Raw genomic sequence first — 86,333 nt, 5'->3', positions numbered from 1 at the left:
CACGACTCCCAGAACCGGCCCGCCGCCAACACCTTCCGCGCCGCCAACCGATTCTCCGCCCGACACGACCAGGCAACCTCGTCGAGAGCAGCGACGTCGGCCAGCAACGAGGCGACCTCCGCCTCGACACCGGACCTCACCCCGCCGACGCCACCGTTCTCGAACATACATTCGATGCTACGCCGAGGGTCCGACATGAATCAGGAATTGCACGAAGTCCAACCCAGCACCCAGTCGTCTACTATCCACCGTAGTAGCCGATGAGTTGCGAGGGGGCCTCATGCCGGTCAACACCACACTGGCGCAGTACAGCGACTTCGCGTTCGCCTCCGCGTTCGCGATCTACGTTCTTGCTCTGGGTCTTTCGGCATTCGATTTTGCAGGCACATCCGTTCGGCGCCGCACCGCAGCGGACGCCCAGGTGCGGGCCGTGGCCACTGTCGGCGCATCAGCCCCGCATATGCCTGGGCGAATCTCGACCGCGGACAGCACGCGCACGCCAAGTGAGAGAGCTGGACGTGCCGCCATCGCCCTCACGCTCGTTGCACTGACACTGAACGTGGCCGCGATCGTTCTGCGGGGTCTGGCGACCGACCGCTGGCCGCTCGGCAACCTCTACGAGTACGCACTGTTCTTGTGCGCAGCGACTGTCGTGTGTTGGCTGGTCGCAGTCCGGAAGTACCCGATCCGCAACCTGACGGTCTTCGTACTCGCACCAGTGGTCGTACTCCTGTTCGTCGCAGCAGCGGCGATGTACAACGACGCCGCTCCCCTCGTGCCGGCGCTGCGCTCCTACTGGATCGCCATCCACGTCACCATCATCGTGTCCGCCTGCGGGATCCTCACGTTCGCCAGCACAGCCAGCTTGCTCCACATCGTCGCCGTCCACGGACGGGCCAACGGCCGCGGCCCGAAAGCCTGGATCGCCAACCGACTTCCGTCCGCAGAACTGCTCGATCGAGTCGCGTACCGCACGACCATCGTCGGCTTCCCGCTTTACACCATCGGAGTCATCTGCGGCGCGATCTGGGCCGAAGCCGCATGGGGACGCTTCTGGGGCTGGGATCCAAAGGAGACCGTTTCCTTCATCGCGTGGGTCCTCTACGCCGCCTACCTACACGCACGAGCCACGAGCGGGTGGGGGACCCTTCGCGCGTCGTGGATCAACGTCGCAGCCCTCGCCACCACACTGTTCAACATGTTCGCCATCAACTTCGTGGTCTCTGGCCTGCATTCCTACGCAGGACTCAACTAGCGCGCGACCACCTGCTCCGACTCCGGCACCTCCGCCCGAGCAGAACGGAGCAGCGGCACCAGGAACGCCAACCCGAGTACCAGGACTCCCGCCGCCACGGCGAGCGACCGCGAGTAACCGGTGTCGAGCAACGGTGCCACCATCAGCGGTCCGAGCACCTGGCCGAGCCCGTACAGCGCGGTGCCGATCGCGGGGGCGCGCGGACCCACCAGCTCAGTGCCCTCCGCGAGCGTCAGCATCACGATTCCCATGAAGGTGCCGCCGAAGGCCAGCGCCGCCAGCAATTGCACCGCCGTCGCATCGAAAAGAGCCGAGGCCCCCACCCCGACGATCTGGACGGCGAACGCCACCGCGAGCATCGCCACCCGGGAGTGCCTGCGTGACAGCCTGATCCACAGCACACACGACGGAAGCCCGGCCAGCCCGACCGCGATCCACACCGCGCTTCCCAGCCAGGTCGCCGTTCCGATGGAGGCAACCGCGGCGACGATGAACGTGGCCGACACGATGTAGCCGATGCCCTCGCAGAAGTAGGCCGCCATCAGCCAGGCGAATCGCCTTCGGTCCCGGCGCGACACCGGCGATTGTCTACCCGCCGAGGTCGCGGTCGCGTGGTCACCGCCCGGCAGCGACCACGCGAACAAGGCCAGTACCGCCGCCAACGCGGCCACCACCAACCAACTCACCCGCCACGATCCGCCGGACCCCAACGCGAGAAGCGCGCAGCCGGACAACGCGATTCCGGCCCCGATGCCACCGAATACCCAGCCGACACCGTCCCCGCCGCCCGTGACCTGCTGGTGCGCCACCCGCGCGGTGAACACGAACAGCACCGCGCTGGCGACACCGGCCAGGAACCGCAGCGTCAGCCACAACGACATCGACTCGGCCGCCGGCATCAGCGCCAGCGTCGCGATCAGCAGGACAAGCGAGACCCGCAGCGCCGCCCTGCTCCTGGGAATCCAGTGCGCGAAGATCGCCGCCACCGCACCCACCAGGTAGCCGAGGTAGTTCGCCGTCGCCAGCGTGGCCGCGGACTCAGCGGTCAGCCCCGTCTGACCCACCATCAACGGCAGGATCGGCGTGAACGCGAACCGCCCCAGGCCCATGGCGACGGCCAGCGTGAGGCTCGCGCGCAACACGAGCAGCCGATCCTTGCCGCCGGTAACCACCATGACCAGCAGGCTACGACCCTCCGAGAATCGCCGAATCAGCTGCCGGAATGAACTCCCGCGACGCGGGGTTGCGCAAAGCACACCTATGGCAAGCCAATCGGACGGAGAGCCCATGAGCGTCATCGAAGAAACCCCCGACCTCGGACGAATCGGTGTGTGGCAGCCCGCATACTTCGCGACTCCCGAGTTCGGTCAGGCGCTGGAACGACTGGGTTACGGCACCATCTGGCTCGGTGGCTCCCCGCCCGCGGACCTGAAGACCGCCGAGTCCCTGCTCGACGCGACCACCGGTCTCACCGTCGCCACCGGGATCACCAACATCTGGGTCTCCCCCGCCGCCGAGGTCGCCGCGTCGTTCCACCGGCTGGAGGCGCGCCACCCGGGCAGGTTCCTGCTCGGCATCGGCGCCGGTCATCCCGAGCACTCCGGACAGGTCTACGCGAAGCCCTACCAGGCGCTGGTCTCCTACCTCGACGAACTCGACGCAGCCGGAGTCCCCGCCGGGCGCCGTGTCCTCGCGGCTCTCGGGCCGCGCGTGCTCAGGCTCGCGGCGGACCGCACCGCGGGCGCGCACCCCTACCTGACCACCCCCGAGCACACCCGCGAGGCGCGCGAGTTGCTCGGCCCCGAACCACTTCTCGCACCCGAGCACAAGATCGTGCTCGACACCGACGCCGCGGCCGCAAGGGCGATCGGCCGTCCCGTCGTGGAAAGCCCATACCTGCACCTGCAGAACTACATCGCGAACCTCACCCGGCTCGGATTCACCGAGGCCGAACTCTCCGACGGCGGCAGCGACCGGGTGATCGACGCCCTCGTCGCTCACGGCGATGCCTCCGCAATCGCCGCCCGCCTCAGCGAACACCTCGACGCGGGCGCGAACCATGTCGCCATTCAGGTGCTCCCCGTCGACGGCGACCAGCTGCCCGCCCTCTCCGCGCTTGCCGCCGCGCTCGGCCTACAGAACTGAAACCACGCGGGAGATCTACCCGCCCCTCCCTCCGCGGATAGGCTGGCGCCCATCACGGAGGGAGGGCACGGCATGAGCGCAGGGGAACACCCGGCGGCACTCGAGGCGATCGGACTGTCCAAGCAGTTCAAAACCGTTGACGCCGTGTCGGATCTGAGCTTCACCGTGCCGCAGGGATCGATCACCGGGTTCCTCGGCCCGAACGGCGCAGGCAAGACCACCACCCTGCGCATGCTGCTGGGCCTTGTGCGGCCGACCGCGGGCACCGCCACCATCGCCGGTGTGCCGTTCGCGGCGCTCACGCAACCCGCGCGCGTGGTCGGCGCGGTTCTCGATTCGCTGAGCCTGCACCCGAACCGCACCGCGCTCGGCCATCTCCTCGTCTACACGGCCGCGACCGGGCTCCCCGATTCGCGCGCCCGGCAGGTCCTGGCGCTGGTCGGGCTCGAACAGGCCGCACACCAGAAGGCAGGCACCTTCTCGCTCGGCATGCGGCAGCGGCTCGCGCTGGCCACCGCCCTGCTCGGCGACCCCCAGATGCTGGTCCTCGACGAACCCGCGAACGGCCTCGACCCCGAGGGCATCGCCTGGCTGCGCGAGTTCCTCAAGGCATTCGCCCGGTCCGGCCGCACGGTCCTGGTCTCCAGCCACATCCTGCGCGAGGTGGAGCAGACCGTCGACCGCCTGGTCATCGTGAGCGAGGGCCGCCTGGTCTACCAGGGCGGCATCGATGACCTGCGGCGTTCTCGCCAGGGCCGCATCCTGATCGCGGGCTCCGATCCCGCCACCCTGGCGATCGCCCTTGCCGCCAACGGGATCACCGACGCCCAGGTGCTGCCCGACGGCCGGCTGGCCGTCACCGGCGCCGAACTCGACACGATCGCCGCCATCGCACAGCCCGCCGGCGTGCGCATCTTCGGCGCCACCGCCGAGCCGGTCGACCTCGAGCAGGTGTTCCTGTCGATGACCTCCGGCCGGTACGCGGCCGACTACCAGCCGGGCCACCACTACGGAGGTCCCCGATGACCGCGCTGCTCACCGCCGAACTCCGCAAGGTCACCACCCTGCGCTTCTGGTGGGCCCTGGCGATCGCACCGCTGGCGGTCGCATTGTTCGCCGGAGCGATCTTCGCGGCGGTCGACGACACGCTCACCACCATGGACGCCGAACTCACCACCAGCGCGGCGAACGTCGGGCTCTTCATCACCATCGGCTGGGTGGCCCTGTTCGCCGGCCTGTTCGGCGCGGTGAACGCGGGCACCGAATTCCGATACAGCACACTGACTCCCACCTTCCTCACGTCCTCGGACCGGGACCGGGTGCTCGCCGCGAAACTGATCGTGACGGCGGCCTTCGGCGCGCTGTACGCGATCGCGGCCATGGCGCTCGCGGCGATCTGCCTGACGACGTTCGGCGGCGCCATGGAATTCGACGGCTCGCTGGCGGAACTGTTCGCCGCCGGGGTGCTGACGTCCATCGCCTGGTCGCTGATCGGGGCCGGGCTGGGACTGGCGTTCGCCTCCTCGATCGGCGCGGCGATCGCGCTGCTGGCCTGGTATCCGGTCGGCGAGATGATCGTCGGCGCGATCCTCGCCGGGTTCGGTGCGGGATCGGTCGTGCAGTGGTTGCCCGGCGCGCTCACCCTGTCCACCGTGCTGGGCGCGGCCACCGACGGGCTCTCCGACACCGCACCGTGGCCGCTCGCGCCGATCGTGCTGCTGGCATGGGCCGCGCTGTCCGCCGGCCTCGGCTGGTGGCTGACGCGAGCCCGCGACATCACCTAGGCCTCCGGCGTCCGCGTCGGACCCCGGGGCTACCGTGGATTTCGATGGTGACCTCGGAGAGCAAACGCGGCTGGATACGTCGGCTGACGGCCGAATGCTGGGCCCACCGGACCGTCGTGCTCGGCGCGCTCGCGGTCACGGTGATCGCCGCGATCATCGACATCTCGTTCCCGCTCCTGACCCGGATCGCGATCGACGACGCCACCAGCGGCGCAACCGAGATGATCGCGACCGTGGCCGCGACCATCGCGGCGCTGGCCGTGGTCCGGTTCGGCTGCCAGTTCGGCCGCCGGATGCTCGCAGGCCGGCTCTCCATCGACGTGCAGCACGACCTCCGCCTCGGTCTGCTCGGCTCCCTGCAACGCCTCGACGGCGCCGGCCAGGACCAGATCCGCACCGGGCAGGTGGTGTCCCGCTCGATCACCGATCTGCAACTGGTGCAGGGCCTGCTCGCCATGGTCCCGCTGTCCGCGGGCGCGCTGATCCAGTTCCTGCTCGCGGTCGTGGTGATGGCCTACCTCTCCCCCCTGCTCACCGTCGTCGCGCTGCTGGTGGTGCCTGCGGTCTCGCTCGTGGTCTGGCTGATCCGGCCCAAGCTGTACGCGGCAACCTGGTCCGCCCAGCAACGCGCCGCCGACCTCGCGCAGCACGTCGAGGAGACCGTCACCGGGGTCCGCGTGGTGAAGGGGTTCGGTCAGGAGGCCAGGGCGGTACAGCGCCTCGAGGGCCTCGGCCGCGACCTCTACGCCGAACGGATGCGGGCCGCCCGGATCAACTCGCGCTTCACCCCGACGATGGCCGCGCTGCCGCAGCTCGGGCTGGTCGGGGTGATCGCCCTCGGTGGCGCATTGGCGCTACAGGGCTCGATCTCGGTGGGCACCTTCCTGGCGTTCGCGACCTACGTGGCGACCATGTCGAACATCAGCCGCCTGCTGTCGTCGGTGGTGATCATGGCCCAGCTGTCGCGGGCGGCGGTCGAACGCGTCTACGAGGTGATCGACACCCAGCCGTCGGTCGCGGACCCGACGCACCCGATCCCGTTGCCCGCCGGGCCGATCGGGGTCCGGCTGCGCGGGGTCACCTTCGGCTTCGAGTCCGGCCGCGAGGTGCTGCGGGACCTGGACCTCGACATCGCCCCCGGCGAGACGGTGGCCGTCGTTGGCCGGGCCGGTTCCGGGAAGACCGCACTGTCGCTGCTGCTCCCCCGCTTCTATGCGCCCATCGAGGGCAGCGTGGGACTCACCTCGGACGGGCGGGCCATCGATGTGTCGGAGCTGCGGGCCGATCAGCTGCGCGAGGCCGTGGGGCTGGTCTTCGACGAGCCGTTCCTGTTCTCCGACACCATCTCCGCGAACATCGCGCTCGGCCGCTCCGACGCCAGCGCCGAGGAGATCGCGATCGCCGCGAAGATGGCGCAGGCCGACGAGTTCATCGAGTCGCTGCCCGACGGCTACGACACCGTCGTCGGCGAGCGCGGGCTCACCCTCTCCGGCGGCCAGCGCCAGCGGGTCGCACTGGCGCGCGCGCTGCTGGTCGATCCCCGGCTGCTCATCCTCGACGACGCCACCTCCGCCGTCGACGCGGCCACCGAGGCCGCGATCTTCGACACCCTGCGCTCCCAACGCGATCGGACCACACTGATCCTGGCGCACCGGCGCTCGACGCTGACCCTGGCGGATCGGGTCGCCGTCCTCGACGAGGGCCGGATCATCGACAGCGGGACGATCACCGAGCTCGACGAACGCTGTCCGTTGTTCCGGGCGCTGCTCGCCGACCCGGACCCGGAAGGCGCGCACTCGGACCCGACGCCGGTGCCGACGGGGCCCGAACCCACCGACGCCCAACTGTGGCCCGAGACCGTGCCGTCCACCGAGTTCGACGCGATCGTCTCCGACAACCCGGCCGCGTCGGCGGGGCACGGGCACGGCGGCGCCCCCGGCCGCGGCGGAGGTGGCGGTGGCGGAGGGCCGATGGCGGGCGCGCTCGGCGACGTCGCGGCGACCCCCGAGCTGCGGGCCGCGGTCGAGGCGCTGCCGCCCGCGGTCGAGGACCCCCGGATGGACGACGCCGGACTCCGCAGGCCCGATCCCGACTTCCGGCTGTCCTCGCTGCTGCGGCCGGTCCGCTGGATCCTCGCCGCGGTGGTCGTCTGCCTCGCGCTCGATTCGCTCGCCGGTGTGCTGTTCCCGTCGATCGTGAAGTTCGCCATCGATCACGGCGTGGTCCCCGACCAGCCGTCGGCGCTGTGGTGGGCCACCCTCGCCGGGGTCGCGCTGGTGGCCGCCAACTGGGTGGTGGTCGCGCTGATGACGGTGATCACCGCCCGCGCGGGCGAAAAGGTCCTCTACGGCCTGCGGGTACGCAGCTACGCGCACCTGCAGCGGCTCGGGCTCGACTATTACGAGCGCGAGCTGTCCGGCCGGATCATGACGCGGATGACCACCGACGTCGACGCGCTGTCGTCGTTCCTCCAGACCGGCCTGTCCACCGCGGTGGTCAGCGTGCTCACCGTCGTCGGCATCTCGGTGGCGCTGCTGCTCACCGATGTCGTCCTCGCGCTCGTCGCCCTCGCCGTGGTGCCGCCGCTGATCGTCGCCACGCTGATCTTCCGGCGGGTGTCCTCGGTCGCGTACTCGGTCTCCCGCGAACGCATCTCCCTCGTGAACGCCGACTTCCAGGAGAACATCGCAGGCCTGCGCGCCGCGCAGGCCTATCGCCGTGAGGACTTCGCGGCGGAACGCTTCGCGGCGCGGGCGGACAGCTACCGCAGCAGCCGGATGCGCTCGCAGCTCGCGATCTCGATCTTCTTCCCGTTCATCACGCTGCTCTCCGACCTGGCACTCGCCGCGGTTGTCCTTGTCGGGTCGCGCGAGGTCGCGAGCGGCGACGCCACCGCGGGGACGCTCGTCGCGTTCGTCCTCTACCTGGGGCTGCTGTTCGGTCCCATCCAGCAGCTCTCGCAGGTGTTCGACGGTTACCAGCAGGCCAGCGTCGGCCTCAGCCGCATCGGCGACCTGCTGCGCACCTCGAGTTCGATCGAGACCGCGAACCAGACCGACACCGTTCCCATCGAGGGCCACCTGCGCGGCGACGTCTCCTTCGGCGCCGTCAGCTTCCGCTACAGCGGCGCCGAACGGGAGGCGTTGAGCGGGGTGGACCTGCAGATCGAGTCCGGCGCCACCGTCGCGCTCGTCGGCAAGACCGGCGCGGGCAAGTCGACGGTGGTCAAGCTGCTCGCCCGGTTCTACGACCCGAGCGACGGTTCCGTTCGCGTCGACGACGTCGACCTGCGGGCCTACCCCCTGCACCGATATCGTGGCCGCCTCGGTGTGGTCCCACAGGAGGCGCACCTCTTCTCGGGGGACGTGGCGAGCAACATCGCCTACGGCAAGCCCGACGCCAGCCGTGACGAGATCGTGGCCGCGGCCCGCGCGGTCGGTGCGCTGCAGACCATCGCCGGATTCCGTGGCGGGATGTTCCAGCCGATCGGGGAACGGGGCCAGGGGCTGTCGGCCGGACAGCGACAACTGATCGCCTTGGCCCGCGCCGAGCTGGTCGACCCCGACCTCCTGCTGCTCGACGAGGCCACCGCGACGCTCGATCCGGCGACCGAGCGGACCGTGCTGGAGGCGGGCCGGCTGCTCACCCGCCGCCGGACCGCGGTGATCGTGGCGCACCGCCTCGCGACCGCCGCCCAGGCCGACCTCGTGGTCGTGATCGACGACGGGCGGATCGTGGAAAGCGGACGGCACGGCGATTTGCGGCGTGCCGGTGGTCACTATGAGCGACTCTGGGATGCAGCGCAGAGCCAGGAAGGGAATAATTCGCGGGGACTAACCGTCATCGATAGTAGTGAACCCGGCGGCCTGAAGTGATGTACTTCACTCGGCGGGCGCCCGGTGCGCGCTCGTCACAGATGGGGTCTAGCCTCAGGTCTATCCGCGCTGATCTGGGACCAAGAGAGAAACGAGGCGAACACCTGCCGTGAGCAGCAGTTCTACGTCACAATTCGGACAGAACCAGTGGCTGGTCGACGAGATGTACCAGAGGTTCCAAAAGGACCCGGCATCAGTCGACGCGAGTTGGCACGAATTCCTCACCGATTACACGCCAGATGCATCCGGAGCCGGCAACGGCGTGAGCAGCCCCGCTGTTCCCGCGGCGCCCGCTCCGACGAACGGCACCGCCGCACCCGCAGCGACGAACGGCACGCCGCCTGCCCCGGCCGCCGCCGCACCGCCTGCCCCCGCACCGGCAGCCCCGGCGCCTGCCCCCGCACCGGCAGCGCCGGCCGCGCCCGCAGCCCCGGCACCCGCGGCCAAGCCCGCGCCGGCAGCCCCGGCACCCGCGGCCAAGCCCGCTCCCGCCGCCAGCACCGACGAGTCCAAGGTCCTGCGTGGCGCCGCTGCCTCGCTCGCGCGCAACATGTCCGCCTCGCTCGCGATCCCGACCGCCACCAGCGTGCGCGCCATCCCGGCGAAGCTGATGTTCGACAACCGCGTCGTCATCAACAACCACCTCGCGCGGACCCGCGGCGGCAAGATCTCGTTCACCCACCTGCTGGGCTACGCCATCGTCCAGGCCGTCAAGGCCTTCCCGAACATGAACCGGCATTTCGCCGAGGTGGACGGCAAGCCGAACGCGATCACCCCCGCGCACACCAATCTCGGTCTGGCCATCGACCTGCCCGGCAAGGACGGCAGCCGCTCGCTGGTCGTCGCCGCCATCAAGGGCACCGAGGCGATGAACTTCGCCCAGTTCCACGGCGCGTACGAGGACATCGTCCGCCGCGCCAGGGACGGCAAGCTCACCGCGGAGGACTTCGCGGGCGTCACCATCTCGCTCACCAACCCCGGCACCATCGGCACCGTGCACTCCGTGCCGCGCCTGATGCAGGGCCAGGGCGCCATCATCGGCGCGGGTGCGATGGAGTACCCGGCCGAGTTCCAGGGCGCCAGCAACGAGAAGATCGCCGAGATGGGCGTCGGCAAGCTGATGACGCTGACCTCGACCTACGATCACCGCATCATTCAGGGCGCGGAGTCCGGCGACTTCCTGCGGACCATCCACAACCTGCTGATCAGCGACGACTTCTACGACGAGCTGTTCCACGCGCTGCACATCCCGTACGAGCCCGTGCGGTGGCGTCAGGACATCTCCGCGACGGACATCGACAAGAGCACCCGTGTCCTCGAGCTGATCGCGGCGTACCGCAACCGCGGACACCTGATGGCGGACACCGATCCGTTGCAGTTCGTCAAGGACAAGTTCCGCAGCCACCCCGACCTCGACGTCACCACCCACGATCTGACGCTGTGGGACCTCGACCGTCAGTTCAACGTCGGCGGCTTCCACGGCAAGCAGCGGATGAAGCTGCGCGACGTGCTGTCGATCCTGCGCGACGCGTACTGCCGGCACATCGGCGTCGAGTACACGCACATCCTCGACCCCAAGCAGCAGCAGTGGCTGCAGGAGCGCGTCGAGGCCAAGCACGTCAAGCCGACCGTCGCTCAGCAGAAGTACATCCTGAGCAAGCTCAACGCCGCCGAGGCCTTCGAGACCTTCCTGCAGACCAAGTACGTCGGCCAGAAGCGGTTCTCGCTCGAGGGCGCCGAGTCGGTCATCCCGATGATGGACGCCGTCATCGACCAGAGCGCCGAGCACGAGCTCGACGAGGTCGTCATCGGCATGCCGCACCGCGGTCGCCTCAACGTGCTCGCCAACATCGTCGGCAAGCCGTACTCGAAGATCTTCACCGAGTTCGAGGGCAACATGAACCCGGCGGCCGCGCACGGCTCCGGCGACGTGAAGTACCACCTCGGCGCCGAGGGCACCTACATCCAGATGTTCGGCGACAACGACATCAAGGTCTCGCTCACCGCGAACCCGTCGCACCTCGAGGCCGTCGACCCGGTCCTCGAGGGCCTCGTCCGCGCCAAGCAGGACATCCTCGACAAGGGCGAGGAAGGCTTCACCGTGCTGCCGCTGATGCTGCACGGCGACGCCGCCTTCGCAGGCCAGGGCGTGGTCGCGGAGACGCTGAACCTGTCGCTGCTGCGTGGCTACCGCACCGGTGGCACCGTGCACATCGTCGTCAACAACCAGGTCGGCTTCACCACCGCCCCGGAGCACTCGCGCTCCTCGGAGTACTGCACCGACGTCGCGAAGATGATCGCCGCACCGGTCTTCCACGTGAACGGCGACGACCCCGAGGCCTGTGTCTGGGTCGCGCAGCTCGCCGTGGACTACCGCGAGGAGTTCGGCAAGGACGTCGTCATCGACATGATCTGCTACCGCCGTCGCGGCCACAACGAGGGCGACGACCCGTCGATGACGCAGCCGGCGATGTACGACCTGATCGACACCAAGCGCAGCGTCCGCAAGAGCTACACCGAGGCCCTGATCGGCCGTGGCGACATCTCGCTCAAGGAAGCGGAAGACGCGCTGCGTGACTACCAGGGTCAGCTGGAGCGGGTGTTCAACGAGGTCCGCGAGCTGGAGAAGTTCAAGCCGGAGCCGTCGGAGTCGGTCGAGCTCGACCAGACCCCGCCCGCCCGCCTGACCACCGCCGTCGAGCCGGCCGTCCTCGAGCGGATCGGCGACGCCTTCGTCAACGTGCCCGAGGGCTTCACGGTGCACCCGCGCGTCAAGCCGGTCATCGAGAAGCGCCAGGAGATGTCGCGCGACGGCAAGATCGACTGGGCGTACGCGGAGCTGCTGGCGTTCGGTTCGCTGGTCGAGCAGGGCGCGCTGGTGCGCCTGACCGGTCAGGACTCGCGCCGCGGCACGTTCACCCAGCGCCATTCGGTGCTCATCGACCGCAAGACCGGCGGCGAGTACAACCCGATCTCGGCGATCGCGGCGAACGCGGGCAACGGCGGAAAGTTCATGGTCTACGACTCGGCATTGACCGAGTACGCGGGCGTGGGTTTCGAGTACGGCTACTCGGTGGGCAACCCCGACGCGCTGGTGCTGTGGGAGGCGCAGTTCGGCGACTTCGTCAACGGCGCCCAGACGATCATCGACGAGTTCATCTCCTCCGGTGAGGCCAAGTGGGGCCAGCTCTCCGACGTCGTGCTGCTGCTGCCGCACGGCCACGAGGGCCAGGGCCCGGACCACACGTCCGGCCGCATCGAGCGTTTCCTCCAGCTGTGCGCGGAGGGCTCGATGACCGTGGCGGTGCCGTCCACCCCGGCGTCGTACTTCCACCTGCTGCGTCGTCACCACCTCGACGGCATCCGCCGTCCGCTGGTGGTCTTCACCCCGAAGTCGATGCTGCGCAACAAGGCCGCGGTCAGCGATCTCGCGGACTTCACCACCGGCAAGTTCCGCTCGGTGTTCGAGGAGCCGGAGTACGAGACCGGCGGCGGCGAGCGCGAGAAGGTCAAGCGCGTGCTGCTGGTCAGCGGAAAGCTGTACTGGGAGCTGCTGGCCCGCAAGCAGAAGGACAACCGCGAGGACATCGCGATCGTGCGGATCGAGCAGCTGTACCCGCTGCCGAGCCGGCGCCTGCGCGAGACCCTCGACCGGTACCCGAACGCGACCGAGTTCCGTTGGGTCCAGGAGGAACCGGCGAACCAGGGTGCCTGGCCGCTGTTCGGCCTGGCACTGCCGGAGCTGATCCCCGACAAGCTGACCGGGATCAAGCGGATCTCTCGCCGCGCCATGTCGGCCCCGTCCTCGGGCTCGAGCAAGGTGCACGCCGTCGAGCAGCAGGAGATCATCGACGAGGCGTTCAAGCCGATCGCATAGCTTGACCGCACCCGATTTGCCACTGAGCCGGGTCGAATTCACTCGCAGGAGCGGATTCGACCCGGCTTCGTGGTATCTCGGCCTGCCCTCGATCGGCGAACTGTGCAGGGACGGACTCGATTTCACCAGCCCCGTGACAGTCGTCGTTGGCGAGAACGGCGTCGGCAAGTCGACCCTGGTCGAGGCCATCGCCGGCGCCTGGCAGAACGGATTCCGCGGCGCCCAGGACCGGCTGTGGTCAGCGGGCGGCAGCGCCGAGGACACCGACCTGCCCCGTCACCTGACCTGCATCGGGGCGCAGCCCAGGCCGTACGGCGGCTGTTTTCTGCGGGCCGAGTCCATGCACTCGCTCTTCGACCGGGCCGACACCGATCGCGTCCGGGACACCGACCAGGGGCTCAACGAGCTCTCCCACGGCCAGTCGTTCCTGCGCTACGTCGCCGACCGGCCGATCGGCGTCGGCCTGTGGATCCTGGACGAGCCGGAGGCCGCGCTCTCGTTCCAGTCCTGCCTGGCGCTGCTCGGGGTGATCAAGGACCTGGCGGCCGAGGGCTCCCAGGTGATCATGGCGACCCACTCCCCCGTGCTGGCTGCGTGTCCCGACGCCGAGATCTGGGAACTGACCGAGGACGGCATCGAGTACCCCCGGTGGGACGAGCTCGACCTGGTCCGGAACTGGCGCTCATTCCTGGACGGCCCCGACCGGTTCCTGCGGCACCTGTAGCGGCTGCGCCGCCCGTGCGCGATCCGGACCCCTCCCGGGTTGAAACGCGCGCACGGCCGCGACCCCGAGCACCGTGGCGGCGAGCAGGGCGCCGCCGGCGGCGAGGGTGAGCGCGTCGGGGTGGGTGAGCGGCTGTCCCCGCAGCGCCTGCCACGACAGCAGCGCCAGCAGGCCCGTGTAGCCACCGGCGAGCACTCCCATCACCGCGGCCCGCGCGCCCTCCTTCCGGAGCCACGCGACACGCGGGGCGATCGCCGCCAGGACGACCGCGGCCAGCAGCAGGACCTGCAGTGCGTGCAGCCCGACGAAGTGCGGGATGCGCAGGTCCCCACCTGTGGTGCTCCAGTTCGTGATCGGCATGCCGGGTCGGTCGTCGGTCGCGCCGACGGTATGGCGGGCGCCGAGCTCGACCATGCGACCGTTCGCATCGCGTGCCGTCTGATCACCCTGGAAGCCCACCATGTACGCGATCGCCATCCCGGCCAGCGCGAGCCACAGACCGGCCTTGATGGCCCTGGTGGTCGGGCGATCGGCCAGCCGCTGACGCAGCAGGATCACGGCGATCACGAGATTGGCGGCGAACAGCCCCAGCACGCCGAACCCGAAGATGGTCTGCCCCACCGAGTTCACGATGTCGTCGGAATTGTTGAAATGGCTGAAGGTCCCGCGGGCTCCCTGGACTGCGATGAAAGCGACATCGGTGAGGCCGGCCACCGCGAAGACGAGAGCCAGCACCCGGGTCCAACGACTTCCCCGGTGCGGCAGGTTCAGCAGCCACGCCAGGGTGGCGCCGTAGAGGGCGAAGGCGATCGCGAACTTGAACGGTTTCACCCAGACCGACACCCCGAGCAGTGTGCGGTCGTCGACCACCATGCCGACGGCGCAGACGAACGCGAGCAACATCATCGCGGCGACCATCACCATGAGGGGCCGCTGCCGGGCGAACAGGGAGCGAACCTGCGATCCGAGGGTGTCCATGCACCGACGGTATGGACGCGGACCCGATCGGCGCGTCCCGCTCCGGAGTGAGATCGGGTCCCCTACCCAGGTATGAGAAGGCGCGACCAGATCTCCTGGGAATACCCGCTCGCTACGCGCCCAGCAACGCCGCCGCCGTCTCCGAGCTCAGCGCGACCGCGGGCAGGGCGGTGACGATCAGGTCGATCAGTTCCTCCCGGGCGATCTCGGGGTCCTTGAGCCAGCTGATCGTGGCCTCCTCGACGAACGCGATCCAGCCGCGGACCGCGAGGGTGATCCGGGGGCCCGGTTCGATGCCCAGCTTCGGCAGCTGCAGGGTGATCCGTTCTGCCATGATCGCCCTGGTCCGCTCGAACTCCTCGCGCATCTCGGGGTCCCCGCTCGCGGTGCCGCGGAGCAGCGAGACGTAGGTGTTCCGGTTCTCCGAGACGTAGTCGACATAGGAGGTGATCGCGGACCTCAGGATCTCGAGCGGCTCCAGGCTGAGGTCGGGTTCGGTGTGGGCGAGCATCTCGACGTTGGTGTGGCGGACGATGGCGAGATGGAAATCGCGCTTGGACGCGAAGTAGTGGAAGAGCAGTCCGCGGGAGACGCCTGCCTGGTCCGCGATCTCCTCGACCGAGACCTGTTCGAGGGGTCGCTCCGCCAGCATGCGTGCGCCCAGGTCGATGAGCTGAGCGCGCCTCTCCTCCGGACTGAGCCGGGTGCGCTTGGTGACCGCCATGACCATCAGCTTACTGAATTTTTGTCAATAAGCTATTGACTGCGACTCAACAAGCCCTTACTGTGTGGTACATGAGTCTTCCAGTTACAGATACCGCCGTGAAGCCGGGTGGAACTCCGCGACACGTCGACACGCTGATCATCGGCAGTGGCTTCGCGGGCCTGGGCGCCGCGATCAAGCTGGTTCAAGAGGGCAAGCGGGACTTCGTGGTCCTCGAGCGCGGCAGCGAGGTGGGCGGTACCTGGCGCGACAACACCTACCCCGGCGCGGCCTGCGACGTCCCGTCGCATCTGTACTCGTACTCATTCGCGCTGAACCCGACCTGGACTCGGTCGTTCTCCAAGCAGCCGGAGATCCAGAACTACATCAGCTCCGTCGCACGCAAGTACAACGTGCTCGACAAGCACGTCTTCGACTGCGACGTGCAGGAGGCGCGCTGGAACGACGTCAGCGCACGCTGGGAGGTGCAGACCTCGCAGGGCTCGTTCACCGCCAAGATCGTGATCACCGCCGTCGGCGCGCTGTGCGAGCCGTCGCTGCCGGACATCAAGGGCATCGACGGCTTCGAGGGCGAGATCTTCCACTCCGCCCGCTGGAACCACGACGCCGATCTGACGGGCAAGCGCATCGCCGTGATCGGTACCGGCGCCTCCGCCATCCAGATCGTCCCCCAGCTCGCCGCGAAGGCCGGCCGGCTCGACGTGTACCAGCGCACCGCGCCGTGGGTCCTGCCCCGCGCGGACCGCGAGTACACCACTCTCGAGAAGCTCGCGTTCAAGTACGTGCCCGGGTTCCAGAAGCTCTCCCGCACCGGCATCTACTGGATGCGCGAGACCCAGGTCGTCGGCCTGGCCAAGGCCCCGATCTTCATGAAGCCGCTGCAGTTCGCGGCCGAGCGCCACCTGCGCATGCAGATCAAGGACCGGGACCTGCGCGAGAAGGTCACCCCGAACTTCCAGATCGGCTGCAAGCGCATGCTGATCTCCAACAACTACTACCCCGCGCTGACCCAGCCGAACGTCGACCTGGTCACCGACGGCATCGCGGAGGTCACGGCCAACGGGATCGTCGACCGCAACGGCGCCACCCGCGAGGTCGACGCGATCGTGGTGGCCACCGGCTTCCACGTGACCGACTCCCCCACCTTCGCCGGGATCATCGGCAAGGACGGCCGTTCCGCCGCGGAGGTCTTCGAGGCCAGCGGACAGCAGGGCTACAAGGGATCGGCGATCGCCAACTTCCCCAACATGTTCTTCCTCGTCGGCCCGAACACCGGCCTGGGCCACACCTCGATGGTCTTCATGATCGAGTCGCAGCTCAACTACGTCATCGACGCGATCAACACCATCGAGCGCAACGGCATCGGGACCATCGAGGTCCGCCAGGACGTGCAGGACGCCTACAACAAGGACCTGCAGGACAAGCTCGCGCGCAGCGTCTGGAACAACGGCGGCTGCGCCAGCTGGTACCTCGACAAGCACGGCAACAACACCACGCTGTGGCCGGGCTTCACCTTCCAGTTCCGCAACACGACAAAGAAGTTCGACCTCGCCGCGTACCGCAGCGTGGCCACCACGGATCTGCCCGCGATCACCGGCGACGAGATCGCCGCCGAAATCGAACGCGGGACGGCATCCACTGTCGGCATCGCCGACGACGATGAGAAGGTTGTTGCACAGTGAGCGATTTCGCAGGCAAGGTCGTCGTCATCACCGGAGCGGGATCCGGCATCGGTCGCGCGCTCGCGCTGAACCTGGCGCAGAAGGGCGCCCGGCTCGCCCTCTCCGACTTCGACAGCGTCGGACTGGCCGAGACCGTTCGCCAGGCCGAGGCGCTCGGCGCCGAGGTCAGGTCCGATCACCTGGACGTGACCCAGCGCGAGGCCGTACTGCAGTACGCCGACACGATCGCGGCTCACTTCGGCAAGGTCAACCAGATCTACAACAACGCAGGCATCGCGTATCACGGCGAATTCGAGAAGTCCGAGTTCAAGGACATCGAGAAGATCATGGATGTGGACTTCTGGGGAGTCGTCAACGGCACCAAGGCATTCCTGCCGCACCTGCTCGCCTCCGGCGACGGGCACGTGGTGAACGTCTCCAGCCTGTTCGGCCTGCTCTCGATGCCCGGCCAGTCCGCATACAACTCCGCGAAGTTCGCGGTTCGCGGCTTCACCGAGTCGCTGCGGCAGGAGATGCTGATCGCCAAGCACCCGGTCAAGGTGACCTGTGTGCACCCCGGCGGCATCAAGACCGCCATCGCCCGCAATGCGACCGCCGGGCCCGGCCAGGACGTCGCCGCCTTCGCCGAGTTCTTCGACAAGAAGCTGGCCCGCACCACGCCCGAGCAGGCCGCGAAGGTCATCGTGAACGGCGTGCAGAAGGGCAAGGCACGGGTGCTGATCGGCGCCGACGCCAAGTTCCTCGACGCCTGGGTCCGCCTGGTCGGCTCGAGCTACCAGCGCGTGGTCGCCGAGATCGCCGGCCGCGTGATGCCGAAGGGGAACTAGCCCAGTGGTGTTCCTGCCCCGACCGCTGGTCGCCGCGAATCTCGGCGCGTTCTACCGGGTGGCCCTGCACGCGAAGATGCCGGTACCCGCGGCGCGCGCGCTGCTCGACGCCGGTTCCCCGCTGCAGCGGCTCCCGCGCGACACCGTCGTGCGCGAGCTGACCCTGGCAGGCCGCAGGGCCGAGCGCATCACGGTCGGGGCCAGCGAGCGCCGCACCGCCGTGCTGTACCTGCACGGCGGCGGCTACACCCTCGGATCGCTCGCCACACACCGGTCGCTCGCCGCGTATCTGGCGCGCGAGTCCGAGGCCGCGGTGTACGTGCTCGACTACCGCCTCGCCCCGGAGGATCCGTACCCGGCCGGGCTTGAGGACGCGGTCGACGCGTACCTCGAGCTGCTGGTCGAGCACGGGTACACCGCCGATCAGGTGGCCATCGCGGGGGATTCGGCGGGCGGCGGACTGTCGCTGGCCACCGCGCGGCGCCTGATCGACGCGCACGACGTGCATCCGGCTGCCCTCGGACTGATCGCGCCGTGGGTGGATCCCGGCGCCAGGGACGCCCCGAAGGATCGCGATCTCGTGGTCAACACGGCGTGGTCGTTCATGGCGGCCGAGGCGTACCTCGGCGGCGGCGACCCGGCCGACCCGGGCTTCGCGCCGCTGCACGCCGACATGGCCGGGCTGCCGCCGACGATCGTGCACGTCGGCACCTCCGAGGTGCTGTACCCGCAGGTGACGGAATTGGTAGAGAAGATGCGCGCCGCCGACGTCACGGTTCGGTTCACCGAGTACCCGAAGCTGTGGCACGTCGCGCACCTGCAGGCATCGATCCTGCGGGAGGCAAACGACGCCGTGCGCGAGCTCGGCGGCTTCCTGCGCGAGGCGCTCGAACCCACCCGGGTCTAGTTCACCCATCGAACGGGTGGTTACCGGGACAACCGCCGAGAGGCGAACCCGGTAACCGCCCGTTCGTGCGTCACCGCCGCCAGCCGTCTACCTTCGGCGCCTGCGCACGGCGACCCAGCCGATGAGCCCGCCGCACAACACGACTCCGGCCGCCGCCACCGCGATGACGGCGGTCGACGAACTCGAGTCCGCGGCGCCTGCCTCGCCTGCCGCCTCGACCACCACGGTGTCGGCGGCGCGGCCGCCGGCGGACGGGGAGCCGACGGCCTGCGTCGTGGCGTTCTCGCCGAAAATCCCGTTGGCAACCCCGGACGAGTACGAGGGACCGTCCTCACGCGTCCCCCCGACAGTCAGGTCGAGCCGGATCGGCACCGGATGCTTCTCGCCCTCCGCCGCAGTCGAGCCCACCTTGACCGCGATGTAGTACGACCCGGCCACGGCTTCCTTGCGGGTGTCGAGGACATCGGAGGTGCGGTTGTTGTAGCGGATCGGCACGGTGGCGAATGCCCCGTTCGACGGCAACATCCGGTCGGTGCCGGTGTACGCCCCGGTGTCCAGGTCGATCTCCTCGCGGGACGGGGAGTACAAGGCGGTTTGGATGTTGGAGATGTTCTCGACACCTCGGCCGCCGTTCGCCCCGTATTGCACCCGGTATGCGAGCCCCTGCCCCCAATCCAGCGGGACCCGATAGAACACGAACTCGCCGGGCTGAAGGGTGTCGGTGTACCGACCACTGCCGTCGAGCTCGGTGGCCACGTTGAAGGACCCGCCGCCGACGACCGGGGTACCCGGACCGGTGGGCTCGGTGAAGGCGGTCGGCGGTGCCACCGCGATCGGCCCGGGATCGGTTGCGGCGGGCTCGATGCCGACGAGCAGTTCGATCGGCAACCGTTCCGGCACACCATGGGACACCGTGGCCCAGGTCGGCGCGAAGTAGTAGCGTCCGCCGCCCCTGCACTTGTCGGCACCGCTGCCGTCGTCCGCGCGCTTCTCGGTCGCCCCGTCGAAGGTCTCGGCCACCGTCAGCGCCGCGCCGTCGCTCGAACTCGTCACCTGTTCGAACACGAACTCGTTACAGTCTCGGCCGTCTCTGCCGTAAACCCGCACGTTGAGAACATTCATGTCCTCGGTGCTCGAGATGTCGGGCAGTCGGGGAAAGGAGATGGTGCCGCTGAAATAGGCGGTCGCCCCGTCGGGGACGTCGACCGCGTAGTAGCGCGTCTCCTTCTGGCCCATGGTGTCCAGGTATTGACCCGGTGTCGCCACCGGGGCGTTGGCGTACGTGGGCGTCCCGGTGATCGGAGTCCCGGCCGCCTTGTAGTTGCGGAGCGCGGCGGCCGTGACCCGGGGAAGCGTCCGCTCCAGCGCGGGTCCGTCGGCGGCATCGGAGTAGGTGCCGCCGGTGGCCTGCGCCATGCAGGTGAGCTGGGCGCGGGCCTTGCCGTCCACCGCGAAGCCGATCGCGTGCATCACCAGATCGACACCCTGCTGCTTCAATTCCCTGGCGACCTCGCACGGATCGGGCGGGGAACAGGTGTCGTCGCCGTCGGAGACGAGCACGATCGAGCGAGGTCCCGAGTCAGGGAGGGCGGCGGCCGCCTGGCGCAATGCGGTGCCCATCGGCGTCCACCCGCTGGCCTTGATGCCGTCGACCGCGCTGGTCAGCGCGGCACTGTCGAGGGTCTCGGGCTTGTGCAGCACCTGCACGTCACGACATCCTGCGGGCTTGTCCGCCTCGGCGTTTCCGGTGCCGGTGCCGTACACCGTCAGCCCTACCTTCGATTCGGCAGGCGCAGCGCCGACAAAGGTACGGACGGCCTTCTTCGCGGCATCCATCATCGTGCCCGCCGGATCGGGACGTTGCATGGATCCGGACGCATCGAGAATGAGCATGGTCGGCGCATACTGCGAATCCGACTCCGGGCTCTCCTGCGCTTGGGCAGGTGGTGCGGCAATCGAAAGGCCGATCAGGGTTAGAGCCAGCCCTGCGATCAGCTTGGTCGGTAACTCGGCAATCCTCGGCATTGTCCCCCGCCTGCTTTGTGTCCTTGCTCCGTCGGGGTTCGACATTACAGACGTGACTCGGGCAGCCGCATTGCCCGCCGATCACCGATCGGATACAACCAACCCGGTCACCGGATTTGCTTCTGCGACAGCTTAATACGCTCCTCACTACCCCTCAGCGAGCCGCACGCCATTCCTCCGCGGCCTGCCCCGGGGTGAGCTCGCCGACGCGAACCCGCTCCGCCATCGACGCCAGGTCGGCCGATGTCAGCTCGCCCGCAACGACGTTGAGCGCCTTGACCTGATCCTCGGTGAGCACCCCGTTGCGCATGAGGGGCACCACGTTCTCCGCTGCTGCCGAATCATCGGCCTCCAACTCTGCCTCGCTGTAGTCGGACACCGAGAGCCCCTCCGGCAGAGACCTGTTCAGCTCCTCGAACACCTCATCGGGGTCGGTGAGCGTCGCGTCCGGCTGGAAGTAGTGCAGCAGCTGCCCGGTGAAGTCCGGCACCACCGTGATGTCCGCCGCCCCGAGTCCCTCCACGTACTCAGCCCTGGTCTCCGGGGAAACCACCTCGACCGGGGATCCGGTGCCGCGCAGGTTCCCCGCGTAGATCTCCGCGACGACCTGTGACTCCGCGCTCTCCCCGGATCCGACGGTGATCGCTGCCGGCGTCTGGGTCTCGTCGAGCCGGGAATTGTCCACCGTGCATCCGGCGAGCGCGCACACCACGGCCACGGACATCGCTGTCATCGCGGACTTCCTCCACCGAGCCGTCATGGCGCGCCACGCTCCCTCTCCTCACCCAGCGAATGTCCTCCCTATCGTTACACTCGGTGGCCAGCACCATCTCGAGCGGCCGAAAGATCCGGCTTTTTGACGCCGCAGCAACCAGTCCGAAGGGGACGGGTGCTACCGCCGGAACCGATGGAAGGACGCCATGAGGTTCTCAGCTCTCCGCTCCGCCCGCCTGCGCCCGATGGGCATTCCGCAGGCTCCACGCCTGCTCCCCTTCGCCGCCGTCGCGGCGGTCGCCTCCCTTGCCCTCGCCGGCTGCGGGGGCGACTCCGACCCGCTCAGCAGCGGGGGTGGCACCAGCTCGGACCCGAACACGATCATCGTGGGGTCGGCGAACTTCCCCGAGTCCGAGACCGTGGCGAACATCTACGCGGAGGCCCTGCGTGCCAACGGCTTCGACGTGCAGACCAAGCTGAACATCGGCAGCCGGGAGACCTACATCCCCGCGGTCAAGGACGGATCCATCGATGTGATCCCGGACTACACCGGCAATCTGCTGCAGTATCTCGACAAGGACACGACCGCGACCAGCGCCGCCGAGGTGGACGCAGCCCTGCCCGCCGCGCTCGGACCCGACCTGGCGATCACCACGCCCGCGCCCGGCGAGGACAAGGACGCGGTGGTCGTCACCCGCGAGACCGCCGACAAGTGGCAGCTGACCTCGATCGCGGACCTGGCGCCGCACTCCGCCGAGGTGAAGTTCGGCGCGCCGGCCGAGTTCCAGGAGCGCGCGGGAGGGCTGCCCGGACTCGAGGCCGACTACGGCCTCGTCATCAGCCCGCAGAACTTCGTTCCGATCGCGGACGGCGGCGGACCGGCCACGGTGGCCGCCCTCTCCTCCGGCCAGGTCACCGCGGCGAACATCTTCACCACCTCGCCTGCCATCGCCAAGAACAACTTCGTGGTCCTCGAGGACCCGAAGAACAACTTCCCTGCGCAGAACGTGGTGCCGGTACTGCGCGCCGACAAACAGTCCGAGAAGCTGGCGGCCGTCCTGGATGCGGTGTCGGCCAAGCTGACCACCGACGAACTGATCGCCCTGAACACATCGGTGTCCGGCGACTCGAAGACCGAACCGGACGCCGCCGCCACCGAGTGGGTGTCGGCACAGGGGCTCGACAAGCCGGTGTCGTAGGCGGCAGGCCTTGATCTCCTTCGAGTCGGTCACCAAGCGCTACCCGGACGGCACCACCGCGGTCGACAATCTCGACCTGGTCATCGAGCCCGAGTCCTTCACCGTGTTCGTCGGGCCGTCGGGCTGCGGCAAGACCACATCCATGCGGATGATCAACCGGATGATCGCGCCCACCTCCGGCAAGGTGATCGTGAACGGCCAGGACGTCACCCGCACGGACGCGGTCAAGCTCCGCCTCGGCATCGGCTACGTGATCCAGAGCGCGGGCCTGCTGCCGCACCGGACCGTGGTCGACAACGTGGCCACCGTGCCTGTGCTGCGCGGCGATTCACGGCGCGCGGCCCGCAAGGCCGCGCTCGAGGTGCTCGAGCGGGTCGGGCTCGACCCCGCGCTGGCCACCCGCTACCCGTCCCAGCTCTCCGGCGGCCAGCAGCAGCGCGTCGGCGTTGCCAGGGCCCTGGCTGCCGACCCGCCGATCCTGCTGATGGACGAACCGTTCAGCGCGGTCGATCCGGTGGTCCGCGAGGACCTGCAGGCCGAGATGCAGCGCCTGCAGGCGCAGCTGCGCAAGACCATCGTGTTCGTCACCCACGACATCGACGAGGCGGTCCGGCTCGGCGACCGCGTCGCGGTGTTCGGCCCGCACGGCAGGCTCCAGCAGTACGCCGATCCGCAGACCGTGCTCGCCTCCCCCGCAACGGATTTCGTCGCCGACTTCGTGGGACGCGATCGCGGGTACCGCGGGCTGTCGTTCCGGCCCGCCGACGAGGTGCCGGTGCACGAGATCCGCACCGCCGTCGAATCCGAGCTCGCCGCGCTTCGACTCGACCAGGGCGAGTGGGTGCTCGTGGTCACCGACGACGGCGCGCCGCGCGGCTGGATCGACGTCACCGGCGTCGAGGGCATCCGGGCAGGCAACAGCATGGCCGAGAGCACGTCCGCGGGCGGTTCGCTGTTCACGCGGGGCGGGGACCTACGGCAGGCGCTGGACGCCGCGATCTCATCGCCGTCCGGAATCGGCGTCGTGGTGGACGAATCCGGCTCGGTGGTGGGCGGGGTCAACGGATCCGAGGTGATCCGCAAACTCGCGGATCAGCGGCAGGCCGAGGACCGGGCCAGGAACCGGCACTTCTTCAGCGGCGAGACGGCCGGCTGATGCGTTGGTTGATCGACAACTTCTCGCAGGTTGTCGACCTCGCGAAGACACACCTCTACCTGGCGCTGCTGCCGCTGCTGATCGGGCTGCTGATCGCGGTGCCCGCAGGCATCGCCATCCGGAATGTCCCGTGGCTGCGCAAGACCACCATGACGCTCGCCTCGCTCGCGTTCACGATCCCCTCGCTTGCCCTGTTCGTCACCATCCCGCCCCTGCTCGGGCTGAACATCCTCGACGAGATGAACGTGGTGATCGCGCTGTCGATCTACTCGACCGCGCTGCTGGTGCGCGCCGTGCCCGAGGCACTCGACTCGGTGCCCGAGTCGGTGATCGACTCGGCCACCGCGATGGGCTTCACCCCGCTTCGCCGCGCGCTGACCGTCGAACTGCCGCTTGCCGTCCCGGTGCTGATCTCCAGTATCCGGGTCGTCGCCGTCACCAACATCTCGCTGGTGTCGGTCGGCTCGCTGATCGGCATCGGCGGACTCGGTGAGCTGTTCACCAAGGGCTACCAGCGCGACTACCCGGACCAGATCCTGGCGGGGATCATCGCGATCGTCTTCCTGGCGTTGGTGATCGACGGCCTGCTCTACCTCGCTGGCCGCCTGCTGACGCCATGGACCAGGACCGCTCGCAGCCGCAAGGCGGACGAACCGGCGGCGGTCCTACGCGCGACGGAGGGCCCGGCATGAACCTCTTCGGCTCCGCCTTCGACTTCATCGCCGACCCGTCGAACTGGTCCGGCCCCACCGGCATCGGCGCCCGCATCGTCGAACACCTCTGGTACAGCCTGCTCGCGGTGGCCGTCTCCGCGGCCATCGCGATCCCACTGGGACTGCTCATCGGGCACTTCCGCAGGGGCGACGCCATCCTGGTCGGTCTGGTCAACTCGCTCCGCTCGCTGCCGACCCTCGGCATCCTGACGTTCCTTGTGCTGCTCCTCGGGCTCGGCCTGATCCCGCCGATCATCGCGCTTGTCCTGCTCGGCATCCCACCGATCCTGGCAGGCACCTACGCAGGCGTGGCGAACGTCGACGCGGTCGTCGTCGACGCCGCGCGGGCGATGGGGATGACCAGGGCACAGGTGCTCGGCCGGGTGGAGGTCCCCAACGCGCTGCCGCTGATCGTCGGCGGGCTGCGCAACGCGACGCTGCAGGTCATCGCCACCGCCACGGTCGCCGCCTATGTCAACCTGGGCGGCCTGGGGCGGTACATGTTCGACGGCCTGGCGCTCGGTGACTATGCCCGCGTCCTGGTGGGCGCGATCCTCGTCGCGGCGCTGGCCCTGATCCTCGACGGCATCCTCGCGGTCGCGGTGTGGGCCTCGGTGCCGGGCACCGGCCGACTGCGCCGCACACCGACGCTGACCTGAGCTCGCACCCGGCAAGACCGGACACCCCGAACGCAAAGGGCCCCGTCGTGCGGTGTCAACCGCTCGACGGGGCCCTTCGGCGCAGAACTGGAGGCTTTAAGCCTGGGCGACGCCCTCGGCCTTTGCCGCGGCCGCGACGGCCTCGGCGACCGCGGGGGCCACCCGAGGATCGAGCGGGCTCGGGACGATCTTGTCGACGGAGAGCTCGTCGGCGACGACGGACAGGATCGCCTCCGCCGCGGCGAGCTTCATGCCCTCGGTGATGCGGCGGGCGCCTGCGTCGAGCGCGCCCTTGAACACGCCGGGGAAGGCGAGCACATTGTTGATCTGGTTCGGGAAGTCGCTGCGGCCGGTCGCGACGATCGCGGCGTGCTTGCGCGCGATGTCCGGGTGGATCTCCGGGTCCGGGTTGGACATCGCGAAGATGATCGCCTCGGGGGCCATCGTCGCGATGATCTCCTCCGGCACGGTGCCCGCGGACACGCCGAGGAACACGTCGGCGCCGTCGAGCGCCTCGACGATGCCGCCGGTACGGCCGGCCGGGTTGGTGCGGGCGGCGAGATCGGCCTTGATCTCGTTCAGGTCGCCGCGGTCGCTGGACACGATGCCCTTGGAGTCGAGGACGGTGACATCGGCGATGCCGGCCAGCAGCAGGATGTTCGCGCAGGCGACGCCTGCCGCGCCTGCACCGGAGATCACCACGCGCAGCGCGGTGATGTCACGGTCCTGGACCTTGACCGCACCCTTGAGCGCCGCGAGCGCCACGATGGCGGTGCCGTGCTGGTCGTCGTGCATGACGGGGCAGTCGAGGGCCTCGATGACCCGCTTCTCGATCTCGAAACAGCGCGGGGCCGAGATGTCCTCGAGGTTGACTGCGCCGAAGCTCGGGCGCAGCCGGATGAGGGTCTCGACGATCTCGTCGGGGTCCTTGGTGTCGAGCACCAGCGGGATCGAGTTCAGACCGGCGAATTGCTTGAACAGCGCGGACTTACCCTCCATCACCGGCAGCGAGGCGCGCGGTCCGATGTCGCCCAGTCCGAGCACCGCGGTGCCGTCACTCACGACGACGACGAGACGACTGGTCCACGTGTAGCGGTCCGCGAGCGTCTCGTCCGCCGCGATCGCGCGGCTGACCTGAGCCACACCGGGCGTGTACGCGATCGACAGGGCGCGCTGAGAATCGAGGGGGGCGGTCGTCTCGACAGAGAGCTTGCCGCCGACGTGGCCCGCGAAGATCTCTTCGTCGGTCAGCTCAACCTTTTTCGGTGTGGTTGCTTCAGACACAAGAGACACGATTGCACTCCTACTCATGCCGCTCCCACTCGGGGGCGGGTTACTGGGAAGTAGCAGCGCCGAGGTGGAAATCGACGCAGCCGCAGGTTTTTGGTCGAGATGGGGGTGAGGCTAACCGAGGGTGCACGATCAATTCCCGATTGGTCTACGGGCCGCTGCACTCAACTCGGAAGCGCGAAGGCGCCAGGCGGGGTGAGCCCGGGCGCGAAATCTGCCGCTGGTGAATCCGACTCTCGCTCCGTTACCGGGGGGTAGCACCGGCGCGAAGTGCAACAAGTGTGCCACCGCGGCCTCACCGCACGCAAATCTCACCGGTGAGTAGCTTTTTTGGTGAGCTAACGCCACCACTGGGTCCACAGCAGTAGCCCTGTGACAAAGAACACGCCCACCGAGCCGAAGACGGCCGTGACACCCCGCCGGCGATCGGCAACCCGCTGCGCCAGCAACACCAGCACCACTGCCACGATGTGCGCGCCGACCGACACCTTCCCCGGCCCTGGGAACCCGCGCTGGCCGCCGAGATACGCCGTGCCGAGGACGACCACCGCCAGCACCACAACGCCAGCCGCGACGGCGCCGCTCAGCGCCCGCAGGCCGCGGGCGACTCCCCCGCTGCTCTCGGCGTGGTCCTCGTACTCGTCGACCGACACGTCCCTACCCACCTGCGATGAATCCGCGGACCGAGTCCGCAATGAGCTGCACCGCGATCGCGGCCAGCAGGAGTCCGGCGATCCGGGCCAGCAGCGAGATGCCGCTCACGCCCAGCAGCCGGATCAGCACCGTGGAGAACCGGAGCACCACGAACAGGATGAGGTGAATCGTCAGAATCGCCAAGCCCACCGCCAGCGGGGCACCCGTATGACCCTCGGCCTGGTTCACGAAGACGATCACCGCGGCGATCGCACCCGGCCCCGCCATCAGCGGCGTCCCGAGCGGCACCAGCGCGACATTGACGTCCTCATTGCCCTTCGGCTGATTCGCGTCCCGGCCGGTCAACAGCTCCAACGCGATCAGCAACAGCAGCAGGCCGCCTGCGCCCTGCAGCGCGGGGATCCCGATGTGCAGGTAGTTGAGGATCGCCTGGCCGCCGATCGCGAACACCGTGATGACGGCCAGCGAGACCGCGGGCGCCTGCCACGCGGCCCGGTTGCGCGCCTCCTTGCTCTTGCGGCCGACCAGGGACAGGAAGACGGGGATGGCGCCCGGCGGGTCCATGATCACGAAGAGCGTGATCACGGCCGTCATGTACAGAGTCGTATCGAAGGACATCAGCGCTCCCCCATCATCCCGAGATCACGTCGACGCCGCTGGCCCTGGCCACGATCCGGTCGAACTCGACTGGCGCGGTGAGAAATTCGCCGAGCTTCACCGACTTGTTGACGCCGTGATAGTCCGAGGACCCGGTCACAATGAGGTCGTGTCGGCGGGCGATCCCGGCGAGGATCTCCCGATCCGCTGGCAGGTGGTCGTGATGGTCGATCTCGACACCCGCGAGACCGTCCGCGACGAGTTCGCCGATCTGTTCCATCGCGAGCAGGCGGCCGCGGCTGGCGGCCCGCCCGTGCGCGATCACACTCACCCCGCCCGCGTCGGACACCATCCGCACCGCCTCGGGCAGCGGCGTGTCCGCCTTGTGCACGTAGTAGCGGCCGCCGGTCTTGAGCAGGTCACCGAACGCCTCGTCGACGGACCCGACCACCCCCGCCGCCACGAGCGCCTGCGCCAGGTGCGGGCGCCCGGCCGCGGGCCCGGCCGCGGCCATCACCTCGTCCGGGTCCACGGGCAGGCCGTCGAGCGCCATCCGCTCGGCCATCGCCCGCAGCCGCGACGTCCGCTCGGCTCGCAGCCGTTCACGTTCCGCGGCGAAGGCCGCATTCTTCGGATCGAAGAGGTAGGCGAGCAGGTGAACCGCGACCGGCCTGCCGTCCTCGCCGCGGCCCTCACAGGACATCTCCATGCCACGGACCAGGCTCAGCCCGGCGGGCAGCGCGGCGGCAGCCTCGGCCCAGCCGGCGGTGGTGTCGTGGTCGGTCAGGGCCACCACGTCGAGCCCGGCGTCCGCGGCGTGCCGCACCAGGTCAGCGGGGCTGTCCGTCCCGTCCGAGGCGGTTGTGTGGGTGTGGAGGTCGATGCGCACCGAGCCATTGTCTCAGGCTGTGGGAAGCGAGTTCGACACCTCGCAGCGCAGCGTCCGCCCGAATCCACCGGGGCTAGGATTGACCTGAGATCATCGCCGGGCTCGAGAGGGAGTGGCTGCTGTGCCGTCCATGCCGTCGCTACGCCCGACCCGCAGGTCGCCCGGAATCGCCCCGGCACGAATCCCCGTCCCGACCGCAAGGGCCATCGTGGACTGCGCCGTGTACATCGACGGCGAGCGACTGCCGGGAAAGTTCACCCACTCCGCAGCCCTCGCCGAGGTCCGCGCCAGGGGCAAGGGCTTCGCCTGGGTGGGCTTGCACGCCCCCGACGAGTATCAGATGGGCAGTGTCGCAGAGGTTTTCGGCTTGCACGAGCTGACGGTCGAGGATGCCGTGCACGCCCACCAGCGACCCAAACTCGAGCTGTACGATGACGTACTCTTCCTGGTACTTCGGACCGTGAATTACGTTGAGCACGAGTCGATCACCACGGCCAACGAGGTGGTCGAGACCGGCGAGATCATGATCTTCCTCGGCACCGACTTCGTGGTCACCGTCCGGCACGGCGAACATTCCGGCCTGGCCGGGGTCCGAGCACTGATGGAGGCCAACCCCGGACGGCTCGCACTTGGTCCGTCGGCCGTGTTGCACGCGATCGCCGACCACGTCGTGGATCAGTACCTCGCGGTCACCGAATCCGTCGAGAAGGATGTCGATCTCATGGAGGAGGAGGTCTTCAGCCCCCGCACCCGGGTCGCGATCGAGCAGATCTACCTGCTCAAGAGGGAGATCGTCGAACTGCGCAAGTCGGTGAACCCGCTCGCCAGTCCCCTGCAGCGGCTGAGCCAGGACACCGCCACCGGTGTGCCGAAGGAGGTCCGGCGCTACCTACGCGACGTGCAGGACCACCACACCATCGTCGCCGAGCGCATCGCCGAGTTCGACGAGGTGCTCAGCACCCTCGTCGAGGCCGCCCTGGCCAAGGTGGCCGTGCAGCAGAACACCGACATGCGCAAGATCTCGGCCTGGGTCGCGATCGCCGCGGTGCCCACGATGATCGCGGGCATCTACGGGATGAACTTCGACCACATGCCGGAGCTGCGCTGGAGCTACGGCTATTACGGGGTGGTCGCGGTGATCGTGACCGCGTGCGCCGGTCTGTTCGTCACGTTCCGCCGGAACAACTGGCTCTGACTAGAGCGAGGCGGCCCCGCGGGCCGGGTCACGCACGTCGATCCCGGCCTCCGCCCATGCCTCCCGCAGCGCCGCGGCGCCGCGCAGTCGCACCCAGGCGGCCTCGGTGCCGGTGATCGGTACCGCGGCGAGGAAACGCACCGGATCGGCCGGCTCGGGAAGCTCGAGGTCCTCGACGTCGCTCTCCCCCAGCAGCACCGCGGTGAACGGGGCGTCCTTCCACAGCGGCTCGCCCACGTCGAGCAGGCCGTCGACCGTGAGGACCACGCCCTCCACCGCGGGCGCTGCGGCCAGGATCGCCAGCGTCTTGTGCACACCCGAGGCGACGCCGACACCGCCGCGCAGGGTCAACATCAGCTCCGCGCGAGGCCCGCGCACCGGGTCCGCGATGGCGTCGCTCGGATCACCCATCGGATGCCGCGAACAGCCGAGTGAGACGTACCGGACCAGGTCATCGGAGTCGGCGGGAAATCGGAGTACCTCCAGCGGTTCGAGCCCGAGGAAGGTCACGGAGGCGGCGGAGGGCGCGGGCCCACCGATCCGCTCGGTGAGGTGCGCACGGACGGAGGCGATGACGCTGTCACTCACCCGTTCATCTAACACCCCAAGCCCGGCAGGCACCGATCAGGGCGCCGGGGTGAGCGTCACGGTGACGTCCTCGTCCGACTGCGGCTGCCGGAGGGTGAGCAGTCGGGATTGCTGATCCCAGGCCAGCACCTCGCCGCCGTCGACCGCCACGCTTGCGGGGAAGCCGCGCTGCGGCAGATAGATCTCGGTCGGCGCCGAGAGGTCACGGTCGGGCCGGAAGGTCAGCTGGAGCCGGTCCGCAGACGCCTCCCAGGAGATCGGCGTGCCTGCGACCGCGCGCGGGTACGGCGTGTCGAGGGCGGTGACGAGGTTGCGGGCGGTGCCGTCCTCCCCGTACGGACCCCACGGACCCGGATCGCGCGACCAGTAGCTCACGCCCGCGCCGATCTCCGCTGCCGTGGCGTAGATCCGGTTCACGTAGTCGAGCGCACCGGGGAGCGTCGTGTCGAGCCCGAACTCACCCAGGATGATCGGGGCGTCGCCGAGGACGGCCGCGGTGCGCACGGTGTTGTCGCGCCACGAGGCGACGGTCGCGTCGACCAGATCACCGGAGGTGCCCTCGTAACCCCCGCCGAGATCCATCGGCAGCGGATAGATGTGGGGGCAGTAGGCGATCCGCTGATCGCCCTCGCGGCTGTCGGTGATCGCGCCGAGGCCGCTCGGGGTACCCCAGTTGTTGCCCATCGCCTGCGGCGCCACACAGACCCAGCTGTCCTGGTCGACGGTGCGGATCGCGTCGGTCGACTTCTGGTACAGCGACGTGAGCGGACCGGACTCGAAGACGGGGCCCTGCAGGGTGCCGCCGTAGGGCTCGTTCATCAGGTCGTAGGCGACGACGGCGGGATGGTCGGCGAATCGCTCGGCCACCGCCCGCCACGCGTTCGCGTAGTGCTCGGAGAGCTCGGGGTGAGCGCCGGTGGTGTTCCAGAAGTTGTCGAAGGCCCGGATCACGCCTGCGTCGAGGTAGTACTGCTCCCACATGTCGTGCGATCCGACCGGCAACCCGTCCATGTACGTGGCCCATGCGGGGGCGCCGTTGCCGGTCTTGCCATCGGGGGTGATCGCGCCCGACCAGAGGTCCTGGTGCATGTCGAGCATGACGTGGTAGCCGCGGTCCGCGTACCAGCCGATGCGTTCCTCGACGCGGTCCAGGTACTCCTGGCTGTAGACGCCGGGCTCCGGCTCGACCGAGCGCCAGGAGATCAGGAACCGGACGAAGTTGGTGCCCATGTCGGCGTGTTCCCGCTCGAGGTCGGCCTCGGTGAACTCCGGCATGCCGTCGGGGGTGCTCTTCGCACTGGACGCCGTGTTGAATCCGCGGAGGACGAGCGAACGCCCCTGGTCGTCGGTGAGGTACGACTCGGCAGGCGCCGGATCGGATCGCAGCACCGCGCCAACACCACCGGCGAGGACGAGCGCACCGGCCGCAACGAGGGACACCACTCTGATTCGCCGCACAGGACTCACACCCAACTTTCTGCATGATTCTGGACGCTTGGTCCATTCGATCCCGTTAATGTTGCGGCATGTCTGACGCCAGCGCTGCTGTTTCGGTGAATCCGCAGGTCGATGCCGATTTCCGTGCCCCGTGGCCGGCTGTCGCGACGCTTGCGGCGATCTCGGTCCTGTTCGGGGTCTGGTCGATCACGGGCGCCGTGCTCACCCGAATCCCGGAGCTGCTCGTCCCGAGCGCGATCGGGCTGCCCTTCGGGATCCCGGCGCTGCGCCTGTTCCCGCTGGGCGAGACCACCACCACCAACTGGCTCGTCGATTGCGCTGCGGCACTGGTGATGCTCGCCGTCGTCTGGATGCGGCTGACCGACTCGGCGTGCAGGCACCCTGGCGGCGGTGTCGGGCGAGCCTTCTTTGCTGGCCTGGGTGCCACCGTGATCGGCGTTCTCGCAGGCAACCTGATCCGCACGGTGTACCTGAGCTTCGTGCTGCAGGAGGGACCGGGCGCCTACCTGGCCTCGCTCGTCGGCGGCGCGCTCGTGTCGGTGCTCTGGGGCGCGATCGTCGGGCTGTTCGTGGGCGCAGTCCACGCGCTCGCGCGGCGGATCTCGCGGGGTGTGGTGGCACCCGAAGCGGGCAACGACCTTCCGGCAACGGGCGAGTCGTCGATCGCGGAGGCGGCTACCGCGCGTCCGTGAACCGGATGTCGTGATCGTCGGCATCGGGGTGCGCGAACGTCAGCAACCGCTGCGCCTCGGCCTCGAGTGCGGACGTGGCGCCCTTCGCGAGCGGGGCGAATGTCGCGATCTCGACTGCCGCCGAACGCTTCTTGGCGGTGACCGTGACGAATCCGGCGACCTGGCCACCCACCAGAACCGTCGGCTTGATGATCCCGTTCACCGTGAACACCACCTTGCGGTGCTCGTCGGCGATCACCCGACTCCGGTTCGCGTGGCCGAGCAAGACGCTGTCGTACGGCGCCAGGATCCGTGGCGGCAGGCTACCTGCCGGGTCAGGCCGCGGGGCGTCGGGCAGATCGAACAGTTCGGCACCGTCCTCGTCGACGAACACCCGCAACCTCGGGCGGAGTCGGTCGAACACCTCCCCCAGCCTGGTCAGGCCGGACCAGGCCTGTGCGTCCGCCGCCGACGCCGGGCCGTAGGCCGCCAGGTAGCGCAGGATGATCTCGTCCGGAATCGGTTCGGACAGTGGCGTGTCCGTCCACCGATCCAGGGTGGTGCAGACCGGCTGACCGGACCTGCCCCAGATCCCCCGCGGGGGCACCTGCACGAGCGGGAGCAGGTTCCGGACCCCGTGCGCGAGGGCCACCGGGTCGCGGTCCGGCCAGCGCTCGCCCAGCAGCGGCCGCAACTCGGCCATGCTCCGTGGGGTGTGCTCGAGCGACGCGCGACTCCAGTCCGCGAGCGCCTCGAGGTCCATCCCGACGAGGCCGTTCTTGTGCAGGGTGTTCGTCCGCAGGTCCGCATCCATGATCGGCTGTACCCACGGTCGCAGCGCGAGGGCATCGGCCGCGGTGACCGCGTGCACCGTGCCGCGCATCACGACGATCCGGACCACGTCCCGGTTCTCGATCAACGAGGACAGGTCGGTGGGCCGAAATCCCTTGAGCCGAGCCCACAACGCGAAGTACGGCGCCATCGGCGCCTGCGCTTGCAGGCCGTACAGGTGGCCGACCAACTCGAGCGCACTGCCGCCCGTGCGGCGCAGCAGGTGCTGCCGGTCGAGCGTCGCACGGCTCAGGGCCCTGCGGGACAATCGTTCTCGCCTGGCCTCGAGCCCCGCTGACATTGCACTCCCCTACCGCCGAATGACTACCGACTCAGCACCAAGAGTAGGACACCGCACCTCGAGATTCTCTGCACCCGCGCTCTCACGCGATGCGTCCGGAACGAAGTTCGGTCACCGCGATGTGGGCGGCCCGTCCGATTGCCTGATCGACCACCGGCAGGACGGGATCAGCGCGCGCCGCCCGCGTGAATATGGCTACGGCAACGGGAGTCTCGCCGGGGAAGCCCACCACTGCCACCTCGTTGCGGATCGCCCCGATCGTCCCGGTCTTCCCCGCCACGGTCACGCCCGCATAGGGAAATCCCGAGCGGATTCGGTGCGGCCAGATCTGTCCTGCCATGACCTGCCGGATGAACTGGGCCTGATCCGCAGACACCACCCCGTCGGTCCAGATCGCATCGAGCAGCGACGTCATCTCTCGTGGGGTCGTCGCACTCGTGAACGCCGGGTCATAGGCCGAGACCGCCCACGCCTCGTCATTGTCGGCAAGTACCTCGAACGCTTCCCTCGTCGTGTGCGAATTCGCCTCCTCGAGCAGGGTCCGATGGACATCCGCTGTGCCGCCGATGATTCGCGTGCGGAGCAGTCCGAGTTCGGCGAGTACCCGATCGATGCCGTCGAGTCCCACCCGTCCGAGGATGAGGTCCGCGGCGGCGTTATCGGACACGGTCATCATGGACAGAGCCAGATCACGCCAACTCATCACCACCGGATCCCGGAAGTTCGACACCCCGGTCGGCCCGGGCGTGCAATCCGCGGGATTGATGCGCACCGTCGCTGTCGGTGAGAGGGAGCCCGCGTCGAAAGCCCTGCACAGGGCAACCAAGAGCGGGAGCTTGTAGACGGACGCCGTCACGACGAGTTCGTCGGCACCGACCGAGACGGCGTCTTCGTCGTCGTCCGCTCGCCGCGTTCCGATGCGCCTGGCGTGAAGCCAGCCTGTGCAACCGGCATCGGCGAACACGTCGCGGATCCGCTTCTCTGCGGTCGTGCTCATCGTCCCGCCTTGAGGAGTACCCGGTCCAGTGCGCCGGCCGACGACCCGAGATCGGCACCCGACCGCCAGACGATACGAAGGCGCAGCGCGAGGTCGTCACGCACCATGTCGACCCAGGACACGCCGGGCATCGTTGTCGGCGGAGTCGTCGTCACCCCGAAAGTGCCACCGGCCGCCACACGGGCAAGGAGGTCTCGGGGCCCCGTCGAGACGACCACGTCCGGGTCGAGGCCACGGGACCGCCACATGTCCACGAACAGATCGTGAGCGGGAGGATTGTCCGATCGTGGACCTGTCGACAATGTCAGCCCCCGAAGCATCCGGACCTGCGTCTTCTTCGCGACCGCAACGGGATGGTCTTCCGGCACGACCACCCAGCGCCGAATCTTCAGGACCGGCCCACTGTCGAGACCCGAGAGCAGCGCCGGGTGTTCGACCACGGCAACGTCGAGACTCCCCGTTCGGACGCTCTCCACCAGTTCGGTGGTGGTCGCGGTGGTGGTGACGACCCTGGTGGGCCTTGCCTTGTCGGCGTCGCGGAGCGCGCGGACACACCGAACCACCACGTCGTCGCCGAGCGAGTGGGTGACACCCCACCTCACCGCTGCGTCATGTCCGCCCGCGATGCGCCGGGCCTCGTCCTCGAATCTGGCAGCGTCAGAGACGAGAAGCCGTGCTCGCGGAAGCAACTGCCGCCCAGCATCGGTGAGCCCGACGCCGCGAATGCTGCGGTGGACGAGCTCGGTGCCCAGCCTCTGTTCGAGACGCCGCACGCCCTGCGACAACGGCGGTTGTGTCATTCCCAATCGTGCCGCGGCATTTCCGAAATGCCCCTCTTCCGCAACGGCGACAAAGAAATTCAAATGGCGGACCAGATCCATGGCCACCATTGAATCAGCCGATCGGGGGGCGTCAGGGGCGCGTGACGAATTGCTCCGCACAGAATGACCCCCTGAACTGGAGAGATAGCATTCCCGACTCGTCTCGACGCTGTGACCGTCTTTGCGCACGACGGCGTCGACCCCGACATTGGGGTCATGACCAGACGTCGAGTTCATCCGAAATCAAAGCGGGGCAGCATCGGACATCACGGGGCGCGCACGCTCGCTCTCGCTCTTCCCCTGCTTCTGGGCGCGTGCACGGCCGCCGCGGATCAGACCGTGCCGGATACTTCGGTGGCCGTGACACCGGAACGGCAGTCCCTCGACACGAAACTGGACGCGCTGGAGGCCCGTTACGCCACGCGAATCGGGGTTACCGTAATCAATCCCGCCACCGGCCAGATCTACCAGCATCGGGGCGACGAACGGTTCGCCCTGTGTTCGACATTCAAGACGTACGCGGCCGCCGAGGTACTCCGCCGGACCCGCGCGGGCACATCGTCACTCGACAAACCGGTCCTGGTCGAACCCGGTGACCTCGTGGAGAACTCACCGGTCACCGCGGCCGCCGTCGGCACCCCGATGACACTGCGGCAGATCGCCGAGGCGGCGCTGACCCGGAGTGACAACACGGCGGGCAACTACCTGCTCGAGGAGATCGGCGGACCGCCCGCGATCACCTCACTCGCCCGCGAAATCGGAGACGACAGCACCCGGCTGGATCGGTGGGAGACCGAACTGAACAGCGCGCTCCGCGGCGACCCGCGGGACACCTCCACACCGAACGAACTCGCTGACGGCTACCGGGCACTGCTCCTCGGAGACGCGCTCGGATCTCCCGAACGCGCGCAACTCGTCGACTGGATGCGCGCGAGCAAGACGTCGGACAAGCGAATTCGCGCCGGCCTGCCGGACGGGTGGACCGCTGCGGCCAAATCCGGCGCCGGCCGGTTCGGGACCGTCAACGACGCAGGCGTCGCCTGGGACCAGGACGGCAACCCCCTGGTTCTCGCCATCCTCACCGACAGCCTGACCGATCAGGAAGACGCACCGGGGAACAATCAGGTGGTCGCCGACACCACCGCTGCGGTGGTCGAGGGCATGACCTCGCCATGAGTCACCCCGTGTGTGGAGACCCCTGGTCCTGCTGGAGCTGTCAGATGGCCAGCTTGGCGAGCAGATCCCGCGCCCGCTCGGCGGTCTTCGGCTCGCACAGCACGTCGTAGCGGCCGGCCACCAACTGCATGGTGGAGGCGAAATCACGCTGACCACGCGTTGCGGCGTACGGGATGGTGGTGGAGATCAAACCGAAGATGATGCCGCCGATGATGCCCGCGACCAGCGGGCCGAGGAGGCTGTCGGTGAACAGTCCGAGCAGCAGGCCCAGGAACACACCCAGCCAGGCTCCCGAAACGATGCCGCCACCAATCACTTTCGCCCAGGTGAGGCGTCCGAGAACGCGCTCGACCTGCATCAGGTCGACACCGACGATGGTGACGTCCTCGACTGGGAAGGCCTGATCCGACAGGTGATCGACGGCGCGCTGCGCCTCGGCATAGGTCGGGTACGAACCGATCGGCCAACCGGTGGGAGGGGTCGGCAGCGGCCCGCCGCGTCCGGTCCGATTCGGCTGTGCGAGCGGATTGGTCATCGTCTGTGCTCCCTCATCGGTGATTCAGCTCATGAGAACTGCACTCTCGTCGATGTCCATCTTACTGAGAGTTCGGGTCGAACCGTGTGGTCCGCGCCATGCCTGCCGCGCGCCCCTTGCCCGCGACGACCAGCGCCATCTTGGCGCTCGCCTCGTCGATCATCTCGTCACCGAGCATCGCGGCGCCGCGTCCGCCGCCCGCCGCCGAGGTGTGGAACTCGTACGCGTCGAGGATCATCTCGGCGTGGTCGTAGTCGGCCTGACGCGGGCTGAAAACCTCGTTGGCCGCATCGATCTGGCCTGGGTGGAGCACCCACTTGCCATCGAAACCGAGCGCCGCGGTCCGCCCGGCCGCGCGCCGGAAGGCGTCGACGTCGCGGATCTGCAGGTACGGCCCGTCGATTGCCTCGAGCCCGTGCGCCCGCGCCGCCATCAGGATCGTCATCAAGATGTGGTGGTAGGCGTCGCCCGGCTCGTAGCCCTCCGGCTGCTCGCCGACGACCAGGGTGCGCATGTTGATGCTCGCCATGAAGTCTGCGGGGCCGAAGACCAGCGTCTGCACCCGTGGGCTGGCGGTCGCGATGGCGTTGATGTTGGTCAGGCCGATCGCGTTCTCGATCTGCGCCTCGATGCCGATCCGGCCCACCTCGAGCCCGTTGGCCCGCTCGACCTGGGTGAGCAGCAGATCGAGTGCCTGCACGTGACTCGCATCGGTCACCTTCGGCAACAGGATCGCGTCGATCCGGGCACCCGCGCCGGAGACCACCTCGATGACGTCGGCATGGGTCCACTCGGTGGTCCAGTCGTTGACCCGGACGACCCGGATCTGCTCACCCCACCCGTCGGAGTTCAGCGCATCGACGATCTCGGCCCTGGCCTGCGCCTTGGCGATCGGCGCGACGGCGTCCTCGAGATCGAGGAAGATCTCGTCGGCGGGCAATCCCTTGGCCTTGTCGATCATCTTCCTGCTGCTGCCGGGAACGGCAAGAATCGACCGACGCGGGCGCGCGACCTGCATGTGGACCTCCAGTGTGAATTAGCCTGGCCATCATGGCAGCAGTGAGCAAGGTCTTCGTAGCCAGGCTCGCCGGCCTGGTGGTGCTCGGGCCCGACGGAGAATCGATCGGCCGCGTCCGCGACGTCGTCATCACCATCCGGGTCGGCCGACAACGCCCCCGAGTCCTTGGCCTGGTCGTCGAATTGCTCACCCGGCGAAGGATATTCATCCCGATGCTCCGGGTGACGGCCATCGAGCCCGGCTCGGTGACGCTGACCGGCAACGTGAGTCTGCGCCGGTTCACCCAGAAGCCCGGCGAGGTACTGGCCCTGGCCCAGGTGCTCGACAGCCGGGTCCGTGTCGACGACCCCGAACACGATGACCTGGCCGGTCAGGAGGTCCTGGTCGCGGACCTGGGCATCGAGCTGACCAGGACGCGGGACTGGGTGGTCTCCCGCGTCGCGGTCCGCAAGCCCCGAGGCCGGCTCGCCCGCCGCACCGCGATGCAGATCGTCGACTGGCAGCACGTGGTGGGCCTCACGCAATCCCAGCTGGCTCTGCCGGGACAGGGCGTCTCGCAGCTGCTGGCACAGTTCGAGGGCATGCGTCCCGCCGACGTAGCCGAGGCCATCCGCGAGCTTCCCGACAAACGCCGTCACGAGGTCGCGGTCGCGCTCGATGACGAGCGGCTCGCGGATGTGCTGCAGGAGTTGCCGTCCGACGATCAGACCGACCTGCTCACCCACCTCGAGGTGGAACGCGCGGCCGACGTGCTCGAGGCGATGGACCCGGACGACGCCGCCGACCTGCTGGGCGAGCTGCCCGACGCCGAGGCCGAGTCGTTGCTGCAGCTGATGGATCCCGAGGACTCCGAGCCCGTGCGCCGGCTGCTCGAGCACTCCCCCGACACCGCGGGCGGCCTGATGACGCCCGAGCCGGTGATCCTCACGCCCTCGACCACCGTCGCCGAGGCGCTGGCCCGGGTCCGGAACCCGGATCTGACGCCTGCGCTGGCCAGCCTGGTGTTCGTCGTCCGGCCGCCGATCTCGACGCCGACCGGCCGATATCTCGGCTGCGTGCACCTGCAGCAGCTGCTGCGGGAGCCGCCCGCGACCCTGGTCGGCGGGGTGCTGGACACCGACCTGACCCGGCTCGACCCGGACGAGTCGCTGACGGCGGTGACCCGCTACTTCGCGAGATACAACCTGGTGTGCGGCCCGGTCGTCGACGACGAGGAGCACCTGCTCGGCGCCGTCACCGTCGACGACGTGCTCGATCACCTGCTCCCGGAGGACTGGCGCGAACAGGAAGTGGCCGATGAGTGAGAAGCGGACATCGTCGGAGAAGACGACGGCACTGAGCGCTCGTCAGCGGCTCGACACACCGCGCGGATCCCGGCTGTTCAATTTCCAGATCGACGTCGAAGCCGTCGGCCGGGTCGGCGAGCGGTTCGCGCGGTTCCTGGGCACCGGCCGGTACCTGGCCATCCAGACGATCGTGGTGATCGTCTGGATCACCCTCAATGTCTTCGCGGTCCGGCTGCAGTGGGATCCGTACCCGTTCATCCTGCTCAACCTGGCGTTCTCCACCCAGGCCGCGTACGCCGCGCCGCTGATCCTGCTCGCCCAGAACCGGCAGGAGAACCGGGACCGCGTCTCACTCGGGGAGGACCGGGCCAGGGCAGAGCAGACCAAGGCCGACACCGAGTTCCTGGCCCGCGAGCTCGCCGCACTGCGTCTGGCTGTCGGCGAGGTGGCCACCAGGGACTACCTGCGCCGCGAGCTCGAGGAGATCAAATCCCTGCTGACCCCTCAGGACGAGGACGAACCGAGGCCACCGCGCCGGTAGCGCCGCCCGAAAGGGCCACCACCCGCGTGTCCGCTCTGTAATCTGGGTCACATTTCGTGGGTCGGGCATTGCGAAGGGTGGGCGCATGCGGATCAGGGGTCTCGCAGCCGGGTCGACGGCGACGTTGGTCGCGGTCGGGGCCGCTGCCACGGTCGTGGGCGCCGCGCTCGGCTTCGGACCGTTCGGTACCGCCGCACCCGCCCTTGCCGGGGTCGCGGTCACGACCCCGGATGCCCTCGATCCCGCGGGCACGGTCGGGGTGCTGCCACCCGCGCCGAGGCCCGCCCGCGCACCGCACGCGTACACCCCGCCCCCACCGGTCCAGTTCGAGGTGCCGCCCGCGCTGGCGCCCCGCCTGTCGCCGATGCCTGCAGCGATCACGGTGAGCGAACTCGGCATCCCCGAACTGGTGCTCGGCGCGTATCGGATGGCCGAGTCGACGATGTCCGCGGAGGCACCGGGCTGCGGGGTGACGTGGCATCTGCTGGCCGGGATCGGCCGGATCGAGTCCGGGCACGCGGGTGGCGGCCGAACCGACGCGGCGGGCACCACGGTGACCCCGATCCTGGGACCGGTCCTGAACGGCCACCTCGCGGGCAACCAGGTCATCACCGACACCGACGGCGGAGCCCTCGACGGCGACAAGAAGCACGATCGCGCGGTCGGGCCCATGCAGTTCATCCCCAGCACCTGGTCGCGATACGCCGCCGACGGGAACGGTGACGGCACCGCCGACCCGAACAACGTCTTCGACGCCTCGCTCGCTGCCGCCCGGTACCTCTGCTCGGGCGGACTGAACCTGCGCGACAGCGCCCAAGAGGTCCGGGCGGTCCTGCGCTACAACAATTCGATGGCCTACTCGGCCAACGTGCTGGCGTGGTCCGCGGCGTATGCGGGCGGCGGGACGCCCGCCCCCGGTTCAATCCCGGAGGTCCGGCCGGAGCCGGCCGAGCCGACGTCGGCACCCGAGCCGGGCCGCGCGGTCGATGCGGCAGCCCCCGTCGCGCCCGCCGCACCGGCCCCAGCACCGGCGCAGCTCATCCCCGGCCTGCCCGAGCTGCCGTGCCTGATCTTCTGTCCGCCGCCCGGCGGCTCGCCCGCCGCACCGGCGACGCCGCCTCCCCCGCCCGCGCCCTGACAGCCCGGACGGAACGCTCCGCACCCCGCCGCCAGGTCTCAAACGGGTTCACTTTTCGGTCTCGACTCGCCCTCGGCGTGACCTAACTGAAACTATCCAATTTTCTTCGCTGACCAGTGATTACGTTCAAAATCCGGCTACGCAGATCACGGTAAAGTAACGGAAGTATCTCGAATTCAGGTAGCCTCGGCTCCGGTCGATAACAAATCAGTGCCCCGACCGGGACGCAGGAGGATCACCGTGGGTCGCCACAGCAAGAAGAACGATTCGAATCTTCGCCGCAACTCCGTCGTGGCCCTCGCCGGGTTAGTCCCCGCAGGCCTGGTCGTCGGGACCACGGCAAGTGCCTCCCCCTCGCTGCCGTTCACGATCGCCGCCGAGTCCGCACCGATCGCCGACGTTCCCGCCGCCCCGCAGCCCGAGGCCGAGCCCACCGCGGTGGCCACGCCCGCCGCTGAGGCCGCCCCGGTCCTCGCGCCCGCCCCCGAGCCCGCACCGGCACCCGCGCCCGCCCCCCTGCCCGACGGACCGCTCGGCATTCCCGGCATCAACTTCGCCGCCTACCAGTCCGCCGAGAAGCTGCTCGCCAAGGACCTGCCCGGCTGTGGCATCAGCTGGATGCAGATCGCCGGCATCGGCATGGTCGAGTCGCACCACGCCAACGGCGGCAAGGCCCACGACAACGGCGACGTATTCGAGCCGGTCATCGGCCTGCCCCTCAACGGCAGCCTGCCAGGACAGGCCGTCATCATGGACACCGACGGCGGCGCCCTCGACGGCGACACCGTCTACGACCGTGCGGTCGGTCCCACCCAGTTCATCCCGACCACCTGGGCGCAGTTCGGCGCCGACGGCAACGGCGACGGCAAGATCGACCCGCAGAACCTGTTCGACTCCGCCGCCGCGACCGGCAAGTACCTGTGCGACCGCGGGACCAACATGCGCGACATCGGCTCGGCCACCATGGCGATCCACCGCTACAACAACTCGATGGCCTATGTGGCCAACGTGACCGCATGGGCGCTGGCCTACTCGACCGGCATCACCCCCACCGCGGACGCCCTGCCGCGTATCCACTGAGCCCAGGCCACCTAGGATTAGGGCATGCCAGTAGTGACCGAGTCCGACGTTCGTAGCGCGCTGTCCCGGGTGCTCGATCCGGAGATCCGCAAACCCATCACAGAGCTGGGGATGGTCAAGAGCGTCGCGCTGTCCGACGACGCCAGCGTCGACATCGAGATCTACCTGACGACCGCGGGCTGCCCCATGCGGACCGAGATCACCGATCGGGTCACCAAGGCGGTCGCCGATGTGTCCGGCATCGGTGCCATCCGCGTCGAGCTCGACGTGATGAACGACGAGCAGCGCACCGAGCTCCGCAAGTCACTGCGCGGCGACGCCACCGAGCCGGTCATCCCGTTCGCCCAGCCCGGCTCGCTGACCCGCGTGTACGCCGTCGCGTCCGGCAAGGGTGGCGTCGGAAAGTCTTCCGTCACAGTCAATCTCGCGGCCGCCATGGCCGCCCGCGGCCTCTCGGTCGGCGTCCTCGACGCGGACATCTACGGCCACTCCGTCCCCCGCATGCTCGGCACCGACGCCAAGCCGACGCAGGTCGAGCGGATGATCATGCCGCCGCAGGCGCACGACGTGAAGCTCATCTCGATCGCGCAGTTCACCCAGGGCAACACCCCCGTCGTCTGGCGCGGGCCGATGCTGCACCGCGCGCTCCAGCAGTTCCTGGCCGACGTGTTCTGGGGCGACCTGGACGTGCTGCTGCTCGACCTGCCGCCCGGCACCGGTGACGTGGCGATCTCCGTCGCCCAGCTGATCCCCGGCGCGGAGATCCTGGTGGTCACCACCCCGCAGCAGGCCGCGGCCGAGGTGGCCGAGCGGGCGGGCGCGATCGCGCTGCAGACCCGCCAGCGCATCGTCGGCGTCGTGGAGAACATGTCCTGGATGGACCTGCCGGACGGCACCCGGATGGAGGTGTTCGGCTCCGGCGGCGGTCAGGCCGTGTCCGACCGGCTCACCAAGGCCGTCGGCGCGAAGGTCCCACTGCTCGGGCAGATCCCGCTCGAGCAGGCCGTCCGCGAGGGCGGCGACGAGGGCGTCCCGATCGTGCTCAGCGCTCCCGACTCCCCGGCAGGCGCCGCGCTACGCGAGATCGCCGAGAAGCTCTCGGTCCGCTCGCGCGGCCTCGCCGGCATGTCGCTCGGCATCGACACCACGCGACACCTGTAGGTCCGGCTCAACGGCCGAGCCACGCGGCGGTACCGATCACCTCGAGCGCCTCGCGCACCGAGTTCAGGGTGTCGGCGGCCAGCAGCCGGTCGCAGTACGGCAGCGCCGCGGCCATCGCCCCGACCAACGGCTCGAACCCCGTTGCCCCCGCGCGGGGGTTGAGCCAGATCACGCGGTACGCCCTGCGGTGCAGGCGGGCCATCGCGGCACCCAGCTCCTCCGGGCTGTCGCTGTCCCAGCCGTCCGAGGCTATGAGCACCACCGCCCCACGCAGCGCGTTGCCGTGGTGCGACGCGAGCAGGTCGCGCACACTGCCGCCGATGTGGGTGCCGCCGAACCGGTCGACCACCCTGTCGTTGGCGTGCGCGACCGCGGCCTCGGCGGATCGGTGTGCGAGCACGGCGGTCAGCCTGGTCAGCCGCGTCGAGAAGGCGAAGACCTCCGCGTTGCCACGGATCACGGCGGCACGCATCAGGTGCAGGTAGACGTCGGCATAGGGCTGCATGGACTGGCTCACGTCGCAGAGCATGACCATCCGCCGTGGCCGGATCACCGGTCTGGTTCGCACTATCGTCAGGGTCTCCCAGCCGGTGCGCCGAGACCGGGCGATCGTCTCCCGCAGCGCGATCCGCCTGCCCGCCGGGTGGCGCCGCCTGCGCCTCGTGCGTCGCCTCGGCCAGGCGACCGATGCCCGGTCCAACCAGGTGCGTAGTGCCCGCAGCTCGTCCTCCCTGAACTGCCCGAACGGCAGGCCCTCCACCGCCTCCAGACGGCCCGGCAATCGCAGGGGCAGGCTCGGCCCCTCCTCACCACGGTCGCGGGTTACCCGGACCGCCTCCATCGTCGCCCATGGCAGTCCCACGCCCTGTGATTGCGTCGAGTCGCTCCCCGCGCGCGACACCAGCGCCGCAACGTGGGAATCGGGCAGCGAATCACGCAGCGCGCGCCGTGCATTCGGGTCCATTGCCAGCAGCGACGCACCGAAGACGCCAGTGAAGACCCTGTCGAAACCGGCGAGATCGGCCTGCCTGCGCACCAGGGTCAGGCGCGCCGCCCAGTACAGGCGGGACATCGACGTCGGCCGCAACGACGACAGCGCCTTGGCGAACTCCGCCGCGGCGCCCTCGGTCACCGGGATCCGCGCGGACCGCAGGCGCATCGTCAGCGCGATGGAGAAGGCCGCGAGGTCGATCCCCCTTGCCAGTGCCGGTTCGCCCATGGCCACGGCTCAGTGTCGCCGCAGGAATCGAACGGCCAGCCCGACCACGAGACCGGCCAGCAGCGCGGCCGCGAGTGGGAGCAGCCGCCTCGCGAGCGCCGGTCCGGCCAACCCGAGCAAGTCGAGCGGCTCGGGCTCCGGAGCCGGTTCCGGCGCCGCGACGAGCGCACCGGGTGCCGCCTCTACCTGCGCCGCCGTCTCCGGCTCGCTTGCCTGCTCCCCCTCGGCCAGCTTGGCCTCGAGCGAGGCCGCGAACTGGTTCATCATCTTCTCCGACACCTGGGCGATGACGCCGCTGCCGAACTGCGCCAGCTTCCCGACCACCTTCATGTCGGTGTCGACGGTCACCCTCGTCGCGTCGCCCTCCTCCACCAGGCGCGCGGTGATGGTGGCGGAGGCGTTGCCCGCGCCCCGCGAATCCCGGCCGTTGGCCTCGATCACGGCACGGTGCGCGCCTCGGTCGGCTTCCGTCAGCGCGGCCCGGCCGGAGAACTCGCTCGTCACGGGGCCGACCTTGACCTTCATCTTGCCCAGGTAGGCGTCGCCGTCGCGCCCGGTCAGCTGCGCACCCGGGAGCAGCGGCGCGACCACATCGAGATCGGTCAGGGTGTCCCAGGCCGTCTCGATCGGCGCGTGCACCGTGAACTGATTTTCCAGCTTCATCGCCCTTGACCTCTCATGTGGTGGCATCGGGTGCCGAACACGGCGTGGCCCGATCGCGTTCGTTGTCGTCGAGCAGTGCGATGATCGAGTCCCGGTCGTCCGGGGTCTTGGCGATCGCACCGAGGCTCGTCACCGCCTCGGCGCGGCCGAGTTCGGTCGCGCCCAGTGCCGCGAGCGCCGACACCCAGTCGATCGACTCGGCCAGACCAGGCGGCTTGTCGAGGTCGAGTCCGCGGGCTTCGCCGACGAACTCGGTGACCTGTGTGATCAGCGCCGTGTTCGCCTCCGGCACGGTGCGCCGCAGGATCGCCACCGCGCGTCCGGGTTTCGGATACTCGATCCAGTGGTAGAGGCAGCGCCTGCGGAGCGCGTCGTGCAGATCGCGGCTGCGGTTGGAGGTGAGGACCACCACGGGCGGTCGCTCGGCGGAGAAGGTCCCGAGCTCCGGCACCGTGACGGACGACTCGCCGAGGAACTCGAGCAGCAATGCCTCGAATTCATCATCGGCACGGTCGATCTCGTCGACCAGGAGCACGGGGGCCCCTGCGCCCCTGTGCCGCACGCACTGCAGGATCGGGCGCGGCAGCAGGAACTCCTCGGTGAACAGATCGGACTCGTCCAGCCTGCCCGCGCGCGACTCGGCCATCCGGATCGCGAGCAGCTGCCGCTGGTAGTTCCAGTCGTACAGGGCCTCACCGGCACCGAGCCCCTCGTAACACTGGAGCCGGATCAACGTGGTGTCGAGCGCGGCGGCGAGCGCCTTTGCCGCGGTCGTCTTACCCACTCCCGGCTCGCCTTCGAGCAACAGCGGCCGCCCGAGGGCCAGTGCCAGGTAGATCGCCGACGCCGTGCCCTCGTCCAGCAGGTAGTCCTGCGCGTCGAAGCGCCCGACCACGTCGGCGAGATCGGCGAACCCCGGCCGGCTCATGGCTCACCGAGAATCCTGCGCCTGCAGCGCCACGTAGTCGTCCCAGGTGTCGACGTCGAGCGGGATCTCGGCATCGACCGGCACCTCCAGCACCGGGACCCGGCCCGATTCGAGCAGTTTCCACACGCCCTTGTCGCCGTGCAGCCTCCGCAGGTCGGGGAAGATGCTGCGGCCGAACCAGAGCGGGTGCCCGCGGCCGTCCCGGTATCGGCAGACCGCGCTCGCGTCCGGCGTCGCGACGTCCAGCAGCGCCGCGACCGTCGCCGATCGGACCCCGGGTTGGTCGCCGAGCATCAGGACGATGCCCCGCGCGTGCAGGTCGACCTCGTCAAGCGCGCACGAGATCGTCGAGGCGCAGCCGGAACCGAAGTCGGGGTTGTGCACGACCTGTACCCCGGACAGGTCGACGGCGGCCTCCACCTCGGCGGCCGCCCCGCCGAGGGCCACCAGCACCTGGTCGAGGTGGCACTCGCGCGCGACCCGCAGCACCGCTGCCAGTAGCGGGGCGCCCCGGTACTCCAACAGCTGCTTGGGCCTGCCGAGGCGGGCCGATCCCCCGGCCGCGAGGACGATGCCCGTGACCGTCACGGGTACCGCTCGCTCACGAACCGGTCGCGGCACCCGGCGCTGCAGAACCAGTACGTCTGCCCGTCGAGTTCGACTCGCGGGGTGTCCCCGCGGACCGTCACCGTCATGCCGCAGGTCGGATCGGTGACCGTGTCCTGTGCGGCGGCGGCGAGTGCCGCGTCCAGTGCCGGACTTCGGCGGGCCAGCCCGCCGAGCCGGATGCCCTGCACGATCTGCGCGAGGATCGACAACGCGATCTCGGCAGGGGTGCGCGCGCCGATGGGCAACCCGGCCGGGGTGTGGATCCGGGCCCGCTCCGCCTCGTCGAGTTCGAGCTGATCCAGCACGCCCGCGCCGCGGATCCTGCTGGCGACCAGCCCGATGTATCCCACGCCCGCGTCGAGCGCGGCCCTGATGGACTGCCCCTCGTTGCCCCCGAGACCGACGATCACCGCCGCCACCGCGCCGTCGGGCCTGCCGCCCTCCTCGACCCGCTCGAGCTGGAACCCCAGCATCCGGGCCAGCTCGGCGACCGCGTCCGCGGCGGGGTTGGTGCCCATCAGATACAGCCGCGCGGCGGGCAGTCGCGGCGCGAGGAAGATCTCCAGTGCGCCCCCGGAAAGGCACGGGTTGACGACGACCGTCGCCCCCGGCGCCTCCGGGAACTGCGCCTGGCCGTCCGGCAGCACCCGCAGCAGCACGCTCTCCTCGGACTTCAGGGCATCGAGCGCGGCCCTGCGCACCGAGCTCTCGGCGCACTGACCGCCGACGAACCCCTCGATGGTGCCGTCCGGCAGCACGATCGCCTCGTCGCCGGTGCGCGCGGAGGTCGGCGGCTCGGCACGAACCACGGTCGCGTGCACGAACGGTTGCCTGCGGTCGATCAGCTCGGCGATCCGCGCGTTCGTCTCCATGCCCGCACCCTCCTGCGCTGTGCTGGGTCCTGCCCGGTCTCCGGCCGCGGGCTAGATCGGTGGCGCCGCTCTGCCCTGCATCGCCTCCCACACCCGAGAGGGTGTCAGCGGCATGTCGGCGTGCCTGACGCCGAACGGCTTCAGCGCGTCGACCACGGCGTTCACGACGGCGGGCGGCGAACCAACGGTCGCCGACTCGCCGACCCCCTTGGCGCCGATCGGATGATGCGGCGAGGGCGTCACGGTGAAACCGGTCTCGAGGTGGGGTACCTCGAGCGCGGTCGGGATCAGGTAGTCCATCAGCGAGCCGCCCAGGCAGTTGCCGTCCTCGTCGAACGCCATGATCTCCATCAGCGCCATCCCGATCCCGTCGGTGATGCCGCCGTGCACCTGTCCCTCGATGATCATCGGGTTGATCCGGGTGCCGCAGTCGTCGACCGCGAGGAACCTGCGCACCTTGACCTGGGCGGTGCCGGGATCGATGTCGACGACGCAGAAATACGATCCGTACGGGTAGGTGAGATTCTCTGGGTTGTAACAGATCTGGGCTTCGAGCCCGCCCTCGAGACCCTCCGGCAGGTCGCCTGCACCGTACGACCGCATCGCGATGTCCTGGATCGTCACCGCCGTCGTCGGATCGCCCTTCACGTGGAAGGAACCCTTCTCCCATTCGAGGTCTGCCACGGACACCTCGAGCATGCCCGACGCGATGATCTTCGCCTTGTCCCGCACCTTCCGCGCGACCAGCGCCGCGGCCGCCCCGGACACCGGCGTCGACCGGCTGCCGTAGGTGCCGAGGCCGAACGGGGTGTTGTCGGTGTCGCCGTGCACCACCTCGATGTCGTCCGGCGGGATGCCGAGCTCCTCGGCGACGATCTGCGCGAAGGTCGTCTCGTGCCCCTGCCCCTGGCTCTGCACCGACAGCCGCACCACGGCCTTGCCCGTCGGGTGCACGCGGAGTTCGCAACCGTCCGCCATGCCGAGCCCGAGGATGTCCATGTGCTTGCGGGGGCCGGCACCGACCGCCTCCGTGAAGAAGGACATGCCGATGCCCATCAGCTCGCCCCGCTCACGCTTCTCGGCCTGCTCCCGGCGCAGGTCGGCGTAGCCGATCATGTCCATGGCCTTGCGCATGGTCACCTCGTAGTCGCCCGAGTCGTAGACCCAGCCGGTCTTCGAGGTGTAGGGGAACTGGTCCGGCTTGAGCAGGTTCTTCAGCCGCAGCTCGGCGGGATCCATGTCGAGGTCGTACGCGAGGCAATCGACCAGTCGCTCAACGAGATACACCGCCTCGGTGATCCGGAACGAGCAGGCATACGCCACCCCACCCGGAGCCTTGTCGGTGTAGACGGCGGTCATCTTGCAGTAGGCGGCCTCGAGGTCGTAGCTGCCGGTGAACACCCCGAAGAAACCGGCCGGGTACTTCACCGGAGCCGCGGTGCCGTTGAAGGCGCCGTGGTCGGCGAGCACGTTCGTCCGGATCGCGAGGATCTTGCCCTCCCGGGTTGCGGCGATCTCGCCCTGCATGATGTAGTCCCGCGCGAACCCGGTGCTCATCAGGTTCTCGCTGCGGTCCTCCATCCACTTGACCGGCTTCCCGGTCACCAGCGAGGCGACGATGGCGCACACGTACCCGGGGTAGATCGGCACCTTGTTGCCGAACCCACCGCCGATGTCCGGCGAGACGACCCGGATCTTGTGCTCGGGCAGCCCGGCCACCAGTGCATACAGGGTGCGGTGGGCGTGCGGCGCCTGGGAGGTGGACCAGAGCGTCAGTTTGCCGTTGACCGCGTCGAAATCCGCCACGGCGCCACAGGTTTCCATCGGTGCCGGGTGAACCCGGGGGTAGACGATCTCCTGGGTGGTGATCACCTCCGCCCTGGCGAACGCCTCCTCCGTCGCCTTCGGATCGCCCGCCTCCCAGTCGAAGACGTGGTTGTCGGTCTTGCCCTCGAGGTCCGTGCGGATCACCGGGGCGTCGGGCGCGAGCGCCTTGCGGGCGTCGATCACCGGATCGAGGATGTCGTATTCGACGTCGATCAACTCGAGCGCATCACGCGCCGAATACCGGTCCTCGGCGATGACGCACGCCACCTCCTGCCCCTGGAAACGCACCTTGTCGGTGGCGAGGACCGCCTGCACGTCGTTGGAGAGGGTCGGCATCCAGGCCAGTCCCTGCTCCGCCAGGTCGGCGCCGGTGATGACCGCCTTCACCTTCGGATGCGCCTGCGCCGCCGTCGTGTCCACGCGCACGATGCGTGCGTGTGCGACGGGCGACCGCAGGATGGCCAGGTGCAGCATGCCGGGAAGCACGATGTCGTCGACATAGTTCCCGCGGCCGCGGATGAAGCGGGGATCCTCCTTGCGGAGCATCCGCCCGTACCCGACCGGCTTCTTGTTGTTGTCGAAGTGTTCGTTGTCCGACTCGTCCGTCACGGGTCCGGTCGGTGGATGGTCGACGGTGGTCATGATGCGCCTCCGGCGTGCTCGCTGACGCGCGGCGGTGAGGAGGTCTCGGGCTGCGCCGCGGTGGGCCCGGTGCCGCGCTCCGGTTCCGGTTCGCGGGCCGCGCCCTCTTCGTGCGCCGCGGCCCACTGCACGGAGCGGACGATCGTGGTGTACCCGGTGCACCGGCAGATCTGTCCGGAGATCGCCTCGCGAATGGCCTGCTCGTCCGGATGCGGGGTGCTGTCGAGCAGGGCCCTGGCGGTCATCATCATGCCGGGGGTGCAGAAGCCGCACTGCAGGCCGTGACATTCCATGAAGCCCTGCTGGACGGGGTCGAGTTCGCCGTCGCGTTCGAGGCCCTCGACGGTGCGCACCTCGTGCCCGGCGGCCATCGCGGCCAGCATCGTGCAGGACTTCACGGGCTCGCCGTCCACCAGCACCACGCAGGTGCCGCAGTTGCTGGTGTCGCAGCCCCAGTGGGTTCCGGTCAGCCGCAGCTGATCTCGCAGGAAGTGCACCAGGAGCATCCGGGGCTCGACGTCCTCCGTGACCTCGCTGCCGTTGACGGTCATCGTCACCTGCATGTCTTTCGTCCTTCCCTGGTCCCCCGACCTGCCCTCGCTAGTGGACCCGTCCGGCAGCCGTGCGCAGCGCGCGGCGGGTCAGTTCCTTGGCCAGGTGCCGCTTGTACTCCGCGGTACCCCGCGGGTCGGTGACCGGTTCGCAGTGCCGGGACGCCAGATCGCCTGCATAGAGCGCTACCTCGTCGGTACACGGCTTGCCGATGAGGAACTCGTACACCTCGCCGAATCCGGACGGGTCGGCATTCACCGCGGTGAGACCGATCCTCGCCTCGACGACCACCGGGCCGTCCAGCCACACCGCCGCGCCCGCCGCCGCGATCGCCCAATCCCCTGCGCGTCTTTCCACTTTCGCGTAGGCATTCGACCCGTGATCGCGGAAGGGGATCAGGATCTCGGTGAGGATCTCGTTGTCCGCCGCGGCGGTCTCGTACGGCCCGAGGTGGAACTCGGACATGGCGATCGAGCGCTCGCCGCGCGGCCCCTGCAGTACGCAGGTGGCGTCGAGCACCTCGCACACCGTGCTGAGGTCCTCGGCCGGGTCCGCCTGACAGAGCGATCCGCCGATAGTGCCGCGGTTGCGCACCACCGGGTCGGCGATCACCCGCTCGGCGTCCCGGAAGATCGGCCACAGCGCGGCCAGTTCCGCCGACTCGAGCAGTTCCCGGTGTCGCACCATCGCACCGATCCGCACGCCCGACGGCTCCACCGTGATGTGACCCAGCTCGTCGTGCAGCGGGTTGATGTCGATGAGGTACTCGGGGTTCGCCAGCCGCAGCTTCATCATCGGGAGCAGGCTGTGGCCGCCGGCCACCAGTCGGGCCTCGCTCCCCAGCCGTTCGAGCAGTCCGATCGCGTCGATCACGCTCGTCGCTCGCTCGTATTCAAAGGGTCCAGGGACCTGCATCTGATCCACCTCGCATCGCATGGGGACAAATCCAGACTCGACCGGTCCACCGGGGGTGTCAAGCGCCCCGAGCGATCAGCACAAACGGTCCGCACACGACTCGGGCAGGCTCCGGTCAGGACGTCTCGTCGTGGTGGATCCGGCCCTCGATCGCGGTCAGCCGTTCGCCGCCCCCGCCCCAGCGCAGCTCGATGATCTCGGCGGCGATGGACACCGCGGTCTCCTCCGGCGTTCGGGCCCCGATGTCGAGTCCGATCGGGCTCGACAGCCGCGCCAACTCCGCCTCGCCGAGGCCGGCCTCGCGCAGGCGCTGGAGCCGATCGCGGTGGGTGCGCCGCGACCCCATCGCCCCGACATAGGCGACCTCGGGCAGCCGGAGCGCGAGCGCCAGCAGCGGGACGTCGAACTTGGGGTCGTGGGTGAGCACGCAGATCACCGTGCGCCCGTCGATCGCCTCGGCGTCGATCTGCGACTGCAGGTAGCGGTGCGGCCAGTCCACGACCACCTCGTCCGCGGTCGGGAAGCGGGCGTGGGTGGCGAACACCGCCCTGGCGTCGCACACCGTGACGCGATAGCCGAGGAAGGCGCCCTGATGGGCCACCGCTGCGGCGAAGTCGATGGCACCGAAGACGAGCATGCGTGGACTCGGGGCGTGACTCGCGACGAACACGCGCATTCCCTCGCCGCGACGCTGCCCGTCGGGGCCGTAGGTGAGCACCCCGGTTCGTCCCGCCGCGAGCAGACCTCGGGCGTCATCGCCGATCGCGGCGTCGGTACGCGCCGAACCGACCGTTCCACCGATACCGTCCGGCCGCACGATCATCCGGCGACCGACCCACGCGGTCTGCGGGTGGTCGATCACGGTCGCCACGGCCACCGGGCGTTCGTGCTCGATGTCCTCGGCGACCTCGGCGAGCTCGGGGAAGGTGCGGCGGGAGACCGGCTCGACGTAGACGTCGAGAATGCCGCCGCAGGTCAGCCCCACCGCGAAGGCATCATCATCGGTGACGCCATATCGCTCGAGCTCCGGCCTGCCGGACTCGACCACGTCCCGGGCCAGCTCGTAGACGGCGCCCTCCACACAGCCACCCGAGACCGAGCCGGCCACGGTGCCGTCGGGGGCGACCACCATCGCCGCGCCCGGGGGCCTCGGTGCCGACCTGAAAGTCTGCACCACCGTCCCGACACCCGCGGTCCCACCCGCACGCCAGATCGCCATCAGTTCGGTGAGGACATCGCGCATCAGACGTCACCCCCCGCGTGGCACAGCTGGTTGCGGGCGCCCTGGGTGGTTCCCATGGCTGGACGCTACGCCGAATGCGCTCGATAGAGTGTGGCTTCCTGGACGGTGGACGAGGCGGGGGCATTGAGCACACTGGATCCGGCTCGGCGGCGGCACGACGAACTCGAGTCCAGGCGCGGCAGCCCCACCTTCTTACTGTGGCTCTGCTTCCGGTTCGCGGTGTTCGTGGCCTGCGCGGCGCTGCTGGGATACGGCCTGGCCTGTGTCGCCGACATCTTCCGGCACGCCGTCGTCGACACCGCGTTCGCCGACGAGGCCCGGTTCGACGAGGCTCCGACGTGGCTGTGGTGGCCGTTCGGGGCGGCCTTCGGCTACGTCCTGTTCGGAGTCGGGATATCCGACGACCTCGCGACCTTCCTGGGGCGCCACCGCTGCCCCGGCCTCATGGCCGCAGCCGGCTGGGCGGGAATCACCCTCGGCTTCTCTGTGTCCACCCTGAACTGGTGGCCACCGGCGCAGGTCGGCGCGGCCATCGACCCGGTCACCCTGACCGAGACGCCGTGGAGCCCGCTCGCCTGGGTGGGCTACTACACCGAGATCTGGATTCCCCTGCTCCTGCTGGTGACGACCGGAGCGGCCATGTCGCGGACCGTGTCCGGGTTCCGCAGGCAGAACGTCCAACTCAGGGAGCGTGACCGGCTGTTGGCACGCGGGCTACGGGTGCCGGGCACGATCGCCGACGTCAACGTGCTCGTCGACAGCCCTCAGGAGGACGGCTCGGTGTCGATCGCGGGCATCGACGCGACGGTGACGTTCACCGACGCCGAGGGCGTCGCACGGTGGGTCACGCGGAGGGTTCCGAGCCTGCACCGGGTACCGGACCAGGGCACGACACAGGTCCTGTTCGACCCGGAACGCCCTGGCGACGAGGGCTCGATATTCGTCGCATTCCACCGGGACCCGGCGACCAGCGACTGGATTCCGTTCGACGGGCCCTAGGTGGCGTCGGCGTCGTACGGTGGACGCTCGCCGGAGGCGAGCGGTGCCGACTCGCGTTGCGGCGTGGGGGGCAGGGCGCTGCCGCCTGGCCCGCCGCTGCTCTGCGGCTTCGCGTCGAAGTTCCCGGTCAGGATCGAGTCGTCGCCGTCGAGGAGATGCTTGGTGATCATCGAGCGCGGCGTCATCCCCCGCAGCTGCTGCAGATCGGAGAGCGGCTTGCGCAGGTCCTCGAACTCGGGGCCGAGCTCGTCCTTGAGCTGCTGCGTCGCGCCGCCCGCGTAGTCACGGACCTGGCGCAGCGACTTCGTCACCCACGAGACGGCACCGGGCAACCGCTCGGGTCCGAGGATCACGAGCGCCGCGACGAGTAGGACCATGAACTCGCCCCAGCCAATGTTGCCAAACACCGGGTCAGCCTACGTGCCCGCGGCGATCCGCGCCGCTATCAGTGCCGAATTCACATCGCATACGCTGCCCTCCGAGGGAACCACTCAGTCCGAAGCGGGTGTGACCTGGACTTCGACCGTCCGGCCCGCCCGCACCAGTTGCACCGGGACCGGCTGGCCGACGGCCTGCTGGTGCACCGCGACCACCAGCTCGTCCGCGCTGGTCACGTCGCGGTCACCGACCTTGACGATGACGTCGCCCTCGATGATCCCGGCCTGCTGCGCGGGCCCGCCGTCCTTGACGTTGGCCACCTCGGCGCCACTGGTCTGCTCGTTGGTCACCGACCGCGCGTTCACGCCGATCTCGGGGTGGTGCATGGCTCCGGTCCGGATCAGTTCCTGCGCGACCGCGGTGACGTCGTCGACGGGGATGGCGAACCCCAGGCCAACCGATCCCCCGCTCTCGCTTCGGATGGCGGAGTTGATCCCGATCACCCGGCCCTCGCGGTCCACCAACGGTCCACCGGAGTTGCCGGGGTTGATCGCGGCATCGGTCTGGACCGCATCGATGACCGCATCGGTGTCGGTGCCCTCGCCGGACAGCCGGACCGGGCGGTGCAGCGCGCTGACGATCCCGCTGGTGACCGTCTTGCTCAGACCCAGCGGCGATCCGACCGCCACCACGTCGTCGCCGACCTTCAGGTCCGCGGACCGGCCGAGCTCGGCGACGGTCAGGTTTCCGACATCCACCTTGAGCACCGCGAGATCGGTCTTCGTGTCGCGGCCGACGACGCGCGCGGGCGCCTTGGTGCCGTCCGCGAAGACCACGCGGAGCGTCGCTGCGTCCGGGTTCGTCGCGGCCATCGAGATCACGTGGTTGTTGGTGACGATGTAGCCCTCGCCGTTGATCACGACGCCGGAGCCGGTGCCGGACTGCTCACCGAGCGCGACCTGGATGGACACCACCGACGGAAGCACCGCCTCGGCGACCTTCGCGACCTGGCCGAGTTCGGCGTCGTCGCCACTCGACTGCGTCAGCTCCACCCGCTGACTGGTCAGTGCGCCGACGTTCTCGGCCGTGACCCGGCCGATGATGCCGCCGACCAGGCCGATCGCCAATGCGACGCCTGCCAGCGCGGCCAGTGCCCGCGGCGCGATGCGCTCGCCGAGCAGGACGTCACGGATGCCGAGGGCGGGCGCGGGCGGCAGGTCCCCGGCAGCGGGGGCGTCGAGGGCGGGGGAACCGAGTCGTGCCTGCGCGTCCGGATCCCGCCACGGATCGGTGGGCGCCTCGTCCGCCGCCTCGTCGGAGTCGCCCGCGGACGGATCGCGCTGGATCGAATCGGTTTCGCCTGCCGGGCGGCCAAAGGCCTCGGCGAGCACCGGGTCGGGACGCCGAACGGCGACCTTCGGGTCCGCGGTGCGGTCCGCGCCGGGCGCGAAGGAGGAGTCGACGCCGTCGGGCCGCCCGAATGCCGCGGCGGCCGCGGGGTCGACGGTGGGACGGTAGAGCGGTCGCGGTGCCAGCCGGGGCGGTGCCGAATCCTGTTCGGCTGCTGCATCCAGCGCGCCGGCGGCCGGCGATGTGGGATCCGAGTTCACGCGGCTGTGTACCCCTCGTTGGCGTCAGTCACGGATCCCAGTATCACCGACGCGGTGCGTGCCGCGGTCACCGACGCGGTGCGATCGATCGTCACCGCCGCGGTGGCGACTAGCGCCGCCTGCGCCACGACGACGCGAACGAGTACGACGTGACCATCGCCGCGAGCACGGCGCCCGCCTTGCCGTCGGAACGCCGGAAGCCGGACCGTTCGGCGAAGCGACGACCGCGGCCCTGTGCCGTTGCGTCGGCGTCCGGGAGCGGGTTGCACATCGGGATCTGGCTGAGAACGCCGAGAAGCGAGCTGGGCATGCTGATCTCCGAGGCCTGACGGAGCGCACCACGCGCGTGGTGCTGGGCGTCGACCTCGGCAGCGCATTCCGGACACATCGACAGGTGCTGCGCGGCCCGCAGGTAGGCGTTCATCTGCAGCTCGCCGTCGACGTACGCCGCAATCGCCTCACTGGCCAGATGCTCGGTAGAGCTGAAGCGGCGCGGTTTCCGGGCCTGCGTCATCCAACCCTCCTGCACGGTCATGCGAATGTCATCTTCCCTGTCCCCGACACCGCGGTCAGATATTCCTTCAGCGCCTGCCTTCCACGGTGGATTCGGCTGCGTACGGTACCGAGCTTGACTCCCAGTGTGGCACCGATCTCCTCGTATGACAGGCCTTCGACGTCACAGAGCACCACCGCGGCACGGAACTCGGGCGCGAGCGAGTCCAGCGCGGACTGCAACTCGGGATCGAGCCGGGCGTCGTGATAGATCTGCTCGGGGTTCGGACGGTCGGACGGGACCCGCTCGTAGTCCTCGGGCAGCGCCTCCATCTTGATCCGGTTGCGGCGCCGCACCATGTCGAGGAACAGGTTCGTGGTGATCCGGTGCAGCCACCCCTCGAAGGTGCCCGCCTGGTAGTTCGAGAGCGAGCGGAACACCCGGATGAAGGTCTCCTGGGTGAGGTCCTCGGCGTCCTGGGCGTTGCCCGAGAGCCGGTAGGCCAGCCTGTACACCCGGTCGCCGTGCTCACGGACGAGTTCGTCCCATGAAGGCATGCTGGTCTGATCGCCGGTGGCGTCGAAGGCGGCGGTGCCGCTCAGATCGGCGGCGTCGGTGCCGCCTGTCGGCACCGACTCGGTGAATTCCGCATCGAAGGCGGGTACGGCGTTGACCATCGAGATTGTGGAAACCTCCTGCTAAGGACAGCTGGTGAGCGAGCACAGGACGATACGAATAAAAGGCACAACCCCGACAATGTCGGGTTTGTTCCCTCTCATCGGTGTCGTCCGGTACCCCCTTCCGGGGCGGTCAGCGATCTCGTGTGCCCCTACCTTTTCCGATCCAAATGTGTGAGATGTGTGAGCAACCTGAGGTTCAGCTGAGAATCTGCGGGTCAGCGGCCAAAATCACGTGCGCGCCTCGACTCCACCGCAGCGTGTCGGCTATAACCTCGGATTCGTGCACAACAACGCCGAGCAGCTGCTGGCTCACACCGAGGAATCGGTCCTGGAGGACGCGGTCCTCACGCTCGCACGCGAACGGGCGGAGGATCTCGGCGCAACTCCGGTTCCGCCGTCCGTCGGCGCGCTGTTGAGCCTGTTCACCCAGATGCTCGACGCCAAGACCGTGGTCGAGATCGGAACCGGCGCGGGGGTGAGCGGGTTGTGGTTGCTCGACGGCATGCGTGCCGACGGGGTGCTCACCACCATCGACACCGAACCGGAGCACCAGCGGGCTGCCAAGGACGCCTTCCGGTCCGGCGAGATCGCGCCCGGCCGAACCCGGCTCATCAACGGCTGGGGCCTGGACGTGCTGCCCCGCCTCGCCGACGCCGCATACGACCTGGTGTTCGTGGACACCTCGCCCGCGGACCACCCGCAGTTCGTCGCCGAGGGGGTTCGACTGCTCCGACCCGGAGGGGTGATCGTGCTGCACAACGCGCTCCTCGGTGGGCGCGTGGCCGACCCCAGCCAGCGCGACGCGACCACCCTGGCCGTGCGCGCGGCGGCCCGGGCGATCGCGGAGGACGACCGCCTGACGAAGGTGCTCCTGCCGGTCGGCGACGGCCTGCTCTGCGCGTCGCGTTCGGAATAGCGGCACCGCCCCCACCTGCGTCGGCGAATTTTTACGGCCCCTTGACGGGAGACCCCTTGCCGAGCGACTGAACGAGTGTTTAATCTACTAAACATGCGTTCAGCAATGGCCGACTCGGCCACCCCAGATCGAGACCTGACCGCCCGCGCGCGAATCCGCGACACGGCGATCCGGGCCTTCGGCGAACAGGGCTTCGTCACCGGGGTCCGCGCCATCGCAACCGCGGCGGGGGTCTCCCCCGGACTGGTGAACCACCATTTCGGCTCCAAGGAGGGACTGCGCGCCGAATGCGACGCGCACGTTCTCGAGATCATCCGGGAGCAGAAGGCCCAGGCCATGTCGACGCCCGGTCCAGCGGGCGCGATCGCGGCGCTCAGCGAACTCGAGCAGTACGCGCCGGTCGTCGCGTACATGGTGCGCAGCTTCCAGGCCGGCGGCCGACTCGCGGAGTCCCTCTTCGAACACATGGTCACCGACACCGAGGAGTACCTCGCGATCGGCGTGCGCTCGGGCAAGCTGCGAGCCAGCCGCGACCCGAAGGCGCGCGCGCGGTATCTCACCCTCAACAACGTCGGCGCACTGCTGCTCTACCTGCAGATACGGGCGGACCGGGAGGGCACCCTCGACTACGCCACGGCCATCCGCGACCTGTCGGACGAGATCACCCTGCCCGCCCTCGAGATGTACGCCGAGGGGATCTTCACCGACTCCTCGCTGCTCGACGCGTTCCTGGCCACCGAGGCCGACGACCCCACCCATCCCGACACGGAATCCCCGACCGAGGAGATGCCATGACGACCCCACTGATCGACGTTCGCGACCTGGTCAAGACCTTCGGCCAGATCCGCGCCCTCGACGGCCTCGACCTGCAGGTCGCGCCCGGCGAGGTGCACGGCTTCCTCGGCCCCAACGGCGCGGGCAAATCGACCACCATCCGGGTGCTGCTCGGCAGCCTGCGCGCGACCGCGGGCAGCGCAACGGTTCTGGGCCGCGACCCGTGGCGCGACGCCGTCACCCTGCACCGCGACCTGGCCTACGTACCGGGCGATGTCACCCTGTGGCCGTCGCTGACCGGCGGCGAGACCATCGACATGCTGGCCCGGATGCGCGGCGGCATCGACGAAGCCAGGCGCTCCGAGCTCATCGAGCGCTTCGACCTCGACCCACGCAAGAAGTCGCGCACCTACTCGAAGGGCAACCGGCAGAAGGTGTCGCTGATCTCGGCGTTGTCGTCCAACGCCCGGCTGCTCCTGCTCGACGAGCCGACCTCCGGCCTTGACCCGCTGATGGAACAGATCTTCCGCGAGAGCGTCGCCGAGGCGGCCCGCCGCGGCGTCACCGTACTGCTGTCCAGCCACATCCTGTCCGAGGTGGAGGCGCTGTGCGATCGGGTGACGATCATCCGCGCGGGCAAGACGGTGGAGAGCGGCTCGCTGTCGTCGATGCGACACCTGAGCCGCACCTCGATCAGCGCCGAGTTGACGGGCGACCCGGGCGATCTCAGCCGGCTCGCCGGCGTCGAGGACGTCTCGATCGACGATCACACGCTCCATTGCCAGGTCGACAGCGAGCACCTGGGCGAGCTGATCCGCGTGCTCGGCGACGCCGGGGTGCGCAGCCTGGTCAGCAAGCCGCCGACGCTCGAGGAACTGTTCCTGCGGCACTACCAGGTCGAGGGACCCGAGCACACCGGGGAGAAGGTGTCGGCATGAGCACCGCGACGGTCGCGGGCCCCCGGCATCCGGCCGCGGCGGTCCCGCGCGGGACATCGAATTTCACCGGCACCCTCGGCTTCGTCCGGCTCTTCCTACGGCGGGACCGGATCGTGCTGCCGCTGTGGGTGCTGCTCCTCTCGCTGCCACTGGCGCCCGTCTACATGGGCAGCATCGAGAGCATCTACCCCAGCGAGGCCGACCGGGCGGCCTTCGCGGCCACCATCGTGGGAAGCCCGGCGCAACGCGCCATGTACGGCGAGATCTACAACGACAGCCTGGGCGCCGTCGGCATCTGGAAAGCCGGGATGTTCTACACGCTGATCGCCATCGCGGTGATCCTCACCGTCATCCGGCACACCCGGGCGGAGGAGGAGAGCGGTCGGACGGAGCTGCTCGATTCGACCGTCGTCGGCCGGTACGCGGGACTGACCGCCGCGTTGCTGGTCGCCTTCGGCGCGTCGATCGCGACCGGGCTGATCGGCGCGGTGGGACTGCTCGGCACCGACGTGCCACGCGCGGGCTCGATCGCGTTCGGGCTCGCGCTGGCGGCATCCGGGATCGTGTTCACCGCGGTCGCCGCCGTCGCGGCGCAGCTGAGCACCAGCGCCCGCACCGCCCGCGGCATCGCCTTTGCCGTGCTGGGAACGGCCTTCGCGCTCCGTGCCGTCGGCGACGCAGGCGCGGCCGCTCTGTCCTGGCTGTCGCCGCTCGGCTGGTCGCTGCAGGTGCGCCCGTACGCGGGTGACCGCTGGTGGGTGCTCCTGCTGCACCTGACCACGGCGATCGTGCTCACCGCGTCGGCCTATGCACTGCTGCGCAGGCGGGATGTCGGCGCGGGGGTGATCGCCGAGCGTCTGGGCCCGCCAATGGCGGCGCGGTCGCTGAGCGGCCCGTTCGGCCTGTCCTGGCGGCTGCAGCGCGGCACGCTGATCGCATGGACCCTCGGGATCAGCCTGTACGCCCTGCTGATCGGAAGCGTCGTACACGGGATCGGCGACGAGCTCGGCGGCGGCGACGCGATCCGGGAGATCGTCAGCCGGATCGGCGGAACGCAGGCACTCGAGGACGCGTTCATCACGATCGCATTCACCATGCTCGCCGTCGGCGCAGCGGCGCTTGCGATCTCCTCGGCGCTGCGACTCCACGGCGAGGAGACCGCGCAGCGCGCCGAGTCCGTGACCTCCGGTGCGGTCGGCCGGATCCGATGGGCCGCAAGCCATATCGTCTTCGCCATCGCGGGCCCTGCCGTCGCCCTGCTCGCCGCCGGGCTGGTGGCCGGGGTGACCTACGGAATCGCGGCGGGCGATATCGGAGGGAAGCTACCCGGGGTGCTGGCCACCGGGCTCGTGCAGCTGCCCGCGGTCTGGATGCTGACGGCCGTGACGGTGCTGCTGTTCGGACTGGTTCCGCGTTTCACCCCGGTGGCGTGGGGCGTGCTTGTGACGTTCGTCGCCCTGTTCCTGCTCGGCTCCATCTCCGGCGTCCCGCAGTGGGTACTCGACCTCCAGCCCTTCAGCCACACACCCAAGTTGCCCGGCGCGGAATTCGAGGCCACCCCGATCGTGTGGCTCCTGGCGATCGATGCGGCGCTGCTCGTCGGCGGCCTGATCGCGTTCCGACGGCGCGACATCCGGTAGTCGCGTTACCCCGAGATGGACAGTTGACCAACTTCCGGTCAACTGTCCATCACTCGGGACCGATCCGGGGCAGCATGAGGTCTCGTGATCTGCTCAGACCGCTCCCGATCGGAGTCGGGGGGCTCCGCCCCCGCCGGCTGCGACTACCCGCGCCTCGCCCTGCCACACACCTGGGTGGAGCGCGCGCTGTGCCGCGCCGAGCACCCCGATCAGATGTTCGTGCGCGGCGCCGCCCAACGCGAGGCGGCCGCCGCGTGCCGCCGGTGCCCTGTCATCGTCCAGTGCGGCGCCGAGGCCCTCGACAACCGCGTCGAGTTCGGTGTCTGGGGCGGGATGACCGAGCGTCAGCGCCGGGCGCTGCTCAAGCGCCACCCGAACGTCGAGTCGTGGGCCGAGCTGATGAGGTCCACCGAGCCGGTGCGCGCGACCGCCGGCTAGATCCGGGCGCCTTGCCGACTGCGACGACGCCACCGGGTTGGGACAGATTCGCGAGATCTTTGGCGAGTCAGCGCGATATCGACCGAACGCCGGAGCCGCTGCGTACGATCAAACCATCTCGCTGGAACACCTCTCGGAGGCCGACGTGAGCGGACTTGGTATCGATCTCGGAACCACCAATACTGTCGTCGGCACCCCCGAAGACGGCATCGTCCTGAACGAGCCATCGTTCATGCTCGTTCGAGAAAAAGATCCGCACCACGCTCTCTCGATCGGCATCGACGCGCGCGACCTGGTCGGCCGCAATCCCGTGGGAGTCACGCCCGTTCGTCCGATGCGCGATGGGGTGATCGTCGACCTCGAGTCGGCCAGGGCATTCGTCACGGCCGTCATCAAACGCGCGGCCCCGAGCAGACACTACGGTCTGCGGCCGAAGGGGGTCTTCTCTGTTCCTGCGGGCGCCACCTCTCTCGAGCGACGGGCACTACTCGAGGTCGGACACGAGGCCGGCCTGCGCAAGGTCGGGTTGATCCCGGAGCCGGTCGCTGGGGCACTCGGCTGCGGGATCAACCCACTCGAACCCCGCGCCCACCTTGTCGTCGATATCGGCGGCGGCACTTCGGAAGTCACGGCATTCTGTTTCGGTGGCATGCTCTCGCATCGCAGTTGCCGACTGGCGGGGGATGAACTGACCAACGCGCTGTCTCACTACCTGCGGACCGAGCACAACATCATCGTCGGCGAGCTCACCGCCGAGCGAGTGAAGGTCGGTGCGCCCGAGACCTCCGAGGGGCAGTCCCTCGTCGTCGAGGGCCGCGACGCCGTGACCGGCCGGGCACGGCTGGTCACACTCGAGACCGAGGAGATCGTGGATGCGCTGCGGCCGACCGCGATTGGGATCGTGCAGACACTGGCCGAATGTCTGGAGGACATTCCCGCGCAGGCGATCGGTGACGTGATGTCGGAGGGGCTCCTGGTGCTCGGCGGCGGGTCGCTTCTACGCGGCCTGTCGCAGCTGCTCGAAGAGTCCTTCGGGCTCCCTGTGAAGACGGCCGAGCGCCCGCTGACCTGCGTCGCCGAAGGTGCGACCGCGTGTCTCGACCACCCCGAAGTGGTTGCCGCCTACAGCGACTGATCGGCCCTGATCCGCTCGACGGCGATGGCCTCGTGCGGGCACGGGATCAGCGGTTCGGCACCGCCCGGGGTTGCGCGAGGTAACGCTCGAGGAGTTTCTTGGCAACGGGCCCGGACGTCGCCGATCCGAAACCACCGCCACGGACCAGCACCGAGACCACGATCTCCGGAGCGTCGAAGGGCACCACCGCCGAGAACCAGGCATTGAGACCCTTCCCTGGCGCCGACGGATCCTCCGCCGTTCCCGTCTTGGCACCCGCCGCAACCGGCAAGGTGGCCAGCTGCCCTGCGGTACCGGCTGCGGCAGATGCCCGCATCCCCGCTCGCACGGGGCCGAGTTGGTCCGCGAAGGACAGCCGACGGGGCTCCGCGGTGGGAATGGGTAAGGCGTCCGGCCCATACGCCGCCGCAAGCTGGGGTGTCACCGTCGAGCCGGTGGCGATGCCCGACGTCCAGCGCGCCAACTGCACCGGAGTCGCGCTGACGGTGCCCTGACCGATCCCCATCAGCAGCGTCGACCCGGGATACCAGGTTCCCCCGATGTCGGCGACGTTCTCCGGTGTGCCGAGGAACCCCACGGATTCGCCGGGCAGGTCGATCCCCGATTCCTCGCCAACACCCAGCTCGGTAGCGGTCGCCGCTATTCGTTCGGGGCCGAGGAGATCCGCGAGTTGGTAGAAGTAGACGTTGTCCGACCACTGGAGCGCGCCGACCAAACTGTTCGGTCCCATCGGTTGCCAGTTCGCGAATGTGTGTCCTCCGTAGGTGTATGCCGCACCGCCTGCGAGTACGGCGTCCGGCGACAGCACGTTGTACTTCGCGTTCGCCGCAGCGACGACGATCTTGAAGACCGAGCCCGGCGGTGCCGCGGACTGGGCGGCGTGGTTGAGCATCCGTCCCGGCCCGGGCCCCTCGGTCTGTGCCGCCAGCGCGACCGTGTCGACCGGGGGGCCGTAGAGGTTGTTGTCGAATCCGGGCACGCTGGCCAGCGTCAGTACCGCCCCGGTGCGGGCGTCCATCACGATCGCCGCGCCCATGTCGCCTCCACTGGTGCGCACCGCGTCGGTCAGCGCATCGGTCGCGAGCCGCTGCAGCCCCATGTCGAGGTGCAACCGCAGGTCGTGTCCTCGCACCGGGTCCACCCGCTCGCCGGTGGCCACCAAGCGCCCGGAGGGAGCGACGTACATGCACTGCTTGCCGTCGGTGCCGCGGAGCAGCGCGTCGTACTGCTTTTCGAGTCCCGCTTTGCCGACCCGTGATCCGAGGGCGAGGTGCGGCCAGCGTTCCATGTCCTGCGGGTCGGCAAGCCCGACGTGCCCGAGGATGGATGCCGACGACGCTCCGTCGGGGTAGTGCCTGCGCCCGGTCGGGTACACGAGCACCCACGGGATCTGGGCGTCCACGATCCGCCGAGCCTGCTCGGGCGTCACCCGTCCCAGAGCGACCTCCAACTCCTCGCCACCGGTCTCCAGGGTCGCCGCCAGCTGTTCCGGCGTGACGCCGAGCAGCGCGGCCAGTTGGGCGCGCACGGGCCCGTCGTCACGGTCGAACATTCGGGCAACCACCGCAACGGCGTACTCGGGGACGTTGTACGCCAGCGGCTCGCCGTTGCGGTCGAGGATGTGACCCCGCTCGGCGGGCAGGCGGATGCAACGTTCCATCTGCCCGTCGCTCATCGTGCGCAGTTCCACACCCCGGCCGCTCTGCAGCTGCCACGCGAACACCGACATCGCGAGGAGCATCGCAGTGACCGTGACGGCGCCTGCCGACACTCCTCGGGGCAGGCGGCGCCGTCTGGACTCGGTGGCCCACAGGGGACGCGCGACGCCGTCGCGACGGATCGCGAGCACCAGCCCGACCGCGACGAATCCGAGGATTGCGGCCGTGCCCCCGTAACTGAACAGGGGGATCGGCATGCCGGTGTGTGGGAGGAGCGACAGGCTCGCCGCGATCGAGACCACGGCCTGCACTCCGAACAGCCCGCCGATCCCGGCTGCGACGAGGGCGGCCTCCCGGGTCCGTGCCGTTCGGGCGGCGAGTGCAGAACGCCACACGATGATCATCGTGGCGATCACGACTGCCAGGCCTGCGAACAGACCCCATCCGTACACCAGGCTCGCGAAGGCGAGGTCGTGCTCCGATTCCGGAAGGTATTCGGCCCTCAGGTCGTAGAACGGTTCACGACCCAGACCGAACCATCCGCCGCTGCCGATCGCGATGTCCGCCTGCAGCGCTGCCCAACCCGACCCCTGCGTGTCGGCATTGCTCGACAGGAACACGTGAATCCGCTCGAGCTGGTAAGGCTTGAGAAACAGCACGGCCAGCGGCAACGAAGCGATCCCGAGCGCGAACAGCGGTAACAGCGGCAGCAGCGGAACCCTGGCCAGGATCAGCATGATCACCACGGTCGACACGAGCACAACGGCGGTCGACAGGTCGGGCTGCAGCGCGACGAGACCGATCGGCACACTCGAGATCAGCAGGGTCGTCGCGAACCGGCCGAGGGTGTACCCACCCGCCAATATCGCCGCGGGGACCAGGACCAGGGCCAACTTGGCGAGCTCGGAGGGTTGAACGGTGAACAGGCCGAAGTTCAGCCAGCGCTGGGCACCCTTGGTCGCGACCCCGATGAGCGGCACAGCCGCGAGCAGGACGACCGAGGCGGCGAACAACGTCCAGCCGAATCGTCGGAGGTTGCTGGGCCGCAGGCGCGAGATCGCGTACATCGCACCGAGGCCGACGACGGCGAAGAGTGCGTGGCGTACGGCGTCCGTCGACTTCCCCGTCGAGATCAGGTTGAGCAGGCCGAGAACGACGAGGGCGATCGCCGCCCCGACGAGCCAGGGATCGGATTCTCGCTGGTGCGCCTGCATGCGACCACGCCTCAGCAGGTTGCATTCTCGGCGGGCACGAATGCCGGCTCCGACGCGGCCGCGGCCGGGGCGCTGGTCAGCCCGGCGACAGCAAGCGCGGGGGCGCGCGGCAGGATGACGCTGGCGATGCCGTACACCTGCTGCCCACCCGGCGGCACCGGCATCGTGACGTCATTGCCCGGATGGACGGCTCCGGAGCATCGCTCGTACACGCTCACATGCCAGGTCACGGAGCCGACGTTCGCCGCGGGATCGACGTGGACGTCGACCCGCATGGTGCACAGTTGTCCCGTCGAGCATTCCCCGTTGGCGAAGGTGGCAGTGACCCGGGAGATCGGCCCCGCGCTGCCTGGAAGACCGGTATGGACCGGACCCGGCTCCGCGGTTCCTTGTGCGGTCGGCGAGTTCTCCTGGTCGGCTTCGGGCGCCGGTGGCGGCGGCGAGACCGGACTGATGTGATTCTGCTCCGACGGGTTCACCGGATGGAGAACGGTGTCCCAGCCCCGGCGCAGCTCCGACCACGCACCGGGCGCCGCCCACACTGCCCCGACGAGCAACAGGATCGTCAGCAGGCCGAGTACACCCCGGCGACGCGACAGCCGTCTCCGTTTCCGATGCCACGGATTCCCGATGGGCGGATACCAGCCCTTCGGGGCGAGCGACGATCCGGCCGCCGGGGCCGGCAGGCTCTGCGAGTTCGCGCGGTCCGTCACCACCCGATCGGCCGCGAGCGCCCGTCCCCTTGTCGCCGAGACGAGCTCCGCGAGCTGGCGCCGCGTCCTTCCCACCGTGGACGGGTCGAGCTCCGATGCGACCGCGCCGCGAACCCCGTGCGCCAGGTTGGCCAGATCTGTTGTTCGGGCGATCGATTCGTCCAGCCGGTCGGCGAGCGCGTGATCACGACAGTTCGTCGCGATGCTTCGGAGCAAACTCGCCACCGCATCCCGCACGTCGTGCCAGGACGCCGCACTCCCGGTGCGATCGATCGCGAGCTGTCCCCGGTCGGACACCCTCACCGCGTGGTCCCGGAGGGTCGGGTAGCCGTCCCGGCTCCGCACCAGCTCGAGCTGATCGATCACATCGGTGACGAGCAGCGCGGCCTGCGCCGGTGTCAACGTCGCAATCGCGAGCAGACCGCGGAGAACTACACCACCGCGCGCGTCATGGTCGATTCGCTGTGCCGGCTCGGGTCGGGGTTGCGCCGGCTCGCTTCTGCTCACGGAGAGCCCCAGCACTGCTTCGCTCATCGCGCGTCCCGAAACTCTGGGCCCCCGCGCGCGTGTACGACTGACCGGTACGGGTGGCCGGCGGATCTTGGGTTAGGGCGTACTCGCTGTCGAAATCTATTCTGTCTCTGAGCATTCCATTAGACCAGGCAGACGAGGTTCAGGGATTGCGGAACGAAGATCTCGTTACTCATCCGAGACGCCGCGGCGAACCGGATCTCGAACCGTTACCCGACCAGGACACGTGACTCAGATCCAGACACCCTTGCCGATCGCGACGACGCCACCGGGGCTGATCGCGAAGCGCTGCCGGTCGCGCTCGAGGTCGACGCCGATGATCTCGCCCTCGCCGACCACCACGTTCTTGTCCAGGATCGCGTGCCGCACCACCGCGCCTTTGCCGACGCGGACGCCCGGCATCAACACGCTGCCCTCGACGGTGGCGCCGTCGTCGACCATCACGTTGGAGCTGAGCACGGAATTGCGCACGGTCGCGGCGGACAGGATGCAGCCGGCGCCCACCACCGACTCCTGGGCGAGCCCGCCCTGCACGAACTTGGCGGGCGCCAGGTTCTCCGCCGCGCCGCGGATCGGCCAGCGCCGGTTGTAGAGATTGAACACCGGGTGCACGGACACCAGGTCCATGTGTGCCTCGTAGAACGCGTCGAGGGTGCCGACGTCCCGCCAGTACCCGCGATCCCGGTCGGTGGCGCCGGGCACCACGTTGTCCTTGAAGTCGTAGACATTGGCCATCCCGGCGGCGACCAGCGCGGGGATGATGTCGCCGCCCATGTCGTGGTCGGAGTCCGAGTTCTCCGAGTCGGCGCGGATGGCGTCCACCAGCACCTTCGTGGTGAACACGTAGTTGCCCATCGACGCGAACGTCACGTTCGGGTCGTCCGGGGTGCCGGGCGGATGCGCCGGCTTCTCCAGGAACTGGGTGATCCGGCCCGACTCGTCGCTGTCGATGCAGCCGAACGCGACCGCCTCGCTGCGCGGCACCCGGATCCCGGCCACGGTGACCCCCGCGCCCGAGTCGATGTGGTGCTGGACCATCTGCTCGGGATCCATCCGGTACACGTGGTCGGCGCCGAACACCACGATGTACTCGGGGTCCTCGTCGTAGACAAGGTTGAGTGACTGGAAGATCGCGTCCGCGCTGCCGGTGTACCAGCGCGGACCGAGCCGCTGCTGCGCCGGGACAGGGGTGATGTACTCCCCCGCGAAACCCGACAGCCGCCACGTCTGCGAGATGTGGCGGTCGAGGGAATGCGACTTGTACTGGGTCAGCACACAGATCCGGAGATAACCGGCGTTGACCAGGTTGCTGAGCACGAAGTCGATCAGGCGGTAGGCCCCGCCGAACGGCACCGCCGGCTTGGCCCGGTCAGCGGTCAAGGGGTACAGACGTTTCCCTTCGCCTCCGGCGAGCACGATTCCGAGCACATGCGGCTGGCTCCTCACCCTGTCAACCTATCGGCCGCGCCTGACCCCCGCCAGCGGTAGCCCCAAGTCGGCTCGGCGGCTACGTTTATCGCGTGCGGGTTGCGATGATGACCAGGGAGTACCCCCCGGAGATCTACGGTGGCGCGGGAGTCCATGTCACCGAGCTCGTGGCTCAGCTCACGCGGCTCTGCGATGTCGAGGTGCATTGCATGGGCGAGCCCCGCGAGGGCGCCATCGTGCACCGCCCCGATCCCGCTCTGGCAGGCTCCAATCCCGCGCTGACCATGCTGTCGGCGCAGCTGCGGATGGCGCAGGCGGCGGGCGCGGCCGACGTGGTGCACTCGCACACCTGGTACACCGGCCTGGCGGGCCATCTCGCAGGCGAGCTCTACGGGGTGCCGCACATCATGACCGCGCACTCGCTCGAGCCCCGGCGCCCGTGGAAGGCCGAGCAGCTCGGCGGCGGCTACCGCCTCTCCTCCTGGTCCGAACGCAACGCGGTCGAGTACGCCGACGCCATCATCGCTGTCAGCGCCGGCATGCGCCTCGACCTGCTCGACGCCTATCCGTTCGTCAATCCGGATCGAGTGCACGTGGTGCGCAACGGGATTGACACCGATGTCTGGTACCCGGACTTCGGCGGCGAACGCCCGACCTCGGTCCTGCGCGATCTGGGCGTCGACCCGGACGCTCCCATCGCGGCGTTCGTCGGCCGGATCACACGGCAGAAGGGCGTCGGCCACCTGATCGCGGCGGCCCACGACTTCGATCCGGACGTGCAGCTGGTGCTGTGCGCCGGTGCGCCCGACACCGCGGAGATCGCCGAGGAGACCGAGCGGGCGGTCGCGAAGCTGTCCGAGGCGCGGCGCAATGTGTTCTGGGTCAGGGAGATGCTGCCCACCGCGCAGGTCCGGGAGATCCTGTCCGCGGCAACGGTGTTCGTGTGCCCGTCGGTGTACGAGCCGCTCGGCATCGTGAACCTGGAGGCGATGGCCACCGAGACCGCGGTGGTGGCCTCGGACGTCGGCGGCATTCCCGAGGTGGTCGAGGACGGCGTCACCGGGACGCTGGTGCACTACAACTCCTACGAGCCGCAGGCGTTCGAGCACGCGCTGGCCACGGCGGTCAACGCGGTCGCCTCCGACCGCGACCGCGCGGCCGCGATGGGCCGGGCGGGCCGGGCACGGGCGATCGCCGAGTTCTCCTGGGAGGAGATCGCCAAGCAGACCGTGGCGGTCTACCAGGCCGCGGCCGAGGGCTACACCGGGCGTCAGCCCGCCGCCGGGAGCGGGCGGTAGCTGCTGATCGTGACGGAGGCCGTCACCGTCGAGGTCTCGGGCAATCCGGCGATACGCTGCGCCCTCGCCTCGTCGCCGAGGTGACGGGCCGATGGGCCCATCGCGATCAGGCTGTCGACATCGGTGCGCGAGAGTGTCATCGGGTACTCGACGGCGACCCGCTCGGCCCGCTCGAAGTACCCGGACATGCTGGCGCCGAGGCGCACCGTCTTGTTCTCGTCCACCCGAACCAGGCCGAGCAGGTCCACGAGTTCACGCAGGTGCCGATCCGTCGGGGTCAGCACGATCAGTGTTCCGTCCGGCCGCAGCACCCGGCGCAACTCCGCGGCGTTGCGCGGGGCGAAGATCGACAGCACATGGCTGAGGGCGTGCGCGCGGACCGGCAGCTGGGTCCAGATGTCGGCGACCACCGAGCCCACCCGGGGATGGCTGCGGGCGAGCCATCGCGCGGCGGCCTTGGAGACGTCGACACCGATACCCCGCGCCGCGGGCAGAGCGTCGAGAACGGCGGCGAGGTAGTGCCCGGTACCCGCGCCGACCTCGAGCACCGCCGGGTCCACCGGGACATCGGTGGCGCACGCGCGCGCCACCGCGTCCATCAGCGGGTCGAAATGGTGGCCGTCGAGGAATCGAGCACGGGCCGCGATCATCTCGGCGCTGTCGCCGGTGAACTTCGCGGCCCCGGACAGCAGGCTGACGTAGCCCTGCCTGGCGATGTCGAAGCTGTGTCCCTGTTCGCACAGCAGGGTGCGATCGGCGACGTCCAGTCCTCCGCCGCAGTGTGGGCAGGCGAGCAGCCCGACGACCTCGGCCAGCATCGGTCCGCCTCTCTGTCGATTGCACCGCAAAGACCCCGCGAGCCGAGGTGGCAAGCGGGGCCGTATGCCTGAAGGTTCGCGTCCGACAAGGGCGCCGCACCGAACCTTGCGAGGAGTTAGCTGGTGACGCCCTTCAGCTCGTCTCCGAGCGCGGCGGCTTCTTCCGGGGTCAGCTCGACGACGAGCCGACCTCCACCCTCGAGCGGAACCCGCATGACGATTCCTCGCCCTTCCTTGGTGGCTTCGAGGGGACCGTCACCGGTCCGGGGCTTCATGGCCGCCATTACCTGCTCCCTCCAGATCTGCGCTGACAAGCTCTGCGCCTAGGCTTACCGTCGGTACCCCGACAGCTGTTGTCGGGGATCACATGTGCCATTCTTCCCTATTGCAAGGAATGCCGGGAACCTGAGTCTCGTTTCCGATCGAATGCGGACCGGAAACCGGGGTCAGCGGCGCACCTCGACCCAGCAATCGAGCAGGTGATCGTCGACCATCCCGGTCGCCTGCATCAGGGCATATGCCGTGGTGGGACCCACAAACTTGAACCCCCGGCTCTTGAGTTCCTTGGCCATGGCCGTCGATTCCGCGGTCACCGCGGGAACTTCGCCGACGGTACGTAACCGGCTCGGGCGTGGCTCGGGGGCGAACGACCAGAGCAGCGAGTCGAGATCGGTGTCCGGCATCTCGAGCACCGCCCGCGCGTTCGCGACGCAGGCCTCGATCTTCGCCCGATTGCGGACGATGCCCGGATCGCCGAGCAGTCGCTCGACGTCGTCGGCTCCGAACGCGGCCACCGCCTCGACCGCGAACCCCGCGAACGCGGAGCGGAAGGCCTCCCGCTTGCGGAGCACGGTGATCCAGGACAGCCCCGACTGGAAGGCCTCCAGGCACAGCCGCTCGAAGAGCTCGTCCCGACCTCGCAGGGGCACACCCCATTCCTGGTCGTGGTAGTCGCGGTAGATCCGAGATCCCGACCCGTCGACCGCCCACGGGCACCGGGTCCGGCCGTCGTAGGACACGTCCTCGCTCATGGCTTCTCCGGCCCGGAGACCGGCGCCTCGCGCAGGCTCGCCAATTCGCCCCGCAGCGAATCGATCTCGCGACCCAACCGATCCAGCGCCCAATCCACCTCGGCGGACTTGTACCCGCGCACGGTCTGCTGGAACCGCAGCGCGCGGACGTCCGCGCCGGTGACGTCCTCGGCAGGGAGCATGGTGGCTGTGGTCCCCGGCGGCAGCGGGGCCATCTCCTCACCGCGCCCGAACACCGCCGAGGCGGCCAGGAACAGCAGCCCACCGACCAGCGCCATGATCAGCAGATAGAGCAGCACCGTGAACATGATCCGATCCTGTCACGGCGGTCCGACATGCGCCGCAACCCGGTGACCCGCCTGCCCTACGACCTGAGCGTGTTCATCGGCGGCCGGTCCGCCAGCGACACCTCGGTGGTCACCGGGACGAACGAGTCGCCCTCGGCCAGGAACTGCGTCAGCCCCGCTCCGGAATCCTCGATACCGCACCGGCGGAGCATGGTGCCGATGATCTGCCTGCTCATCACGCCGAGCTCGACCAGCGGCCGGTTGCGGTGCTTGCGCACCCCCAGGTTCACCTGGCCGATGGCGCTGAGCCCGAGCCGGTCGTAGGTGTCGAGCAGCAGCCCGATCTCCACCCCGTACCCGGGCGCGAACGGGACCGCGGACAACAGTTCCCTCGTCCCCGCGTACTCACCGCCGAGTGGTTGCAGCACCGAGGTCAGCTCGGGCCGCATCGCCGCCAGCAGCGGTCGCGCGACCAACTCGGTGACCCGGCCGCCGCCGTTCGCATCCTCGGTCCCGCTGACCCGCAGCGGCCGCCGGTAGTACCCCTTCACGAGGTGGATGCCGTCGACCGTCAGCAGCGGGCCGAGCAACTTCGGCACGAACTCCGGGTCGGGGTTGATCAGGTCGGAATCGACGAAGGCGATCAGGTCGCCCGTGCTCGCCGCGATCGAGCGCCAGAGCACCTCGCCCTTGCCGGGGACCGGCGCGAGGCCGGGCACCGCCTGCTCGCGACTGACCACGGTGGCCCCCGCCGCGGCGGCCCGTTCCGCGGTCTCGTCGGTTGACCCGGAGTCGAGCACGATCAGCTCGTCCACCAGGCTGCCGAGCAGCGGATGGATGGTGTCCACCACCGCGGAGACCGTCTTCTCCTCGTTCAGTGCGGGCAGCACGACGGACACCGTCCGGCCTGCCTTCGCCGCGATCAGGTCGGCGATGCTCCACGCCGGGTGGTCCCAGCTGTTCGCCTCCGACCAGACACGCTCACCGCTCGTGCTCGTCCTCATGCCAGCCCCCTGACCGTGCGGGCCGGCGCCCTGGTGCCGATGATCGCGGCGACCATGTCGACCACTCGTCTGGTGGATGCGACCTCGTGGACCCTGAAGACTCGGGCACCTTCTGCGGCTGCCAATGCTGTTGCTGCCAACGTACCCTCCAACCGCTCGGCGAGTTCTACACCTAGAGTCTCCCCGATAAAATCCTTGTTGCTCAGTGCCATCAGGACAGGCCACCCGGTGTTTACAAGAACGTCCACGCGCCGCAACAACTCGAGCCCGTGGAAGGTGTTTTTGCCGAAATCGTGGGTCGGATCGATGAGGATCCCGTCGGCGGGGACGCCGAGATCGCGCGCCCGCTGCGCCGCCGTCACCACCTCGTCGACCACATCCGCGACCACGTCCGTGTAGCGGACGCGGTGCGGCCGGGTCCGGGGCACGGCGCCGCCGGTGTGCGAGCAGACGTATCCGGCGCCCAGTTCGGCCGCGACCTCCACCAGCGTCGGATCGGCACCGGACCAGGTGTCGTTGATCAGGTCGGCGCCCGCACCACAGGCCAGCCTGGCGACAGGGCCGCGCCAGGTGTCCACGGAGATCAGCAGGTCCGGGTACCGGCCGCGGATCGCCTTCACGAACGGCACCACCCGGCGGATCTCCTCGGCGGTGTCCACCTCGTCTCCCGGGCCCGCCTTGACGCCACCGATGTCGACCAGGTCCGCACCCTCGTCGACTGCCCGGTGGACGGCCGCCATGGCCGCCTCATCGGTGAAGGTGGCGCCCCTGTCGTAGAACGAATCCGGGGTGCGGTTGACGATCGCCATCACCAGGGCCCGATCGGTCGCCACCGGCTTGCCGCACAGGGTCGGCGAGGCCGCGAGGTGGGGTTCGGTCATGGGCTTCATAGTGACATGCAGGCACCGACGATCACGGGGTGGTGCAGGCGTCGAGCGCCTCGCCGACCCCGGACGTCACGAGCAGCCCGTCGAGGGCCCGCTGCTGCACGAAGCCGCCGTCGCGCAGACCGTCCAGCCAGCTCAGCAGCCCCGAGTAGTGGCCGACCGGGTCGAGCAGGACCACCGGCTTGGCATGCATGCCCAGGTAGCCCGCAGTCCAGGTCTCGAAGAGTTCCTCGAGCGTGCCGATCCCACCCGGCAGGGTGATGAAGGCGTCGGCGCGGTCCTCCATGATCTGCTTCCGCTGACGCATCGTGTCGGTGACGATCAGTTCGTCGGCATCGGTATCGGCGACCTCCCTGTGCACCAACGCCTTCGGGATGACGCCGATGGTCCAGCCACCGGCCTCGCGGGTGGCCCTTGCCACCGCGCCCATCATCGAGACGTTGCCGCCGCCCGAGACCAACCGCAGCCCCCGTCGGCCGATTTCGGTGCCCAGTTCCGTCGCGAGCGCCAGGTACGAATCGTCGACCGGCCCGGAGGCGCAGTACACACAGATGGTGCGGATCGGGAAGATCACCATTCCTCCTCGGTGCCCATCAGCTCGGCGGCGTCGACGCCGTGCTGCGACTCGACGACGATGCGCACGGCCTCCTCGACGCTGTCGGTCACGTGGAGCAGTTCGACGTCGCTCTCGGAGATCTTGCCGCTCTCCACCAGCGTCGTCTTGATCCACTCGAGCAAGCCGGACCAGTACTGGGTGCCGAACAGCACGATGGGGAACCGGGTGACCTTGCGGGTCTGCACCAGGGTCAGCGCCTCGAACAGTTCGTCGAGGGTGCCGAACCCGCCCGGCAGACAGATGAAGGCCTGCGAGTACTTGACGAACATGGTCTTGCGGGCGAAGAAGTAGCGGAAGTTGATGCCGAGGTCGACCCACTCGTTGAGGCCCTGCTCGAACGGCAGCTCGATGCCGAGCCCGATCGAGTAACCGCCCGACTCGCTGGCACCACGGTTCGCGGCCTCCATCACGCCGGGGCCGCCCCCGGTGATGACGGCGTACCCGGCCTCGGCCAGTGCGGCACCGAGGTCACGGCCCGCGGTGTACTCGGGGTGATCGGACCCGGTTCGCGCGGAGCCGAACACCGTCACCGCACGCGGCACCTCCGCGAGCGCTCCGAAGCCCTCGACGAACTCGCTCTGGATCCGCAGCACCCGCCACGGATCGGTGTGCACCCAGTCGGTCGGCCCACGCTGATCGAGCAGCCTCGAGTCGGTGGTTGTCGTCTCCACCTTGCGATCGCGGCGGAGCAGGATCGGTCCGCGGTGCTTGACCGAAGCACTGCCCCGCTTCGAGGTGTTCTGCTTCGCGGCCCGGCCGGGCGTCTTGTCGGGTGCCATGCGAGCAAGGCTATCCCGACGCGGGTGACCCATTTCACTGGGTAAACGCCACAGCAAGCGATTGCAAAGTAGTTTAGCCTTCGCTAACTTCTTGTTCGCGGCGGTAACGATACGCCCCGCCCGCCTCGGTCACCCGAGTTGGCCGGTCGAGATTCCTTGTGAGGGGATTGCTTTGAATGTGAAGAACATGTCCGTGGTGCGCGGCGCCCGTATGGCAGGCGCCGCCGCGGTCGCCGCGGTCGCGATCGGCCTGATGTCGACGGGTGCGGCGCATGCCGACACCTTCGTGCCGCTGCCCGACGGGCAGAAGGCCGGACCGGGTGCGGTCGTTTCCCGCACCGGCGAGAGTGTCCTGATCTCGCCGTCGCTGGCCGCCAATGGCGCCGGCCGCACGGCGTGGGTCTCGGGCACCGTCACCGCGGACGTCACCGGCGTCACCAAGGAAGGCGAGGCCGGTCCCTGGAACGGGGCCACCAACGACAAGGGCACCAACAACTCGTCCACGCACGGGGTCTCGCGGATCAGCACCGGCTACATCGTGGGCTGCCAGGTGGACATCACCGGCCTCGGTGGCTCGATCGGCGCCTCGATGGACCTGTCGGGACCGTCGGTGTCGGGGTCGTTGACCGTCCCTGTCTCCGCGGGCCAGGTCAAGTTCGTCGGCGTGAGCGGCAAGGACATCAAGAAGAACGGCAAGTACTCGGTCCAGTACCAGGACACACAGCTCGAGGTCCAGAACTGCGGCGGCTACGCGCAGGCCCGCGCTTACACCGTGGTTGAGATCGTCGGCGACAACTACTCCAAGACCACCCTGTACGGCCAGCCGTTCAGCATCGGATAGCAAGGGAAATCATGAACTCCAGCAACACCGGCCTGCGTCGCGGGCTGCAGATCGCCGCCGTCGGCGCGGCCACGGCAATTGCGGTCGGCTTGCTGTCCGCGGGCGCGGCGAACGCCGACACCTTCGTCCCCCTGCCGGACGGCAGCATCAGCAAGACCCTCGCCGACGGCACGGTCGTCACGATCACCCGTACCGGCGAGACCGCCAACATCTCGCCGTCGATGGGCGCGACCCCGCTGCACCGCAACGTATGGGTGTCCGGCCGGATCGGCGCCGAGGTCACCGGGCCGAACGCCAAGGGCGGCAGCATCACCGCGGGATACGTGGTGGCCTGCCAGCTGACCCTCGGCGGCAAGGGTGGCGCCGACACCGGGATGTCCTCGGGCTGGGAGGGCGAGAACGTCAAGCAGACCGCCAAGGGCGCGGGCACCGTCAGCATCGGCCCCGGCCAGGCCAAGAACATTCGGCTCCTCGACCTGGAGAAGGAGGACGGCTACGGCAACGAATCCCACTCCGGCGCAAACTCGTTCAAGGGCAAGAGCGGCAGCGTCACCTACGCAGACTCCACCATCGGCGTCGAGGGCTGCGCCGGCTATGCACAGGCCCGCTCCTACGCCACCGTCTCGGTGAGCACGGACAACATCACCAGCAGCACCACGCTGTGGGGACAGCCGTTCAGCATCGGCTAGTCATCGCGGCCGGCCTCACCCATCGACCGCCTGGGTGAGGCCGGCGGCGTTCTACCGGCGGCGCCGCGTCGCGTGTGCCACGATTGACCGATGCGTCTGGGGCTCCACGCGCTGGGAATCGGCACCGGCGCTCGCCGCGAGGTGATCGACGCCGTCGCAGTCGCCGCCGACGACTCCGGCTTCGCGACGCTCTGGGCGGGCGAGCATGTCGTGATGGTGGACCGTCCGACCTCCCGCTATCCGTATGCCGACGACGGCAGGATCGCGGTTCCCGCCGTCGCGGACTGGCTCGACCCGATGATCGGGCTCAGCTTCGCCGCAGCGGCGACGCGCAGGATCCACATCGCGACGGGCATACTCCTTCTCCCCGAACACAACCCCGTCCTGTTGGCCAAGCAGGCCGCGACACTGGACCTGATGAGCGGTGGCCGGTTGACGCTCGGCGTCGGCATCGGCTGGTCCGAAGAAGAATTCGCCGCGCTCGGCGTTCCGTTCGCTCGGCGCGGCCCGCGCGCTGCCGAGTACGTCGCGGCCATGCGGACGCTCTGGCGTGACGACGTCGCCTCCTTCGATGGCGAGTTCGTCAGCTTCGACGCCGTGCGGGTCAATCCCAAACCGGTCCGCGACCGTCGCATCCCCATCGTCGTCGGCGGCAACAGTGACCCGGCGCTGCGACGGGCCGCGACATGGGGCGACGGGTGGTACGGCTTCAATCTCTCCGACGCCCTGGAGGCCGCGGAACGGATCGACACCCTCCGTGGACTGTGCCGCGAGGTCGGGCGCGACCCCGGCGAGCTGCGGATGGCCGTGGCGCTGCGCGATGTCGATCTCGGCGACGTCACCGCACTTGCCTGCGCGGGCGTCGACGAACTCGTGCTCGTCGCGGCTCCGCCCGACGATGCAGGCGCGGCGGCCGACTGGGTCCGGTCGATCGCCGACCGCTGGCTGCCAGCGATCGCGTCCGCGTGAGAACCGTCAGGCGCTGAGGTAGCCGCGCAGCACCCGGGTGACCTCGGTGATCTGCGCGGTCGGGACGTGCTCGTCCCGCTTGTGCGCGAGGTTCGGGTCGCCGGGTCCGTAGTTGACGGCCGGGATGCCGAGCGCCGAGAACCGGGCGACATCGGTCCAGCCGTACTTCGCGCGGAACTGTCCGCCCGCCGCGCCGATCAGCGCGGCAGCGGCCGGGGCACCCAGGCCGGGCAACGCCCCCGCCGAACTGTCCGTCACCTCGAAGCCGAGTCCGAGACCGTCCACCACCTCCCGGACGTGCTCGATCGCCTGGTCCACGGTTCGGTCGGGCGCGAACCGGAAGTTGACGTCCACCTCGGCGGCGTCGGGCACCACGTTCCCGGCCACTCCCCCGGCGATGCGCACCGCGGAAAGACCCTCGCGGTAGACACAGCCGTCGATGTCCACCGAGCGCGCCTGATAGTCGGCGAGCCGGGCCAGTAGCGGCCCGAACTTGTGGATCGCGTTGTCCCCCAGCCACGATCGCGCCGAGTGCGCGCGGGTGCCGGAGGTCGTCAGCCGCACCCGCAGGGTGCCCTGGCAGCCGGCCTCGATGAACCCGCCCGACGGTTCGCCGAGCACCGCGACGTCTGCCTGCAGCCACTGCGGCAGCTCACGCTCGATCCGGCCGAGACCGTTGTGCACGGCCGCGATCTCCTCGCAGTCGTAGAACACCAGCGTCAGATCGTGCGCGAGTTCCTCGGTCGTCGCGGCCAGGTGCAGGAACACCGCGTCGCCGGACTTCATGTCGACGGTGCCGCAGCCGTGCAGCAGCTCGCCCTGCTCGGGGTCGAGGGTGCGCGTGCTTGGCACGTTGTCGGCGATCGGCACCGTGTCCAGGTGGCCGGCCAGCATCACCCGGCTCGGCAGTCCCAGGTCGGTGCGGGCGAGCACCGCGTTGCCGTTTCGGATCACCTCGAAGCCGATGGTCTGCTCGCGCAGCGCCGCCTCCACCGCATCCGCGATCAGGGCCTCATCGTGGGAGACGCTCGGGATGTCCACCAGCGCGGCGGTCAGCTCGATCGGGTCGGCGTGCAGGTCCAGGCGCGGCGTCGGGGTCACTCGATCAGATTAGGCGGCTCCGCCGCCCGTGCGTGGTTACCGAGTCCAGGGACTCGTCAACCACGCACGGGCGCTAGGCGCCTATCTCGTAGATGTCGCCGTCGAAGCCTGCCCGGAACAGCCGGCCGGCGGAGAACCCGGAGCCGCCGCTGCCGAAGGTCAGCACGCTGGATCCCGGCAGGCCGCCGGCGAGGGCACAGTACCGGTTCGGCCCGTCCACCCGCAGGATCTCGCCGCTGATGTCGGTGGGCACGATCGGACGGCCGGCAGCGTCCAGCACCAGCCCGTCCGGCGCGACGAACGTGTCGGCGCCGCCGAAGTCCACCAGCGACTCGGGCGCCGCCGGGTTCGCCAGCGGGATCCGGCTCACGCCCGGATTCACGAAGGTCCGCGAGACGTAGAGATAGCGGTCGTCGGCGCTGAGCGCGGCGCCGTTGGCGCTGGGCAGCACGGCCCAGTCGGGCTGCACGACACCGTTCGGCAACACCCGACCGACCAGCGACGCGAGGTCGTTGGTGGCGTACACAATGCCGTCGCGGGTCACGGCAAGGCCGTTCGCCGCGGAGAGCCCCGACGCGAACGGGTGCACCGTGCCGGTCCCGACGTCGATCCTGACGATCCCCGCCGGCCGCGCGAGGTCGCCGACGAACACGCGGGCGTCGCCGTAGCCGACCAGCAGGGCGCCGTCCGGCGCGAAGGCCAGGCCGCCGCCGATCGGGCCGGGCAGGGTCGCGAACGGGACCGCCGGGTCGCCTGGCCGGTCGATCCGGAGCACCCGGTTGCTGCGCAGGTCCGTGAGGTAGAGCCTGCCCGCACCGTCGACGGCCGCTCCCTCGATGGCCGCGCCCGGCACCCGGCCGACCAGCACGGGCGCCTGCCCCGCGCCGGGGCAGAGGGGCGCGGCGCCCGCCTGCGGCGTCGACAGCAGCGAGAGGGCCGCGACCACCGCTGCCCCGGCCGCGGCGATCCTGACCGAGCTGGCGAATCCGATTCCACGCATGCGTCCCCACATCCATTCGGCCGGTACGACGGTCAGCGCTCAGCCTTGCACGGGATGCGCGCGGGTGACGGTTCAATTACTCCAGCCGGTACCCTGACTGCCCGTGAGCACTCAGGGAGCATCGGCAGTCGGTATCGCAAACGTGACCACGGGCGGGGTCGTCCTCGACACCTGGTACCCGGAGCCCACGCTGGGCGATGTGGCCGAGACGGGCACCGTCGTGCTCGAGGGCGCCGACATCCCGGCCGAGCTGGCCGCGCTGGTCGGCGAGGACGAGGCCCGCGGCGTCAAGCAGGTCGCGGTGCGCACCTCGATCGCCGATCTGGCCGCCGCGCCGGTCGACGCGCACGACGCCTACCTGCGCCTGCACCTGATCTCGCACCGCCTCGTCCAGCCGCACGGCGCCAACCTCGACGGCGTCTTCGGCCTGCTCGCCAACGTGGTGTGGACCAACTTCGGCCCCTGCGCGGTCGATGGCTTCGAGGTGGTCCGCGCCAAGCTGCGCGCCCGCGGCCAGGTCACGGTGTACGGCATCGACAAGTTCCCGCGCCTCGTCGACTATGTGGTCCCCTCGGGCGTCCGGATCGCCGACGCGGACCGGGTCCGCCTCGGCGCGCACCTGGCCAGCGGCACCACGGTCATGCACGAGGGCTTCGTGAACTTCAACGCAGGCACCCTCGGCAACTCGATGGTCGAGGGCCGCATCTCCGCGGGCGTCGTCGTCGACGACGGTTCCGATGTCGGTGGCGGCGCCTCGATCATGGGCACCCTGTCCGGCGGCGGCAAGGAGGTCATCTCGGTGGGCAAGCGCTGCCTGCTGGGCGCGAACTCCGGTCTCGGCATCTCCCTCGGCGACGACTGCGTGGTCGAGGCGGGCCTGTACATCACCTCCGGCACCAAGGTCTCCGGCCCGGACGGCACCGTGATCAAGGCCAAGGAGCTCAACGGCCAGTCCAACATCCTGTTCCGCCGCAACTCGGTGTCCGGCGCCGTCGAGGTGGCGCCGTGGAAGGGCACCGGCGTCGAGCTCAACGCCGCGTTGCACAAGAACGACTGACGATGAAGACGAGCGACCCGGCAAAGGACACCGCAACAGCCCTCGCCGAGGAGGGCGACACCTCGCACCTCGGGCACGGGCTCAAGGTCCGCCATCTGACGATGATGGGCCTCGGTTCCGCGATCGGCGCCGGGTTGTTCCTCGGCACCGGTGTCGGGATCGCGAAAGCCGGCCCGGCCGTGCTGATCTCGTACATCATCGCCGGCATCATCGTGGTCTTCGTGATGCGGATGCTCGGCGAGATGGGCGCGGCGATCCCGGCCAGCGGCTCGTTCAGCCACTACGCGCGGATCGGCATCGGCGAGTGGGCCGGCTTCACGATGGGCTGGCTCTACTGGTTCATGCTGATCATGGTGCTCGGCGCCGAGATCACCGGCGCCTCGGCGATCGTGCACGGCTGGCTGCCCGGGGTGCCGCAGTGGGTGGTCGCGCTGGTCTTCGTCACCTTCTTCGCGGTGGTGAACCTGGCCAAGGTGAGCAACTTCGGCGAGTTCGAGTTCTGGTTCGCCGCCATCAAGGTCGCGGTCATCATCGCCTTCCTGGTGATCGGCGTGCTGCTCGTTTTCGGGCTGCTGCCGGACACCGACCCGGTCGGGTTCACGAACCTGTTCGGCCAGGGCGGCTTCATGCCGAACGGCTTCGCGGGCATCGCCGCGGGCCTACTCGTGGTCGCGTTCGCGTTCGGCGGCATCGAGATCGTGACGATCGCCGCGGCCGAGTCGAAGGACCCCGAGCACTCGATCGCCACGGCCGTGCGCAGCGTGGTGTGGCGCATCAGCGTGTTCTACATCGGCTCGATCGCGATCATGGTGCTGGTGCTGCCCTGGAACTCGCCGCAGCTGCAGAGCGGCCCCTTCGTTGCCGTCCTGAACCAGGCGCACATCTCCTACGTGGCCGGTTTCATGGAACTGGTGGTCGTGGTTGCGCTGCTGTCGGCCTTCAACGCCAACGTCTACGGCACCTCCCGGATGGCCTATTCGCTCGCCCGTCGCGGCGACGGTCCGGCGCTGCTTGGCGGCCTGTCCAAGACCGGGGTGCCGACCAACGCGGTGCTGCTCTCGGTGTTCTTCGGCTTCGTCAGCGTGCTGCTGAACTGGCTGCTGCCGGACTCGCTGCTGTCGATCCTGCTCAACGCCGTCGGCGCCGCGCTGCTGGTGATCTGGATCTTCATCGTGGTCTCGCAGCTGCGGCTGCGACCGCGGCTGGAGGCCGAGGGCAAGCTCAGCCTCCGGATGTGGGGCTTCCCCTACCTGAGCTGGTTCACCCTGGCCGCGCTCGGCGGCCTGATCCTGCTGATGCTGACCGACGCCGACGCCCGCAATCAGCTGATCTCCACGGCCGTGCTGTTCGCGGTGATCGCCGGCCTGTCGGTGCTCAATGCGCGCAGGCGGCGTGCGGCCGCCGAGGCCTAGGCGGCCGCACGCGCGTCCGGTTCCGCTCAGCGCGCCGTGAAGCCCCCGTCGATCGCGAGCGCGGCGCCGGTCACGAACGATGCCTCCTCGCTCAGCAGGAACGCGACGAACGGCGCGATCTCCTCCGGCTGGGCGACGCGGTTCACCGGGTGCAGGGCCGCGATCTGTGCCATCGCCTCGTCGGTGGGGGCCATCGATCCGCGGGAGAGCGGCGTGTCGACCCCGCCGGTGGTGATGGCGTTGACCCGCACTCCCCGCTCGGCGACCTCCAGCGCGACGGCCCGGGTCAGTCCCACGACGGCGTGCTTGGCCGCGACATAGGGTGCGACCTCGGGCAGCCCGACGGCGCCCAGGTTGGACGCGTTGTTGACGATGGCCCCGCGGGTCTCGAGGACCGCGGGAATCTGGTGCTTGAGGCAGTGGAAGACGCTGGTGACGTTCTGCGCGAGCTCCGCGTCCCAGTCGGCCCCGTCGATCCCGGACACCGGGCCGGACGCATTGACGCCGCCTGCGTTGTTGAAGGCCCCGTCCAGCCGCCCGAACTCGGCGACCGCTGCGGCGACCAGTGCCGCGGCGTCCGCCTCCACCGACACGTCCGCGGGCACGAAGATCGCTGTGCCGCCCGCGGCACGGATGCCCGCGGCTGCGTCCTCGCCGACCTCCCGGCGGCGGGCGCCGAGCACGACCGCGGCGCCCTCCGCCGTGAGCCGACGGGCGACCGCGAGGCCGATGCCGGAGGTGCCGCCGGTGACGATGAAGACCTTGGAGTCCAGACGCGAAGACATGATGAGTCCTTTCGGGAGATCTGCTGAAAGTGGTGCGGTGAGCACCTGATTCAGACTGCGGAATCCCGGGACTCGGCGCTGGCGGGAATCGGACGACGCGTTTCCGGCGGCGTCGGGTCGGAGGTGGACACCTCCTCGGGGCGCATCCTGCACCTGGTGCCAGAAACCGCTCCACGGCGGCCCGGCAGGACGTAGTGTCGGCGCGACCTACGTCCGTCGTCGAGCAGGAGAACGGCCATGAGTTTTGTCCTCGTCGAGCGGCCCCGCGAGAACGTGGCCCTGGTGACCCTCAACCGTCCCGAGCGGATGAACGCCATGGCGTTCGACGTGATGGTTCCGCTCAAGGAATCGCTCGAGGCGATCAGCAACGACAACTCGGTGCGCGCGGTCGTCCTCACCGGCGCGGGCCACGGTTTCTGCTCGGGCGCCGACCAAGCCTCCGCGGGCAGTCCCCCGCACATCGACGGCCTCACCCGCCCGTCGATCGCGTTGCGCGCGATGGAGATCCTCGACGACGTTGTGCTGGCGATCCGCCGGATGCACCAGCCGGTGATCGCCGCGGTCAACGGTGCCGCGATCGGCGGCGGCTTCTGCCTGTCGCTGGCCGCTGACATCCGGATGGCAGCCCCGGAGGCGTACTTCCGGGCGGCAGGCATCAACAACGGACTGACCGCCAGCGAGCTCGGGCTGAGCTACCTGCTGCCGCGCGCGATCGGGTCGTCCCGCGCGTTCGAGATCATGCTGTCCGGCCGCGACATCGACGCCGAGGAGGCCGAGCGGATCGGGCTCGTCTCCCGCATCATCGACGGCCAGGACCTGCTCGATGAGTGCTTCGACCTGGCGACACGGATCGCGGCCTTCTCCCGGCCCGGCGTCGAGCTCACCAAGCGCACCCTGTGGTCCAGCCTGGACGCCTCCTCGATGGCGCAGCACATGAACCAGGAAGGCCTGGGTCAGTTGATGATCCGCCTGATGACCGACAACTTCGAGGAGGCCACCCTGGCCCGGCGCGAGAAGCGGGAGCCGGTGTTCCGGGACAGCAAGTAGTTCAGGCGCCCGCGTCGGAGTCCAGCCCGAACGCGATCACCCGGTCGGGGTGGATGCGGATCAGCTCCGGCGACATCCCCCTCCCCCACGGCTCCACGCCCGTCAAGGCCTCTGCCCTGCCGCGGATCTCGATGCATCGCACCGCCCACGGCTGGATCGACGCGAGGTCGTCGACGACGAAGGCCACTCGGTCGTTGCCCGCGAGGTTGCGGAACTTCCTGCTGGCACCGAGGTTGTGGCCGCCGATGTCGACGGTGCCGAGCTCGGCGTTGTACCGATATCCCACCGGGTTGTTCTGCGGGGCGCCGCTGCGATCGACCGTGGCGAGACGGCCGAGCCGCTGGCTGCCGAGGTACTCGATCTGAGCGGGCGTGAGGGCGGACGCTGTCGCGGTCATGGGGACTCCCGTCGTCGGTGCGATGCACCCGCGACGCTATGACCTCAACCGCACTTCAGGTCAAGACCCGGGTGGTCACGCGACCTTGATGATCAGCCGGACATGACATCCAGGATGGATACGCACAAGCAGCTGCCCGCCGTCGAGGTGACGGCGGGCAGCTGATGTCCGGCTCTACTTGGGGCCACCGCCTCCGCCGGTGCCGCCGCCCGTTCCCCCACCGGTGCCGCCACCGCCGCCGGTGCCACCACCGGGTCGGCCCGGGCAGGGCTTGGGAACGGTGGGTCCGGTGCCGCCGCCGGCCGGCGCGGCGACGTAGGACGCGACAGCGACACTCGCCGGCGGGCAGGGCGTCGGAGCCGGAGCCGTGGGACCCGGTACGGGATCGGCGGGCTTGACGGCGCTTGCGGCCGTGACCGCGTAGGCAGGACCGGCGGCGGCCGCGGCAACGGCGAAGCTGGCGGCGGCGACTGCGATTGCGGTGCGGATCTTCGAACTGGACATCTGGGCCTCCAATGGCTTGGGATTGGTTTGCCCATCAATCATCATTTGCACCAACGTTTTTCAGTAGCCGCCCTCGGGTACTGGAGGGGCACCCTGAGGAGGTCGGAATGTTCACCCCTGGCGGGGTTGCGTGGTCACGCGACCTTGATGATCAGCTTGCGGAAGTGGAGCCTGGACGCCTCCTCGATGGCCATGCACATGAACCAAGAGGGACTGGGCCAGTTGATGATCCGGCTGATGACCGACAACTTCGAGGAGGCCACCCTGGCCCGGCGTGAGAACCACGAACCCGTGTTCCGGGACACCGAGTAGGAGCCACGGAACCACAAGGGCGGGTCGCTAGGTGGCGCGCAACTCCCGCCTGCACCGCTCCGCGAACACGACCGCGGACACCACGAAGAAGGCCGCGCCGACGAGCCAGCCGAGCAACAACCCGGCCGTTGTCCCGACCACCGCGAACAACGTGATCTGCGCGTAGAGCCGGGACGGATTGGCGAGCCTGCGGCGGGACGTCGGTGCCATCCACACAGACCAGATCCCCGCCGCCGCAGCCGGCAACGCGACCGCCACGAGCACCCGACCGAGCAGTGAATCCATCGCGGCGACCCCGGTCATCGCAAGAAGAACGAGCATCGCCAGCTCACACAGGAACGCGGTCAGATCGAGCGGCCCGACCTGTGCCTGCGGCCGCTCACCCAGCTCCATCAAGAGCCGGCCTCGGCCACCTTGATGATCAGCTTGCCGAAGTTACGCCCGGCCAGCATCCCGTTGAAGGCGGCGGGCGCATTCTCCAGCCCCTCGACGATGTCCTCGCGGTACGCGATGCGGCCGGCGTGCATCCAGCCGGACATGTCGCCGACGAATGCCTTGAAATCGCTCTTGACGAACTCGCTCTGGATGAAGCCGCGGATCGTCAGGCTCTTCTTCAGCACGTCGTTCATGAAGCCCGGCAGCCGGTCCGGTCCTGCGGGGGCCTCGGTCTCGTTGTAGTGCGACACCAGACCGCACACCGGAACCCGGGCGAAGTCGTTCAGCAGCGGGCACACCGCGGCCCACACCGCACCGCCGACATTCTCGAAGTACACGTCGACGCCGTCGGGGCAGGCCGCGGCGAGTTGCTCGGCGAAATCCGGCGCGCGGTGGTCGATCGCGGCGTCGAAGCCGATCTCGCGCAGGTAGGCGACCTTCTCGGGACCGCCCGCGATGCCGACCGCCCTTGCGCCCTTGATCTTCGCGATCTGCCCGACGGCCGATCCGACCGGCCCGGTCGCGGCGGCGACGACCACCGTCTCCCCCGGCTTGGGATCGCCGATGCGCAGCAGCCC

83 protein-coding genes, 1 pseudogene and 1 riboswitch (1 of these 85 running past the window's edge) are annotated in these 86,333 nt (G+C 69.3%); of the genes and pseudogenes, 37 read left to right on the top strand and 47 right to left on the bottom strand.

Annotation, left to right across the window (positions count from 1 at the left end; genetic code table 11):
- Nucleotides 1–280 precede the first annotated feature (280 nt).
- Nucleotides 281–1,255 (top strand): c-type cytochrome biogenesis protein CcsB, encoded by a 975-nt coding sequence (gene ccsB, locus FCG67_RS15380; protein WP_136910590.1) that lies wholly within the window; start codon nucleotides 281–283, stop codon nucleotides 1,253–1,255.
- Here the strand turns inward: ccsB and FCG67_RS15375 are convergent.
- Nucleotides 1,252–2,430: a YbfB/YjiJ family MFS transporter gene (locus FCG67_RS15375; RefSeq protein WP_169310539.1), complete on the bottom strand. Its 1,179-nt coding sequence runs from the start codon at nucleotides 2,428–2,430 to the stop codon at nucleotides 1,252–1,254. The two genes, ccsB and FCG67_RS15375, sit on opposite strands and share 4 nt — an antisense overlap.
- 112 nt (nucleotides 2,431–2,542) lie before the next feature.
- Between FCG67_RS15375 and FCG67_RS15370 the strand changes: the two genes are divergently transcribed.
- The 6 genes from FCG67_RS15370 (at nucleotide 2,543) to FCG67_RS15345 (ending at nucleotide 13,660) form a co-directional block, all read left to right on the top strand.
- The gene (locus FCG67_RS15370; RefSeq protein WP_136910588.1) at nucleotides 2,543–3,400 is read left to right on the top strand and encodes an LLM class F420-dependent oxidoreductase; all 858 of its coding nucleotides are present in this window, start codon (nucleotides 2,543–2,545) and stop codon (nucleotides 3,398–3,400) included.
- A gap of 72 nt (nucleotides 3,401–3,472) precedes the next feature.
- Nucleotides 3,473–4,426 carry an ABC transporter ATP-binding protein gene (locus FCG67_RS15365; RefSeq protein WP_136910587.1) on the top strand — a complete coding sequence of 318 codons (954 nt, stop codon included), beginning with the start codon at nucleotides 3,473–3,475 and terminating at the stop codon, nucleotides 4,424–4,426.
- Nucleotides 4,423–5,184: an ABC transporter permease gene (locus FCG67_RS15360; protein ID WP_136910586.1), complete on the top strand. Its 762-nt coding sequence runs from the start codon at nucleotides 4,423–4,425 to the stop codon at nucleotides 5,182–5,184. The genes FCG67_RS15365 and FCG67_RS15360 overlap by 4 nt, the downstream gene beginning before the upstream one ends.
- 44 nt (nucleotides 5,185–5,228) lie before the next feature.
- Nucleotides 5,229–9,059: an ABC transporter ATP-binding protein gene (locus FCG67_RS15355; protein WP_136910585.1), complete on the top strand. Its 3,831-nt coding sequence runs from the start codon at nucleotides 5,229–5,231 to the stop codon at nucleotides 9,057–9,059.
- A 109-nt stretch (nucleotides 9,060–9,168) separates the two neighbouring features.
- The gene (locus FCG67_RS15350) at nucleotides 9,169–12,936 is read left to right on the top strand and encodes a multifunctional oxoglutarate decarboxylase/oxoglutarate dehydrogenase thiamine pyrophosphate-binding subunit/dihydrolipoyllysine-residue succinyltransferase subunit (protein WP_136910584.1); all 3,768 of its coding nucleotides are present in this window, start codon (nucleotides 9,169–9,171) and stop codon (nucleotides 12,934–12,936) included.
- Nucleotides 12,937–12,958: 22 nt separating this feature from the next.
- Nucleotides 12,959–13,660, top strand: coding sequence for an AAA family ATPase (locus FCG67_RS15345; protein ID WP_136910626.1), 702 nt, complete (start codon nucleotides 12,959–12,961; stop codon nucleotides 13,658–13,660).
- Here the strand turns inward: FCG67_RS15345 and FCG67_RS15340 are convergent.
- Both FCG67_RS15340 and FCG67_RS15335 read right to left on the bottom strand, forming a co-directional pair.
- On the bottom strand, nucleotides 13,619–14,638 hold the full coding sequence (locus FCG67_RS15340) for an MFS transporter (RefSeq protein ID WP_246045093.1): 1,020 nt from the start codon (nucleotides 14,636–14,638) through the stop codon (nucleotides 13,619–13,621). The genes FCG67_RS15345 and FCG67_RS15340 overlap by 42 nt on opposite strands.
- A gap of 112 nt (nucleotides 14,639–14,750) precedes the next feature.
- Nucleotides 14,751–15,362, bottom strand: a complete 612-nt coding sequence (locus tag FCG67_RS15335) for a TetR/AcrR family transcriptional regulator (protein WP_136910583.1) — start codon at nucleotides 15,360–15,362, stop codon at nucleotides 14,751–14,753.
- Between the two features lie 71 nt (nucleotides 15,363–15,433).
- On the opposite strand from FCG67_RS15335, the gene FCG67_RS15330 reads away from it, so the two are divergent.
- Genes FCG67_RS15330 through FCG67_RS15320 form a run of 3 tightly spaced genes read left to right on the top strand, consistent with a single transcriptional unit; the run spans nucleotide 15,434 to nucleotide 18,778 of the window.
- Entirely contained in the window at nucleotides 15,434–17,044 is a 1,611-nt protein-coding gene (locus FCG67_RS15330) for a flavin-containing monooxygenase (RefSeq protein WP_136910582.1), read from the top strand.
- Nucleotides 17,041–17,871 carry an SDR family NAD(P)-dependent oxidoreductase gene (locus FCG67_RS15325; RefSeq protein WP_136910581.1) on the top strand — a complete coding sequence of 277 codons (831 nt, stop codon included), beginning with the start codon at nucleotides 17,041–17,043 and terminating at the stop codon, nucleotides 17,869–17,871. Before FCG67_RS15330 ends, FCG67_RS15325 begins: the two co-directional genes overlap by 4 nt.
- Before the next feature lie 7 nt (nucleotides 17,872–17,878).
- Nucleotides 17,879–18,778, top strand: coding sequence for an alpha/beta hydrolase (locus FCG67_RS15320; RefSeq protein WP_425467838.1), 900 nt, complete (start codon nucleotides 17,879–17,881; stop codon nucleotides 18,776–18,778).
- An 87-nt stretch (nucleotides 18,779–18,865) separates the two neighbouring features.
- On the opposite strand, the gene FCG67_RS15315 is transcribed toward FCG67_RS15320, so the two are convergent.
- Together FCG67_RS15315 and FCG67_RS15310 are read right to left on the bottom strand one after the other, a co-directional pair.
- Nucleotides 18,866–20,671, bottom strand: coding sequence for a vWA domain-containing protein (locus FCG67_RS15315; protein WP_136910580.1), 1,806 nt, complete (start codon nucleotides 20,669–20,671; stop codon nucleotides 18,866–18,868).
- A 286-nt stretch (nucleotides 20,672–20,957) separates the two neighbouring features.
- Nucleotides 20,958–21,536 carry a glycine betaine ABC transporter substrate-binding protein gene (locus FCG67_RS15310; RefSeq protein ID WP_169310537.1) on the bottom strand — a complete coding sequence of 193 codons (579 nt, stop codon included), beginning with the start codon at nucleotides 21,534–21,536 and terminating at the stop codon, nucleotides 20,958–20,960.
- 90 nt (nucleotides 21,537–21,626) lie between these two features.
- A riboswitch (SAM riboswitch) is annotated at nucleotides 21,627–21,717 on the top strand.
- Nucleotides 21,718–21,762: 45 nt separating this feature from the next.
- Here FCG67_RS15310 and FCG67_RS15305 point away from each other — a divergent pair.
- The 4 genes from FCG67_RS15305 to FCG67_RS15290 are packed head-to-tail and all read left to right on the top strand — an operon-like array spanning nucleotide 21,763 to nucleotide 25,244.
- Nucleotides 21,763–22,716, top strand: a complete 954-nt coding sequence (locus tag FCG67_RS15305) for an ABC transporter substrate-binding protein (RefSeq protein ID WP_246045101.1) — start codon at nucleotides 21,763–21,765, stop codon at nucleotides 22,714–22,716.
- Between the two features lie 10 nt (nucleotides 22,717–22,726).
- The gene (locus tag FCG67_RS15300) at nucleotides 22,727–23,872 is read left to right on the top strand and encodes an ABC transporter ATP-binding protein (protein WP_136910577.1); all 1,146 of its coding nucleotides are present in this window, start codon (nucleotides 22,727–22,729) and stop codon (nucleotides 23,870–23,872) included.
- On the top strand, nucleotides 23,872–24,564 hold the full coding sequence (locus FCG67_RS15295) for an ABC transporter permease (RefSeq protein ID WP_136910576.1): 693 nt from the start codon (nucleotides 23,872–23,874) through the stop codon (nucleotides 24,562–24,564). Before FCG67_RS15300 ends, FCG67_RS15295 begins: the two co-directional genes overlap by 1 nt.
- Nucleotides 24,561–25,244: an ABC transporter permease gene (locus FCG67_RS15290; RefSeq protein WP_136910575.1), complete on the top strand. Its 684-nt coding sequence runs from the start codon at nucleotides 24,561–24,563 to the stop codon at nucleotides 25,242–25,244. Before FCG67_RS15295 ends, FCG67_RS15290 begins: the two co-directional genes overlap by 4 nt.
- 96 nt (nucleotides 25,245–25,340) lie before the next feature.
- Here the strand turns inward: FCG67_RS15290 and FCG67_RS15285 are convergent, their stop codons facing one another.
- From FCG67_RS15285 to FCG67_RS15270, 4 genes are all read right to left on the bottom strand, one after another.
- On the bottom strand, nucleotides 25,341–26,537 hold the full coding sequence (locus FCG67_RS15285) for an NAD(P)-dependent malic enzyme (protein ID WP_136910574.1): 1,197 nt from the start codon (nucleotides 26,535–26,537) through the stop codon (nucleotides 25,341–25,343).
- Nucleotides 26,538–26,872: 335 nt separating this feature from the next.
- Nucleotides 26,873–27,187 (bottom strand): hypothetical protein, encoded by a 315-nt coding sequence (locus FCG67_RS15280; protein WP_246045091.1) that lies wholly within the window; start codon nucleotides 27,185–27,187, stop codon nucleotides 26,873–26,875.
- A gap of 4 nt (nucleotides 27,188–27,191) precedes the next feature.
- Complete coding sequence (locus FCG67_RS15275; protein ID WP_136910573.1) at nucleotides 27,192–27,806, bottom strand: MarC family protein; 615 nt, start codon at nucleotides 27,804–27,806, stop codon at nucleotides 27,192–27,194.
- A gap of 13 nt (nucleotides 27,807–27,819) precedes the next feature.
- Complete coding sequence (locus tag FCG67_RS15270) at nucleotides 27,820–28,674, bottom strand: PHP domain-containing protein (RefSeq protein WP_136910572.1); 855 nt, start codon at nucleotides 28,672–28,674, stop codon at nucleotides 27,820–27,822.
- 121 nt (nucleotides 28,675–28,795) lie between these two features.
- Between FCG67_RS15270 and corA the strand changes: the two genes are divergently transcribed.
- A complete protein-coding gene (corA, locus tag FCG67_RS15265) occupies nucleotides 28,796–29,869 on the top strand; it encodes a magnesium/cobalt transporter CorA (RefSeq protein WP_136910571.1) in 1,074 nt (357 codons plus the stop codon).
- Here the strand turns inward: corA and FCG67_RS15260 are convergent, their stop codons facing one another.
- Complete coding sequence (locus FCG67_RS15260; protein ID WP_136910570.1) at nucleotides 29,870–30,457, bottom strand: suppressor of fused domain protein; 588 nt, start codon at nucleotides 30,455–30,457, stop codon at nucleotides 29,870–29,872.
- A gap of 36 nt (nucleotides 30,458–30,493) precedes the next feature.
- Nucleotides 30,494–31,897: a cellulase family glycosylhydrolase gene (locus FCG67_RS15255; protein WP_246045090.1), complete on the bottom strand. Its 1,404-nt coding sequence runs from the start codon at nucleotides 31,895–31,897 to the stop codon at nucleotides 30,494–30,496.
- 86 nt (nucleotides 31,898–31,983) lie between these two features.
- Here FCG67_RS15255 and FCG67_RS15250 point away from each other — a divergent pair, with 86 nt between their 5' ends.
- Entirely contained in the window at nucleotides 31,984–32,607 is a 624-nt protein-coding gene (locus FCG67_RS15250) for a hypothetical protein (protein ID WP_136910568.1), read from the top strand.
- Here FCG67_RS15250 and FCG67_RS15245 read toward each other — a convergent pair.
- The 3 genes from FCG67_RS15245 to FCG67_RS15235 all read right to left on the bottom strand — a co-directional run bounded on the left by FCG67_RS15245 (nucleotide 32,591) and on the right by FCG67_RS15235 (nucleotide 35,605).
- Nucleotides 32,591–33,718 (bottom strand): winged helix DNA-binding domain-containing protein, encoded by a 1,128-nt coding sequence (locus FCG67_RS15245; RefSeq protein WP_136910567.1) that lies wholly within the window; start codon nucleotides 33,716–33,718, stop codon nucleotides 32,591–32,593. The genes FCG67_RS15250 and FCG67_RS15245 overlap by 17 nt on opposite strands.
- A gap of 82 nt (nucleotides 33,719–33,800) precedes the next feature.
- The gene (locus FCG67_RS15240; RefSeq protein ID WP_136910566.1) at nucleotides 33,801–34,715 is read right to left on the bottom strand and encodes a serine hydrolase; all 915 of its coding nucleotides are present in this window, start codon (nucleotides 34,713–34,715) and stop codon (nucleotides 33,801–33,803) included.
- Nucleotides 34,712–35,605 carry a LysR family transcriptional regulator gene (locus tag FCG67_RS15235; protein ID WP_136910565.1) on the bottom strand — a complete coding sequence of 298 codons (894 nt, stop codon included), beginning with the start codon at nucleotides 35,603–35,605 and terminating at the stop codon, nucleotides 34,712–34,714. Before FCG67_RS15235 ends, FCG67_RS15240 begins: the two co-directional genes overlap by 4 nt.
- A gap of 147 nt (nucleotides 35,606–35,752) precedes the next feature.
- Between FCG67_RS15235 and bla the strand changes: the two genes are divergently transcribed.
- Nucleotides 35,753–36,712 carry a class A beta-lactamase gene (bla, locus tag FCG67_RS15230; protein ID WP_136910564.1) on the top strand — a complete coding sequence of 320 codons (960 nt, stop codon included), beginning with the start codon at nucleotides 35,753–35,755 and terminating at the stop codon, nucleotides 36,710–36,712.
- 40 nt (nucleotides 36,713–36,752) lie between these two features.
- On the opposite strand, the gene FCG67_RS15225 is transcribed toward bla, so the two are convergent.
- Nucleotides 36,753–37,247 carry a YflT domain-containing protein gene (locus FCG67_RS15225; RefSeq protein WP_077042429.1) on the bottom strand — a complete coding sequence of 165 codons (495 nt, stop codon included), beginning with the start codon at nucleotides 37,245–37,247 and terminating at the stop codon, nucleotides 36,753–36,755.
- Between the two features lie 61 nt (nucleotides 37,248–37,308).
- Complete coding sequence (locus tag FCG67_RS15220; RefSeq protein WP_136910563.1) at nucleotides 37,309–38,265, bottom strand: HpcH/HpaI aldolase/citrate lyase family protein; 957 nt, start codon at nucleotides 38,263–38,265, stop codon at nucleotides 37,309–37,311.
- Between the two features lie 32 nt (nucleotides 38,266–38,297).
- Here FCG67_RS15220 and FCG67_RS15215 point away from each other — a divergent pair, with 32 nt between their 5' ends.
- From FCG67_RS15215 to FCG67_RS15195, 5 genes are all read left to right on the top strand, one after another.
- Nucleotides 38,298–39,569, top strand: a complete 1,272-nt coding sequence (locus tag FCG67_RS15215; protein ID WP_136910562.1) for a magnesium transporter MgtE N-terminal domain-containing protein — start codon at nucleotides 38,298–38,300, stop codon at nucleotides 39,567–39,569.
- Nucleotides 39,562–40,092 (top strand): DUF1003 domain-containing protein, encoded by a 531-nt coding sequence (locus FCG67_RS15210; RefSeq protein ID WP_077042432.1) that lies wholly within the window; start codon nucleotides 39,562–39,564, stop codon nucleotides 40,090–40,092. Before FCG67_RS15215 ends, FCG67_RS15210 begins: the two co-directional genes overlap by 8 nt.
- Before the next feature lie 85 nt (nucleotides 40,093–40,177).
- Nucleotides 40,178–41,230, top strand: a complete 1,053-nt coding sequence (locus FCG67_RS15205) for a lytic transglycosylase domain-containing protein (protein WP_136910561.1) — start codon at nucleotides 40,178–40,180, stop codon at nucleotides 41,228–41,230.
- 240 nt (nucleotides 41,231–41,470) lie between these two features.
- Nucleotides 41,471–42,310 (top strand): lytic transglycosylase domain-containing protein, encoded by an 840-nt coding sequence (locus FCG67_RS15200; RefSeq protein ID WP_136910560.1) that lies wholly within the window; start codon nucleotides 41,471–41,473, stop codon nucleotides 42,308–42,310.
- Between the two features lie 24 nt (nucleotides 42,311–42,334).
- Entirely contained in the window at nucleotides 42,335–43,471 is a 1,137-nt protein-coding gene (locus FCG67_RS15195; RefSeq protein ID WP_136910559.1) for an Mrp/NBP35 family ATP-binding protein, read from the top strand.
- A 7-nt stretch (nucleotides 43,472–43,478) separates the two neighbouring features.
- On the opposite strand, the gene FCG67_RS15190 is transcribed toward FCG67_RS15195, so the two are convergent.
- From FCG67_RS15190 to FCG67_RS15150, 9 genes are all read right to left on the bottom strand, one after another.
- Nucleotides 43,479–44,690: a vWA domain-containing protein gene (locus FCG67_RS15190; protein WP_136910558.1), complete on the bottom strand. Its 1,212-nt coding sequence runs from the start codon at nucleotides 44,688–44,690 to the stop codon at nucleotides 43,479–43,481.
- 9 nt (nucleotides 44,691–44,699) lie between these two features.
- Nucleotides 44,700–45,353, bottom strand: a complete 654-nt coding sequence (locus FCG67_RS15185) for an SRPBCC family protein (protein WP_136910557.1) — start codon at nucleotides 45,351–45,353, stop codon at nucleotides 44,700–44,702.
- Between the two features lie 13 nt (nucleotides 45,354–45,366).
- Entirely contained in the window at nucleotides 45,367–46,281 is a 915-nt protein-coding gene (locus FCG67_RS15180) for an AAA family ATPase (RefSeq protein WP_136910556.1), read from the bottom strand.
- A gap of 3 nt (nucleotides 46,282–46,284) precedes the next feature.
- Nucleotides 46,285–46,869: a nucleotidyltransferase family protein gene (locus FCG67_RS15175; RefSeq protein ID WP_136910555.1), complete on the bottom strand. Its 585-nt coding sequence runs from the start codon at nucleotides 46,867–46,869 to the stop codon at nucleotides 46,285–46,287.
- Nucleotides 46,866–47,762, bottom strand: a complete 897-nt coding sequence (locus tag FCG67_RS15170; RefSeq protein ID WP_136910554.1) for an XdhC family protein — start codon at nucleotides 47,760–47,762, stop codon at nucleotides 46,866–46,868. The genes FCG67_RS15175 and FCG67_RS15170 overlap by 4 nt, the downstream gene beginning before the upstream one ends.
- 51 nt (nucleotides 47,763–47,813) lie before the next feature.
- On the bottom strand, nucleotides 47,814–50,231 hold the full coding sequence (locus tag FCG67_RS15165) for an aerobic carbon-monoxide dehydrogenase large subunit (protein WP_136910553.1): 2,418 nt from the start codon (nucleotides 50,229–50,231) through the stop codon (nucleotides 47,814–47,816).
- A complete protein-coding gene (locus tag FCG67_RS15160) occupies nucleotides 50,228–50,794 on the bottom strand; it encodes a (2Fe-2S)-binding protein (protein ID WP_097212517.1) in 567 nt (188 codons plus the stop codon). The genes FCG67_RS15165 and FCG67_RS15160 overlap by 4 nt, the downstream gene beginning before the upstream one ends.
- A gap of 37 nt (nucleotides 50,795–50,831) precedes the next feature.
- Nucleotides 50,832–51,698: an FAD binding domain-containing protein gene (locus FCG67_RS15155; protein WP_136910552.1), complete on the bottom strand. Its 867-nt coding sequence runs from the start codon at nucleotides 51,696–51,698 to the stop codon at nucleotides 50,832–50,834.
- Nucleotides 51,699–51,813: 115 nt separating this feature from the next.
- Nucleotides 51,814–52,941 carry an XdhC family protein gene (locus FCG67_RS15150; RefSeq protein WP_136910551.1) on the bottom strand — a complete coding sequence of 376 codons (1,128 nt, stop codon included), beginning with the start codon at nucleotides 52,939–52,941 and terminating at the stop codon, nucleotides 51,814–51,816.
- 123 nt (nucleotides 52,942–53,064) lie between these two features.
- Between FCG67_RS15150 and FCG67_RS15145 the strand changes: the two genes are divergently transcribed.
- Nucleotides 53,065–53,940, top strand: a complete 876-nt coding sequence (locus FCG67_RS15145) for a hypothetical protein (protein WP_136910550.1) — start codon at nucleotides 53,065–53,067, stop codon at nucleotides 53,938–53,940.
- On the opposite strand, the gene tatB is transcribed toward FCG67_RS15145, so the two are convergent.
- The 4 genes from tatB to sigE form a co-directional block, all read right to left on the bottom strand.
- A complete protein-coding gene (gene tatB / locus FCG67_RS15140; RefSeq protein ID WP_136910549.1) occupies nucleotides 53,937–54,347 on the bottom strand; it encodes a Sec-independent protein translocase protein TatB in 411 nt (136 codons plus the stop codon). The genes FCG67_RS15145 and tatB overlap by 4 nt on opposite strands.
- 84 nt (nucleotides 54,348–54,431) lie before the next feature.
- Nucleotides 54,432–55,928, bottom strand: coding sequence for a S1C family serine protease (locus tag FCG67_RS15135; RefSeq protein WP_136910548.1), 1,497 nt, complete (start codon nucleotides 55,926–55,928; stop codon nucleotides 54,432–54,434).
- 109 nt (nucleotides 55,929–56,037) lie between these two features.
- Complete coding sequence (locus tag FCG67_RS15130) at nucleotides 56,038–56,442, bottom strand: zf-HC2 domain-containing protein (protein ID WP_136910623.1); 405 nt, start codon at nucleotides 56,440–56,442, stop codon at nucleotides 56,038–56,040.
- 17 nt (nucleotides 56,443–56,459) lie between these two features.
- A complete protein-coding gene (gene sigE / locus FCG67_RS15125; RefSeq protein ID WP_136910547.1) occupies nucleotides 56,460–57,098 on the bottom strand; it encodes an RNA polymerase sigma factor SigE in 639 nt (212 codons plus the stop codon).
- Between the two features lie 283 nt (nucleotides 57,099–57,381).
- On the opposite strand from sigE, the gene FCG67_RS15120 reads away from it, so the two are divergent.
- From FCG67_RS15120 to mreB, 6 genes are all read left to right on the top strand, one after another.
- The gene (locus FCG67_RS15120) at nucleotides 57,382–58,017 is read left to right on the top strand and encodes an O-methyltransferase (protein WP_189636508.1); all 636 of its coding nucleotides are present in this window, start codon (nucleotides 57,382–57,384) and stop codon (nucleotides 58,015–58,017) included.
- Between the two features lie 93 nt (nucleotides 58,018–58,110).
- The gene (locus tag FCG67_RS15115; protein ID WP_136910546.1) at nucleotides 58,111–58,812 is read left to right on the top strand and encodes a TetR/AcrR family transcriptional regulator; all 702 of its coding nucleotides are present in this window, start codon (nucleotides 58,111–58,113) and stop codon (nucleotides 58,810–58,812) included.
- Nucleotides 58,809–59,729, top strand: a complete 921-nt coding sequence (locus FCG67_RS15110) for an ABC transporter ATP-binding protein (RefSeq protein WP_136910545.1) — start codon at nucleotides 58,809–58,811, stop codon at nucleotides 59,727–59,729. The genes FCG67_RS15115 and FCG67_RS15110 overlap by 4 nt, the downstream gene beginning before the upstream one ends.
- Nucleotides 59,726–61,369 carry an ABC transporter permease gene (locus tag FCG67_RS15105; RefSeq protein ID WP_136910544.1) on the top strand — a complete coding sequence of 548 codons (1,644 nt, stop codon included), beginning with the start codon at nucleotides 59,726–59,728 and terminating at the stop codon, nucleotides 61,367–61,369. Before FCG67_RS15110 ends, FCG67_RS15105 begins: the two co-directional genes overlap by 4 nt.
- Nucleotides 61,370–61,528: 159 nt before the next feature.
- The gene (locus FCG67_RS25195; protein WP_246045099.1) at nucleotides 61,529–61,807 is read left to right on the top strand and encodes a WhiB family transcriptional regulator; all 279 of its coding nucleotides are present in this window, start codon (nucleotides 61,529–61,531) and stop codon (nucleotides 61,805–61,807) included.
- A gap of 145 nt (nucleotides 61,808–61,952) precedes the next feature.
- On the top strand, nucleotides 61,953–62,942 hold the full coding sequence (gene mreB, locus FCG67_RS15095) for a rod shape-determining protein (protein WP_136910542.1): 990 nt from the start codon (nucleotides 61,953–61,955) through the stop codon (nucleotides 62,940–62,942).
- Nucleotides 62,943–62,988: 46 nt separating this feature from the next.
- Here mreB and FCG67_RS15090 read toward each other — a convergent pair whose 3' ends face one another.
- The 3 genes from FCG67_RS15090 to glgC all read right to left on the bottom strand — a co-directional run bounded on the left by FCG67_RS15090 (nucleotide 62,989) and on the right by glgC (nucleotide 68,504).
- A complete protein-coding gene (locus FCG67_RS15090) occupies nucleotides 62,989–65,814 on the bottom strand; it encodes an FtsW/RodA/SpoVE family cell cycle protein (protein ID WP_136910541.1) in 2,826 nt (941 codons plus the stop codon).
- An 11-nt stretch (nucleotides 65,815–65,825) separates the two neighbouring features.
- Complete coding sequence (locus FCG67_RS15085) at nucleotides 65,826–67,061, bottom strand: hypothetical protein (RefSeq protein WP_136910540.1); 1,236 nt, start codon at nucleotides 67,059–67,061, stop codon at nucleotides 65,826–65,828.
- 228 nt (nucleotides 67,062–67,289) lie between these two features.
- On the bottom strand, nucleotides 67,290–68,504 hold the full coding sequence (gene glgC / locus FCG67_RS15080) for a glucose-1-phosphate adenylyltransferase (RefSeq protein WP_136910539.1): 1,215 nt from the start codon (nucleotides 68,502–68,504) through the stop codon (nucleotides 67,290–67,292).
- A 74-nt stretch (nucleotides 68,505–68,578) separates the two neighbouring features.
- On the opposite strand from glgC, the gene glgA reads away from it, so the two are divergent.
- Nucleotides 68,579–69,784 (top strand): glycogen synthase, encoded by a 1,206-nt coding sequence (glgA, locus tag FCG67_RS15075; protein ID WP_136910538.1) that lies wholly within the window; start codon nucleotides 68,579–68,581, stop codon nucleotides 69,782–69,784.
- On the opposite strand, the gene FCG67_RS15070 is transcribed toward glgA, so the two are convergent.
- The 8 genes from FCG67_RS15070 to FCG67_RS15035 form a co-directional block, all read right to left on the bottom strand.
- Complete coding sequence (locus FCG67_RS15070; RefSeq protein ID WP_136910537.1) at nucleotides 69,757–70,602, bottom strand: putative RNA methyltransferase; 846 nt, start codon at nucleotides 70,600–70,602, stop codon at nucleotides 69,757–69,759. The genes glgA and FCG67_RS15070 overlap by 28 nt on opposite strands.
- A gap of 116 nt (nucleotides 70,603–70,718) precedes the next feature.
- The gene (locus FCG67_RS15065; protein ID WP_003931055.1) at nucleotides 70,719–70,886 is read right to left on the bottom strand and encodes a DUF3117 domain-containing protein; all 168 of its coding nucleotides are present in this window, start codon (nucleotides 70,884–70,886) and stop codon (nucleotides 70,719–70,721) included.
- A 162-nt stretch (nucleotides 70,887–71,048) separates the two neighbouring features.
- Nucleotides 71,049–71,633 carry a DNA-3-methyladenine glycosylase I gene (locus FCG67_RS15060; protein ID WP_136910536.1) on the bottom strand — a complete coding sequence of 195 codons (585 nt, stop codon included), beginning with the start codon at nucleotides 71,631–71,633 and terminating at the stop codon, nucleotides 71,049–71,051.
- Nucleotides 71,630–71,941: a DivIVA domain-containing protein gene (locus FCG67_RS15055; protein WP_136910535.1), complete on the bottom strand. Its 312-nt coding sequence runs from the start codon at nucleotides 71,939–71,941 to the stop codon at nucleotides 71,630–71,632. Before FCG67_RS15055 ends, FCG67_RS15060 begins: the two co-directional genes overlap by 4 nt.
- Nucleotides 71,942–71,997: 56 nt before the next feature.
- Complete coding sequence (locus FCG67_RS15050) at nucleotides 71,998–72,924, bottom strand: glucosyl-3-phosphoglycerate synthase (RefSeq protein ID WP_136910534.1); 927 nt, start codon at nucleotides 72,922–72,924, stop codon at nucleotides 71,998–72,000.
- Nucleotides 72,921–73,814 (bottom strand): dihydropteroate synthase, encoded by an 894-nt coding sequence (folP, locus tag FCG67_RS15045; protein ID WP_136910533.1) that lies wholly within the window; start codon nucleotides 73,812–73,814, stop codon nucleotides 72,921–72,923. The genes FCG67_RS15050 and folP overlap by 4 nt, the downstream gene beginning before the upstream one ends.
- 22 nt (nucleotides 73,815–73,836) lie before the next feature.
- Nucleotides 73,837–74,385, bottom strand: coding sequence for an LOG family protein (locus FCG67_RS15040; RefSeq protein ID WP_246045088.1), 549 nt, complete (start codon nucleotides 74,383–74,385; stop codon nucleotides 73,837–73,839).
- Nucleotides 74,382–75,206: an LOG family protein gene (locus FCG67_RS15035; RefSeq protein WP_097212534.1), complete on the bottom strand. Its 825-nt coding sequence runs from the start codon at nucleotides 75,204–75,206 to the stop codon at nucleotides 74,382–74,384. Before FCG67_RS15035 ends, FCG67_RS15040 begins: the two co-directional genes overlap by 4 nt.
- A 187-nt stretch (nucleotides 75,207–75,393) precedes the next feature.
- Between FCG67_RS15035 and FCG67_RS15030 the strand changes: the two genes are divergently transcribed.
- From FCG67_RS15030 to FCG67_RS15020, 3 genes are all read left to right on the top strand, one after another.
- Nucleotides 75,394–76,047, top strand: coding sequence for an MspA family porin (locus tag FCG67_RS15030; protein WP_211243219.1), 654 nt, complete (start codon nucleotides 75,394–75,396; stop codon nucleotides 76,045–76,047).
- A gap of 11 nt (nucleotides 76,048–76,058) precedes the next feature.
- Nucleotides 76,059–76,736 (top strand): MspA family porin, encoded by a 678-nt coding sequence (locus tag FCG67_RS15025; protein ID WP_136910531.1) that lies wholly within the window; start codon nucleotides 76,059–76,061, stop codon nucleotides 76,734–76,736.
- 90 nt (nucleotides 76,737–76,826) lie between these two features.
- Nucleotides 76,827–77,705, top strand: coding sequence for an LLM class F420-dependent oxidoreductase (locus tag FCG67_RS15020; protein ID WP_136910530.1), 879 nt, complete (start codon nucleotides 76,827–76,829; stop codon nucleotides 77,703–77,705).
- Nucleotides 77,706–77,711: 6 nt separating this feature from the next.
- Here the strand turns inward: FCG67_RS15020 and dapE are convergent, their stop codons facing one another.
- Nucleotides 77,712–78,806: a succinyl-diaminopimelate desuccinylase gene (gene dapE / locus FCG67_RS15015; RefSeq protein ID WP_136910529.1), complete on the bottom strand. Its 1,095-nt coding sequence runs from the start codon at nucleotides 78,804–78,806 to the stop codon at nucleotides 77,712–77,714.
- A 73-nt stretch (nucleotides 78,807–78,879) separates the two neighbouring features.
- Nucleotides 78,880–79,806 carry an SMP-30/gluconolactonase/LRE family protein gene (locus FCG67_RS15010; RefSeq protein ID WP_136910528.1) on the bottom strand — a complete coding sequence of 309 codons (927 nt, stop codon included), beginning with the start codon at nucleotides 79,804–79,806 and terminating at the stop codon, nucleotides 78,880–78,882.
- A 103-nt stretch (nucleotides 79,807–79,909) separates the two neighbouring features.
- Here FCG67_RS15010 and dapD point away from each other — a divergent pair, with 103 nt between their 5' ends.
- Both dapD and FCG67_RS15000 read left to right on the top strand, forming a co-directional pair.
- Nucleotides 79,910–80,863: a 2,3,4,5-tetrahydropyridine-2,6-dicarboxylate N-succinyltransferase gene (gene dapD / locus FCG67_RS15005; protein ID WP_077042460.1), complete on the top strand. Its 954-nt coding sequence runs from the start codon at nucleotides 79,910–79,912 to the stop codon at nucleotides 80,861–80,863.
- A gap of 101 nt (nucleotides 80,864–80,964) precedes the next feature.
- Complete coding sequence (locus FCG67_RS15000) at nucleotides 80,965–82,275, top strand: amino acid permease (protein ID WP_246045098.1); 1,311 nt, start codon at nucleotides 80,965–80,967, stop codon at nucleotides 82,273–82,275.
- A 26-nt stretch (nucleotides 82,276–82,301) separates the two neighbouring features.
- Here FCG67_RS15000 and FCG67_RS14995 read toward each other — a convergent pair whose 3' ends face one another.
- Nucleotides 82,302–83,060, bottom strand: coding sequence for an SDR family NAD(P)-dependent oxidoreductase (locus FCG67_RS14995; protein ID WP_136910526.1), 759 nt, complete (start codon nucleotides 83,058–83,060; stop codon nucleotides 82,302–82,304).
- Nucleotides 83,061–83,297: 237 nt separating this feature from the next.
- On the opposite strand from FCG67_RS14995, the gene FCG67_RS14990 reads away from it, so the two are divergent.
- Nucleotides 83,298–84,107: an enoyl-CoA hydratase gene (locus FCG67_RS14990; RefSeq protein ID WP_136910525.1), complete on the top strand. Its 810-nt coding sequence runs from the start codon at nucleotides 83,298–83,300 to the stop codon at nucleotides 84,105–84,107.
- Nucleotide 84,108: 1 nt separating this feature from the next.
- Here FCG67_RS14990 and FCG67_RS14985 read toward each other — a convergent pair whose 3' ends face one another.
- Both FCG67_RS14985 and FCG67_RS25030 read right to left on the bottom strand, forming a co-directional pair.
- Nucleotides 84,109–84,504: a PPOX class F420-dependent oxidoreductase gene (locus tag FCG67_RS14985; protein WP_136910524.1), complete on the bottom strand. Its 396-nt coding sequence runs from the start codon at nucleotides 84,502–84,504 to the stop codon at nucleotides 84,109–84,111.
- Between the two features lie 174 nt (nucleotides 84,505–84,678).
- Entirely contained in the window at nucleotides 84,679–85,008 is a 330-nt protein-coding gene (locus FCG67_RS25030) for a hypothetical protein (protein WP_169310536.1), read from the bottom strand.
- Nucleotides 85,009–85,173: 165 nt separating this feature from the next.
- Between FCG67_RS25030 and FCG67_RS14980 the strand changes: the two are divergent.
- Nucleotides 85,174–85,320 (top strand): annotated as a pseudogene (locus FCG67_RS14980) (enoyl-CoA hydratase); the annotation flags it as partial.
- 27 nt (nucleotides 85,321–85,347) lie between these two features.
- On the opposite strand, the gene FCG67_RS14975 reads toward FCG67_RS14980, so the two are convergent.
- Entirely contained in the window at nucleotides 85,348–85,713 is a 366-nt protein-coding gene (locus tag FCG67_RS14975; RefSeq protein WP_136910523.1) for a DUF2568 domain-containing protein, read from the bottom strand.
- Nucleotides 85,713–86,333, bottom strand: partial view of an NADP-dependent oxidoreductase gene (locus FCG67_RS14970; protein WP_136910522.1) — the 3' portion only. Its footprint extends 414 nt past the window's final position; the window shows 621 of its 1,035 coding nt (coding positions 415–1,035); its start codon lies off the right edge, out of view — the gene reads right to left on this strand; the stop codon is at nucleotides 85,713–85,715. Before FCG67_RS14970 ends, FCG67_RS14975 begins: the two co-directional genes overlap by 1 nt.

It is taken from the genome of Rhodococcus oryzae (assembly GCF_005049235.1).
Classification (GTDB): Bacteria; Actinomycetota; Actinomycetes; order Mycobacteriales; family Mycobacteriaceae; genus Rhodococcus_G; species Rhodococcus_G oryzae.
The sequence above is the reverse complement of the archived record's forward strand: the minus strand, read 5'-3'. Positions and strand labels throughout refer to the sequence as shown.

Coding starts and splice junctions, on each gene's coding strand:
- FCG67_RS15050 (WP_136910534.1), bottom strand. CDS start 72,924: ATGAGGACGAGCACGAGCGGTGAGCGTGTCTGGTCGGAGGCGAACAGC.
- FCG67_RS15030 (WP_211243219.1), top strand. CDS start 75,394: ATGTCCGTGGTGCGCGGCGCCCGTATGGCAGGCGCCGCCGCGGTCGCC.
- FCG67_RS15010 (WP_136910528.1), bottom strand. CDS start 79,806: ATGCGTGGAATCGGATTCGCCAGCTCGGTCAGGATCGCCGCGGCCGGG.
- FCG67_RS15055 (WP_136910535.1), bottom strand. CDS start 71,941: ATGTTCACGGTGCTGCTCTATCTGCTGATCATGGCGCTGGTCGGTGGG.
- FCG67_RS15070 (WP_136910537.1), bottom strand. CDS start 70,602: ATGCTGGCCGAGGTCGTCGGGCTGCTCGCCTGCCCACACTGCGGCGGA.
- FCG67_RS14985 (WP_136910524.1), bottom strand. CDS start 84,504: ATGACCGCGACAGCGTCCGCCCTCACGCCCGCTCAGATCGAGTACCTC.
- bla (WP_136910564.1), top strand. CDS start 35,753: ATGACCAGACGTCGAGTTCATCCGAAATCAAAGCGGGGCAGCATCGGA.
- FCG67_RS15115 (WP_136910546.1), top strand. CDS start 58,111: ATGCGTTCAGCAATGGCCGACTCGGCCACCCCAGATCGAGACCTGACC.
- FCG67_RS15250 (WP_136910568.1), top strand. CDS start 31,984: ATGTCTGACGCCAGCGCTGCTGTTTCGGTGAATCCGCAGGTCGATGCC.
- FCG67_RS15185 (WP_136910557.1), bottom strand. CDS start 45,353: ATGAAGCTGGAAAATCAGTTCACGGTGCACGCGCCGATCGAGACGGCC.
- FCG67_RS15315 (WP_136910580.1), bottom strand. CDS start 20,671: ATGCTCATTCTCGATGCGTCCGGATCCATGCAACGTCCCGATCCGGCG.
- FCG67_RS15305 (WP_246045101.1), top strand. CDS start 21,763: ATGGGCATTCCGCAGGCTCCACGCCTGCTCCCCTTCGCCGCCGTCGCG.
- FCG67_RS15240 (WP_136910566.1), bottom strand. CDS start 34,715: ATGAGCACGACCGCAGAGAAGCGGATCCGCGACGTGTTCGCCGATGCC.
- FCG67_RS15215 (WP_136910562.1), top strand. CDS start 38,298: ATGGCAGCAGTGAGCAAGGTCTTCGTAGCCAGGCTCGCCGGCCTGGTG.
- FCG67_RS15035 (WP_097212534.1), bottom strand. CDS start 75,206: ATGGCACCCGACAAGACGCCCGGCCGGGCCGCGAAGCAGAACACCTCG.
- FCG67_RS15310 (WP_169310537.1), bottom strand. CDS start 21,536: ATGACAGCGATGTCCGTGGCCGTGGTGTGCGCGCTCGCCGGATGCACG.
- FCG67_RS15150 (WP_136910551.1), bottom strand. CDS start 52,941: ATGCGCGATGTCCTCACCGAACTGATGGCGATCTGGCGTGCGGGTGGG.
- FCG67_RS25030 (WP_169310536.1), bottom strand. CDS start 85,008: ATGTCCAGTTCGAAGATCCGCACCGCAATCGCAGTCGCCGCCGCCAGC.
- FCG67_RS15170 (WP_136910554.1), bottom strand. CDS start 47,762: ATGGAGACGAACGCGCGGATCGCCGAGCTGATCGACCGCAGGCAACCG.
- FCG67_RS15340 (WP_246045093.1), bottom strand. CDS start 14,638: ATGGACACCCTCGGATCGCAGGTTCGCTCCCTGTTCGCCCGGCAGCGG.
- FCG67_RS15105 (WP_136910544.1), top strand. CDS start 59,726: ATGAGCACCGCGACGGTCGCGGGCCCCCGGCATCCGGCCGCGGCGGTC.
- FCG67_RS15165 (WP_136910553.1), bottom strand. CDS start 50,231: ATGACCACCGTCGACCATCCACCGACCGGACCCGTGACGGACGAGTCG.
- FCG67_RS15375 (WP_169310539.1), bottom strand. CDS start 2,430: ATGGTGGTTACCGGCGGCAAGGATCGGCTGCTCGTGTTGCGCGCGAGC.
- FCG67_RS15000 (WP_246045098.1), top strand. CDS start 80,965: ATGATGGGCCTCGGTTCCGCGATCGGCGCCGGGTTGTTCCTCGGCACC.
- FCG67_RS15370 (WP_136910588.1), top strand. CDS start 2,543: ATGAGCGTCATCGAAGAAACCCCCGACCTCGGACGAATCGGTGTGTGG.
- FCG67_RS15330 (WP_136910582.1), top strand. CDS start 15,434: ATGAGTCTTCCAGTTACAGATACCGCCGTGAAGCCGGGTGGAACTCCG.
- FCG67_RS15205 (WP_136910561.1), top strand. CDS start 40,178: ATGCGGATCAGGGGTCTCGCAGCCGGGTCGACGGCGACGTTGGTCGCG.
- FCG67_RS15085 (WP_136910540.1), bottom strand. CDS start 67,061: ATGAGCGAAGCAGTGCTGGGGCTCTCCGTGAGCAGAAGCGAGCCGGCG.
- ccsB (WP_136910590.1), top strand. CDS start 281: ATGCCGGTCAACACCACACTGGCGCAGTACAGCGACTTCGCGTTCGCC.
- sigE (WP_136910547.1), bottom strand. CDS start 57,098: ATGGTCAACGCCGTACCCGCCTTCGATGCGGAATTCACCGAGTCGGTG.
- FCG67_RS15130 (WP_136910623.1), bottom strand. CDS start 56,442: ATGACGCAGGCCCGGAAACCGCGCCGCTTCAGCTCTACCGAGCATCTG.
- FCG67_RS15195 (WP_136910559.1), top strand. CDS start 42,335: ATGCCAGTAGTGACCGAGTCCGACGTTCGTAGCGCGCTGTCCCGGGTG.
- FCG67_RS15210 (WP_077042432.1), top strand. CDS start 39,562: ATGAGTGAGAAGCGGACATCGTCGGAGAAGACGACGGCACTGAGCGCT.
- FCG67_RS15235 (WP_136910565.1), bottom strand. CDS start 35,605: ATGGTGGCCATGGATCTGGTCCGCCATTTGAATTTCTTTGTCGCCGTT.
- FCG67_RS15365 (WP_136910587.1), top strand. CDS start 3,473: ATGAGCGCAGGGGAACACCCGGCGGCACTCGAGGCGATCGGACTGTCC.
- FCG67_RS15190 (WP_136910558.1), bottom strand. CDS start 44,690: ATGGGCGAACCGGCACTGGCAAGGGGGATCGACCTCGCGGCCTTCTCC.
- FCG67_RS15155 (WP_136910552.1), bottom strand. CDS start 51,698: ATGCAGGTCCCTGGACCCTTTGAATACGAGCGAGCGACGAGCGTGATC.
- FCG67_RS15355 (WP_136910585.1), top strand. CDS start 5,229: ATGGTGACCTCGGAGAGCAAACGCGGCTGGATACGTCGGCTGACGGCC.
- FCG67_RS15180 (WP_136910556.1), bottom strand. CDS start 46,281: ATGAGCCGGCCGGGGTTCGCCGATCTCGCCGACGTGGTCGGGCGCTTC.
- FCG67_RS14975 (WP_136910523.1), bottom strand. CDS start 85,713: ATGGAGCTGGGTGAGCGGCCGCAGGCACAGGTCGGGCCGCTCGATCTG.
- FCG67_RS14995 (WP_136910526.1), bottom strand. CDS start 83,060: ATGTCTTCGCGTCTGGACTCCAAGGTCTTCATCGTCACCGGCGGCACC.
- FCG67_RS15335 (WP_136910583.1), bottom strand. CDS start 15,362: ATGGCGGTCACCAAGCGCACCCGGCTCAGTCCGGAGGAGAGGCGCGCT.
- FCG67_RS15220 (WP_136910563.1), bottom strand. CDS start 38,265: ATGCAGGTCGCGCGCCCGCGTCGGTCGATTCTTGCCGTTCCCGGCAGC.
- FCG67_RS15065 (WP_003931055.1), bottom strand. CDS start 70,886: ATGGCGGCCATGAAGCCCCGGACCGGTGACGGTCCCCTCGAAGCCACC.
- FCG67_RS15275 (WP_136910573.1), bottom strand. CDS start 27,806: ATGTCCTTCGATACGACTCTGTACATGACGGCCGTGATCACGCTCTTC.
- FCG67_RS15295 (WP_136910576.1), top strand. CDS start 23,872: ATGCGTTGGTTGATCGACAACTTCTCGCAGGTTGTCGACCTCGCGAAG.
- FCG67_RS15225 (WP_077042429.1), bottom strand. CDS start 37,247: ATGACCAATCCGCTCGCACAGCCGAATCGGACCGGACGCGGCGGGCCG.
- FCG67_RS15160 (WP_097212517.1), bottom strand. CDS start 50,794: ATGCAGGTGACGATGACCGTCAACGGCAGCGAGGTCACGGAGGACGTC.
- folP (WP_136910533.1), bottom strand. CDS start 73,814: ATGAAGCCCATGACCGAACCCCACCTCGCGGCCTCGCCGACCCTGTGC.
- FCG67_RS15020 (WP_136910530.1), top strand. CDS start 76,827: ATGCGTCTGGGGCTCCACGCGCTGGGAATCGGCACCGGCGCTCGCCGC.
- FCG67_RS15290 (WP_136910575.1), top strand. CDS start 24,561: ATGAACCTCTTCGGCTCCGCCTTCGACTTCATCGCCGACCCGTCGAAC.
- FCG67_RS15360 (WP_136910586.1), top strand. CDS start 4,423: ATGACCGCGCTGCTCACCGCCGAACTCCGCAAGGTCACCACCCTGCGC.
- FCG67_RS15090 (WP_136910541.1), bottom strand. CDS start 65,814: ATGCAGGCGCACCAGCGAGAATCCGATCCCTGGCTCGTCGGGGCGGCG.
- FCG67_RS15110 (WP_136910545.1), top strand. CDS start 58,809: ATGACGACCCCACTGATCGACGTTCGCGACCTGGTCAAGACCTTCGGC.
- FCG67_RS14990 (WP_136910525.1), top strand. CDS start 83,298: ATGAGTTTTGTCCTCGTCGAGCGGCCCCGCGAGAACGTGGCCCTGGTG.
- FCG67_RS15060 (WP_136910536.1), bottom strand. CDS start 71,633: ATGAGCGAGGACGTGTCCTACGACGGCCGGACCCGGTGCCCGTGGGCG.
- FCG67_RS15025 (WP_136910531.1), top strand. CDS start 76,059: ATGAACTCCAGCAACACCGGCCTGCGTCGCGGGCTGCAGATCGCCGCC.
- FCG67_RS15245 (WP_136910567.1), bottom strand. CDS start 33,718: ATGTCAGCGGGGCTCGAGGCCAGGCGAGAACGATTGTCCCGCAGGGCC.